Origin of the sequence: Streptomyces spectabilis (genome assembly GCF_008704795.1) — a bacterium.
Lineage (GTDB): Bacteria > Actinomycetota > Actinomycetes > Streptomycetales > Streptomycetaceae > Streptomyces > Streptomyces spectabilis.
In genome coordinates this window covers 630,001-741,734 of sequence record NZ_CP023690.1, presented here as the reverse complement: position 1 = coordinate 741,734, position 111,734 = coordinate 630,001, and the positions used below count along the sequence as shown (strand labels likewise).

The 111,734-nt window shown below is 70.9% G+C and carries 107 protein-coding genes and 1 pseudogene (2 of these 108 only partly in view); 43 read left to right on the top strand and 65 right to left on the bottom strand.

Annotation, left to right across the window (positions count from 1 at the left end):
- The 4 genes from CP982_RS03135 to CP982_RS03120 form a co-directional block, all read left to right on the top strand.
- A protein-coding gene (locus CP982_RS03135; protein ID WP_170316340.1) for a DHA2 family efflux MFS transporter permease subunit crosses the window boundary here: on the top strand, positions 1–912 show its 3' portion. 519 nt of this gene lie to the left of the window's left edge; the window shows 912 of its 1,431 coding nt (coding positions 520–1,431); its start codon lies beyond the left edge, outside the window; the stop codon is at positions 910–912.
- Positions 887–1,288: an ArsR/SmtB family transcription factor gene (locus CP982_RS03130; RefSeq protein WP_150509045.1), complete on the top strand. Its 402-nt coding sequence runs from the start codon at positions 887–889 to the stop codon at positions 1,286–1,288. Before CP982_RS03135 ends, CP982_RS03130 begins: the two co-directional genes overlap by 26 nt.
- A 296-nt stretch (positions 1,289–1,584) precedes the next feature.
- Positions 1,585–2,118 (top strand): SRPBCC domain-containing protein, encoded by a 534-nt coding sequence (locus CP982_RS03125; protein ID WP_150509044.1) that lies wholly within the window; start codon positions 1,585–1,587, stop codon positions 2,116–2,118.
- 593 nt (positions 2,119–2,711) lie between these two features.
- Entirely contained in the window at positions 2,712–3,098 is a 387-nt protein-coding gene (locus tag CP982_RS03120) for a pyridoxamine 5'-phosphate oxidase family protein (RefSeq protein ID WP_229878814.1), read from the top strand.
- A 183-nt stretch (positions 3,099–3,281) separates the two neighbouring features.
- Here CP982_RS03120 and CP982_RS03115 read toward each other — a convergent pair whose 3' ends face one another.
- Positions 3,282–4,922 carry an MFS transporter gene (locus CP982_RS03115; RefSeq protein WP_170316339.1) on the bottom strand — a complete coding sequence of 547 codons (1,641 nt, stop codon included), beginning with the start codon at positions 4,920–4,922 and terminating at the stop codon, positions 3,282–3,284.
- A gap of 588 nt (positions 4,923–5,510) precedes the next feature.
- Here CP982_RS03115 and CP982_RS03105 point away from each other — a divergent pair.
- On the top strand, positions 5,511–6,575 hold the full coding sequence (locus CP982_RS03105; RefSeq protein ID WP_150509040.1) for a cobalamin-independent methionine synthase II family protein: 1,065 nt from the start codon (positions 5,511–5,513) through the stop codon (positions 6,573–6,575).
- A 71-nt stretch (positions 6,576–6,646) separates the two neighbouring features.
- On the opposite strand, the gene CP982_RS03100 is transcribed toward CP982_RS03105, so the two are convergent.
- The 7 genes from CP982_RS03100 to CP982_RS03070 all read right to left on the bottom strand — a co-directional run bounded on the left by CP982_RS03100 (position 6,647) and on the right by CP982_RS03070 (position 13,982).
- Positions 6,647–7,639, bottom strand: coding sequence for an acetylserotonin O-methyltransferase (locus CP982_RS03100; RefSeq protein ID WP_260422693.1), 993 nt, complete (start codon positions 7,637–7,639; stop codon positions 6,647–6,649).
- A gap of 279 nt (positions 7,640–7,918) precedes the next feature.
- Positions 7,919–8,281, bottom strand: a complete 363-nt coding sequence (locus CP982_RS03095) for a VOC family protein (protein WP_150509038.1) — start codon at positions 8,279–8,281, stop codon at positions 7,919–7,921.
- A gap of 35 nt (positions 8,282–8,316) precedes the next feature.
- The gene (locus CP982_RS03090; RefSeq protein ID WP_150509037.1) at positions 8,317–10,731 is read right to left on the bottom strand and encodes an ATP-dependent Clp protease ATP-binding subunit; all 2,415 of its coding nucleotides are present in this window, start codon (positions 10,729–10,731) and stop codon (positions 8,317–8,319) included.
- 12 nt (positions 10,732–10,743) lie between these two features.
- On the bottom strand, positions 10,744–11,961 hold the full coding sequence (locus CP982_RS03085) for an ABC1 kinase family protein (protein WP_170316337.1): 1,218 nt from the start codon (positions 11,959–11,961) through the stop codon (positions 10,744–10,746).
- 38 nt (positions 11,962–11,999) lie between these two features.
- On the bottom strand, positions 12,000–12,632 hold the full coding sequence (locus CP982_RS03080) for a hypothetical protein (protein WP_150509035.1): 633 nt from the start codon (positions 12,630–12,632) through the stop codon (positions 12,000–12,002).
- 110 nt (positions 12,633–12,742) lie between these two features.
- On the bottom strand, positions 12,743–13,462 hold the full coding sequence (locus CP982_RS03075) for a DUF6073 family protein (RefSeq protein WP_150509034.1): 720 nt from the start codon (positions 13,460–13,462) through the stop codon (positions 12,743–12,745).
- 79 nt (positions 13,463–13,541) lie between these two features.
- Complete coding sequence (locus tag CP982_RS03070; protein WP_150509033.1) at positions 13,542–13,982, bottom strand: hypothetical protein; 441 nt, start codon at positions 13,980–13,982, stop codon at positions 13,542–13,544.
- A 784-nt stretch (positions 13,983–14,766) separates the two neighbouring features.
- Between CP982_RS03070 and CP982_RS03065 the strand changes: the two genes are divergently transcribed.
- The 4 genes from CP982_RS03065 to asnB all read left to right on the top strand — a co-directional run bounded on the left by CP982_RS03065 (position 14,767) and on the right by asnB (position 19,369).
- The gene (locus CP982_RS03065; RefSeq protein ID WP_150509032.1) at positions 14,767–15,360 is read left to right on the top strand and encodes a flavin reductase family protein; all 594 of its coding nucleotides are present in this window, start codon (positions 14,767–14,769) and stop codon (positions 15,358–15,360) included.
- Positions 15,361–15,621: 261 nt separating this feature from the next.
- Complete coding sequence (locus CP982_RS03060; RefSeq protein ID WP_150509031.1) at positions 15,622–16,851, top strand: cytochrome P450; 1,230 nt, start codon at positions 15,622–15,624, stop codon at positions 16,849–16,851.
- A 36-nt stretch (positions 16,852–16,887) separates the two neighbouring features.
- Positions 16,888–17,454 carry a carboxymuconolactone decarboxylase family protein gene (locus CP982_RS03055; RefSeq protein WP_150509030.1) on the top strand — a complete coding sequence of 189 codons (567 nt, stop codon included), beginning with the start codon at positions 16,888–16,890 and terminating at the stop codon, positions 17,452–17,454.
- Positions 17,455–17,527: 73 nt separating this feature from the next.
- Entirely contained in the window at positions 17,528–19,369 is a 1,842-nt protein-coding gene (gene asnB / locus CP982_RS03050; protein WP_150509029.1) for an asparagine synthase (glutamine-hydrolyzing), read from the top strand.
- 3 nt (positions 19,370–19,372) lie between these two features.
- On the opposite strand, the gene CP982_RS03045 is transcribed toward asnB, so the two are convergent.
- The 4 genes from CP982_RS03045 to CP982_RS03030 all read right to left on the bottom strand — a co-directional run bounded on the left by CP982_RS03045 (position 19,373) and on the right by CP982_RS03030 (position 25,347).
- Entirely contained in the window at positions 19,373–20,710 is a 1,338-nt protein-coding gene (locus CP982_RS03045) for an FAD-dependent oxidoreductase (RefSeq protein ID WP_170316336.1), read from the bottom strand.
- Positions 20,711–20,741: 31 nt separating this feature from the next.
- Positions 20,742–22,190 (bottom strand): aminotransferase class V-fold PLP-dependent enzyme, encoded by a 1,449-nt coding sequence (locus tag CP982_RS03040; RefSeq protein ID WP_150509027.1) that lies wholly within the window; start codon positions 22,188–22,190, stop codon positions 20,742–20,744.
- Between the two features lie 217 nt (positions 22,191–22,407).
- Positions 22,408–23,892, bottom strand: a complete 1,485-nt coding sequence (locus CP982_RS03035; RefSeq protein ID WP_150509026.1) for a M1 family metallopeptidase — start codon at positions 23,890–23,892, stop codon at positions 22,408–22,410.
- A gap of 156 nt (positions 23,893–24,048) precedes the next feature.
- Positions 24,049–25,347, bottom strand: coding sequence for an aminotransferase class V-fold PLP-dependent enzyme (locus tag CP982_RS03030; protein ID WP_150509025.1), 1,299 nt, complete (start codon positions 25,345–25,347; stop codon positions 24,049–24,051).
- Positions 25,348–25,475: 128 nt separating this feature from the next.
- Here CP982_RS03030 and CP982_RS03025 point away from each other — a divergent pair, with 128 nt between their 5' ends.
- The gene (locus CP982_RS03025) at positions 25,476–26,819 is read left to right on the top strand and encodes an amidase family protein (RefSeq protein ID WP_150509024.1); all 1,344 of its coding nucleotides are present in this window, start codon (positions 25,476–25,478) and stop codon (positions 26,817–26,819) included.
- A gap of 16 nt (positions 26,820–26,835) precedes the next feature.
- Here CP982_RS03025 and CP982_RS03020 read toward each other — a convergent pair whose 3' ends face one another.
- Together CP982_RS03020 and CP982_RS03015 are read right to left on the bottom strand one after the other, a co-directional pair.
- Positions 26,836–27,546: a winged helix-turn-helix transcriptional regulator gene (locus CP982_RS03020; RefSeq protein WP_150509023.1), complete on the bottom strand. Its 711-nt coding sequence runs from the start codon at positions 27,544–27,546 to the stop codon at positions 26,836–26,838.
- A 310-nt stretch (positions 27,547–27,856) separates the two neighbouring features.
- Positions 27,857–28,474, bottom strand: a complete 618-nt coding sequence (locus CP982_RS03015) for a LysE family translocator (protein ID WP_150509022.1) — start codon at positions 28,472–28,474, stop codon at positions 27,857–27,859.
- 115 nt (positions 28,475–28,589) lie between these two features.
- On the opposite strand from CP982_RS03015, the gene CP982_RS03010 reads away from it, so the two are divergent.
- A complete protein-coding gene (locus CP982_RS03010) occupies positions 28,590–29,042 on the top strand; it encodes an Lrp/AsnC family transcriptional regulator (RefSeq protein ID WP_150509021.1) in 453 nt (150 codons plus the stop codon).
- Positions 29,043–29,046: 4 nt separating this feature from the next.
- Here the strand turns inward: CP982_RS03010 and CP982_RS03005 are convergent, their stop codons facing one another.
- The 4 genes from CP982_RS03005 to CP982_RS02990 form a co-directional block, all read right to left on the bottom strand.
- Positions 29,047–30,627, bottom strand: a complete 1,581-nt coding sequence (locus CP982_RS03005) for a S41 family peptidase (RefSeq protein WP_150509020.1) — start codon at positions 30,625–30,627, stop codon at positions 29,047–29,049.
- Complete coding sequence (locus CP982_RS03000) at positions 30,624–32,177, bottom strand: amidohydrolase family protein (protein ID WP_150509019.1); 1,554 nt, start codon at positions 32,175–32,177, stop codon at positions 30,624–30,626. Before CP982_RS03000 ends, CP982_RS03005 begins: the two co-directional genes overlap by 4 nt.
- Positions 32,177–32,938, bottom strand: a complete 762-nt coding sequence (locus tag CP982_RS02995; protein ID WP_150509018.1) for a uracil-DNA glycosylase family protein — start codon at positions 32,936–32,938, stop codon at positions 32,177–32,179. The genes CP982_RS03000 and CP982_RS02995 overlap by 1 nt, the downstream gene beginning before the upstream one ends.
- A 182-nt stretch (positions 32,939–33,120) precedes the next feature.
- Positions 33,121–34,137 (bottom strand): metallophosphoesterase family protein, encoded by a 1,017-nt coding sequence (locus CP982_RS02990; protein ID WP_150509017.1) that lies wholly within the window; start codon positions 34,135–34,137, stop codon positions 33,121–33,123.
- Positions 34,138–34,512: 375 nt separating this feature from the next.
- Between CP982_RS02990 and CP982_RS02985 the strand changes: the two genes are divergently transcribed.
- The 3 genes from CP982_RS02985 to CP982_RS02975 all read left to right on the top strand — a co-directional run bounded on the left by CP982_RS02985 (position 34,513) and on the right by CP982_RS02975 (position 36,613).
- A complete protein-coding gene (locus CP982_RS02985; RefSeq protein WP_150509016.1) occupies positions 34,513–35,667 on the top strand; it encodes a glycoside hydrolase family 113 protein in 1,155 nt (384 codons plus the stop codon).
- Positions 35,668–35,777: 110 nt separating this feature from the next.
- Positions 35,778–36,032: an EF-hand domain-containing protein gene (locus CP982_RS02980; protein ID WP_150509015.1), complete on the top strand. Its 255-nt coding sequence runs from the start codon at positions 35,778–35,780 to the stop codon at positions 36,030–36,032.
- A gap of 176 nt (positions 36,033–36,208) precedes the next feature.
- Positions 36,209–36,613, top strand: a complete 405-nt coding sequence (locus CP982_RS02975; protein ID WP_150509014.1) for a rodlin — start codon at positions 36,209–36,211, stop codon at positions 36,611–36,613.
- Positions 36,614–36,705: 92 nt separating this feature from the next.
- Here the strand turns inward: CP982_RS02975 and CP982_RS02970 are convergent, their stop codons facing one another.
- On the bottom strand, positions 36,706–37,830 hold the full coding sequence (locus CP982_RS02970) for a hypothetical protein (protein WP_221514607.1): 1,125 nt from the start codon (positions 37,828–37,830) through the stop codon (positions 36,706–36,708).
- A 2-nt stretch (positions 37,831–37,832) separates the two neighbouring features.
- Positions 37,833–38,903, bottom strand: coding sequence for a hypothetical protein (locus CP982_RS02965; RefSeq protein WP_150509013.1), 1,071 nt, complete (start codon positions 38,901–38,903; stop codon positions 37,833–37,835).
- A gap of 317 nt (positions 38,904–39,220) precedes the next feature.
- On the opposite strand from CP982_RS02965, the gene CP982_RS02960 reads away from it, so the two are divergent.
- Both CP982_RS02960 and CP982_RS02955 read left to right on the top strand, forming a co-directional pair.
- Positions 39,221–40,708 (top strand): FAD/NAD(P)-binding protein, encoded by a 1,488-nt coding sequence (locus CP982_RS02960; RefSeq protein WP_170316335.1) that lies wholly within the window; start codon positions 39,221–39,223, stop codon positions 40,706–40,708.
- An 84-nt stretch (positions 40,709–40,792) separates the two neighbouring features.
- Positions 40,793–42,607, top strand: a complete 1,815-nt coding sequence (locus tag CP982_RS02955) for an FAD/NAD(P)-binding protein (RefSeq protein ID WP_150509011.1) — start codon at positions 40,793–40,795, stop codon at positions 42,605–42,607.
- 22 nt (positions 42,608–42,629) lie between these two features.
- On the opposite strand, the gene CP982_RS02950 is transcribed toward CP982_RS02955, so the two are convergent.
- A complete protein-coding gene (locus CP982_RS02950; protein WP_150509010.1) occupies positions 42,630–43,337 on the bottom strand; it encodes a response regulator in 708 nt (235 codons plus the stop codon).
- Positions 43,334–44,545: a sensor histidine kinase gene (locus CP982_RS02945; protein WP_150509009.1), complete on the bottom strand. Its 1,212-nt coding sequence runs from the start codon at positions 44,543–44,545 to the stop codon at positions 43,334–43,336. Before CP982_RS02945 ends, CP982_RS02950 begins: the two co-directional genes overlap by 4 nt.
- 382 nt (positions 44,546–44,927) lie before the next feature.
- Between CP982_RS02945 and CP982_RS02940 the strand changes: the two genes are divergently transcribed.
- Positions 44,928–45,554 carry an RNA polymerase sigma factor gene (locus CP982_RS02940; RefSeq protein WP_170316334.1) on the top strand — a complete coding sequence of 209 codons (627 nt, stop codon included), beginning with the start codon at positions 44,928–44,930 and terminating at the stop codon, positions 45,552–45,554.
- Positions 45,555–45,564: 10 nt separating this feature from the next.
- On the opposite strand, the gene CP982_RS02935 is transcribed toward CP982_RS02940, so the two are convergent.
- Positions 45,565–48,390 (bottom strand): ATP-binding protein, encoded by a 2,826-nt coding sequence (locus CP982_RS02935; RefSeq protein WP_170316333.1) that lies wholly within the window; start codon positions 48,388–48,390, stop codon positions 45,565–45,567.
- Between the two features lie 306 nt (positions 48,391–48,696).
- Between CP982_RS02935 and CP982_RS02930 the strand changes: the two genes are divergently transcribed.
- Both CP982_RS02930 and CP982_RS02925 read left to right on the top strand, forming a co-directional pair.
- Complete coding sequence (locus CP982_RS02930) at positions 48,697–50,085, top strand: MFS transporter (RefSeq protein ID WP_170316332.1); 1,389 nt, start codon at positions 48,697–48,699, stop codon at positions 50,083–50,085.
- 75 nt (positions 50,086–50,160) lie between these two features.
- On the top strand, positions 50,161–51,429 hold the full coding sequence (locus CP982_RS02925) for a glycosyltransferase (RefSeq protein WP_150509005.1): 1,269 nt from the start codon (positions 50,161–50,163) through the stop codon (positions 51,427–51,429).
- Positions 51,430–51,572: 143 nt separating this feature from the next.
- Here CP982_RS02925 and CP982_RS02920 read toward each other — a convergent pair whose 3' ends face one another.
- The 13 genes from CP982_RS02920 to CP982_RS02860 form a co-directional block, all read right to left on the bottom strand.
- Positions 51,573–52,049, bottom strand: a complete 477-nt coding sequence (locus CP982_RS02920; protein ID WP_150509004.1) for a MaoC family dehydratase — start codon at positions 52,047–52,049, stop codon at positions 51,573–51,575.
- Positions 52,049–52,912, bottom strand: coding sequence for an enoyl-ACP reductase FabI (gene fabI / locus CP982_RS02915; RefSeq protein WP_150509003.1), 864 nt, complete (start codon positions 52,910–52,912; stop codon positions 52,049–52,051). Before fabI ends, CP982_RS02920 begins: the two co-directional genes overlap by 1 nt.
- A gap of 95 nt (positions 52,913–53,007) precedes the next feature.
- Positions 53,008–54,243, bottom strand: a complete 1,236-nt coding sequence (locus tag CP982_RS02910; RefSeq protein WP_150509002.1) for a beta-ketoacyl-[acyl-carrier-protein] synthase family protein — start codon at positions 54,241–54,243, stop codon at positions 53,008–53,010.
- The gene (locus tag CP982_RS02905; RefSeq protein ID WP_150509001.1) at positions 54,243–54,488 is read right to left on the bottom strand and encodes an acyl carrier protein; all 246 of its coding nucleotides are present in this window, start codon (positions 54,486–54,488) and stop codon (positions 54,243–54,245) included. The genes CP982_RS02910 and CP982_RS02905 overlap by 1 nt, the downstream gene beginning before the upstream one ends.
- Before the next feature lie 136 nt (positions 54,489–54,624).
- Positions 54,625–55,638: a beta-ketoacyl-ACP synthase III gene (locus tag CP982_RS02900; protein WP_150515274.1), complete on the bottom strand. Its 1,014-nt coding sequence runs from the start codon at positions 55,636–55,638 to the stop codon at positions 54,625–54,627.
- 50 nt (positions 55,639–55,688) lie between these two features.
- A complete protein-coding gene (locus CP982_RS02895) occupies positions 55,689–56,231 on the bottom strand; it encodes a flavin reductase family protein (RefSeq protein WP_229878805.1) in 543 nt (180 codons plus the stop codon).
- Positions 56,228–56,743 carry a type II toxin-antitoxin system RatA family toxin gene (locus CP982_RS02890; protein WP_150509000.1) on the bottom strand — a complete coding sequence of 172 codons (516 nt, stop codon included), beginning with the start codon at positions 56,741–56,743 and terminating at the stop codon, positions 56,228–56,230. The genes CP982_RS02895 and CP982_RS02890 overlap by 4 nt, the downstream gene beginning before the upstream one ends.
- A gap of 68 nt (positions 56,744–56,811) precedes the next feature.
- Positions 56,812–58,098 carry an aspartate aminotransferase family protein gene (locus CP982_RS02885; protein ID WP_150508999.1) on the bottom strand — a complete coding sequence of 429 codons (1,287 nt, stop codon included), beginning with the start codon at positions 58,096–58,098 and terminating at the stop codon, positions 56,812–56,814.
- 31 nt (positions 58,099–58,129) lie between these two features.
- Entirely contained in the window at positions 58,130–59,257 is a 1,128-nt protein-coding gene (locus tag CP982_RS02880) for an acyl-CoA dehydrogenase family protein (RefSeq protein ID WP_229878875.1), read from the bottom strand.
- A gap of 20 nt (positions 59,258–59,277) precedes the next feature.
- Positions 59,278–60,876 carry an aldehyde dehydrogenase family protein gene (locus tag CP982_RS02875; RefSeq protein WP_229878803.1) on the bottom strand — a complete coding sequence of 533 codons (1,599 nt, stop codon included), beginning with the start codon at positions 60,874–60,876 and terminating at the stop codon, positions 59,278–59,280.
- A gap of 201 nt (positions 60,877–61,077) precedes the next feature.
- Entirely contained in the window at positions 61,078–61,713 is a 636-nt protein-coding gene (locus CP982_RS02870) for an RNA polymerase sigma factor (RefSeq protein ID WP_150508996.1), read from the bottom strand.
- A gap of 242 nt (positions 61,714–61,955) precedes the next feature.
- The gene (locus CP982_RS02865) at positions 61,956–62,576 is read right to left on the bottom strand and encodes an L-threonylcarbamoyladenylate synthase (RefSeq protein WP_150508995.1); all 621 of its coding nucleotides are present in this window, start codon (positions 62,574–62,576) and stop codon (positions 61,956–61,958) included.
- A 297-nt stretch (positions 62,577–62,873) separates the two neighbouring features.
- Positions 62,874–63,131, bottom strand: coding sequence for a hypothetical protein (locus tag CP982_RS02860; RefSeq protein WP_158857495.1), 258 nt, complete (start codon positions 63,129–63,131; stop codon positions 62,874–62,876).
- Positions 63,132–63,302: 171 nt separating this feature from the next.
- Here CP982_RS02860 and CP982_RS02855 point away from each other — a divergent pair, with 171 nt between their 5' ends.
- From CP982_RS02855 to CP982_RS02840, 4 genes are all read left to right on the top strand, one after another.
- The gene (locus CP982_RS02855) at positions 63,303–63,710 is read left to right on the top strand and encodes a helix-turn-helix domain-containing protein (RefSeq protein WP_229878801.1); all 408 of its coding nucleotides are present in this window, start codon (positions 63,303–63,305) and stop codon (positions 63,708–63,710) included.
- 153 nt (positions 63,711–63,863) lie between these two features.
- Positions 63,864–64,118 (top strand): hypothetical protein, encoded by a 255-nt coding sequence (locus CP982_RS02850; RefSeq protein ID WP_150508993.1) that lies wholly within the window; start codon positions 63,864–63,866, stop codon positions 64,116–64,118.
- Between the two features lie 164 nt (positions 64,119–64,282).
- The gene (locus tag CP982_RS02845) at positions 64,283–65,761 is read left to right on the top strand and encodes an alpha/beta hydrolase (protein ID WP_150508992.1); all 1,479 of its coding nucleotides are present in this window, start codon (positions 64,283–64,285) and stop codon (positions 65,759–65,761) included.
- A 133-nt stretch (positions 65,762–65,894) separates the two neighbouring features.
- Complete coding sequence (locus CP982_RS02840; protein WP_150508991.1) at positions 65,895–67,124, top strand: cytochrome P450 family protein; 1,230 nt, start codon at positions 65,895–65,897, stop codon at positions 67,122–67,124.
- Between the two features lie 155 nt (positions 67,125–67,279).
- Here CP982_RS02840 and CP982_RS02835 read toward each other — a convergent pair whose 3' ends face one another.
- From CP982_RS02835 to CP982_RS02825, 3 genes are all read right to left on the bottom strand, one after another.
- Positions 67,280–67,807 (bottom strand): hypothetical protein, encoded by a 528-nt coding sequence (locus CP982_RS02835; protein ID WP_150508990.1) that lies wholly within the window; start codon positions 67,805–67,807, stop codon positions 67,280–67,282.
- 84 nt (positions 67,808–67,891) lie between these two features.
- The gene (locus CP982_RS02830; RefSeq protein ID WP_144000931.1) at positions 67,892–68,485 is read right to left on the bottom strand and encodes a TerD family protein; all 594 of its coding nucleotides are present in this window, start codon (positions 68,483–68,485) and stop codon (positions 67,892–67,894) included.
- A gap of 50 nt (positions 68,486–68,535) precedes the next feature.
- Positions 68,536–69,192, bottom strand: coding sequence for a hypothetical protein (locus tag CP982_RS02825; protein ID WP_150508989.1), 657 nt, complete (start codon positions 69,190–69,192; stop codon positions 68,536–68,538).
- A 269-nt stretch (positions 69,193–69,461) separates the two neighbouring features.
- Between CP982_RS02825 and CP982_RS02820 the strand changes: the two genes are divergently transcribed.
- Together CP982_RS02820 and CP982_RS02815 are read left to right on the top strand one after the other, a co-directional pair.
- On the top strand, positions 69,462–69,866 hold the full coding sequence (locus tag CP982_RS02820; protein WP_150508988.1) for a BlaI/MecI/CopY family transcriptional regulator: 405 nt from the start codon (positions 69,462–69,464) through the stop codon (positions 69,864–69,866).
- Positions 69,867–69,872: 6 nt separating this feature from the next.
- Positions 69,873–70,808 (top strand): M56 family metallopeptidase, encoded by a 936-nt coding sequence (locus CP982_RS02815; RefSeq protein WP_150508987.1) that lies wholly within the window; start codon positions 69,873–69,875, stop codon positions 70,806–70,808.
- A gap of 45 nt (positions 70,809–70,853) precedes the next feature.
- Here CP982_RS02815 and CP982_RS02810 read toward each other — a convergent pair whose 3' ends face one another.
- Entirely contained in the window at positions 70,854–71,300 is a 447-nt protein-coding gene (locus CP982_RS02810; RefSeq protein ID WP_150515272.1) for a nitroreductase family deazaflavin-dependent oxidoreductase, read from the bottom strand.
- 192 nt (positions 71,301–71,492) lie between these two features.
- Between CP982_RS02810 and CP982_RS02805 the strand changes: the two genes are divergently transcribed.
- The gene (locus CP982_RS02805) at positions 71,493–71,729 is read left to right on the top strand and encodes a hypothetical protein (protein WP_150508986.1); all 237 of its coding nucleotides are present in this window, start codon (positions 71,493–71,495) and stop codon (positions 71,727–71,729) included.
- A gap of 42 nt (positions 71,730–71,771) precedes the next feature.
- On the opposite strand, the gene CP982_RS02800 is transcribed toward CP982_RS02805, so the two are convergent.
- From CP982_RS02800 to CP982_RS02790, 3 genes are all read right to left on the bottom strand, one after another.
- On the bottom strand, positions 71,772–72,221 hold the full coding sequence (locus tag CP982_RS02800) for a GNAT family N-acetyltransferase (RefSeq protein WP_150508985.1): 450 nt from the start codon (positions 72,219–72,221) through the stop codon (positions 71,772–71,774).
- Between the two features lie 127 nt (positions 72,222–72,348).
- Positions 72,349–72,660, bottom strand: a complete 312-nt coding sequence (locus tag CP982_RS02795) for a hypothetical protein (RefSeq protein ID WP_229878799.1) — start codon at positions 72,658–72,660, stop codon at positions 72,349–72,351.
- 252 nt (positions 72,661–72,912) lie between these two features.
- Positions 72,913–73,779, bottom strand: coding sequence for an oxidoreductase (locus CP982_RS02790; RefSeq protein WP_150508984.1), 867 nt, complete (start codon positions 73,777–73,779; stop codon positions 72,913–72,915).
- Between the two features lie 194 nt (positions 73,780–73,973).
- On the opposite strand from CP982_RS02790, the gene CP982_RS02785 reads away from it, so the two are divergent.
- Together CP982_RS02785 and CP982_RS02780 are read left to right on the top strand one after the other, a co-directional pair.
- Positions 73,974–74,846 carry a helix-turn-helix transcriptional regulator gene (locus tag CP982_RS02785; RefSeq protein ID WP_150508983.1) on the top strand — a complete coding sequence of 291 codons (873 nt, stop codon included), beginning with the start codon at positions 73,974–73,976 and terminating at the stop codon, positions 74,844–74,846.
- Between the two features lie 206 nt (positions 74,847–75,052).
- Positions 75,053–76,330 (top strand): hypothetical protein, encoded by a 1,278-nt coding sequence (locus tag CP982_RS02780; protein ID WP_150508982.1) that lies wholly within the window; start codon positions 75,053–75,055, stop codon positions 76,328–76,330.
- Positions 76,331–76,386: 56 nt separating this feature from the next.
- On the opposite strand, the gene CP982_RS02775 is transcribed toward CP982_RS02780, so the two are convergent.
- From CP982_RS02775 to CP982_RS02755, 5 genes are all read right to left on the bottom strand, one after another.
- Positions 76,387–77,406, bottom strand: coding sequence for a hemolysin family protein (locus CP982_RS02775; protein ID WP_150508981.1), 1,020 nt, complete (start codon positions 77,404–77,406; stop codon positions 76,387–76,389).
- A complete protein-coding gene (locus tag CP982_RS02770; protein WP_150508980.1) occupies positions 77,403–78,761 on the bottom strand; it encodes a hemolysin family protein in 1,359 nt (452 codons plus the stop codon). Before CP982_RS02770 ends, CP982_RS02775 begins: the two co-directional genes overlap by 4 nt.
- 325 nt (positions 78,762–79,086) lie before the next feature.
- Positions 79,087–79,662 (bottom strand): TerD family protein, encoded by a 576-nt coding sequence (locus CP982_RS02765; protein ID WP_150508979.1) that lies wholly within the window; start codon positions 79,660–79,662, stop codon positions 79,087–79,089.
- A 127-nt stretch (positions 79,663–79,789) separates the two neighbouring features.
- The gene (locus CP982_RS02760) at positions 79,790–80,413 is read right to left on the bottom strand and encodes a hypothetical protein (protein ID WP_150508978.1); all 624 of its coding nucleotides are present in this window, start codon (positions 80,411–80,413) and stop codon (positions 79,790–79,792) included.
- A gap of 143 nt (positions 80,414–80,556) precedes the next feature.
- Positions 80,557–81,906, bottom strand: a complete 1,350-nt coding sequence (locus tag CP982_RS02755; RefSeq protein ID WP_150508977.1) for an NAD(P)-binding domain-containing protein — start codon at positions 81,904–81,906, stop codon at positions 80,557–80,559.
- Between the two features lie 170 nt (positions 81,907–82,076).
- Between CP982_RS02755 and CP982_RS02750 the strand changes: the two genes are divergently transcribed.
- Both CP982_RS02750 and CP982_RS02745 read left to right on the top strand, forming a co-directional pair.
- Complete coding sequence (locus CP982_RS02750) at positions 82,077–82,439, top strand: ArsR/SmtB family transcription factor (RefSeq protein WP_150508976.1); 363 nt, start codon at positions 82,077–82,079, stop codon at positions 82,437–82,439.
- Between the two features lie 50 nt (positions 82,440–82,489).
- Positions 82,490–82,909: an arsenate reductase ArsC gene (locus CP982_RS02745; RefSeq protein WP_150508975.1), complete on the top strand. Its 420-nt coding sequence runs from the start codon at positions 82,490–82,492 to the stop codon at positions 82,907–82,909.
- A 30-nt stretch (positions 82,910–82,939) separates the two neighbouring features.
- On the opposite strand, the gene CP982_RS02740 is transcribed toward CP982_RS02745, so the two are convergent.
- The gene (locus CP982_RS02740; protein WP_150508974.1) at positions 82,940–83,344 is read right to left on the bottom strand and encodes a hypothetical protein; all 405 of its coding nucleotides are present in this window, start codon (positions 83,342–83,344) and stop codon (positions 82,940–82,942) included.
- Between the two features lie 202 nt (positions 83,345–83,546).
- On the opposite strand from CP982_RS02740, the gene CP982_RS02735 reads away from it, so the two are divergent.
- From CP982_RS02735 to CP982_RS42380, 3 genes and pseudogenes are all read left to right on the top strand, one after another.
- Entirely contained in the window at positions 83,547–83,909 is a 363-nt protein-coding gene (locus tag CP982_RS02735) for a chymotrypsin family serine protease (RefSeq protein WP_150508973.1), read from the top strand.
- A 114-nt stretch (positions 83,910–84,023) separates the two neighbouring features.
- Positions 84,024–84,197, top strand: a complete 174-nt coding sequence (locus tag CP982_RS42385; protein ID WP_229879252.1) for a hypothetical protein — start codon at positions 84,024–84,026, stop codon at positions 84,195–84,197.
- 12 nt (positions 84,198–84,209) lie between these two features.
- Positions 84,210–84,404: pseudogene (locus tag CP982_RS42380) on the top strand (MmyB family transcriptional regulator); the annotation flags it as partial.
- A 10-nt stretch (positions 84,405–84,414) separates the two neighbouring features.
- Here the strand turns inward: CP982_RS42380 and CP982_RS02725 are convergent.
- Complete coding sequence (locus tag CP982_RS02725; RefSeq protein WP_150508972.1) at positions 84,415–85,341, bottom strand: helix-turn-helix domain-containing protein; 927 nt, start codon at positions 85,339–85,341, stop codon at positions 84,415–84,417.
- Positions 85,342–85,562: 221 nt separating this feature from the next.
- On the opposite strand from CP982_RS02725, the gene CP982_RS02720 reads away from it, so the two are divergent.
- On the top strand, positions 85,563–85,835 hold the full coding sequence (locus tag CP982_RS02720; protein WP_150508971.1) for a hypothetical protein: 273 nt from the start codon (positions 85,563–85,565) through the stop codon (positions 85,833–85,835).
- Here the strand turns inward: CP982_RS02720 and CP982_RS02715 are convergent.
- A complete protein-coding gene (locus CP982_RS02715; RefSeq protein ID WP_150508970.1) occupies positions 85,832–87,979 on the bottom strand; it encodes an endo-beta-N-acetylglucosaminidase in 2,148 nt (715 codons plus the stop codon). The genes CP982_RS02720 and CP982_RS02715 overlap by 4 nt on opposite strands.
- Before the next feature lie 122 nt (positions 87,980–88,101).
- Entirely contained in the window at positions 88,102–90,681 is a 2,580-nt protein-coding gene (locus tag CP982_RS42080; protein ID WP_372503501.1) for a sel1 repeat family protein, read from the bottom strand.
- A gap of 281 nt (positions 90,682–90,962) precedes the next feature.
- On the opposite strand from CP982_RS42080, the gene CP982_RS02705 reads away from it, so the two are divergent.
- The gene (locus CP982_RS02705) at positions 90,963–91,145 is read left to right on the top strand and encodes a hypothetical protein (RefSeq protein WP_150508968.1); all 183 of its coding nucleotides are present in this window, start codon (positions 90,963–90,965) and stop codon (positions 91,143–91,145) included.
- 49 nt (positions 91,146–91,194) lie between these two features.
- On the opposite strand, the gene CP982_RS02700 is transcribed toward CP982_RS02705, so the two are convergent.
- Complete coding sequence (locus CP982_RS02700; protein WP_150508967.1) at positions 91,195–91,683, bottom strand: GNAT family N-acetyltransferase; 489 nt, start codon at positions 91,681–91,683, stop codon at positions 91,195–91,197.
- Positions 91,684–91,731: 48 nt separating this feature from the next.
- Complete coding sequence (locus tag CP982_RS02695) at positions 91,732–92,595, bottom strand: LysR family transcriptional regulator (RefSeq protein WP_150508966.1); 864 nt, start codon at positions 92,593–92,595, stop codon at positions 91,732–91,734.
- 142 nt (positions 92,596–92,737) lie between these two features.
- Here CP982_RS02695 and CP982_RS02690 point away from each other — a divergent pair, with 142 nt between their 5' ends.
- Positions 92,738–93,337 carry a short chain dehydrogenase gene (locus CP982_RS02690; protein ID WP_150508965.1) on the top strand — a complete coding sequence of 200 codons (600 nt, stop codon included), beginning with the start codon at positions 92,738–92,740 and terminating at the stop codon, positions 93,335–93,337.
- A gap of 116 nt (positions 93,338–93,453) precedes the next feature.
- Here the strand turns inward: CP982_RS02690 and CP982_RS02685 are convergent, their stop codons facing one another.
- Positions 93,454–93,921: a hypothetical protein gene (locus CP982_RS02685; RefSeq protein ID WP_150508964.1), complete on the bottom strand. Its 468-nt coding sequence runs from the start codon at positions 93,919–93,921 to the stop codon at positions 93,454–93,456.
- A gap of 762 nt (positions 93,922–94,683) precedes the next feature.
- On the opposite strand from CP982_RS02685, the gene CP982_RS02680 reads away from it, so the two are divergent.
- The 3 genes from CP982_RS02680 to CP982_RS02670 all read left to right on the top strand — a co-directional run bounded on the left by CP982_RS02680 (position 94,684) and on the right by CP982_RS02670 (position 98,747).
- Positions 94,684–95,778, top strand: a complete 1,095-nt coding sequence (locus tag CP982_RS02680; RefSeq protein WP_150508963.1) for a winged helix DNA-binding domain-containing protein — start codon at positions 94,684–94,686, stop codon at positions 95,776–95,778.
- Between the two features lie 295 nt (positions 95,779–96,073).
- Entirely contained in the window at positions 96,074–97,300 is a 1,227-nt protein-coding gene (gene thrS, locus CP982_RS02675; protein ID WP_150508962.1) for a threonine--tRNA ligase, read from the top strand.
- 136 nt (positions 97,301–97,436) lie between these two features.
- A complete protein-coding gene (locus CP982_RS02670; protein WP_150508961.1) occupies positions 97,437–98,747 on the top strand; it encodes a cytochrome P450 in 1,311 nt (436 codons plus the stop codon).
- 28 nt (positions 98,748–98,775) lie between these two features.
- Here CP982_RS02670 and CP982_RS02665 read toward each other — a convergent pair whose 3' ends face one another.
- A complete protein-coding gene (locus tag CP982_RS02665) occupies positions 98,776–99,177 on the bottom strand; it encodes a winged helix-turn-helix transcriptional regulator (protein WP_150508960.1) in 402 nt (133 codons plus the stop codon).
- On the opposite strand from CP982_RS02665, the gene CP982_RS02660 reads away from it, so the two are divergent.
- A complete protein-coding gene (locus tag CP982_RS02660) occupies positions 99,176–100,042 on the top strand; it encodes an NAD(P)-dependent oxidoreductase (protein WP_150508959.1) in 867 nt (288 codons plus the stop codon). The genes CP982_RS02665 and CP982_RS02660 overlap by 2 nt on opposite strands.
- Positions 100,043–100,047: 5 nt before the next feature.
- On the opposite strand, the gene CP982_RS02655 is transcribed toward CP982_RS02660, so the two are convergent.
- The 4 genes from CP982_RS02655 to CP982_RS02640 all read right to left on the bottom strand — a co-directional run bounded on the left by CP982_RS02655 (position 100,048) and on the right by CP982_RS02640 (position 103,588).
- Positions 100,048–101,019, bottom strand: coding sequence for an SMP-30/gluconolactonase/LRE family protein (locus CP982_RS02655; RefSeq protein WP_150508958.1), 972 nt, complete (start codon positions 101,017–101,019; stop codon positions 100,048–100,050).
- A 117-nt stretch (positions 101,020–101,136) separates the two neighbouring features.
- Positions 101,137–102,357 (bottom strand): serine hydrolase domain-containing protein, encoded by a 1,221-nt coding sequence (locus CP982_RS02650; RefSeq protein ID WP_150508957.1) that lies wholly within the window; start codon positions 102,355–102,357, stop codon positions 101,137–101,139.
- Between the two features lie 190 nt (positions 102,358–102,547).
- Complete coding sequence (locus CP982_RS02645) at positions 102,548–102,985, bottom strand: NUDIX domain-containing protein (protein WP_150508956.1); 438 nt, start codon at positions 102,983–102,985, stop codon at positions 102,548–102,550.
- 117 nt (positions 102,986–103,102) lie between these two features.
- On the bottom strand, positions 103,103–103,588 hold the full coding sequence (locus CP982_RS02640) for a DUF5994 family protein (RefSeq protein WP_150508955.1): 486 nt from the start codon (positions 103,586–103,588) through the stop codon (positions 103,103–103,105).
- Between the two features lie 328 nt (positions 103,589–103,916).
- Between CP982_RS02640 and CP982_RS02635 the strand changes: the two genes are divergently transcribed.
- The 3 genes from CP982_RS02635 to CP982_RS02625 all read left to right on the top strand — a co-directional run bounded on the left by CP982_RS02635 (position 103,917) and on the right by CP982_RS02625 (position 107,161).
- Complete coding sequence (locus CP982_RS02635) at positions 103,917–104,483, top strand: hypothetical protein (protein ID WP_150508954.1); 567 nt, start codon at positions 103,917–103,919, stop codon at positions 104,481–104,483.
- Positions 104,484–104,884: 401 nt separating this feature from the next.
- The gene (locus tag CP982_RS02630) at positions 104,885–105,928 is read left to right on the top strand and encodes a ferredoxin reductase (RefSeq protein ID WP_150515270.1); all 1,044 of its coding nucleotides are present in this window, start codon (positions 104,885–104,887) and stop codon (positions 105,926–105,928) included.
- A gap of 72 nt (positions 105,929–106,000) precedes the next feature.
- Positions 106,001–107,161 (top strand): fatty acid desaturase family protein, encoded by a 1,161-nt coding sequence (locus CP982_RS02625; protein ID WP_150508953.1) that lies wholly within the window; start codon positions 106,001–106,003, stop codon positions 107,159–107,161.
- On the opposite strand, the gene CP982_RS02620 is transcribed toward CP982_RS02625, so the two are convergent.
- The 5 genes from CP982_RS02620 to CP982_RS02600 all read right to left on the bottom strand — a co-directional run.
- Positions 107,078–107,827 carry a GAF and ANTAR domain-containing protein gene (locus CP982_RS02620; RefSeq protein ID WP_150508952.1) on the bottom strand — a complete coding sequence of 250 codons (750 nt, stop codon included), beginning with the start codon at positions 107,825–107,827 and terminating at the stop codon, positions 107,078–107,080. The two genes, CP982_RS02625 and CP982_RS02620, sit on opposite strands and share 84 nt — an antisense overlap.
- A complete protein-coding gene (locus CP982_RS02615; protein WP_150508951.1) occupies positions 107,824–108,576 on the bottom strand; it encodes an ANTAR domain-containing protein in 753 nt (250 codons plus the stop codon). Before CP982_RS02615 ends, CP982_RS02620 begins: the two co-directional genes overlap by 4 nt.
- Positions 108,573–109,004 (bottom strand): STAS domain-containing protein, encoded by a 432-nt coding sequence (locus CP982_RS02610; RefSeq protein ID WP_150508950.1) that lies wholly within the window; start codon positions 109,002–109,004, stop codon positions 108,573–108,575. Before CP982_RS02610 ends, CP982_RS02615 begins: the two co-directional genes overlap by 4 nt.
- A 142-nt stretch (positions 109,005–109,146) precedes the next feature.
- Entirely contained in the window at positions 109,147–109,539 is a 393-nt protein-coding gene (locus tag CP982_RS02605; protein ID WP_150508949.1) for a DUF5994 family protein, read from the bottom strand.
- A gap of 886 nt (positions 109,540–110,425) precedes the next feature.
- Positions 110,426–111,734, bottom strand: the 3' portion of a protein-coding gene (locus tag CP982_RS02600; RefSeq protein ID WP_170316331.1) for a beta-galactosidase. The gene runs 1,019 nt beyond the window's last position; 1,309 of the gene's 2,328 nt are visible here — the last part of the coding sequence; its start codon lies beyond the right edge, outside the window; the stop codon is at positions 110,426–110,428.

Genomic DNA, 111,734 nt, shown 5'->3' with positions numbered 1-111,734 from the left:
CTGAACGTCCCCATCGGGCTCGGCGTCATCGCGCTTTCCCGCATGCACGTGCCAGAGTCCTTCGGTGGCTCGAGGAAGATCGACCCGGTCGGCCTCCTCATGGCCACCTCCGCGGTCCTGCTCATCGTGCAGGCACTGATTCGCGGTCCGGAGCGAGGGTGGGCTCATGTGACGATCCTTGGCGGGCTCATCGTCGGACCGCTCCTGCTCGTGGGTTTCGTCCTGTGGGAACGTCGGGTTTCGGAGCCCATGATCAATATGAGCTTGTTCCGAAACCTGAATGTGTCTGCAGGGTGTGTATCCAACTTCATTCTCAACGCGGGAATGTTCGGCCCGGCGTTCCTCCTTACCCAGTACATTCAGCTCGGGCTGGGGAACAGTCCCATCGAAGTCGGTGTACGCCTGCTGCCGTGGACCGCGCTGACCCTGGTCATTTCCCCGTTTGTCGGCCAGCTGGCGGATAAGATCGGTGAGCGATACCTGGTCACTATCGGCCTGCTATTGCCGGGAGTGGCATTTCTGTGGATTGGCGCAAAGATGTCCGATTCGGCGGTAGGGTACGGCAGCCTGTGGCTCCCGCTTCTCTGCGCCGGCGTTGGTACTGCAATTGCGTTCCCCTCGGTCTCGTCCGCGGTCATGCGGTCGGCGACTCCCCAGCAAGCCGGGATGGCATCCGGATCCAGTGAGACGTTCGCGTACGTCGGTGCGGTATTCGGCGTCGCGATGGTGACGGCGTGGTTCGCCGCATTCGGAGACTATGGGACTGCTGCTAGTATGGCCGAAGGGGCTGGTCCCGCGCTGGTTGGGATTGGTGTGCTCAGTGTTATCGGAGCAATAGTTGCCGTACTAGTCATCCGACAGCAGAAGATGGTGGCGCCTGACCATAATGAGGCTTTCGAAACAGCCGGATGAAGTATCGGCCGCCGCGATCCTGCGTGCGTTCTCAGACGAAAACCGTCGCACCATGCTCGAATTGGTGGCCACCAAGGAGATGTCCGCCGGTGAGATCGCGGGGCATTTCACGGTCACCCGCCAGGCCGTCTCTCAGCACCTTCGTGTGCTCAAGGAGGCGGGACTGGTCGAGGAACGCCGCGACGGAAGAAGTCGGCTCTACCGCACGCGGGCCGACGGGATCGCGATACTGCACCAATACTTCAACAACCTCTGGTCCAATAGCCTCGCACTCGCCAAGGAAATCGCAGAGGCAGCCGAGGTCAACACGCACGGCGACAACGACCAAGGCGCCGAAGGCGAATCGGCCAATCACGAGCAGGGGATGCCTGGCTAGAGCACGGACGGTATCCTGGCGGCGTCGCGGACCGGCAAGGTGAGCCGAGGAGTGTTGACGACGGCCATGCTGAACAGGGGAGTCAAGCGCTCGAACCCGATGAGCAGACTGCCGAACGGCGTCGTCGAGCACGTAGGCGGCAAGCTGGCTGCAGCGGCGCTCTCGGGATGCTTGATTCGTTCAGCGGCACGGCAGCCATCGCGGCGAGTGTTCCGCCCAAGGGGTAACGGACTTGCGCGAAGCGGACATGGCGCCGGGACGCTCGCCGTTGCCGAACAACATCGAGGGCCAGGTGGATGAGCTCAGTAAACGCTAGGCATCCGAGTGTCGTCGCCGACCAGCACGTCGTGCGGGCGAGTGTCGTCGTGAATTGCAGTCAGGAGTCGGCATTCTCGACCTTCGTCGGCCGGGTTGCGGACTGGTGGCCGCTGCAGTCCTACTCGCTGGGACGAGATCAGATCAAGACGGTCGTCGTGGAGAAGCGTGTCGGCGGCCGCATGTACGAGGTCCGACCGGACGGCGAGCGCAATTGGGGCGTGATTACCGCCTGGAACCCGCCGCATGGGTTCGTGCTTCGGTGGGACGTCATCTCCGGCCCCACGACAAGTGTCGAACTGACCTTCGAAAAGCTGGATGATCATTCGACGCGTGTGTCGGTCGAACACACTGGCTGGGAGAATGTCGACCCGTCCCTGCTGCCCTCCGACTGCAACTACGGGGAAGGTTGGCGGGTAACCCTGCAACACTTCGCCGAAGAATGCGCGAAATCTTCCGGCCTTGGGCCGGACTCAGTGGCAGGTCACTCCACGACGGAGCAGCCTCAACAGTAGGTTGCGACGTGTGGAACGGCGTGGGCCGAGCGCCTGAGTGTCCCTGAGTGTCTCGGGGCGCTCAGTTCTGTAGAGCCGCGAGCCAGCCCCCGCTCATCGAGCGGGGGCTACCGTCGTCATGCCTGCTGCCATTCCCCTCGCTTGGCGGGTCCAGTCGTGCAGGGAGGCGCTGCCGCGGTTGGTGTCCATCGCCCACAGCGCCTCGCCCTGGTGGACGACAGCAAGTGCGTCCCGAATGAGTTTTCAGCAGCTCGGGTTCGGGATTGTGACTTGATGTCGGGGTGCTCGTTGTCCGGGCATGACACTGCGTGTTACGGCTGACGACATCGGCGGGTGGGGACGCGCTCTGGACGAACTGGCCGGGGGCTGGGGGGACTTGTTCCACCGGCCGGAGCCGCGGGTGGTGTTTGCGCAGTCCATCGAGGGGCTGCTGGCTCAGGAAGCGGACTGTGGGAAGGGCCCGAAACTGCGGGCCTTCTGCCCGGCAAACCCCGGCTGCCGATAAGCTGAAGGAACATCCTGATATGCCGACGCCTCGTGCTCATGAAGAACGCCTAGCTGCCGCCCGCCTCAGGCTTCAGCAGGAATCCCAGATGTGGCTGGCCACGGGTGGGTGCGCCGGGCCACATCTGATTCCGGTGGCGTTCGTCAGCGACAACGACGCCATCGTCACTGCTACCGGCGAGAGCAGTAAAACCGTCCGAAGGATCCAGGAGACCAAGCGGGCACGAGTAGCAGTCGGCACCACGTCTGACGTGGTGATGATCGATACCGTTCTCGATGGTCTCGTGCCGGTTCCAGAGGTCGCCACGGGCGTCGCCGACCGCTTCGCCGCTGTCTCTCACGACCCACGCAAGATGTCGGGCTACGTCTACATTCGACTGCTCCCTCGCCGCATCCAAGTATGGAACGGATTTCACGAGTTTTCTGGCCGAACAGTGATGCTCAAAGGTGAGTGGCTGTCAGGCCCCGTCGACTGAACTCGGCTATGCCGGACCGATGTCTCCTGGGGACGTTCCCAGAGGCTCTGCTGTCGTTTGAGAAGGAAGCCAACTCGGTGTGCAGCGTTGTCCCGCTGTTCTACGTCGCCGTGGCTGTCTTCTCGGGATCGCCGAAGCCTGACACCCGGAAGGAGGCTGCCGAGCACACCCGTACAGCTCGGCTCAGTGGTCCGCTCGAGAGGCGGCCTCAGGTGCCAACAGCTCGTCGGCGATCTCCTCGACGCTTCGCCGCTTGGTCTCGGGCCCGAACCACAGGAACATCGCGGCCGCCAGGAGCAGTGGCACGGCGCCGATGAGCGCGGTCGCGGCGATGGAGGGGATGGTCGTGCTGGCGACGACCACGGCGATGATCAGGACTCCGCCGAGCTTGGTCATGCCGGCCGCCATGCCCGAGCCGCGCGAGCGCAGCATCGTGGGGTAGACCTCGGCGGCGTACGCCGAGACGACCGCCGTCACCGAGCTGATGGCGGAGAGCGGCACGATGAGCATCAGCGAGAGCGCGAGGTGGTGCTGCGCCACTGAGTCGCCGGCCACCACGAAGCCGCCCAGCGACAGCGCTGACACCACCGCGAGCGTGATGATCGTCTTGCGGCTTCCCCACCAGCCGTAGGCCACCGCCACAAGCACGGTGAAGGGAAGTCCGAGCAGCGCCGCGTTGCGCACGACGTAGTCTGACTTCACCGCGGAGTAACCGAGGTGCTGCAGGTTGGTCGGCACCCAGAGTTGAAAGCCGAACGTGACGAGGCCCGCGCCGGCGGCGAGGACCATGATCGCGAGGGTGGGACCGGCGAACGGGCCCCGGAAGAGCCGATAGTAGCCGCGAAAGGTGGGCTTCTCCGGAGCCGTGGCGTCGCCCGGGACCTCTTGCACCGCCGCGCCGTACTTGGTCATGATCACCTTGGCCTCCTCGTCCCGGCCGCGGGCGATCAGATAGCGGGGCGATTCGGGGATCCAGTGGTTCAGCGCGATGAACAGCACTCCTGTCGGCAAGCCGATGAGCCAGAGGATGCGCCAGCCGTAGGTCGGGGTCAGCCAACCGGACAGCCAGCTCGTGATGAGGTACGCGCCGGCGATGTCACCGCCGATCAACACCATCAGCCAGCCGCGGTGGCGCGCGGGGATCGTCTCGGCCATCAGCGCGAAGGCGATCGGAATCATGCCGCCGACGCCGATCCCCATCATGAAGCACATCATGAGATTCCACTTGAAGCCGGGCATCGCACCGCAGATCGAAGTGGTGATGAAGAGCATTCCGGCCAGCAGAATCGAGGAACGCCGTCCGATGCGGTCACCCAACACGCCCCAGATCCAGGAGCCGAGGACCGTTCCGGTGATCCCAGAAAGCGGGAGCCACGAGACGGGAATGTCCCCCTGCGGATTGGCCGGGGATTTGAGTCCGTACTCCTGGGCGAAGCCGGGCGCCACGAACGCAAGCGTCGCGGGCTTCATGACGTCGATCGTGATCGCGATGGCGAGAACGATGAGCAGTGCGATGTGCCGACCCCGAATCGGGGCGTTATCGATGGCGGTGACGCGGATGGACCGCGCCGATTTCCTGATCTGGCCCCCGCGCGGGGGCAGCACGCCGTAGACGACCGCGACCAGTCCGACGGCGATGAGCACCATCCCGGTGATCATGGCGGGGTCCGGCCGCATCCCGGCCATGACGTAGTGCATGTGGTGTGCCGAGAAGTACATCGGCAGATGCAGCGCGACACCTGCGGTGCACGCCAGCGCTCCGAGCCAGAATGAAGCCGGGTGTTCGAACTCCCCCCGGGCAAGACCGAGTCTCCTCATCGCCATGAGCATCCCCCTCATCAGCCGAACACCCTGACGAGATTAGGGGACCGCGGCGGAACCTACCCTCCTCCAGATTTCCCGATCGCAGTTCAGCAATCTCGGAGAAGTCGCGGCCTCCGTCAGGACGCGAGCCGCCACGCCGCGCGCGGGCCGTGCGGCGCCCGCACCGGCAGGCGCGCGACTGGATGACGCCTTGGTGCCCGTGTCGTCAACCGTGCCCGGCGCCGCGACGGCGAGCAGATGGGCGAGGCACGCCCACTCCGCCGGCTCCGCCCGGCCGTCGACGCCGTCGGCCAGGTGGGTCCCATGAGGAGAGGGAGGGGCGGTTACGTCCTGTGGCCGCTCACACTGCTCAACTCGCCGAATCGGCAGCTCATTCGCTGGCTGAAGCGCTCCGTACAACCGTTCTATGGCGGGCTGAGAATTCGACCGCTTCAGAACTCCGAATCCACGGAACAGCAGCGGAACCCTGATGTTCCTCGGTGACCTTGGGAATCCTGATCAGGGCGGACACCTGGCCGCGCGTATCTTCACAGGGGATGTACACCCGCCTTCTTGCTAGGCCCTACCGCGCTCCGTATGGTCCGGTTCATGACTCTCCCCACCGAGCCGATCGGTAGCATCCCCCGCCCGAGCAACCTGCAGACGGCCCTCGCCGAACACGCTGAAGGGCGGCTTGCGGAAGCGGAATTAAGAACTCTGCAGGAGCGGGCGACCGCCGACACCCTGACCCGGCTGGAGCAGTTGGGCTGCCCCGTCCTGGTCGACGGGGAGCAGGCCAAGCCCAGCTTCGCCACCTACCCCCTCACGGGCCTGACCACCCTCGACCCGAACGGCGCCGTCATCCCGTTCGCCGACGGTCACACCCGGCAGCTGCCCTGTCTCACCTCGGGACCGTTCCGCTATCAGGTCCGCGCGGAAACCTATGTGCGCGACGCCTTGCGGCACACGGACCGCCCGGTCAAGCAGGCCGTCATCGCCCCGTCGGCCCTGAGCCTGCTCTACCCGGGCGAACCCATCGAGGGCTACTCCCGTGAAGAGTTCCTGCGTGATCTCGCCGACGAGGCGGAGACCGATATCCGCGGCTGCCTCGAGGCGGGGGCGCACAGCGTCCAGCTCGACTTCACGGAAGGGCGCATGTCACTCAAGCTGGACCCGTCCGGGGGTGTGCTCGACGACTTCATCGCTCTCAACAACGAGGTCCTCGGCCGGTTCAGCGATCAGGAGCGGGCCCGCATCGGGGTACACACCTGCCCGGGCGGGGATCACGACTCCACTCACAGCCTGGACGTCGACTACGCCGAGCTGTTGCCCCGGCTCTTCCAGCTGAAGGCCGGGAACTTCTACCTGCAACTGGCCAGCGAGCCCGATCCCGAACGGGTGCTGGAGATCATCGCCGGTCAACTCCGCCCGGACATCCGCGTCTTCGTCGGGGTGACCGACCCGATCAGTGCCACCACCGAGACTCCCGAAGAGGTACGTGACCGGGTCCTGCTCGCCGCGCGCTACATCCCGGTCGACCAACTGGGCACCTGCGACGACTGCGGCTTCTCACCCTTCGCCGACGACACCTCCACCTCACGAGACCTCGCCTTCGCCAAGATCGAGGCACGAGTACTCGGAACCGCCTTGGCCTCAACGGCCCTCGGGCTCTGACTGGGAGTCCGGCTTCAGCTGCGGCAGGTCATGGGGCAGGTAGCCCCAAGTGCTACGAGTCTGCCGAGCATTCACAGAGCACCTGGCCGGCTGGACGTATCCGGCGTGCAGACGAGAATGCTCAGCGGGCTCGGTGTGGCGATGATCTCGTGGAGTTGGAGATCGGCGTGGCCGAGGAGCTCGCGGAATTCGTCGGCCGTGCGCTCTGCGCCGTTGAGGTTGATCAGCATGTTCAGGTCCTGGAACTTGCTGAGGTCGGGCTCGTTCGCGGGCCGGACCACACGCGTGATGATCAGTAGCCTCGCGCGGTCGACCATCGCGTCCCGGCAGATACGAAGCAGCCGCGTCGCGCGTTCGTCATCCCAATCGTGCAGAACGGACTTCATGATGTAGCAGTCGGCTCCGGTGGGGATCGTGGAGAACATGTCTCCCGCTATCGCCCGGCACCGGTGCCCCAACCCGTTCGCGACGAACTGGTCGCGGGCCTCGCGGGTCACCTCTGGTTGCTCGAAGAGGATGCCTTCGACGTGCGGGTACTTGTCGACGATCGCGGCCAGGAGGGTTCCCTGTCCGCCGGCGACGTCGACAACCGTGATGGCGTCCGAGAAGTCGTAGTTGTCGAGGATCGCGCGGACTTCGGCGGTGGAGAACGCGCTCATCGATGATTGGAACAAGGCACGCGCATCGGCGTTCGTGGCGAGGTACTCCCACATCGACATCCCGAAGACGTGCTCGAACGCCGGCTCGCCCGTTCTGACCGTGTGACTCAGGTTGCCGAGCGTGGGCCACTGAAGTTCCGAGCCGATCAGCCGCGCGATCGACTGCAACGATCCGGGGACGTCGGAGCGTAACAACTCGCCAGTAGGGGTGAGTTCGAAAGAACCGTCGTCACGCTCGTTGAACACTCCGATACCGGCCAGAGCCCGCAGAAGCCGGTGCATCGCTCGAGCATCGCACTGGGTGTGCTGGGCGAGGTCGGATGGTCGCTGCGGCGCCTCGTGCAAGTAGTCGGAAATCCTCAGGTCAGCAGCCACCGCGATGCATTGTGAAGCGTAACAACCCATCAGCAGCGCAAACATCTGCTGTCGCGGATGTGCGGCAGGAGCCGCTCGACCGCCCGCAGACGACGCCGAGGAGGATCGCTTGCGGTCACCAGGCTCTGAAGTCATGGGTGTTCCGATCACTGATCTGGTCGTCGCCACAGGCACACAGACAGTTCCGAGAACGAGCGGTTGCGCAACGCATCGTCCCCGTCATGACGGGCAACCCGTGCAGGACGAGCTGTCGACAGGGGGATGCACGCAACCGCATCGGTCTCGCTCGCCTGCCTTGGCACTGGTGAGTCAGGCGGAAGGCTGATCCCACAGGCCGATGGTGTTTCCGTCCGGGTCGGCGAACACTGCGATGTTGCCGAATCCGGGTAACTCGGTCGGCTCCATGACCCTCGACCCGCCCAGCTTCTCGGCCCGCTGCAGCGCGGCACCAAGATCAGAGGACTGGAAGTACACCCGGACACCGGCCTCGCCCATGGCCGGACCGATCCCGCCGACCACGGCTCCCTCGCCGGACTGGGTGTCGACGAGGGCGTATCCGCCCATGTCAGGTACTTCGTTGACGCTCCAGCCGAACATGTCGGCATAGAACGACTGGAGACGCCCGGCGTCCTCGGACGAGGTGATCTCGAAATATGCCAGTCGCTGGCCCATTCCGCGCTCCTCTCAGATCGATACTACTTCTTAAGTCAGTTTGAACTTACCTTATGGCCGTTCGGCCCGTCAACGGTTCGATCGGTAACTCGATCGGTAGGGGAGTGGTCGGGGTCGAGACCGCCGTTCGCCTCGACGGAGACCTTGCCGTCCGCGGCGAGTGAAGGGTCGCCATCGCATGGACTCAGCGGGGTCAGCGTGAGCTTGCCGGAGTCCGCGTCAGTGTCGATTCTGACGGTCTGGCCGGCTTCGACACGTTCGTTGAGCACCATCTCGGTCAGTGGATCCTCGATGTGGGCCTGGATCGCTCGACGCAGCTGTCGTGCACCCTCCGCCGGGTTGTGTCCGTAGTCCGCCAAGCGCTCGCGAGCGGCCGCGGTGACTTCGATCGAGATGTTGTTGGCGCCGAGTCGGTCGTCCAGGTCGTTCACCAGCAGTCCGACGATGGCCAAGATGTCGTCACGCGACAGCTCGGGGAAGACGATGATGTCGTCGAACCGGTTAAGGAATTCGGGTCGGAAGTGCTGTCTGAGCTCGGCGGACACCACATTCTTCTGATGCTCGTACCGATGGCTGCTGTCGCTCTCGCCGAAGCCGAGACGATCTCTGGCGAGGTCACGGGAGCCGAGGTTGGTGGTCAGGATGATGACCGTGTTCGTGAAGTCCACGCGCCGACCGGCCGAGTCCGTCAGCTGCCCGTCGTCGAGCACCTGTAGCAATGTGTCCAACACGTCGGTGTGTGCCTTTTCCACCTCGTCGAACAGCACGACCGAGAACGGCTTGCGACGGACACGTTCGGTCAGCTGCCCGCCCTCGTCGTGGCCCACGTATCCGGGCGGCGAACCGACGAGTCGGGAAGCCGTGTGGCTCTCGCCGAACTCGGACATGTCAAACCGAACCAGGTTGTCCTGGTCATCGAACAGGAACTCGGCCAACGCTTTGGCCAGCTCTGTCTTACCCACACCCGTGGGACCGGCGAAGACGAACGAGCCGGCTGGCCGGTGCGGGTCCCGAATTCCCGTGCGAGCGCGTTTGATCGCCTTGCTGACGGCCTGGATCGCCTCGTCCATGCCGACGACGCGCCGATGCAGCCGCTCCGCCATCTGTCCGAGCCTCTGCGACTCACCTCGGGACATCGTCGATACCGGGACACCAGTCTGTTGTGACACGACAGTTGCCACGTCGTCGGCCACCACAACGGTCGACGTCGGATCGAGCCGTAGTGCAACCTCCGCTGCGGCCTCGTCGATCAGGTCGATCGCCTTGTCGGGCAGGAACCGCGTGGGCAGATAGCGGCAAGACAAGTCGACGGCCGCCTGGAGCGCCGTATCAGCGATCGTCACCTGATGGTGCGCTTCGAACAGCGGCTTCAGTCCACTCAGGATGGCGACGGCGTGGGTGGGGGCGGGTTCGTTCACACTGATGCGCTGGAATCGTCGGTCGAGAGCCGAGTCCTTCTCAAGCGACTTGCGGTACTCGCCATGGGTGGTCGCTCCGATGAGCTTCATCTCGCCACGGCTGAGTAGGGGTTTGAGGATGTTCGCGGCATCGATCGATCCCTCCGCGGCACCCGCACCGACCAGCATGTGGACCTCATCGATGAACACAATGATGTCGCCGCGGCCCAGAACCTCCTTGAGGACGCCCTTGAGGCGTTCCTCGAAGTCGCCTCGGTAGCGCGAACCAGCGACCATCGATGCCAGGTCGATCGCGTAGAGCTGCTTGTCGGTGAGCGAGGGCGGAACCGCACGGTCAACGATGTTGCGAGCCAGCCCTTCCACGATGGCTGTCTTCCCCACGCCGGCGTCCCCGAGGAGCACGGGGTTGTTCTTCATGCGCCGCGAAAGCACTTGAGTCAGCCGTCGGATCTCGGCATCGCGGCCGATGACGGGGTCGAGTTTCCCTTCGGCGGCCTCGCGCGTGAGATTGACACCGAACTGATCCAGGAGCTGCGATCCCGCCGGCTTGAATGCCGTCGGCTCGACTGCCGTGGACGGGAGTTCAGTCGGTGCGTCCGTCGCCATCGCCTTCAGCAGTTCGGAACGAAGAGCTGCGGGGTCGAGTCCGAGGCTGAGCAGAATGTCGACGCTCAGGTTCCTTGACGTTTGGTCGAGGAGGGCGAGCAAGATGTGTGCGGGCTCGACCGTGGGGTCACCACGGTGCCCGGCCTGTCGAGTCGCGGCGCGGAGCACCTCGCTGGCCTGCGGGGTCGTGGGCAGCTTCGTTGCCGGACGAGGTTCGGATTCCCCGAGGATGAAGTGGACCCTCTCATGGAGAGTCTCCACGGAAGCCCCGTTGTCCCGGAGAACGCGTGCGGCCGCTCCTTGCGCGTGATCAGCCAGTCCGAGGAGCAGGTGTTCAGGGCCGACGTAGGGATGATTGAACCGTTGCGCGTGCCCTTCGGCCAAGCTGAGCACTTGGTCGGTGGCGTTGCTGAACTTGTCACGCATAGGTCCTCTCCGCTACAGATCGATAAGGCTGGACATGATGTAGGGAGCGGCCTCGATCTGGAAGTCCATGTGTGGCGCCAACTCATTGACGGTTCCCTCTAGGGCGATCAGGCAGAGCAACGGGAACATCATCTCGGGCTCGGCGTAGTAGCCGTTGCTCTGCTGGATCTGAAACAGCCGCGCAGCGAAGCGGGGCACCGAGAAGTGCGCGACATCGAGTTCCGCGGACTCTTCCACGAGCCGAACGACCTCCGCTTTGAACCGAACCAGGTTCTGATCGTGGTGGTCGATCCCTTTCGTCGTACTGAGCAGGATCTCCGCGCACTCCTGCCCGCGCCCGGTCACCATGCCGCCGAAGAAACGGGTGAAACGCTCACGAGAGAAGTCGCTGAGCACATGTGCGAACCCGACGTCGAGCAGAACGAGTCGCCCGTCCGGGAGCAGATATGCGTTTCCCTGGTGCAGGTCGATATGCACGAAACCATGCACGAAGACGAGGTCGTACATGGCGCGGACCAGCGTGATGATGCCCTCATCGCGCAGGCTCGGCGCCGCCGTAGCAAACGTCTTCCGGTCCAGGCCGTCGACGAACTCCATGGCGAGCAGTTCGGAGTTGGAGTATTCGTCGACTGGTGCTGGAACGACGATGTGGTCTTCGTTCTTGAGGACTCCCCGAAACTGGGTCAGCATGATGCGTTCGCGGTCCAGGTCAAGCTGATTGAGCACGGCGGAGCACAGATCGTCGACGATGGCGACGACCGGACTGGAGCGCATCCACGGTGTCATCGCGCACAGCCGCGCGAACGAACGCAACATGGCCGTGTCGATGGGCACTGTCTCGGCCGCATCGGGCCGCCGTATCTTCAACGCCAGGGGAGCGCCTGAATCGGGCTCCCACCGGTACACGCAAGCGATCGATCCGCTTGCCACGGGCCCCTTCGCCACTGCCGAATACGCACTCGCCGGCCACGGCAGGTGTGAACGTTCGAGCACTGCGAGCGCATCAGTGCCGCTCATCGCAGCAACGTCGTCCTGGAGTCGCGACAGCCGATGTGCGAGTCGTGGACCGATGAGGTCCGACCGGGTGGCCAACAGCTGGCCCGCCTTGATGTAGGCGCCTCCGAGTGACTCAACAGCTCGAACGAGGGAATCAGCGGCCGCATCCCCGGCCCGTCTCGGATGCACGAGCGCGGCACCGGCAACTCGTGCCGCTGCGGTGGCCACAGACACGAGTCGAACCGTGGCACGCGCGGCGTCTCGGCCGCGCTTCATACCGATCCCGTGCCGAAGAGTTGTCGATGGGCTTCGTTCAAGAGGGGAACGGCGTCCTCGACGCCGGGATGCCGCGTCAACGCGATCACCGGGGTGACTCGTTCGAAGACCGTCGGCTTCTTGACGTCTGCTCGATCAACCCGAAGGCGCACGGGCATGCCGTGATCGGCTTCGCTACCGAACTCCAAGACCCGCCAGGTACGTTCGAGCACGTCGTTCCGGTGCACCAGCCGAGCCACCGGTGTCGACTGATCGTCGACAAGGAACTCGGTGACGGTCACGTCGGCCGCTCGATACGTCAACTCGGTCGATGCACCGAGAGACGTCGCCCGCGTCGACTCATCTGATGCCACCTCGACACAGGCCTTGGGAATCAGACTGGGGCAGATCGTGCGCATGAGGTCCAGATAGCTGATGTCGGTCAGCGGAAGGCAGTCGAACATCTGCGGCCGGTCGATGTCTTTGGGGGCGCGCATCGTCGGAATGAAGGTGTGGATGCGGCAGCCCCCGGGCCGCGTCAGGTCTTCCCAGATCGCTACTACCGTACGGCTCAGGGGCTGAGGGGCGTCGATTCGCACCGCGGTGAGGAACCGGTGGTCGACCGCGGCGCGAGCGAAGGTGTATCGCATCGCGCGATGACCTATCGAGGAGGAAACTCCGAATGTATATGCCGTGAGCGGGCCCGCGTCGAGATTGACGCAGGCCCGTCCACAGTCATTCACCGCCGGTCGCTCCTGGCTCAGGCGATGATGGTTGAGAACTCGACCGGGCTGGTCGCGTTCTTCACCGGGATGTGGTGCAGCAGGGCACCGATCTCGAGGTCCGCCGCCAACAGCGTCCCGACCTGACGATCGCCGTCGTACAGCGCGTACGACGTCGACGTCCGGGACACGTCACCGATCGGCGGAACCATGTTGACGCGCGACTCTACGTCGACGCGGACGCCGCCCGTGTTGATGATCGCGCCGAGGTTCTCGATGTCGAACTGCGGGTACAGCGCGGTCACGCAGTTCTTCATCGGGGTGATCTCGGGGTCCACGGGCCCGGGGACGAGGTTCGGCGACACAGTGGCGCCTTCGCTCCTGGTCGGGGTGTTGGTCACCCTGACCTGCCCGAACACGTCGCTCTCGCCGACGACCTGCAGCGAAAGGAACTGCGCGCCGATGGTTGCCGTGCGCCACGTCAGCTCGGTCTCGCCCTCGGCGCCGATCCGCGGCTCATGCCGACGGTAGACACCGATGCCATGCAGGTCGACCAGGTCCTCGCCGAGCCCGTCGATCGAAACGTGGATGCGCTCGCGGACGGTGAAGGCCTCGAGTGCGGCCGGACCCAGGGTGTAGGGACGGATGGTGTAGAGGTCGCCGCCCCACGCGAGATTGTGTCCCTTGACTACTTCGGCATTGTGCAGCGCCGAACCATCGGCGCCCTTGACAGCCGCGCCCTCGCGCAGCTCGTTCATGAGGCTCATCAGATCCTCCGGTTGAAAGTCTTCGCGGACTGGTTGAACCTGTTGTGTTTTGTCTTGGGCCGAGCCTGGATCAAGACTTGTTCGACAGCGACTGCATCAAGCCCTCCAGGGCGTCGATGACGTACGCGAAGTCGATGATCCGCTCTGGCAGTTTTGTCGCGCTCGCGGTCCGGTCCTCAAGCTCGACCTCGAGTACGTCGATGAGACGCTCGAGGTTGTTGTGCGAGATGGTCACCGGGAAGTAGCGGAGCTGATCCGCGTACTTCGGGTCGGCCATCGGAGGGCCCGGTTCGATGCCGCGGTCAGGTCCGTAGGCGGCACGCCAGGCTTCCTGGACGGCCCTCTCGTAGGTGAGGAAGGAACCTCGGAAGTAGGGCAACCAGATCGCGCGGAGATCCCGTGCCGACATTCGGCCCCTGACGAATTCAGTGGCCGCGGGCACTACCTTGGACCGGTACTCCTCGAGCAGCGCCGTGGTGTCGAGATCGTGAGGAGCGACGAGGTCGGTCATGGCGGTTCCTTCCGCGAGTCGTCGGGCGGGCTATGGCGCCATCGGAGCGGTGCACCACTGTGACCGCTCAGGACTGTCGGTGACGTGTAGTCGGGTGTGCTTGTCGCACGGGAAGCGACCCTTGGCTCCGAGACCAGGGGGTGGGTTCTGGAGTGGGTCGAGGGCCGGGGCGCGCTGGTCTGCCGTCGCCCGGTGGCCTGTGCGAGCTGCGGGAACGGCCTGCGATCCGGCCGGCGTGTTCTTCCGCCTGCGACGCACGCTCGACGGCGCCAACCGATGGCCGCTGCCGCGCTCCTACCCGTCCACTGCCCGCAAACACAGCCCCGATCCCCTCGGCCCTCCGCGACCTCTTCGCCGACAACCCCTCGCCACCCCGCCCACCGCACGCACGTCATCAAGTGACCTGAGCAGCTGCACACCACTCACTAGATCACTGTTTTTTTCTGTAGTCAATAGGGAACCGCTCACGAAATGTGTGGTGACTTGCGGGCGTTCGCTGGGCCGGTGGGAGACGATCAAGCGGTTGGTCCACTCGTTTGATGATGCGAGATCGCCTCATCCCGGGCCGCGGCCTGGGCGCGCGGCCGCTGGATCACCGAGAACCGTGCGTGGTCGCAAGGTTCTTGCGGCCCGGTAACCGAGGCGATCGCGGAGCACTCCAGGGCTCTGAGGGTTCTTCGAGGTTGCTGAATGTTTCGATGAGCCCATCAGGGCCCGCTCGAGGGTTTCGAAGCCCGTACAAAATCGATAGAACATACCGTAGCGACCTGAGGGGAGGCTTACGTTGCGTTCATTCCAGCACCGTCTCGCCGCAGGCACCGTGTCGGCCATCGAACCACGTCCTCGGGCTGCTGGCCTGCCGGAATCACTACTGGACCGCGAGCCGCGAGGGGCACCCACCGCAGGGGTCGACCCGGCGACCTTCACCCGTACGCTCAGCTATTTCGTCACCGGACTGACCATCGTGACCGGGGTGACACGGATGGGCCCCGTCGGTATGACGTGTCAGGCGTTCTGCTCGGTATCGCTCGATCCGCCGCTGGTCTTGTTCTGTGCGCGAAATGGCTCCACAACTGGTCAGGTGGTAAGTGAGCTGGGCGCGTACAGCGTGAACCTGCTGGGCAAGGACCAGCAGTGGATCGCAGAACGCATGGCCACCATCGATGCCAACGGGGATCGGTTCAAGGGCATCGACTGGCGACCGAGCGAGCTCACGGGATGCCCGGTCCTCGCCGGCGCGATCGCCCACATCGACTGCGAGGTGCGCGACGTCCATCCCGCCGGCGATCACAGCGTCTATGTCGGGCAGGTCATCGGCGCGGGAACCAGCGAAGCCGACGTTCAGCCCCTGACCTACTACCGCGGCACCTACGGGTAGGGCGAAGCCCATGCGTCGCCGATCGCGATCCGGTCCCGAGCTGCTCGTCGGTTTCCTGATGCCGCGCTCCTCCGCGTTGCCCCCGCTACGCGGTGCTGGCCACTCGGGCGGGTTGACCCGGCCAGGGAGCCGCACTACGGTTTCGGTATCTAAATATGTAGCTATCTATGGTCGAGCAACTTCAGATGGCCCTGGCGGCCTGCGCGCGACGGGGTGCGGGGTCAGGGCGGTTGGAGTTCCGGCAGAGCTCGGAGTGCGCAGATGACCAACATCGCCGAGTCCACCCAGCAGCGGTTCGGTGAGATGAGCGCGCTGTTCGCCGACCCGTACCCGCTGTACCGTCACCTTCGTGACGAGGAGCCAGTCAAGTTCTCGCCCGAACTCAATGCCTGGGTGGTCAGCCGATACAACGACATCAAGGCAGTGTGCGGTGACCCGGAGACGTTCTCGTCACGGGGGCTGACGCATCCCTTTGACGATCCGCATCCTGCGGTCGCTGAAGTGCTGGCGACGGGCTACCCGATGGTGCCGATCGCGATCAGTACTGATGGCGAGGCGCATGCACGATTCCGCCACCCGTACGTGCAGGCCATGGCCCAGACCCGGACCAAGGAATTCAGTTCGGCAGTCGACTGCGTCGTCGACAGACACCTGGACCGCATCGTTCCGTTGGGAAAGTGCGATGTGATCGCGGATCTGGCCCGGCCCGTCACCGTCGAGGTCATCCTGCGCTTCATGGGCATCTCGGCAGAGCACATCGAAGACGCGTCCCGGTGGAGCAGGGACCTCGTGTCGTTCCTGTTCGCGCCCGCCGAGCTGGATGAACGCCTGCGGCAAGCGCGCAATCTGGTGGCGTTCCAACACTTCATTGCCGACGAGATCGAGGAGCGTCGGGCTCGGCCCACATCCGACGTCATCAGCGTCATGGTCCACGAGCAGCTCCCCGACGCCGAACCCCTGTCGATGAACGAGATCGTCAGCGCTCTGTGCGGGCTGGTCATGGCAGGGCACAAGACGACCATCGACACCGTGGGCAACGGTTTGGCCGTCCTCCTGGCGGAGCCCGCCCGTTGGGCACAGCTGTGTGCCGACCCGTCGACCATCGAGACTGTCGTCGAAGAGATCCTGCGTTACGACGCCCCTCTGCAGGGCCTGTGGCGGACGACGACCCGGGACACCACCCTCAGTGGCGTATCGATACCGGCCGGCTGCAGGCTGTTCATCCTCTTCGGCTCCGGCAACCGTGATGCAGAGGCGTTCGACTCTCCTGACCAGGTGCGCATCGACCGCATGCCCAATCGGCATCTGTCCTTCGGGCACGGCGCGCACTTCTGCATCGGGGCGCCGCTGGCGAGGGCTGAGGTGCAAAAGCTCCTCGCGCGCCTGGCGGAACGGCTCCCGAATCTGTCGCTCTCACCAGAGTTCACCGGCGAGCGTCACACGCCCGTCCTCGGGTTCCACGGATACACCCAGTTGCCAGTCGAATGGTAATGACCACCTTTCTGCCCACAAGGCTAGGAGCAAGTCATGCCACACATCACCGTTGACGCCCGGATGCCCGGCATCTTCGGGCTGTTCAACTACCGCCCCGAAACCGCCAAGCCACTCCTTGAGTTCTGCGAGGCACTGCTGCGCGACGAAAACTCCCTCTCACGCGGCGAGCGTGAGCTGATCGCGGGGCACGTGTCCAACCTCAATGCCAGCCCGTTCTGTGCCAACGGGCACTTCGCGATCGCGGCAGCCCAGCTGAACAACGGCGAGGCCATCGTGGATGGCGTCAGGTCACGATCAACCGACACTGCGATCAGCCCGAAGATGAAGGCGTTGCTCGACATCGCGACAAAAGTGACCGCTGACGGCAAGACCGTCGAGGACTCAGACGTCGCCAAGGCACGCGAGGCCGGGGCCGCGGAGCGCGACGTGCATGACGCAGTCCTCATCGCTGCCGCCTTCGCCATGTTCAACCGCTATGTCGACGGACTGAATGCCGTGGTACCTGAGGACCCGAACTTCTACAGGTCCATGGCCGCGGGACTCATCAGCCAGGGGTACGTGGCCGGCGTCCACTCCAAGACCGAGCGCCAGCCGTCCTAGCGCCAACCCCTTCGTGCGCCGTGCCGACCATGTGTGGTGGTGCGATCGAACGGATCAGAGTGGGAGATCATCGATGTGCGGAATTGCCGGCTGGGTCTCGTTCGATTCAGCTTTCGATGACCGGTCGGCCGATGCCATCGAGTCCATGACAGCGACCATGTCGCGCCGTGGCCCGGATGCGACCGGAACCTTCGTTCGCGAGAACGTCGCCCTCGGCCACCGGCGCCTGGCCGTGATAGATCCGGCGGGTGGCCGCCAGCCGATGGTGGCAACCGAGTCCGGTCATGAAGTCGCGCTCGTCTACAGCGGTGAGATGTACAACTACACCGAGCTGCGGGCCGAACTCAAGGCGCGTGGTCGCAGGTTCGAGACGAGAAGCGATACCGAAGTCCTGCTCCTGGGCTATCTGGAGTGGGGTGAGTCGATCGTCGAACGACTCAACGGGATGTTCGCGTTCGCGATCTGGGACCAGCGGCAAGAGCGGTTGTTCCTCGCACGGGACCGCTTCGGCATCAAGCCCCTGTATGTCTACCGCATACCCTCGGGGATCGTCTTCGGGTCCGAGCCGAAGGCGATCCTCGCCCATCCGCTGGCTGACCGCACGGTCACCGTCGATGGCCTGCGTGAACTGTTCGCGATGACCGGTCAGCCCGGCTGGTCGTTGTGGCGCGACATGGACCAGGTTCGGCCGGGCACGACGCTCACAGTCGAGCGCACTGGCATTGCCCCGTACACCTACTGGAGCCTGCAGACCCGGCAACATACCGACGACATACCGACTACGGTCCAGCGTGTGCGCGGACTGCTCGACGACATCGTCGAACGGCAGCTCGTCTCGGACGTCCCCCTGTGCGTACTGCTGTCCGGCGGTCTGGACTCGAGCACCCTCACCGGTCTCGCCGCTGCGACCGACGCAGCGAAGCGCCAGGCGCTCCGGACCTTCTCCGTCGACTTCGAGGACCAGGAGAAGACGTTCGTACCCGATGAGATCCGCGATACACCGGACGCGCCGTTCGTCCGGGAGGTCATCGAACTCGTCAAGACCAACCATCACCGCGTCGCTCTCGACCAGAGTGCCCTTTCGAGGCCAAGCGTGCGCCGTGCCGTCGTCGGCGCCCGTGATATTCCCGCCGGGCTCGGCGACATGGACAATTCGCTGTATCTGCTCTTCCGTGCGATTCGCGAGCAGTCCACCGTTGCCCTTTCAGGGGAGTCCGCGGATGAGATCTTCGGGGGATACATCTGGTTCCATCACCCGGGGTCGGTCAACGCGGACAACTTCCCCTGGCTGGCATTCCGCAGCGCCTTCACGGCCGACCGGTTCGCCTTGCTGAACCACGACCTGCGGGCGAAGCTGGAGCTTGATGATTTCATCGCCGACCAGTACGCCGTCTCCCGCAAGGCAGTGGAACACCTTCCCGGAGACGACGACCGCGAGAAGCGGATGCGGCTCATCAGCCACCAACACCTCACCCGATTCCTTCCCATGCTGCTCGATCGCAAGGACCGCGCCTCCATGGCCGTCGGGCTGGAAGTCCGCGTTCCGTACTGCGACCATCGGCTGGTCGACTACGTCTACAACACGCCGTGGTCGTTCAAGACCTTTGACGGCCGCGAGAAGAGCCTGCTGCGCGAGGCCTGCGGGGCCTTGGTGCCCCAGGCGGTTCGCGATCGTGTGAAGAGCCCCTACCCGACGAGTCAGGACCCCAGGTACGCCGCAAGCCTCGCCGGCCAGCTATCCGAGATCCTTGCGCACCCTGACCACCCCGTCTTCGCGATCGTCGATCGGCAGTGGGCGCAGGCGGCAACCGAGATCCCACCGGACAAGATGCCCGGCGACGTCCGAGCGGGACTGGACCGGATACTGGATGTGTATCACTGGCTCGACATGTACTCGCCCGACTTGTTGGTGTAGATCTCATCGAGGTGTGATCGGCTTGTAGCTCAGCAGGGGCCCTCGCCTGGAATAGCGCACCGTTCTCGCGAGAGCCGACGGGCTCAGCAGCGATGTGGGGTGTTTCACCATGTTCGCCACGTCCCACAGGCTCGTCGCGATGGTCGAGTCGTGTTGGCCGGCCACCACGCATTTGGTGACGTACCGATTGATCATCTTCGTCGGCCAGGGTCGGTGGCCGCGGGTCTCGGGATAGATGAAATCGGCTCCGGTAGCCGTCGCCCATGCCGGCGACACCGCGCGTGCGGACAATCGGTAGAACGTGCGGGCGAACTCCGGGTCCATGACATCGGACCGCGCCAAGGCCTCCCGCAGTGCCACAACCTGAACTGCGGCAGACGTCATGCCCTGCCCATACAGGGCGTTGAGGCTGCATACGGAATCGCCGACGCACACGAAGCCGCTCGGGTGGGCCGCGAGACGGTGGAACATCCGCCACTCGCTGCCCGGCAGCCGGTAGCGAACCGCCGCACCGATGGGCCGTTCGTCTTCGATGATGGACGCAATTTTGGCGGTGGGCAGGGTCTGGGCCCAGCTGAGATACCCGGCCAGGTCGGTCGGCGCGCCCTCGCCGTGCAGCCCGGCGAGGGTGATGATCCACCTGTCACCCTCGATCGGCATCGCTGTGCCGAATCGCTTCTTGGCTTTCGGATCGCTGATGACGAAGTATCCGGCGGCGCCATCGGTCCGCACACTCGTCGACCGATGGAAGACACGGGTCGTGTACCGCACGTCGGATTGGACCAGCTGCATCTCGGGGCTGGGGTATCCGATCTCGGTCAGCCAGTGGTCGGCCCTTGACCGCCGCCCGGTGCAGTCCACGACGAGTTCGGCTTTGATCTCCGTTGATGTGCCTGACGGGTCGCGGACGCAGACCCCAGTGACGGCACCGCCGTTGCTGATCAGATCGACCGTTTCACCGGTGCGGAATTCGACGACCCCGTTGCCCTCGACGTGCTCGCGCACCAGGCACTCCAACAGCGGACGTGAGCACGAGATGATGGGGGCCGCGTCAGGCACCGCCGCACGGTAGCCCCTGTGCTGCCACCACCACACCCGATCCATGGGCATCACGACCGCACCATGTCGAATCAGTTCGTCTGTGATGCCGGGGAACAGCGTGTTGAGGATCTGCTCACCGCGGCGCAAGAGCGTATGAGGGTGCCTCGCCTGCGGGACGCCGCGCCGGACACTGCTGCTCGCAGTGTCCAAGTCGTCACGATCGATCACGACGACCTCATCGAATTCGACCGAGAGCACCTGCCCTGTCAGCAGGCCGGCGATGCTGCCGCCGATCACCACGGCTCTCTGCAATGTGACCCCGCCTTCAGTCTCAGCAACGCTCACGAGGAGGCAGACCGGCGAGACTCCCGGTGGTCTGGATGAAGTTCTGCCAACTCAGCATGAAGGAGTCAAAACGGGATAGGTCATGGAAGTTGGAGACCGGCCCGAGCGAGATTCTCAGCGCACCGCCGGTCTGAATGCCGACCTCGTGCCGGTAGTGATCGACCGAGTAGGGGCCGTTGCTGAGCCGACCGGCTCGCAGCAGGTCGGCTGTATCGAGGCCGAACGCGGCCTCTCCGACGCCGGGATTGCAGAAGCAGCCGGTCCTCAACGCTATCTTCATCTCGACCGATCGACTCTCGACGAGGCGTTCGTCGACGACGTGACCGTTGCTGTCCAGGATGTTGAACGCGATGGTGGGTCCCCTTTCGACCATGTCGCTGGGGCCGTAGACCACGCACATCGGCATGCCGTTGTCGTGCTTCAGTTCGGTGATTCGATTCAGCGTGTACTGCAGCAGACTCGTCATGCGTGCCCGCGCCGGAGCCCGTTTGAGGACGTTCGTGACATAGTCGATGCCGATGCCGACACCGACGGCGCCGAGGAAGTTCGGCGTCCCGTCTTCGAACCCCTCCGCTCCTGGCGCGAGCGCGTGCCAGCCTCCCATCGCGCTGGACGCGATCACGGTGCCGCCCGAGAACCAAGGGCGCCGCAAATCGGCCAGCGCCTCTTTCCTCGCGACGAGGCAGCCGATTCCGGTTGGCCAGCCGAAGATCTTGTAGAACGATATCGGCACGAAGTCGGGCTTATGCTTGGCCAAGTCGAGGTCCTGCGACAGTACTAGGGCCGCGGCGTCGAGCAGTACCTTCCAGCCGTGGGCGTGAGCCACGTCTATCCAGTCGAGCGCATGGCGGATCCCGGAGAAGTTGCTCTGGGCCGGGTAGGCGAAGAGCGATGGGCCGTCTATACCGCTCGCAAGCATTCGGGTCGTCTCGTCAACATCGGCTCTCAAGTCCGAGCCGAGCCGTACGGTCGTCGTCTCAGCGCCCATCCGCTCGGCGTACTCGCGAATGCCGAGTACGGAGTTGTGGTTGTCCTGGAGAAGACCGAGCCGGGATGACGCGGCGAAGGGGAACGATTCGGCTACTAACCGAATCGCGGCCGAAGCGTTCGCGCAGAACACGACGGTGTATTCGTCGGGTGACCCGTTCAAGAAGTCGAGCACATTCTGCCGTGCCGCTGTGATCGCTTCCGTCGAGCGCTGCGAGGGCAGGTTCATCGAGTGCGGATTGCCCCAGATGCCGTCGCAGACGAAGTCGCGGTATCTGTCCAACTGGTACCGGCCAGGAAGCGCACTGCCGGTGTAGTCCAGGTACACCTGGTCGAGACGATCCAGTTGTGAGAAGTCCCGGGCACGCACCTCGTCGAGATGATCCGCGGCAGCGTACTGCCTGTAATGGATCGCGAAGTCCGCGAATTTCGGCTCGATGGCCGGCATGACGAGCTCCTCTCGGATCTAGTTGGCTCGGCACACAGTCGCAGGCATTCAATACATAATTGTTAAGCTATCTGTCATCGTGGTGGATTGTCAAGATCGGAAACAGCTGGCCTCCACCTTCCGGTCGGCCTTGGACGGTGACGTGCGGGTGAATTGCGGCGGGCTCATGGCATCTTCCGAACGAGTCGCGCCTACCTCACCGTCATGAGCCCTGCTCTCACCGGGAAGGGCCCGCCGGCCTTGGTGACTGAGGGTCTCCGGTGCGGCGGATGAAGCGAAGCGAAGGCGGTTCGAGGTCGGCGGGGGTGAGTACTCCCGGGGGTGGGTCGGGGCGCCGGCGCGCGAACAGCCAGGGCTGCATGATCGCGACAGTGTCGGCCTTGCTGACTGCGGCGGCCGTAGCGAGGAACTGCGACAGCGATCCGTGGTGGTGGCGGTGGTCGGCACACCACGTGCGCAGACAACTGATGAACGCGTCGTCGCCGATCGACCGGCGAAGAACATGGGTTGCCATCGCTCCGCGTTCATAGACCTGGGTCGACAGGAGGTGGGCTGGTGATGGGTCGCCGGGTGGGATCCGCCAGTAGTCAGGGTTGGCGGCCCGAAGGTGATAGAAGCTGCTGAACAGCTCGTCTGTGGTGCCCTCGCCGTTGTGCTCCGACCACATCCATGACAGATAGGTGGCCATGCCCTCGCTGATCCAGATGTCATTCCAGGTCGAGAGGCTCACTGAATTGCCGAACCAGTGATGAGCCATCTCGTGCGCCACGACGTACGAGTCGAGGCTCCGGCGGAAGAAGTGGTCGCCGTAGATCGGATGGGTCTGGGTCTCCAGCGCATGGGGGCCGGCCATCCGTGTCACCACTCCGCCGATGGCGTCGAACGGGTAGGGGCCGAGGAGGGTCACGAGCCATGCGCACACTGTCGGCGTGGTTTCGATGGAGGCCCGGGCCGACGGTGCGGAGTCGTTGACCCCGTCGCCGTAGGCGGACACCCATTGCACGCCGTGATCGTCGAGGGTGTCGAGCTCGATCCGCATCCTGTCGACCACCAGCGAGTAGAGGTAAGAGGCTACGGGTTCGGCTGTCACCCACCGGAAGCGATGCACGCGTGAGGTGTGTGAGTGCTCGACGAGACGGCCTGGAGCAACGGCGACGAACCCGCGTGGCACGGTGATCGTGAGGTCGTAGGTCGCCTTGCGTGACGGGTGGTCATTGGTAGGGAACCAGAACGCTGCCGCGTGTGGTTCCCTCGCGGCGAGCGCGCCCAAGGGTGTGTTCAGCCAGGACCGCTCGCCTCGGATTTCCACCTCTCCGGGCAAGCCCGCGTAAGTGATGTCGATCTGGTGACTTCCGGCACTGAGACCAGTGTCGGGTTCGAGGACGAGCTTCCCGGGGACCACCCTGGGGGCCAGCGTGGAGCCGTCGATGGCCACCGCCTGGGTCGGTAGTCCGAAGTCGAGCGCGATCGCCGGTACGTCGGCACTGACGGCAATGTCCAGGCGTGCTACTCCGCGCAGCATGCCACTGGTGAGGTCGAAATCGACCTCGAGTGTGTGGTGGGTGATGGTGAACAAGTCAGATCCGTCGACCGGGAAGTAGGGGTCTCCCACGCCGGCCAGGTCCGAGGCGGCCAGTACTGAAGAGTTGGCGTGGTGGGCCGCCTCGGCCAGCACCTTGTCCACTTCTGTCCGGTCAGTCATGGCCGAGGTCCCTCGATCGTGGCGGTCTGTGCCTCTGTGCCCCGGCAAGTACCACGGCCGGAGATCTTGTGACGTGATGTCGCGGTCTTCACCGGCACCCCTTGGCCACCCCCCACTCACCGCACGCAGTGGCGCGCGGTCAACAGGCCTGAGCAGTCACAGCCTTGAGACCGCGTTGACCGCGTTGTCGACGTCGGCTTCGGAGTTCTCGATGGTGGCGGCGAGCCGGGCGTATGACCTCGGGTACGGAGTGGTGGCCGATCGGATGTGCCGTGTCGCCAGCCCGGCCACGACTTCACGGGGGTCGAGCCCGTGGACCTCGAAGCACACGATGCCTGCACTCATCTGCTCCGGCAGGGGGGTGATCAGGCGAACTCGGGGGAGAGCGGCGAGCCCTTCCCGGAGCCGCGTGTTCAGGCTGAGTACGCGTCGGCAGATCTCGGTCTTCCCGATGCTTGTCAGGAAGTCGATCGCCGCGGGAACGGCGTACAGGTACTCGTAGGCGACAAAGCCGCCGGGGGAGACGAACGAGGCTCGTGTCGGCGGCAGGTGTCCTCGGCTGACCCAGGTCCCGAACACGTCCGCGTCGAGTTCGAAGGTGGGAATCGTCGGTTCGACATACCGCCAGCTGGCATTTTCACCCCAGATGAAGCCTGTGCCCCGGGGGCCATGCAGCCATTTGTGGATTCCCGACGCGAAGAAGTCCACGCCCAACCCGTCGAGCGGCTCATCGAGGACCCCGCAGCCGTGCACGCCGTCGACCACGATCAACGGGTTCGGGCGCGCCCCGTACCAGGAGCGGATCGCAGCTGCCGCCTTGCGTAGGGGCATCCGCACGCCGCTGCCGGAGTACACCCAGCTCAATCCGATGACGCGGGTGCGAGCGGTGAGCGCGCCGGTCACGCGATCGACCAGTTCGTCCGCTGTCACCGCCGCACCGTCCTCGTACAGCGACACGAATCGCACGGCGGCACCGCACTTTTCGGCCTTGCGCCGGGCTGCCTCGTGATGAGAGTAGTGGTCGTGCTCGGAGAGCAGGATCTCATCGCCCGGGTGGAGTTGCAGGCCGGCGTACAGCACGCCCAATCCGGCCGTCGTGCTCTGAACGAGCGCGAATTCGTCCGGCTTGGCCCCCACGTAACCGGCGACCGCGGACTTCACCTGGAAGATCATGTTCGCTTCGCCTGGTTCCAGTGCGGCGAGTTCGGCCCACTCCGGTCGTGCGTCGATGCGACGGGCCAGGTCTGCGATCGCCTCGCGAACCGGTTTTGGATGCGAGGACAACATGAACGAGGTGAAGTCGGCCCAGCCCGGTTGGAGATTGAAGTTCGCCCGCACCTCCGCCCAATCGATGTCATCGGTTGGGGCTTCCCCTCGATGATCGGTTGGGCGGTCAGAGGTTGACTCCGATGATGCCGTGCTCTCCCGCATCGTGAGGTCGGTGTGCTTCTGCATAGGCAGATCGCTCCATCCGCGGGCACGAGGCTTGGTAGGTCACTATATCTTCGATATAGTGGCATGCTGGCGGTTCGCCTGCAAGACATGGGTCGCAGCGGCCTGTCCCACGCAGGAGGGAGCTAGGAGTGAGTGACCAGCCGACCGACCCGAGCGCAGGCACGTCTACTGCCGAGCGGGCGCAGATTGCTTCAGCTGCGGATGTCCGCCGACACGTCACCCGTCTTGACGCGGCTCTGGGGTTCATGGCGACGACGCTGCCGCCCGTGCGACCCCGGTCGGCAGCGCCTTTCGCAGGCGAGCCGCTGCTGGTCAAGGACCTTGACCTCAAGCTGGCCGGTGCGCCGTTGTGGCGCGGGAACCACGCTTTGCACGAGCACGGCGCCGTCTCGCGCCATGACGACGCTCTGGGACGGCGTCTGCGGGAGTTCGGGTTCGACATCGTCGGGCGGACCAAGTCCGCCGAATTCGGGCTGGCGGTGACTACCGAGCCGCTTGCCTACGGTCCGGTACGCAATCCGTGGGATCACGACCGCAGCGCCGGAGGGTCATCCGGCGGCTCAGCGTGCGCGGTGGCGGCAAGGGCGGTGCGGGTGGCCCATGGGACGGACTTGGGTGGGTCTCTACGCATTCCGGCGGCGCATTGTGGAGTCTTCGCATTGAAGCCCGGTCTCGTCCGGCCTGCGACGACGCCGACGTTCGCGGCTTGGAACCAGCACGGGTTCCTGGCTAGCAAGGTCTGTGACCTGCGCCGAATGCTCTCGGTGTTGGGCCGCGACGAGACGTCTGACGCCAGCCGTTTCGGTACGACCGGTCCGACTCGGCGAGTCCGAGTCGGTGTACTCGCATCCGCTGTGAGTTCCGCGGTCGAACTCGGCGGCGGCACCGTCGAGGCTGTCGAGCGGGTGGCGGACAAGCTCAGCGACCTGGGGCATGATGTGCTCCCGGCTCACCCCGGAGCTCTTGAGCAGTTCGATCAGTTCACGATGAAGACCACTCCTATGCTTGCCGGTTGGCTGGCGAAGGAGGTGTCTGACGCGGCGAACGATCTCGGCCGACCGCTGACCGAAACCGATATGGAGCCCGGAACCGCCCAGATGCTGGCCATGGCAGCCCTGGCGACGCCCGAAGCCGTCAGCGATACGACGAAGTGGCTGCGCCGGCTTGTCACGGATCTCACGGCATGGTGGGACCAGTTCGACATCCTGTTGAGTCCCACGGTGCCCATTCAGGCACCGCGGCTCGGGTGGATGAGCGATCCCGCCACTGCGATGCGTCGCACCTTCGGGATGATGCAGTACACCGCGATGTTCAACGCGAGCGGACATCCGGCCGTCAACGTTCCCTACGTTGGGCCGGGAGGCCTGCCGTGCGGAGCGCAGCTCGTCGGGACGCACGGATCCGAGGCGCACCTACTGGACCTTGCCGAACAGCTGATCCCCGGAGAGGCGCCGACGCCGCCGCTCTCATAACCGCGAAGGCATGAGGCTAGGGCGCCGCCTCAACCAGGCCCTTGTCCGTCGGCGGCTTGTCCTCGTCCGTGTTGAGACTGAGGCCCAGAAGTCTCAGACAGCGCGACAGCGCCATCGAGTCGCCGCTGATCGACATCTTCCCGGACAGCACCGCGTCGAGCGGGCTGATCTGTTCGGTCCCGACCCGGATGAACGTTTCAGGATCGGAGGCGACGACCAGCGCCGACTCCGACGGGGCGGACCCTTCAACGACGGTGGCGGTGCCGTTCTCGCACAACACGAAGAAGGCCTGGTCCCCGATGTGGAACTCATAGGCTTCATCAGCCTCTGGTGCGGGCCCGGCCGCAACCATCGCCTCCACCGCCAGCACGCCCCACTCGGCACGCACCAGATCAGCGGGCTGATACGAGGTGATGTGCGACAGGCCCCATGAAGCCAAGCCGAGGATGACTGGCTTGAGTGCCTTACCGCTTTCGGTCAGCCGGTACTCGACTCCACGGCCGTCGCCAGGAACGGGCTCCCTTTCGACCAATCCCTCATCGGTCAGCATTTGCAGGCGCGAGGCGAGGAGGTTCGGTCCGATGCCGACCAGGGTCTCTCCGAGGAGCTGGTTGTACCGCTTCGGCCCGGTGACCAAGTCACGAATGATGAGCAGGGTCCAGCGCTCCCCGACGATGTCGAGCGCTGCCGCGACAGCACACATCTGCTGGTATCGCTTCGTTCCCATATAGCCTCACCTCCGTGCAGTTCAGCGCCAGGCTACAGTGTACTCACAGGACGTTAGGTCTGTTTCTGGTAGTGGTCTGGTCCGAGGCGGGTGCGAAAGCCTCGGCGGTGTGAGGCACCCGAGGCGGCTGCGGGTGATGCGGGCGGTCGCCTCACGGATCGTGTCTCCGTGGCCCGTTGCTGCGGCATCCTGATCGAGGTCGGCGACGGCTGTACGGGGCAGTCCGGAGGGCCGTCCGGGCACCCCCGCATTCCGGAGCGCCCTTCGGGCCCCCGCATTCCGGAGCGCCTTCCGGGTACCCCCGGCCGCGTCACGCGGCGAGGCGTTCCACGAGGAGGAGCGCGCCGATGCCGATCATCATCGCCCCGCTGGTCCGGGTCACCACCCGGGCCGCCGCGGGCCGTGCCTTCAGGACGGCACCGGCGAGGACGCCGACGCCGAGGTAGACCACCGCGCAACTGGCCATGTGCAGTGTGCCGAGCAGCCCGCTCTGGACCGCGACGGGCCAGCCCGCGCCCGGGTGGATGAACTGCGGGAACAGTGAGAAGTACAGCAGTAGCGCCTTGGGGTTGAGACCACTCGTGCCGACCCCCTTCCACGCGATCTGCCAGCGGGAGTCCGCCAGGGCCTCGGTGGCCGCCTGCGGACCCGCCGGTCGTGCCAGGACGCCCCAGCCGAGCCATATGAGGTAGCAGGCGCCGAGGACGGTCAGGGCCGTCAGCAGTGCGCCGGAGCTCGCGACGATCACGACCAGGCCCGCCACCGCGAGCAAGGTGTATCCGGCGTACCCGGCCACCAGACCGGCCACCGCGGGGACCACCGACCGCTCCCGCAGCCCCGCGGAAATCGCGTACGCCCAGTCCGCGCCGGGTGTGCACACCAACAGCAGGTCCACCGCGAGGAAGGCCGCCACCGTGCCCGTGTCCATGCAGAATCGTTTCCTCTTCCCTTCGTCGTTCCGAGAGGGAAGGCTAGGATCATTTCGGCCAAAGGTGTTTCCGTAATTCCCCCGGTACTCGGCATGGCGGGGGATAATCTTCCGCATGGACGCCCTTGACCGGAAGATTCTTACTGAGCTGCAGCAGGACGGCCGTCTGACGGTGACGGAGCTGGCCGCCCGCGTGAAGCTGAGCGTCTCGCCCTGCCACCGGCGCGTGCGTGACCTGGAGAAGTCCGGGGCGATCCGCGGCTATCGGGCCGTGGTCGACCCGCCCGCCCTCGGCCTGAACTTCGAAGCGCTGGTGTTCGTCACCCTGCGCTGGGAGGACAGCGACACGGTCACCGCGTTCGAGGAGGGCGTGGCCGACGTCCCGCACGTGATCCAGGCCCAGCGCCTGTTCGGCGAACCCGACTACCTGCTGCGCGTCGCCACCGCCGATCTGGCCGCCTACCAGCAGCTCTACGACCAGCGGCTCGCCACCCTGCCGGGTGTCCAGCGCCTGACTTCGACGCTCGTCATGAAGCACGTGGTCGACGACCGTCCGCTGCCGCAGTAGGACGTCAGGCGAGCAGCGCGGCGGCCGCCGCCAGGAGGTCCTGGTTGTGCCCGGTGACGTCCCGCTCGGTGAGCCGGTGCAGTTCGTCCGCCTCGACCCCGAGGTCCTCGAGCGGTACGTCGACGTTGCCGCGGGCTCGCGTGGCCCGCCGCAGCGCGACCCGGAACCCGGCGCCACGCGGCAGCTCGCCGAGGATCTCGGGCAGCCACACGCGCAGCAACTCGTGCGTCCACACGTTGGCGCCGCCGGCGCCGGTGCGCCGGGCGGTGCCGAGGACGGGACCGAGGCCGTTGTCCTGGAACCCGGCGGCGAAGATGTCGGCCGCCGAGTACGACAGCGCGTCGGTGACCAGGACCTTGGGGCCGGTGTGGCGCGCGAGCCCGGCGGTGACCGCTTCGGGGTCGGTGAGCGGGAAGGCCTGCGAGTACACCTCGCCCGTCTCCACGGCGGCACGGATCGAATGCGTCCAGACGCGGAACCCCGGGTTGGCCCGGGCGAGGGCGAGCGCGGCCCGCGTCGTGGAGAGCGAGAAGCTCACCGGGGTCACGGGGTGCGGGCTCAGCACCTGCAAGGCGGACTCCGCGGCCGGGACATGGCCTCCCGGGTTGCCGCGGATGTCCACGATCAGGCCGCCCGCCGGGGCGCCTGCCGCGATCCGAGCCACCTGCTCGGCGAACGGCCGCGCCCCCGAGACGTTGAACGAGTAGATCCGCAGATACCCGTACGAGCGGCCGCGGACGCGCACCGTCCGGTAGTGCAGGACGCTGCGCAGGGCCCGCGCGGCCGAGCGCCGCGCCTGCGGCGGTGCGAACAGCGCGCGCTTGACCTGGCGCGCGGCCTCGCTGCCGACGTCGATGCCGAGGCTCGTGGCGAGCGTCGGCACGGGGTCCTGGGCGCGCCCCGCGTGCCGCTCGACGGCGCGCACCCGCCACGGCACGCGCGTCTCGCGGCGGCGGCCCCCGGCGGTGCGGTAGGCCAGGAGCACGCGGTGCTCGTCGGGCGGGGGACCGGTCCGCAGCGGGCGCAGCGTCAGCGACTCCAGGCCGCGGGCCAGGCGTGCGTCGAGGTTGGAGCCCGCCTGCGCGGCCGCGTTGCGCTCGATGGCGCGCTCGATCGGCACCCCGTTCCAGGCCTCGAGCTCGGCGCCGACGTCGAACCCCGCGTGCACGAGCGACGGGTCGATCTTGGAGACGACGTGGTGGGGCGTGCCGTCGGGGTCGGCGTAGCGCTCGACGAGGAAGCCGAGCGTGGCCACATGGCCCCGGTAGGGGTCCGGCAGCTGGTAGCCGGTGTGCAGATCGCGCAACCCCCGGAAGACGTCCGTGAGTTCGGCGTGGAACTGCAGCTCGCTGAGGGGTGCGAGGCGGCGCTCCAGGAGGCGGAGCCGCTGCACCGGGTCCGTGGCGTGCATCGCCCGCTTGAGCGGAAGGTGCACGTACAGCTCTTCGAGCAGCACACGGGCGGCGGCCACCAGCCGGTAGCGGTCCGCGAGCGGCAGCGGGTCGGCTTCCACCCGCCGCATGAACTCCTCGAGGCCGACCGAGTCCGGCAGGGTCCGGTCCGGTTCCGCGATCGTCCGCCTCATGGGTAGTAGCCCGCGAGGTGCTGGAGTTGCGGCACACCGCTGCGCGCGACCGCGGCGAAGTAGGCGGCGTCGGGGGCCAGCGGGTCGAGGCGCGGGATGACCAGGTCGAGCGGGACCTCGCCCGCGGCGGCGAAGGCGCCCGTGTCGCCCTCCGGCATGTCGCCGAACAGGGCGAGCGGTGCGTCGGGGTCGTCGAGCGGACCGCCCCAGTCCGCGAGCGCGTCCTGCGCGGCGCGCCAGGCGGCCACCGGGTCGTCGCGGACCTTCTCCAGGGCCCGCTTGACCCCGGGCCAGTCGAGCGTGGCGTCGGCCCGGCCGGGATCGCGCACCGCCACCCGCCGGGAGAGCCCGGCCACCGTGAGCGCGCTGGTGTCCGTCGCCCCGGCGGCGGTCATCAGCGCCCGCGTGCCGTAGAAGGGGCGGCCGCGCACCAGCACCAGGCGCACATGGCGCTCGGTCGCGTCGATCAGGTTGCGGTACGGGTCCCGCGCCGGGTCGTGGCGTTCGAGGACGAGCAGATCCGCGGCGCTGCCGCGCTCCAGGCGGCCCACCTGCGGCCCCCAGGCGGTCGCGAGGGCGTCGCCGGGGTTCGCGGTCACCATGTCGCACAGCTCGCGGTCGGTGAAGCGGCCGCCGAGCTCGTGGCGGTTGACGGCGTCGGCGACCTTGAGTTCGCCGAGCACGTTCTTGGTGCCCGAGGGCGACCAGTCGGAGCCGAGCGCGATGCGCAGCCCCTTCTTGTCGGCCTCCACCACGTCCGTCGTGGCGTGGTACAGCCAGTAGTTGGAGAACGGCGACCACACGACGGTGGCCTTCTCCGCGGCGTTGACCGCGGTCACCGCGCTCTGCCACTTCTTGAAGTCGGCCGCCGTCAGGGCGGTGGCGTGCACGCCGATCAGGCCCGGCTTCAGACACGGTTCGAGGTCGTCGAACTCGCGGTGCACGATCGATCCCGGCTTGCCCTCGGCGACGTGGTAGATCAGCAGCCGCGTGCCGTCGAGCTTCGGTGCCCGCTCCTCGCGCAGCTCCTCGGCGTCGAGCTGGAGCGCGGCGGTCATCACCATGTCGGCGCCCGCGGGCAGCTTCTCGTTGTCGATCGTCCGCAGCAGCCAGCCGTCGACGGGGCGCGTCGAAAGGGGTGCGCCCTGGATGGCCGTGACCCCGCCGACCAGCGCCTTCACCTCGACGTACTTGATCAGCGCCTCGGGCGCCGCCTGGCCGAGGACCTTGGCGGGCCAGGTGACCGACGTCGAGTAGTCGGGCGGGTGCTTCTCGCCGACCCAGCGGTCGTGGTGCAGATAGGGAACGCCGACGGCCTCCCACAGCGGCAGCGTGTTGTAGAGGAGGTGGTTGTGCAGGTCGATCAGGCCCGGCAGGATCAGCCCGCCCGTGTCGATGACCGGCGCGCCGGAGAAGCCCGCGGGCGGTGCCTGCCCGGCCGGGCGCACCGCGGCCAGGCGGCCGTCGTCGCCGACGTACACGGCGCCCGGGTCGAGGATCCGGTGGTCGCTGTCGCAGGTGACCACCGTGCCGCGCAGCACGAGCGCCATCAGCCCGGCGCCTTCCAGAGCAGCGTGTGCTTGTCGTCCGGCGAGGGGCGGCTGACGGAGTTCGACCCGCCCCCGGCACGCACCCAGGCGTCGTCGCCGAGGAAGCCGGGGGCGCCGAAGGGCAGGTCACGATGGGGGATCGCGCTGTAGTCGGACTCCAGGAACTCGGTGCCGTAGTTCGGCCCGGTGGTGTCGCCGTCCGGGTCCGGCGTCACGATCGACCGCAGCTGTGTGACGGCCGCGCGCCAGGCGTCGAGCAGGACCACCGGGTCGTGGCTGGTCGGATGGGGCACCTCGACGAGCGGCACCTGGGGGCGTGATGTCCACAGCCGCACCGCCTCCTGGGCCATGAAGCCCATGGCGACGACGGCCTCCAGGGTCGGGTCCGTCGCCCGGTCGAAGACGGCGTTGCGCCACTGCGTCTGCGGCGGGTCGGCGAGCCGCTCCTTCATCGCGAAGGCCCGGCTCGGCTGGACCGCGTACGCCCACGCGTTGAGGCACACGTAGGAACGGGTCAGACCGAGCTTCGTGAGGAACCCCTGCACCCGCTGGCCGGCGTTCCCGACCAGGCTGCGCCCGGCGATCCGCTCGGTGGGCCCGGGGTCCGAAGCCACGATCAGCACGCGCGCGGAGCCGTCGAGCCGCCCGCGGTAGAAGATCGGCCCCCAGTCGAACCAGAACGCCTCCTTGACGGGCGGCTCGGGCACCTGGGCCAGCAACTCGGCGAACTGGGCCGTGGGCCCGCGGTCGAACTCCGCCATGGGACAGCGCCTCCTCACCGGCCGGATGGTGCGTGCCCGTGAGCACACGGGGCCCTCGGCCGCCGGGCCCCGGGCCCGACGGCCGAAACCGGTGTCAGAGTCAGTGGATCACCCTGCCCTGAATGGTGCAAACGGTGACATATCGCCTACCGCATGCCGACGCATGCCGCCATACGTCGCCCTCAGCGGCTCAGTGGCACCGTGATCTGCTTCAGCCAGGTCCTGCGGGCGAAGTCGCGTGCCTTGATGACGACGGAGTCGCGGTGGACCTCGACCTGGAGGCCCTGGTTGAAGGAGCCCTCGACGGCGACCTCGCCGCCCTTGCCGTCGTCGCGGTATCCGGTCTGGATGGCTCCGGTGTTGACCACCGTGAACCCGTTGAGGTTGGCGGTGCCGGGCACGACGCGGCGCACCACCCAGTCGGATAGGTCGAGGTCCCAGTGGGTGTGACCGGAGAAGAGGAACACGTCGGGGTGGCGGCCGAGCAGGCCGAGGAGGCGGTCGGCCTGGAGGTAGTCACTCGCGTAGAGCTTGTTGCGGGTGCCCGAGACCGTGTTGGGCAGCGGATGGTGCGTGATGACCATGACCGGCTTGCGGCGGCGCGACCAGTGCCAGAGCCGGTCCTCCAGCCACGCGAACTGCGCGTCGCTCAGCCACACTTCGTCCCAGAGCTTCGGGTCGTGGAAGTGCGCGTACCGCTCGGTGCCGAGGGCGAGCACCGGGATGCCGCCGAAGGAGGTCTCCGCGTGCACGGCGCCGCGCCCGGCGAACCGGTAGAAGCTGCGGAAGAGCGAGTCCTCGGTGGTGCCGTTGGGCCAGGTGTCCTGGGACAGCGTGTCGGGGTCGCGCCACTTCGGCACGTAGAACTCGTGGTTGCCGATCGCCCAGGCCACGCCGCGCGGGTGGGAGTGCCGCCGGAGTTCGGCGCTGACCTGCGCGTACTCGAAGTCGTAGCCGCGCGGCGTGATGTCGCCCGCGACGGCGAGGCCCGCGCTGCGCGGGTTGACGGCCGCCATGTCGTCCAGGGCCCGGCCGAAGTCGCGCAGGTCGCCCTGGATGTCGCTGATGACGTTGAACCGTACGACGTCCCGGCCGCGCCGGCGCTCGGTGTGCGCGGCGGGGGCGGCGTAGGCGTGCGGGGCGACGGCGGTGGTCGCCAGGGCGCCGCCGCTCGCGGCGAGGAGGGATCTGCGGTCCATGCGTGGCTCCGTGAGACGAGGGGCGGGAGGAGGGGGGAGTGGCGTGCGGAGTGTGTTGTCGGTGAACCTCACGGGGGCCGGTGCCTTCCCCGCCACGCGCGGTGGGCACGTACGTGTATCGGGCATGAACATCTGACGGTCCGCCGGGCGCGGCCGGGCGCGGCCGGGCGCGGAAGTAGCGGTCGGCGGCGGCTTGCGGCGGTCACCAGGTCCCGGCGATGCCGACTTTGGTTACACCGGACAGGACCGATGCCCGATGAGCGGCACGCCCCCGACGGCCGATGCTCGGGGTGATCCGACCGCGACCGGCGATCCGACCGCGACCAACGCCGGCAACGCGACCAACGCCAGCAACGCCAGCAAGAGGAGCACGTGATGCGCAACGAGGGCATGACCAGAGGGCGATTCCTCACCGGCGCGGCAGCGGCAGCGGGTGCCGCCGCGCTCGCCGGACCCGTCCTTTCCGGGACGCCGGCGGCCGCCGCGCCGCAGCCGGGCCCCGAGCGGGCCACCGCCCGGCGCGGACTGACGTACCGGGGCGTCATGTACGAGTGCGCGGACGGCGATGCGCCCGGCATCGGCTGGAACCGCACGCGGATGCGCTCCGACCTGCGCAGCATCAAGCGCGCGCTGCACGCGAACTCGGTCGTGGTCTACGGCACCGGGGTCGAGCGCATGGCCGCCACGGCCGCCGAGGCGGCCGAACAGGGGCTGCACGTCTGGCTCCAGCCGCGCCTGGCCGACGTTCCCGAACGGCAGATCCTCGACCATCTCGCCGAGACCGGCAGACAGGCCGAACGGCTGCGGCGCCAGGGCGCGCGCGTATACCTCAGCGTGGGCTGCGAGTTCGTCCTGTTCGTCCCCGGAATCGTGCCGGGGGACGACGCCCTGGAGCGGGTCGAGAACATGCTCAAGGGCAACTGGGACCCCGAGAAGGCGCAGCGCAAGCTGGACCGGCTCATCCCGTCGGCGGCACGGACCGCGCGACGCGTCTTCCACGGTCCTGTCACGTACGGGGCCGCGCACGAAGACGTCGTCGACTGGAGCCTGTTCGACATCGTCAGCGTCAACTACTACTCCTACTTCGCCGATCCGCGCGGCTACTTCAAGGAGCTTGACCCCTACCGGAAGTGGGGCAAGCCCGTGGCTATCACCGAGTGCGGCACGTGCACGTTCCGGGGCGCCCCCGAAGCGGGCGGCATGGGCTGGAACACCATCGACTACAGCAAGCCCAAGCCGGAGGTGCGCGGCGACCTCCGGCGCAGCGAACGCACCCAGGCCCGGTATCTGAGCCAGATCCTCGGCGTGTTCGAGCGGATGAACCTGCACGCGGCGATGGTGTACGAGTTCGTGTCCCCGCAGTCGCCCCACCGCCGCGAGCGGCGCTACGACCTGGACATGGCCAGCTACAGCCTCACCAAGGCCATCTGGAAGACCGAGGACGCCCCGACCGCGCGGTGGCACTGGGAGCCCAAGGAGTCCTTCCACGCGGTGGCCGAGCACTTCGCCCGGGCCGGCCGCACCGCCTGACGGCCCCGCGCGCAGGGGGGCGCAGGAACCGGCACCGGGCGGCGTACGTTGTCGTACACGAGGACGGCGGGCCGGGCTCGCCCGCCGGCGAGGGAGATGAGGGCGACGTGATGAGTGAGAAGGCCCGGAAGCTGTTCGAGGCACTGGACCTCGATCACAACGGGACCCTGACCCGCGAGGAAGTGATCATCGCCTTGCGGACCAAGGGCCCGTCCCTGGCCGCCTCCGGGGACCTGCCCTTCTGGGGGCTCGGAGACGTCGACGACTCCTCGGCGCTGTTCGACGCCGCAGATCAGAACGGGGACTCGGTGCTGACCCTGGAGGAGTTCTCGGCGGTGGTGGACCGCCGCTTCGGCTGGAGCTGAGGCCGGACGGGGGCAGAGGCGCTTGCGGTACCGACGCTCGGCGTAGCACCTGGGGAGACGCGGGTCGCGCCGGTGGGCCGTCCGGGCGAAGTCGAGCAACCCCTGCCCATCGCGGCAGTTACCCAGGGTGCTCCTGGACAGGGGCTGAGCCACGGCTTATGAGAAGGGAAACCCTTGTGCTGAAGAAGGTTATGGCGGCCACCGCGGTCACCGTAGGCATGGCCGGTGCGGTGGCGCCCGCCGCGAACGCCATCGGTGACGACCACGGCACCACCTCGAAGAGCGGCAACGGCGCGTCGGAGGCGTTCGGCAACTCCGCCACGCACGGCGACATGAGCCTGCAGGGCTCCATCGCCCAGGGCACCCTCAACAAGCCCTGCATCGGCCTGCCCGTCAAGGTGAACGCCGGGGCGATCGTGGGCATCTTCGTCCCGGTCGCGGTCCAGGACATCCCGGTCCTCTCCGCGCCGCAGAACCAGCAGTGCGCCGAGAACGCGACCCAGGCCAAGGGCGACGAGCCCCTGTCGCACATCCTGGACGACATCTCGGCCCTGTCCGGCAACGGCGCGGGCAACGGCTGACGTTCCCCGCACCACCCCCTCCCAGCGGGCCGCCACTTCCCCTCGGCGGCCCGCTGCGCTGTGCGTGCGGTGGTGCTGCGGGGCCCGTCGCCTCAGCCGAACCGCAGGACGCGCGGAGCGAAGGTGCCCTCGGGCCCGCCGGCGCGGCCGACCGACCACACCTGCTCCGTGCCCGGCACCGGCGCGAGGCGCAGCAAGGAGGAGTCGCTCTCCCCGGCCACCGCCGGTTCGTCGTACGCGGTGAAGGACTGTCCGTTCCAGGCGAGGAAGTCAGGACCGGAGACGATCGGCGGAACGCCGCCCGGGACGAACTTCTGCGAGCGGGTCACCGCGACCCAGCCCAGCGAGCCGGACGCGGCGGGCGTCAGCGAGGTGACCGAGCCGAAGTTGGTGGGCATGGCGACCCGGTGCCAGGCCTGTCCGTCGAAGCGGACCAGCAGGGGCGGAATGGGCTTGCCGGGCGGGCCGCCGATGAAGCCGCCCGTACCGCCCGCCCACACCTCCGTCGGTGAGACCGCGAGCACACTGCCCACGGCGGCCCGCGGGAACCCGTCCACGATCGTCTGCTGCCACTCCTGCCCGTTCCAGTGGGACACGGCCGCCCCGGAGTCGCTCGCGCCCGCGGCCCAGACGTCGTCGGCGGCCTTGACGTGCAGCCCGTACACGGATCCCGGCGGCACCGGTATGTCCTGCCAGCCGCGCCCGTCCCGGCGGAGCAACGCCGGTGCGCCGCCGCGCGAACCGATCAGCCAGGTCTCGCCGCCGCCGGTGACGACCTTGGTCAGGGCGACGCCGCTCGGCGGCTCGCTCTCGCGCCAGGCGGTGCCGTGGAAGCGGAGCAGCCGGGAGCCGCCCGCCGTGTCGCGGCCGACGGCCCAGCCCGCTTTCCGCCCGTTCGCGGCGATGGACAGCAGCTCGCCCTGCCAGCGGATGCCGGGCAGGTTCTGGCGCTGCCACGCGGTTCCGTTCCAGCGCAGCACCAGGGGGAAGCCCGGCGCCTCGCGGCCGACGGCGTCCGCGCCCACCGCCCACGCCCGGTCGGGCCCGAACGCCACGGCTTCGTTGAGCCCGGCCTGCGGGCGTACCTGCGCAGGGACCGGCACGTGGTGCCAGGCCGAGGTCTCCGCCGCGGCCGAGGACAGTGCGGTGATGAGGGTCATGGCCACCGCGAGGGCCGCGACGAGCAGTCTGCGTGCGATGTGTGCCGTGCGCGCCATGGTCAGCCTCCCCGCCGTTCGCTCATCAGGTTCGGTTTCGAGCCGTAGATCTCGACGGTCCCGAAGGACAGCAGGGAGGACCCGGCCCTCGCCAGCGCCCGCGGCTTGACGGCGATCGCGTTCGTACGCTCCGGACCGTAGGAGAAGGTGGTGCGGGCGCCGTCCACCCGTGCGTACTTCGACTGGAACGCGCGGTCGCTGCGCAACGGCAGCCACAGCGCGCCGTCCGGGCCGCGCACCATGCCCTCGGTGTAGGTGTCGCCCAGCGGTGGATAGGTGGTGCGCCAGGCCTGCCCGTTCCAGGTCATCAGATAGGTACGGGACACGCCGTCGGTGTACTGGCCGCCGCCGAGCGTGGCCCGGCCGGAGGGTTCGAGCAGGATGGTGTGCACGTTGCCGTTCTTCGGCAGCGGCACCTTCGCGTCCCGCCACGCCGTGCCGTCCCAGCGCAGGACGGTGGTCCCGGTGGTGGTGCTGGCCCAGGCCCAGACGTCGTCGGCGGTGCGCGCGGTGATGCCCATCAGGTACAGCACGCCCTGCGGGGTGGACTGCTCGGTCCAGCGGGAGCCGTCGTAGTGCAGCACCTTGAGGCCGGTGGAGTCCTCACCGACCACCCACGCGGCACCCGGTACGGCGGTGAAGTCCTGGTAGGTCCACAGGGTCTGCGGCAGTGGGACGGTGCTCCACTTCCCCTCCGCCGACCGGCGTACGATCTCGCCCTCCCCGGCGCGGTTGTGCAGGGCCCACATCTCGTCGCCGACGAACTGCATCTCGCGGAGCCAGCCGGGCTCACCGGCGCCCGGGAAGGAGCTGTCCCGGCTCCACGCCGTGCCGTCCCACCGGTACAGCAACGGCCGCAGCCCGTCGGAGGCCTGCTCGTACGCGGTCGCCCACGCCTCGCGCGGTCCGCGGGCAGCGATGTCGGCCGCGGTCACCGGCGGGGACGCCGTCGGCACCGGCACGTCCGACCAGCCGGGCCGCACAGCCGCGGGTGGCGCGCCGGCCGCGGCCGGGGACACCGCCGCGGCACACGCGAGGAGCAGACAGACCACGACCGCACGGAGACCGTTCACGAGACCCCCCAGATCACGAGACCCCCAGAGCGTGAAGGCCGCTCAGCCTAGGGGCGTTCCCCACTCGTGAACAGATGTCGCACAGACGATCCGGTGTTCGTCCGGCGGGGGCGACGCCGAGGAATCCGGACCGAATTCCGCCGGACTGTATCCGGAGGAGCTCCGTCCGGGTCCTTGTGTATGTGAGCGGCCGACCGGATCGCCCGACGTCGACAGACGCGGCGAAACGAGTGCGGCAGCACTCTTCGCGGGCTCTTCACGGGCTCTTCGCGGAGAGGTCCTCTTCAGCCACATCGGGAACGGGGCGGGTGTTTGGCGTGCGCATTGCGCTGATCGGCGGCGGAGCCGCAGCGGTAAGTCTCATCGACGGTCTGCTCGGACGGGTCCTCGACCCGGAGCACCTGGACGTCGTGGTCTACGAATCGGGGCCGCGCCCGGGGCCGGGCCGTGCCTACCGGGCCGACCTGGGCTGCGCGTTCATCAACACCCGGACCGGCGTCACGTCGATCCGAGCCGACGAGCCCGGGCACTTCCTCGACTGGCTGCACACGACTCCGGCCGGAATGGGCACGGGCTTCGCGCACGCCGACGCCGACTCGTTCCTGCCGCGCTGGGTCTTCGGCGAGTACCTCGCCGACTGCCTGGACCACGCCTGCCACAGCGGAAGCGTGCGCGTGGAGCGGCAGTCCGTGCAGCGGGTCAGGCCGAGCGCCACGGACGTCCTCGTCGAGACGGCCGACGGTCAGCGGGCCGCGTACGACCGCGTCGTGCTGTGCGTGGGCGGCGGCGAGCCCGCCCAGGTGTACGGCCTCGAAGGCGCGCCGCAGTACCACCGCGACCCCTATCCGCTGACCGACACGGTCACGCGGCTGCACCCGCGCGCCCGCGTCCTCGTCATCGGCACCGGCCTCACGGCCGTGGACACGGTGCTCGCGCTGCGCGACGCCGGTCACGAGGGGGACATCGCCATGGCCTCCCGCCGTGGCCTGCTGCCCGCCGTGCGGGTCAGCCGGGGCAGGTGGGACCTGGCCTGCCTCACCCCGGAGGCCCTCGCCCGGGCGCGCGAGCGCGCGGGCGGACCGAGCCTGGAGACGCTGGGCGGTCTGCTCCTGACGGAACTCGACCGCGCGGGCGTCACCCGGCAGGAGGCCATGGAGCGCGTCCGCCCTGGTTACGACGCACGCGCCCGCCTCATGTACCAGTTCCGGGAGGCGGAGACCGGCGCTCCCTGGCAGCGCATCCTCACCACCGCGGCGAACCGACTCGCCGAGCCCCTCTGGCAGTTGCTGCCCGACGCGGAGAAGCGCCGCTATCTGCGCGGTCTGCACCACGTCTTCCAGAGCGAATGCCACCCCATGCCGCCGCTCACCGCGGTCGCCCTGCTCGACATGATGGACGACGGCCAACTCACCGTGCGCTCCGGGATCCAGGACGTCCGCGCGCGGCCCGGCGGCGGCTTCGTCCTGGACGCGCACGGGCAGCGGTACACGTTCGACGCCGTGGTCGGCGCGGCCCGGCAGAGCGTCGGCCTCCCCGGCCCCGAGGCCCGGCCGCTGGTGTCCGACCTCGTCGACCAGGGCGCCGCGACGCCGCACCCCTTCGGCGGCATCCGCGTCGACGCCGCGACCCACCGCGTCCTCACCGCCGACGGGGCCGCACAGGCCCGGCTCCACGCGCTCGGCGACCTCACCGCGGGCACCTTCTACCACACCGGTCCCCTTGAGGTGATCTCCCGGCACGCGGACCGGATCACCGACGCGCTGCTCGCCGCGGCCCCCGGCGCGGCCGAGGAGCCCGTGGCCTGACCGCGGACGGCATGCCCGCGCCACGTCCCTGAACAGCCCTTCGCCCACCGCGGCCCGCCCTCAACACCGCTCAGGAGCCTGCCCATGACCGCGTCCCATGCCGTCCCCGACAGCGTGCTCGCGTACGACCACCAGGCCACGGCCTCGACCGGCACCGACGACGTGTCCGTCGCCCTCGTCGGATGCGGACCGCGCGGACTCAACGTCCTGGAGCGGCTGGTGCACCGCGCCCGCACGCACGGGCTTCGCGGCACCGTGCACGTGATCGAACCCGGTCCGCTCGGTGTGGGCGTCCACCACCGGGGCCAACCCGACTACCTGCGACTGCACACCCCCGCCGACCGGCTGACCGCCTTCACCGACCCGCACATGGTCGACGGCGGGGGAGTGGCGGGCCCCTCGCTGTACGCATGGGCCCGCGGGCGCGGCCTGACGGTCCGTGAACCCACCGGCGACGAGACCCCCGTGCGGCCCGACCACCACCTGCCCCGCGCGATGCTCGGCGAGTACCTGGCGTGGGCGGCGCAGACCATCGTGGCGGCCGCCCCCGCGGGGCTGCGCGTCCTGCACCACCGGGCCACGGCCGTGGACGTCGTACCGGCCGTGCACCGCGGCGGGGAGCGGGTGGTCCTGAACAACGGCGGCGTCCTTGGCGTGGCACACGTCGTGCTCGCCGTCGGACACACGGGCGCCGTGCCGATGCCCGCACCCGGCGGCGCCGACACCACGACCGGGCACTGGATCGCCGACCCCTACCCCCTGCCCGGCAGCCTGGACGGCATCCCGCCCGGCGCCACGGTGGGCCTGCTGGGGGCGGGCCTCACCTGCGCCGACGTGGTGGCCGCGGTCACCGTGGGCCGGGGCGGGCGTTACGTCCGGGACGGCGTCGGCTGCCTGCGCTATCTGCCGAGCGGCCGCGAACCCGCGCTGGTGCTGCTCAGCCGCAGCGGGCTGCCCGCCCGGGCGCGTCCCAAGCCCTCCGCCCGGCCCCCGACCGACGCCGCGCACCTCACGTTCTGCGCCGTGCAACGGCTGCGGTCCCTGTGCACCGGCCGCGCCCTGGACTTCCGCCGGGACGTCCTGCCCCTGGTCGAGCGCGAGATGCGCCACCGGTACGCCGCACGGGCCATCGCCCTGGGCAAGGACCCCGGCGGCCTGGGGGACGGCTTCCTCGGCGAGCTGGTGCGCGGCACGATCCCGCGCCACCGCCTGGCCTCTTACCACCACTACCGCACCTGGTACGCCCACTACCTCGGCGACGATCTGCGGGAGGCCGAACTCGGCCTCGACGGCAGCCCGTTGAAGTACTCCCTGGAAGCGCTCGGCGACCTGCGCGAGGAGCTGCGCCGCACGGTGGACGAGCCCGGCCTCACCGCGGAGTCGACACGGTACTTCTTCGGCTCCTTCGCCGCGGCTGTCAGCCGTACCGTCATCGGCCCGCAGCCGGAGCGGAACGCCGAACTCCTCGCCCTCCTGGCGGCGGGCGTCGCCCGGCCGGGCCCGGGCCCCGCGGCCCGCGTCGGCTGGCACGCCGGGGCGCGCTCCTGGGAGATCACCTCCACGGAGCTCGCCGTGCCCGCCGTGGTCCACGCCGACCACCTGGTCGCCGCGCGGACGGCGGCCCCGGCCGTCCTCTCCTCGCTCAACCCCGTGATCCGCTCCCTGCGCGACAAGGGGCGGCTGCGCTGCCGACTCGCGGGCGATCTCGTCCTGGGCGCGGACGTCACCCGGGTGGGGCGGCCGGTGGGCGGGGACGGGCGGGTGCAGCACCGGCTGTTCGTCCTGGGCCCGCTGGCCGAGGGGTCGAGCTACTACAACCACTACGTCGCCGCTCCGGGCGCCCCCTCGCGTGCCGTCGCCGACGCCCAGCGGGCGGTGGAGTGCGCCACCCGCCCCTGACGGGACGCGAGGGGCTGGTCCCTCACCCCGCGAAGGCCCCCGGCGGCGCGGGCGGTGCCGTGCCCGGCAGGACGAGACCGCACTGATAGGCCGTGGCGACGGCCTGGGCCCGGTCCCGCAGCGCGAGCTTCATCAGGATCCGCCCGACGTGGGTCTTCACCGTCGCTTCGCCGATGACCAGATGGGCGGCGATCTCCGTGTTCGACAGTCCGTGGGCGATCAGGCACAGCACCTCGCGCTCGCGCTCGGTGAGCGCGGCCAGCTCCTCGGGGGCGGGCAGCTGCCGCTCGGGCCGGGAGGCGAACTCCGCCAGCAGGTCCGCGGTCACGGCCGGGTCGAGCCAGGCGTCGCCGTCGGCCAACGCCCGTACGGCACGCACCAGTTCGCCGGGTGCCGCGTCCTTGAGCAGGAAGCCGGACGCTCCCGCCCGCAGGGCCTCGTAGACCGCCTCGCTGACGTTGTACGTCGTCAGGACCAGGACGCGGGTGAGGGTGTCGCGTTCGGCGGGAAACGAGTCCGCGGTGATCTGCCGGGTGGCCTCGACGCCGTTGGTGCGCGGCATCCGTACGTCCATCACCACCAGGGCGGGCCGCAGCCTGCGGGCGAGCTCGACGGCCTCGGCGCCGTCCCCGGCCTCGCCGACCACCTCGATGTCGCTCTCGCACTCCAGGATCATGCCGAGACCCGAGCGGACCATGGGCTGATCGTCGGCGAGCAGTACGCGGATCATCGGTCGTGACTCCCTTCGGGGGACGTACGGGGACGGGGCGCGGCGACCGGCAGCGAGGCGGCGACGCGGAAGCCGCCGTCGGACGTGGGGCCCGCGCTGAACGTCCCGCCGCTCAGGACGACCCGCTCGCGCATGCCGAGCAGTCCGTGGCCGGTGGACAGCGCGGCGCCGGACGTCACCGGCGTGCCCCGCCCGTCGTCCACGACCTCGATGCGCAAGCGCTCGCCCCAGTTCAGGCGCACCTCGGCGGCGCTGCCCTCACCGGCGTGCTTGACGGCGTTGGTCAGGGACTCCTGGACGAGCCGGTACGCGTTCAGACCGACGTCCTTGACCAGAGGTGCGGGGCAGCCGCTCTCCGTCAGGCGCACCCGGAGCCCGGCGTGGCGCACCGCCTCCAGCAGGGGGCCGAGGTCGGCGACGCAGAAGGAGTGTCCGTCCTCCGGCGACCGCTCGCCGGCGCGCAGCACGAGCAGCAGGTGCCGCAGCTCCGCCATCGCCGTCGTGCCGAGGGACTCGATGCGCCGCAGCGCCTCGCCGACCCGCTCGGGGTCACGGTCGCCGACGCGCCGCGCACCGGCTGCCTGGAGCACCATGACGGTCACCGCGTTGGCGACGACGTCGTGCAACTCCCGTGCCGTACGGACGCGTTCGGCCACCACCGCCTCCCGGGCCGCGGTCAGCAGACGGCGGTCGGCGGCGGCGGTGGCGCGGCTGAAGGCGGCCCAGCGGCCGGTGGCCCACACGGCGATGTCGACGAGCATGTAGAAGACGAGGTGCTTCAGGGACTCGGCCGCTCGTCCGCTCAGCATGAGGTTGACGGCCTGCGAGGAGAAGACCAGCTGGCACGCCAGGGCGGCCCAGGCGATGCCCGCCCGGCAGTGCGCGGCGACGGTGTAGAGCGCGACCGCGGACGCGGTGGTCGGGTCGTACAAGAAGCTGGTGTGGGCGTAGAGCACGTCGGTGATCAGGATCCCCCCGATCACGGCCAGGAACACCGCGACGGGCCGTCGGCGGCGGAAGACGAGCGCGGCGGCACAGACGAGCGCGGCGGCGACCACCGCGAGCTGCCCGCCCAAGGTCGTCCCCCGCGACTCCGTCCAGGAGGAGCCGACGACGTCGAAGAGCGTCACCCCGGCGGCGACGACCATGTCCTGGGTGCGGGCCGACGCCCGGTACAGGCGCTGTCGAAGCGCGGGCAGGTCGGGCATCTGGGCTCCGGTGACGGTCGGATGCGGGTCCTCGACGTGCACCCGTAGTCGTACGCACAGGATCCGTCGGGGACGGGACGCGCCGCGTGCGCGGTGACCGGCATGCTCATACCAGGCAAGAGCACCTGGCGGTCAGTGCGGTGAAGTGCCCTCGCGGGGAATTCGGTCCCATCCTTGCCGTCCGGGACAGCAGGGAAACCGGAGGCTGGGGGGCGCGTTCGGTCGCGGCGGGTGCCTTTTCACCAGACATCACCACCATGTCCGCTCCTTCGTCACACCGTCGAACGCGCCCGCCGGGCGCGGCCGATCGCGCCCCGGAGTGCGCGCGTACCGGCCCCGGGAGCGCGCACGGCCCAGCATGAGGGGAAGGCTGAGCAACGCCATGTCCCGATCCGCCGACACCGGAGCCCGTCGCCGTGGCCGACTCGACCCCGGCCGGGGTGCGCCCGCTCTCTCCCGCGACGACTTCACCGACCTCGTGTGTGCCTGCCGAGGCGGTGACGAGCGGGCCTGGGCGGAGCTGCACGCCCGGTTCGGGCCGCTGGTCAGACGCGTCGTGGGCTCCTACAGGCTCCAGCAGGCCGATGTCGACGACGTGTGCCAGCACGTGTGGTCGCGGGTGTGCAGGGACCTGCACACCCTGCGCACCGCGCTGACGCTGCGCGCGTGGCTGGCCACGGTGGCCAGGCGCGAGGCGCTGCGGCATCTCGGCCGGGCCCGGCGGGACATCCCCGTCGGTGGGCCGTGGGAGTTCGCGTCCGTGCCCGGCGACCGCGGCGATCCCGAGGAGAGCGCGGTCGCGGCAGCCGAGTGCGAGCTGGTGCGCGCGGCGGTGCGGCAGCTGCCGCGACAGCACCAGGAGTTGATCCATCTGCTGTTCGCCGATCCGCCGGTCGGCTACGACGTGATCAGTGAGAAGCTCGGCATTCCCCGAGGCTCCATCGGCCCCATGCGCAGCCGGATCGTGGGGCGGGTGCGGCAGGTGATGGCGGGGGAGCGCGGCCGTTGAGCCGGGTACGTCAGCCCGCGGAGCCCCGCCCGCCCGGCGCGAGCCCCTTCAGGGCCCGGTGCAGCTCACGGCGCCCGGAGATGCCCAGCTTCTGGTAGGCGCCGGACAGATGGAACTCCACGCACCGCAGCGAGACGCCGAGACGTACGGCGATGTCCTTGTTCGCGAGGCCTCCGGAGGCCAGATCGGCGACGCGGCGCTGCTGGCGGGTGAGCAGCACGCCGGACGCGGTCGCCGACGGCGTCGGCCCCAGGGCGGCCAGCTCCTCCGCCGTGCGGGTCACCAGGGGCAGCGCCTCGCACCGCTGCCCCAGCACCCCCGCCGCCGTGAGGTGCTCGCGGGCTTCGGCGAGCCGCCCCCGCCCCCGGCAGGCCACGCCCAACGCGTACAGCGCGTGCGCGAGTTCGAGGCGGGCCGGGGACGAGCGCAGCGCGGCGACCGCCTCGTCGAGGACTCCGGTGGCGCGCGGTCCGGCCTCGGCGCGTCCCAGGGCGGTCAGGGCCACCCCCACGGCACGCGGCGTGCCCCAGCGGCGGGCGGCCGCCAGCTCGCCGCCCGCCAGACGGCGGGCCCGTTCGCGCTCGCCGACGGCCAGGCAGGCCAGCGCCGCCTGCGACCGCCACGGCAGCACGGCGGGGTTCTCCACCTGCCACTCCTCCAGGCGCCGACCGCACTCCAGCAGGTCCGTGAGGGCCTCGTCGTGGCGGCCCCGTGCCAGGTGCAGCCGACCGCGCGCGTAGAGCACCCAGTTGTGGTGGTAGAGGTCGGGCAGCCGCGCCGACAGGCCCCGTCCCGCGAGGAGTTCGTGGGCCTCGCCGGTACGGCCCTGTTCGACGAGCGCCTCGGCGAGCAGGGCGGCGCACCACGATCCTTCATGGGTGCGTCTGCCTCCGCTCCAGGACACCAGCAGGCCATCGGCGGTCCGAAGGTGCGCGACGGCGTCGGCGAGGTGTCCGGCGCTGCGGGCGAAGGCACCCCTGAAGGCGGGTACCAGCGCGCGTGAGCGCAGTTGCCCGCCGCGTTCCGCGGCTCTGCCGAGGCGGCTGAGGACCGGGTCGGCGAGCGCGGGCGCGTCCGCGTACAACAGGGCGAGCAGGGCGAGGTGGTGGGGCCGGTCGGCCACGCTCAGCTGCTGGTCGGCGAGCGCCAGGTCGGCGCAGCGGACGGTGGCCTCGCGGTTGTGCCCCTGTCTGCTGTGCCGGTGGGCCAGGTAGGCGGACCAGGTCTGCAGCAGCCGGGGATCGTCAGGGGCGTCGGCCAGCAGGCCGCTCTCCCGCTCCCGGGCGAGCGCCGCGGTCGCGAGGCGGCCCTGCTCGGCCTGGTAGGCGACCGCGCGCAGCTGCCAGGCGGTGCCCTGGTCCGTGTCGCCCAGCCAGCCCGCCGCGTGGTCCGCGAGCGCGGCCGCCTCGTCGTTGGCCTCCGCCGAGACCAGGGCGGAGGCCAGGAGCAGGGTGGTGTGGGCCGCTTCGTCCGCGTCCGGTGCCGCCGCGAGCGCGGCGCGCAGCCGCGCCGTTCCCGCGGCGTGGTCGGTGGCCAGCTCCGCGCTGCCCAACTCGCGCAGCACGACCGCGCGGTGGGCTCCGCCCAGGCGTGTGTCCAGGGCGCGCCGCAGCAGCGGTGCGGCACGGTGCGGCGCGCCCCGGGCGACCTCGTGCCGCGCGGCGTCGCGCAGCACGGCGGTGGCCCAGCGCTGCCGGGTGACGTCACCGTGCAGCAGGTGTGCGGCCACCGCGTCCCCGGGCGCGCGGGACTCGTACAGCAGCTCGGCGGCCCGGGTGTGCCAGGCGATGCGGGTGCCCACCGCCATGCCGTCCAGGATCACGCCGCGGAAGAAGGAGTGCGTGAAGCGCAGCGGGTGCCCGTCGGCGACCAGCTTGAGCCGTACGAGACGGTCGACGCGCGCGCAGGCGTCGTCCAGGTCGAGGCGGGCGAGGGCGCTGGCGCGGCCGAAGTCCGCCTCGTCGCCGAGCACGGCGATGGCCCGGGCGATCGCTCCGGCCTCCGGGCAGCGGCTGAGGCGGGCCCGCAGCCACTGCGCCACGTTCCGGGCGCCGACGTCGAGGACGAGCTGGGGGGTGAGGCCCGTGGGCCGCTCCTGGCGCAGCGTGCCGAGCAGCTCCTCCAGGAGCAGCGGATGGCCGTCGGTGACCCGGTGACAGGCCTGCGCGGTCTCGGCGTCCACCACTTCGGGGGCCGTCGCCCGGGAGACGAACTCCGCGACCTCGTCGCGGCCCAGACCCGTCAGCGAGACGCGGTGCGCGGTCGCGGTCAGTTCCGCCAAGGGGGAGGCGTCGGCCTCGGGTTCGGTCTCGTCGTAGGTGATGACCAGGACGAAGGGCACCTCGCGGACGCGCCGCGTCGCGTGGGCGAGACAGCGCAGCGACAGCGGGTCGCCGAAGTGCGCGTCGTCGACGGTGACGAGGAGCGGGGTCCGCGCGCCCGCGTCCGCGAGCAGGCCGTCGAAGGAGGCGAAGACCGCCGAGACCGTGCGGTCGTCGGGCTCCGCGCCGGGGTCCGGGAGCAGCGCGCCCGGCCCCTCCACGGGCCGCGGTGCCGATGCCCGCGCCTCCGGGGCCGCCAGCTCGTCGATGATCTGCTGGACGACGCCGAAACCGACCTCCCTCTTGCCGGGGTGGCCCCGGCCCGACGCGTGCCGGAAGCCCAGCCGCGCGGCGGTGCCGGCGAGTGCGTCGAGGAGTGCCGTCCGGCCGATGCCGGGCTCGCCGCCGATGGCGACGGCGGACGCCTTCCCGTTGAGGGCGCACTCCAGGCGCCATCGCAGCGTACCGAGTTCGACCCGCCGTCCGATGAATCGGGGCGCTGGTCCGTGGCTCAACAGTCCTCCCAGGCATCGCGGCCGCACCGCGCTTTCACATGTTCACATACTATGGCGCGGCATGCGTCGCCCATGCGCTACGGGGTCAACCACAGCTTTCGCGCGGCGAGTTGGGCGGCGCCGTCCTTCGGTACCGAAAGCGGCCTCCCCGACACGCCCCGAGCCCTATACCCGCAAGCGCGTCCGCGTGCCAGCGCGGGCGGTCCCGCGTGCCGCGCGCCGCCTCGACGGCCATCCTCTGGTGCCCTCCCTTTCCTGAACTCCTCCCGAACACCCCGACCGTTCCCCGATGTGGAAGAGGGCTCCATGCCGCACCCGTGGGCGACCCTGCTCGCCGTCTCACTGGGCACCGTCACCGTGACGCTCGACAGCACGGCCGTGGTCATCGCCAACCCGTCCATCGCCGCGGACCTGAACGTGGGTCTGTCCGCACTGGAGTGGGTGACCAACAGCTATCTCCTGGTCCTCGCGCTCACCCTGATCCCGGCGGGCGCGGTCGCCGACCGGTGCGGGCACAAGTGGGTCTTCATGGCGGGCGTCCTCGGCTTCTCGCTGTCCTCGCTCGCCATCGGGCTCTCCCCGGACGCCGGGTCGCTCATCGCCTTCCGGGCAGCGCAAGGAGCGTGCGGCGCCCTGCTCCAGCCCTCGGCGCTCGGGCTGCTGCGCGCGGCCTTCCCCGGCGGGCGGCTCGGCACCGCGCTCGGCGTGTGGGGCATGGCCCTGTCCGCGTCGACGGCCGCGGGGCCGGTCGTGGCCGGGTTCCTCGTGGAAGCCGGCGGCTGGCGCTCCGTGTTCTTCCTGAACCTGCCCGTCGGGGCGGCGGCCTGCGCCATCGGCCTCGTCGCGCTGCGGGGCGCGGCGACCGGGGCGGGCCGCTCACCGGCGCGGCCGGGTGCCTGCCGTGGGGGCCGGGGCCGGGCGGGGCGCGGCCTCCGTCCGGCGCTCTTCCCGGTGGCCCTGTTCCGGTCCGCCGCCCTGTCCGCCGGTGTGGCCCTCACGCTCCTCACCTCGTTGGTGATGACGGGCACGCTCTTCTACTTCACGCTCTACCTCCAGGGCGTACGCGGGCTGAGCGCGACCCAGACCGGCGTCCGGCTGCTCCCGCTGACCCTCGCCATGATCGTCATGTCGCCGCTCGCGGGCCGGGCCGTGACGCGCGTGAGCCACCGGGTGCCGGCCGTCGCGGGCCTGGCCGTCACCGCGTTCGCGTTCCTCGGCCTGGCTGCGCACGGCTGCGGCGCGGACGCCTGGGCGAGCGCGCCCTGGCTCGCCCTGCTCGGGGCGGGACTCGCGCCCGTACTGATCGTGACCACCGACGCGGTGGTCGGCGGCGCGCCGGGCCGCTGGGCCGGATTCGCCTCCGGCGTGCAGCAGACGGCCATGCAACTCGGCGCGGTCCTGGGCATCCTGCTGCTCGGCCCGGTGCTCACCACGGTGGCGGGCAGCGGTCTGCCCGACGCCCTGCCCGCCCGGGCCGCGGCGGCCCCGGCCACGGTCCGCGCGTCCTTCGAGCACGGCCTGCGGGCCGTGCTCGTGATCGCCGCGGCGGTGACGGCGACCGCCGGAGTCCTGGGATGCGCACTGCGCACACCGAAGACGCACACGCGAAAGACCCGGCACGACACCACTCCTGAATACACCGCACACCCCGGCCGCCCGAGTGGTGAGCCGCATTCCGAAAGCCGTGAATCCTAACGGCACACACGGCGTAGGGGAAAGACCCGAGCGCATTTCTCGAAAGGAGAGTCCGGTCCTCCCTAGCCTCCGGGCATGAGCCAAGAAATCACCTTTCTCGCCTTCGGTTCACGCGGTGATACGCAGCCTTATGTAGCCGTCGGAGAGGCCTTGAAGGCGCGCGGCCACCGGGTGCGCATCGCGACCGGCCGCTGCTACGGCAGCCTCGTACGGGAGGCGGGTCTCGAACACCTCCCGATCGACGTGGACATCGCGGGGGCCCTGGCCACCTCGCACGGGCAGCAGTGGCTGGGCGCCGAGCGCAACCCGCTGCGGCTCGCCCGGCGGCTGCGTCCGCTGATCGCCGCGCACGCCCGGCAGGTCGTGGCCGACATGGCCGACGCGTGCGCGGACACCGACGCGGTCGTCTGCTCCATGTTCGGCATGATGTTCCGCCCCGCGATCGTGCCGCCCGCCGTCCCGTTCTGCTACGGCGGCCTCCAACCCACGTATCCCACGCGCGAGTTCCCCACCATCCAGCTCCCGCACCGCCGCTCCTTCGGTGGCTGGGCCAACAAGCGCAGCCACGGCCTGGTGGAGACCCTGCTCTGGCAGGCCTTCCGCTCCGCCCTGACGCACGAGATCCGCGCCGGCCGGGGTGGCCGCGCCCTGCCGCGCCGGGCCCCCACCGCCCAGCTGCGCCGCGCCGGGCACCCCAAGCTGTACGGCTTCAGCCCGGCCGTGGTGCCGCGGCCCGCCGACTGGCCCGACTCCGTCCACATCACCGGCTACTGGTTCACCGAGCCGCGCGCGTCCTGGACGCCTCCGCCCGGCCTCGCGGCCTTCCTCGCCGACGGGCCGCCCCCGGTGTTCGTGGGCTTCGGCAGCATGGTGCTCCGCGACCACGCGGAGTCCGGCCGGCTCGTCCGGCACGTGCTGCGGCGCGCGGGGGTCCGCGGCGTGCTCGTCGGCGACCCCGGAACGGAGGCGTCGGACGACGAGTTCCACGTCATCGCGGGCGCGCCGCACGAGTGGCTCTTCCCCCGCATGGCCGCCGTCGTGCACCACGGCGGCGCGGGCACCACGGCCGCGGCCCTGCGCGCCGGAGTGCCCCAAGTCGTCACGCCCTTCTTCCTCGACCAGCCCTACTGGGGCGAGCGCCTGCACGCACTGGGCGTCGGTACGCCGCCCCGCTCCATCCACGCGTTGACGTCCCACGAGCTCGTCACGGCGGTCCGTCTGGCCGTCACCGACTCCGCGATGCGCGACCGGGCGGAGCTCCTCAAGAGCCGGATCGCCCGGGAGCGCGGGGCGCTGCGTGCGGCAGATCTACTGGAGGAGTGGATGGAGCGCGTCCGCGGTTGAGGAGCGTGCGCGTCGGCGGGCCGTCCCCGAGGGGGCGGCCCGCCGACGCGTTCGATTGCTCGCTGCCGGTCCTGGCGGCAGGCGAACGGCCCGGTACCCCGGCGGCTGGCCGGGGCACCGGGCCGTTGCGGCTCCGGCCGTGCTCAGTGGGCCGGCGCGGGCTTCGCGGCGCGCAACAGGGCCAGTACGTCCGCCGTCACCGCGGGCCGGGAGCGGCCCTCGATCTCCAGCGAGGTGGACAGCACGATCTCGGTGAAGCCGCCGCCCCTGTGCCGCACGGCGCTCAGCTCGGCCCTGGCCCGCACCCGCGCGCCCGAGGGCACCGGGCTGTGGAAGCGGAGCCGGTCCAGACCCGCGTTGATCGTGACGTCGACGCCGTCGACCCGAGCGATCCGGCCCAGAAGCAGGGGCAGCAGGGCCACGGTCAGGAAGCCGTGCGCGATGGTCCCGCCGAAGGGGCCCGTGCGCGCCCGCTCGGCGTCGACGTGGATCCACTGGTGGTCGCCGGTGGCGGCGGCGAATCCGTCGATCTGCCGCTGGTCCACCACGTGCCAGGGGCTCACGCCGAGGTCCTCGCCCAGGGCCAGCGGCAGCTCGTCGGGGCTCGTGAACACCCGCATCACGCGACCCCCGCCCCGGACAGGTCCCGCACCGGCATGGCACCGTCGGCTGCCGCCGCTGCCGCGGGCAGGGCGGGGGCCGCCTCGGCGGCCGGTGCCCCGATGGCATGGGCGCCGCCGTCGCAGTGCAGCACTTCCCCGGTCATCGCGGGCAGCCAGTCGGACAGGAGCGCGCACACCACGCGCCCCACAGGGGCGGCGTCCGTGACGTCCCAGCCCAGTGGTGCCAGGCGCGGCCACAGCCGCTCCGACAGGGCGAACCCGTCCAGGGACCTGGCCGCCACCGTGTTCAGGGGACCCGCGGCCACCAGGTTCACACGGGTACCGTCCCGGCCCAGCTCCCGTGCCAGATAGCGGCAGCAGCTCTCCAGGCCGGCCTTGGCCACGCCCATCCAGTCGTAGCCGGGCCAGGCCCGCTCGGCGTCGAAGTCGAGCCCCACCAGGGCACCGCTGTCCGAGCGCGCCAGCAGAGGACCGAAGACCCGGCCGAACGCGGCGAAGGAGTACGTGGACACGTGGAACGCCTGGGCGACGTCCTCCCATCCGGCGGTCAGGAAGCCGCCGCTCAGCGTGGAAGGGGGAGCGTAGGCGGCGGCGTGCACCACCCCGTCGAGCGCGCCCCAGCGCCGTTCCAGCTTCGCGGCGACCGCTTCCAGCTCCTGCGGCCGGGTGACGTCCATGGGGAGAACGTCACACGGGGCCGGGAGCCGCTTCGCCACCAGGCGAGTGACCGGCAGCCCGCGGCCGAAGCCGGTGAGGACGACTTCGGCGCCCTGTTCCTGGGCGGTCCGGGCCGCGCCGAACGCGATCGAGCTCTCGGTGAGCACGCCGGTGACCAGGATCCGTTTGCCGGCCAACAGCATGGGTGAACGCCCTTCTTGTCCGTAGTGGTGTCCGTGGTCGTGTGGTCCGTCGTGGTGTGGTCCGTGGGCCGGTCGGCCCCGGGTGGCGGTGCCCATCACGCCTCCGTGACGACGAGCACCGCGTTGAGCCCGCCGAAGCCGAAGGAGTTGCTCACGGCCGCGCGGACCGGCAGGGAGCGGGGGACCTTCGTCACGATGTCCAGCTCGACGCGGGGGTCCTGGCTGTCGCAGTTGGCCGTGGGCGGCACGACGCCGCGCCGCACCGAAAGCACCGTGCAGACCGCCTCGATGGCACCGGCCGCGCCGAGGGTGTGCCCCAGCGAGCCCTTGACCGCGGTGACCGCGGGCCGGTCCCCGAAGACGCGCCGCACCAGCTGGGCCTCGGCCACGTCGTTGAGCGGCGTGGACGTCCCGTGCGCGTTGATGTGGTCGATGTCCCGCGGTGAGAGCCCGGCGTCGGCCAGGGCCGCGCGCACCGCCCGCTCCACCCCGGCCCCGCCCGGCTGCGGCGCGGTGGGGTGGTGCGCGTCGGCCGACGCGCCGTACCCGCTGAGCAGCGCCAGCGGCCGGGCTCCGCGTGCGGCGGCGTCGGCGGGCCGCTCCAGGACGAGCATGCCCGCGCCCTCGGCGGCCACGAAGCCGTCGCGGTCCACGTCGAAGGGGCGCGAGGCGGCGGCGGGGTCCTCCACCCGGCGTGACAGCGCGCCGATCTGATGGAACCCGGCGATGATCGTCGGGCTGATCGCCGCCTCCGTCCCGCCGGTCAGCACGACGTCGCACACCCGCGAGCGCAGCAGTTCGCGCGCCGTGCCGATCGCGGTCGCGCCGGAGGCGCACGCGGTGACCGTGGTGAGGTTCGGCCCCGTGGCCGCGCAGTCGATCGCGAGGAAGCCGCCCAGCGAACTCTGCCCCATCTGCGGGATCAGCATCGGCGGCACATGGAGGGGGCCGTCGGTCATCAGGGTGCTGCGGGCCTCTTCGAACAGCTTGGTGCCGCCGAGGGCGTTGCCCACGACGATGCCGACGCGAGCCCCGTCCCAGGTGGTGGGGTCGAGGCCCGACTGGGCCAGCGCTTCACGGGCGGCGACCAGGCCGAAGTGGGTGAACCGGTCCTGGCGCCACGCCGTGCGCCGCCCGAGCAGCTCGTCCGCGTCGAAGCCCGGCACCCGGCAGCTGAAGTCGACCGGCAGGCCCTGGAGTTCGGTGTCGACGGCGGCGGTGGGCTCTCCCGTGAGGAGCAGGTCCCAGGTCGCGTCGGCGCCGATGCCGCCCGCCGTCACCAGACCGACGCCGGTGACGGCCACGTCGAACGCTTCGTGGTGAGCGGCCATCAGGCGTCCCCGCCCTTGCCCTGGAGCATGCGGGCGAGGTCGGCGACGGTGTCGTCCGTCGTGACGTCGTCCTCCGTGAGACGGACGCCGAACTCCTCCTCGGCGACCAGGGCGAATTCGACCAGGGCCAGGGAGTCGAGGTCCAGGTCCTTGAGCCTGGCGTCGGCGTGGACCTCCTGGACGGGCACGCCGAACCGCTCGGAGAGCAGCGTGGAAACGCGATGGGTCGTGGCAGTCGCAGTCATGGTGTCTCCTTGTGTGACGAACGGGTTGATGAGGGGATGGGGGGATGAGGGGCTTGAGGGGATGAGGGGGCCGAGACGGCAGCGCCGTGTAGGCCGCGTAGGCCGTGTGAGGTGAAGTCGGTGGCGCGTCGGCGCGTCAGAGGACCGGCCGGCAGTCGGGCCAGCGGAGTACGGCCGACCCCCACGTGAGGCCGCCGCCGAAGGCGGTGAGCAGCACCCGGTGTCCGGGCCGTACGACGCCCCGGTGCGCGGCGTCGGCCAGAGCGAGCGGCACCGACGCGGCGGCGGTGTTGCCGACGCGGTCGATGTGGCGCACCACGTGTTCCGGCAGCAGCCCGAGGCGGGCCGCGACCGCGTCGAGGAGACGCGCGTTGGCCTGGTGGCCCACGAACCGGTCGACCTCGTCGATCCGCAGGCCGGCCCGGTCCAGGACGCGCTGCGCGGATTCGGTCATGCGCAGCACGGCCTGCCGGAACACGGACTTGCCGTCCATCCGGAAGTAGTGGTCCGGGGCGGGAGCCGTCCGGCCGGTCGACCGCTGGCGCGAACCACCGGCCTCCACGGTGATCAGATCGGCCAGGCCCCCGTCGCTCCCGAGATCGAACGGCCCGAGGGCGCCGGGCTCCGCCGGGTCGCCGGAGCGCAGGACCACGGCACCGGCGCCGTCGCCGAAGATGGCGGTGGTCGTGCGGTCGTGGGGATCGACGATGGTGGAGAACGCGTCCGCGCCGATGACCAGGACCCGCCGAGCCAGACCGGCCGCGATCAGGCCGGAGGCCGTGGCCAGGGCGTAGACGAACCCCGTGCACACCGCCGCGACGTCGAACGCGGGGACTCCGCCGAGCCCCAGGCGCGACGCCACCTCGGGCGCGGTGGCCGGGCAGGGGCGGTCCGGCGTCGTGGTCGCGAGGACGACGGCCTCGACGGGGGCGCCGCCCGCCGACTCCAGAGCCCGGCGGCCCGCCTGGAGGGCAAGGTCGCCCGTGGACACGCCCGGGGCGACGACGTGGCGCCGCCGGATGCCCGTACGCGTACGGATCCAGTCGTCGGACGTGTCGAGACGCCGGGCGAGTTCCGCGTTGGTGACGACCCGCGGTGGCACCCAGGCCCCGATGCCGCACACGACGGCGGCCGCGGGGGAGGCGCCCAAGGGGACGGGGCCGGCGGACGGGGCCGTGGCACGGGACGGTGTCGGGGGCTTCACGGGCCCGCTTCCTCGATCGCCGCCGCGTGCAGACGGCCGTCGAAGTACAGCAGCGGCCGCCCCGGCGCCTCGGCCACGTCCATGACGCGCGCCAGCATCAGGTCGTGGTCGCCGGCCCGGAACCTGCGCCACGCCCGGCAGCGCAGCCAGGCCACGGAGTCGGCCAGGAGCGGAACGCCGTCCGGGCCGGGTTTCCAGTCGACGTCCTTGAACTGAGCGGCACCGGGAAGGCGGCGGCGGTCGGCGAAGTGCCGGGCGACGGCCGCCTGGGCGCCGCCGAGCACGTTGACGGTGAACGTGCCGCGCCGCCCCACGAGGTCGAGCAGGACGCTGCCCTGCTTGAGACAGACCGAGATCAGCGCGGGCTGACGGGAGACGAAGGTGAACGACGTGACGGTCGAGCCGTGCACGGAGTCGCCCGCCCCGGTCGTGACCACCGAGACGCCGGTGGCGAAGCGGCGCGACACCTGCCAGAAGCGGTGGGAGTCCAGGGCCGGTCCCGTCGCGGCGGAGGCGAGGGGGACGGAGACGCCCGTCACCGGGCCCGCTCCACCACGCGCACGGCGTCGCCGGGAGCCGCGAGGTCGGTGAGCGCCTCGCCGCCCTCCACCACGGTGACCTGCCCGAAGAGACCGGAAAGGACCTGGCACACGGACCGCTTGATCACCCGCTCGGCGGTCGGGTCCATCATTCCCGCGAGGCTTTCGATGCCGAAGTCGTACGTGGCCCGGAAGGCGATCTCACAGCCCCCGTCGACCGGGTGGAGCCGCCAGACTCCGTGGAACTCCTCGAAGTCGCCCTCCGTCTGCGAGAACTCGACCTGGCGCCGCTCGTGGTCGATGGCCTCCAGCTCGCTCCAGCGCATCACCCCCCGGCGGAAGTTGACCTCCCAGTCGGCGGTGCGGGGCAGCCCCGGGGCCGGACCGGGATCGACGGTGACGGACCGTACGTCGTCGGCGAGCGACGCGAACTGCGTGAAGTTGATGAGCCGGTCGAATGCCCCGGCCGGGTCGTCGGTGGGCACGACCACCCGGAGGTGAATGGTCCTCATGAACTGGGACAGCTCCCTTCTGGTTGAGGAGTCGGGCGAGTTGGGGGAGTCGCGTGGAGCCGGCGGTATCAGCCGGTCAGAACGGCGTGCGCGGCCCGCTCGAACGCGGTCAGCAGCACGGTGACCTCGTGGTCGGTGAGCACGGCCGGTGGCGTGAGCCGCAGTACCCGGGAGGTGTTCAGAGAGTGATTGGCGATCACGCCCGCGTCCATGAGCTCGACGAGCAGGTCGGCCGCGAGACCGGGCACCGTGAACTCGATCCCGATCAGCAGCCCCAGGCCGCGCACCTCCCGCACCCGGCTGCCGAGGACCGCGCGGGCGATCCGGTCGAGCTCGGGGCGGAGCACGTCACCGAGGTGCCGGGAGCGCGCCACGAGCCCGTCCTCGCGGATCGCGCGGACCGCCGCGCCCGCGGCGGCCGCCGCCAGCGGACTGCCGGAGAACGTCGAGGTGTGGAGGAAGGGGTCCTTGTCGAAGGCCGCGAACGCGGCGGGCGTGGCGAGCGCGGCCGACACCGGCACGACACCGCCGCTGAGCCCCTTGCCGACCAGGAGGACGTCCGGCGTGACGCCCTCGCGGTCCGCGCCCCACCAGTGCCCGAGCCGGCCGAGCCCGGTCTGCACCTCGTCGAGGACGAAGAAGGCCTCGTACGCGTCGCACAGCTGCCGCACCGCGCGCAGATATCCGTCCGGCGGCACGATCACCCCGCCCTCGCCCTGGACCGGCTCGACGATGACGCAGCTCTCGCCCCGGTGCCGGGCGAGCGCGTCCGCGAGCCGCTCCACGTCGCCGAACGGCACGTGCGAGACCTGCGGCAGCAAGGGCCGGAACGGATCCTGGAAGACGCCGCGCGCCGTGACGCTGAGCGCCCCGAAGGTCTTGCCGTGGTAGCCGCGCTCCATCGAGATCAGATGGCGTTTTCCGTGCGTGCGCGCCATCTTGAGGGCGGCCTCCACGGCCTCGGCGCCCGAGGAGGCGAAGTGGACCTTCTCGAGGCCTGCCGGGGCCACCGAGACGAGCTCGGCGGCGGCGCGGCCGACTTCCGGTTCCAGGAGCAGCCGGGTGGCCACGGGGTTCGTGTCGAGGACGCGGCGCACCTCCGCGACCACCTTCGGGTGCCTCGCGCCCGTGATCAGCACGCCGTAGCCGCCGCAGTTGAGCAGCGAGCGGCCGCCGCTGGTGCGCACCCAGGCGCCGTCCGCGGCGACCTCGGTGTCGCCGCCCATCATCTCGGCCAGCGCCACCCGGCCGTTGCTGAGGTGACGGCGCCAGTGCCGGGCCGTGCGCGCGGCCACTTCCGTCTGCGGTTCCTGTCCCCGGGGGCCGTCCGGCCGGTCAGCGGTGGCGGTCGTCATGCGGGTGCTCCTCTCTCGATGGGTGTACGCGTCACTGCGTCAGGACGGGGCGGCCCGTGAAGTACGCGGCCAGGCTGTCGACCGCGCGGGACCGCGAAGGCGGGTGGAAGGCGATCGCCTGGGCGGCGGCCAGCAGATAGGCGGGCTCCGACGAGGACACGTACGCCATGCCGCCGAGCAGCTCCACCGCCTGTCCGGCCGAGTCGAGAACGGCGTCCTGCACGGCCCGGCGGGTCACCAGCGCATGCCCCAGGACGGCGTCGCTGTCCCCGCTGTCGTCGTCGAGGCGCCGGGCCAGGCCGTCCGTGAGCGCGGCGGCGCTCTCCAGGCGCACCGCGAGGGCGGTGCGGTCCGCGGTACTGCCGCGGGCGCCCTCCTGTACGCGGCGCACGAGCCTGCCGACGACTCCGGTGTAGGCCGCGCAGACGATGAGCTGGAACCAGGTGAGCCCGATGGCCTGCGCCTGCGCGAGCCGTCCGGTGAGCTCGGGCACCGGGGCGAGCATCTGCTCCTCGGGTACGAAGACCTCCGTCAGGCGCACTTCGTGGCTCTCTGCCCCGGCGAGGACGTGGCTCGACCAGAAGGGGTGGACGGTCAGACCGGGGGTACCGGCCGGAAGCAGCGCCATGCCGAGGACCGGCGCGCCCGACGGAGTGGGGAGCGCGACGCTCGCGGTGAGCAGGTCCATGGAGTGGGCCAGGCTGCACGGCTTCTTCGCGCCCGAGATCACATAGCCGCCGTCGACGTGGCGGGCCCGGATCGTCGGATTCAGGATGCCCCGCTCGAGGCCGCCCTCGGCGAACCCCGAGGCGACGAGCGCGCGTTGGCCCGCGATGTGCCCGAGTCCCGCCTCGAGCTCGGGGCTCGGCGCGGCTCTGGCGATGGCGAAGAGCGAGCCGATGGAGAAGTGGTGCATCATCGTCGCCACCGTCATCGACGGAGCGACCGCTCCCAGCGCCCGGACGACACGGGCGGCGTCCTGCGCCGTGGCCCCCGTGCCGCCGTAGGAGGAGGGGACGAGCAGGCCGGTGCCGCCGTAGCACCGGAAGAGGCCGATCGCGGGACCGTTCTCGGCCTCCAGCACGGCCAGGGAGTTCTTCGACAGGCTCTCGCGCAGGCCCGGCAGCAGGGCGTCGCACGTCGCGTTGTCGGCTTCCATGACGGGCAAGGGACACTCCTTCAGGTGAGGGCGGCGTAGGCGTCGAGGACGGCACTCCGCGGCCGTACGCCGTCGGCGATCGAGACGCCTTGCAGATGGGACGTGCGCAGCGCCAGGTAGTTGGCCTCGCCGTACACGCCCCCGGTCAGACCGGTGCCGCCGTGGGTGGGCAGATACGGCAGGAAGCCGATGTGCGAGTCGTTGACCTTCAGGAGGCCGCCGTTGCCCACCCGGCGGACGAACTCCTCGATCACGCCCTCATCCCGGGCCCACAAGGAGTTGCGCAGGCCGTAGCGGTTGGCGTTGACGTGGGCGATGACCCCCTCCAGCAGCTCCTCGTCGCTGCCGGGTTCGGGGACGACGACCGGCAGCACGGGGAAGAACGTCTCCTCCCGTACCGCCGCGACGTCCCGGCAGGCGACGAGGCCGTCCACCCGCAGCACCGTCGGTTCGAGGAAGGGGCCGGTGTCCGACACCGTGCCGTCGACCTCCAGGCGGCGCGCGCCGTGCACGAGCCGCGCGCCCTGCGCCACCGCGTCACGCACGTGAGCGAAGAAGCGTTCGCTGCGCAGGACCGGGGAGAGCAGCGCGCCCTCGTCCTCCGGATAGCCGGGGCGCAGCGCGGCCGCCGCGGCACGCAGGCGCTCCAGCAGGGCGTCGGCGATCTCCGGGTGCGCCACGACCTGGTTGGGCACCATGCAGATCTGCCCGGAGCCGTAGAAGGCCTCGGTGAGCGCCTCCGCGGCCAGGTCGAGGTCGGCGTCCCGCCAGACCACCACGCAGTCGTTGCCCGCGAGTTCCAGGACCGGCTTCTTGCCCCGGGCCACGCACTCGGCCTGAAGCTCAAGGCCCCGTTCCACACCGCCGGTGTAGAAGATGTCGTTCACCAGCGGACTGTCCAGCCAGGACCGCAGCACGGGCCCCGGCCGGGCGCAGAAGACGTTCAGGACGCCCGGAGGCGCGCCCACGTCCGCCAGGGCCGGTGCCACCAGCTCCCGCAGGACGTACATGACGCCGAGGGGTCCGCTGCGCGGTGCCCGCACGACCAGCGCGTTGCCCGCGAGGAGCGCCGTGCTGGCGAACATGGCGCTGGCCGCGGGCGCGTTCTGGGGCGGGTTCACGCACACCACCCCGTCGGCGACCCGGCGTACGATGAGCCGCCGCGGGCCGTGCCGGAACTCCTGGTGCAGCTGTCCCGCGCACCAGTTCACCGTCTCGTCGCCGGACGCCTCGGCCATTCCGGCCAGCTGCCACTGCGCGAGCGCCCGGGGAGTGCCCTCCGCGACGAGCACCTCGACCAACTCGGCCCGGTGGCGCCGCAATCGTTCGCGTACGAGCCGCGCCGCCCGCACGCGCCGCTCCAGCGGGAAGGCCGCCCAGCGCGGTGCCGCGTCGGCGGCGGCCCGCACGGCGGCGTCCACGGTCGCGGCATCGGCGACAGCGCACCGCCCCACGACCTTGCCACGCGCCGCACGCGCGTCCAGGCGTCCCTGCTCCAGCTGTCGTTTGAGCGTCAGACTCGCGAAGACGTCCTCAAGGGCCGCGCGGCCGCTGACCGTGTACGCGTACTTCTCCGAATGGATTTCCTCGCCATTGACGTAGGACGGATACGTGGGCACCGGATGGCTTTTGTCACGCCGCAGACGGGCGAGAATATCGGTTTCGATGGTGGGGGCCCCAGAATTCGTGGTACCGGGATACTCGTTCGTGGCCATGAAGGCTCTTGTCTCCCGCATTCCGATTGAGCTGTTCGGCTTTCTCGACGGGACAGTGCGCGCGCGGCGGTTCCCAGATACACGGCCCGCGCGCGGATTTCCCTCTCAGTCCTGGGACGACGCGTCGAGGAGTGTCTTCACCTGGAGCAGCAGACGGCGCCGGGTCGGCCCGATGGAGCCGTGCGGCAGGCCCAACTGGGCGCTGATGTCGGCGTAACTGGCCGGCGGATCGGTGAACAGCAGCCGGAGCAGGGTCTGGTGGGCGGGTTCCAGGTGCCGGACCGCGTTGCGCACAAGGGCCACCTCGGCCTGCCTGATCGCCCTCTCCTCGGGCGTGACCCCGCCGTCCGCCAGGTCGTCGAAGTCCTGGCAGCTCCCCGTCGGAACCTGCCTGCGCGAGCGGTCCAGATGCTTGATCGACTCCCGTCGCGCCACCGTCGCGATCCACGCGCGCAGCCGGTCGGGCTCCCGCACCGACCGGATTCCCTCGACCATCTGCATCCAGGTCAGCTGGCACACGTCCTCGCAGTCCGCGGCCCCGAGCCGGAAGGAACGGGCGACGGACCGGACCAGGGGAGTGAAGCGGTGGGTGAGCTCACTCCACGCGCGCTGATCGCCTTCGCGGCAGCGGGTCACGAGCACGCCGAGTTCCGCGTACTCCTTGTACTCCTTGTACTCCTTGACGGGTGCGACGGGTGCGACGGGTGCGGTGTGAGGGCGCGCCTGATACGTCACGGTCATGGATGGCCTCGATCCGTGGAAAGGTCCGGGTGGAGGCCAGCAGCATCGCGACAGCGAGCGCGCGCGTCTCTACGGTCGCGGGACCACAGGCGGGGGCGCAGGGACCACAGGGGCCGGGCGCGGCTCAGCGGGGGTCGACCGTAGGACCGCGGCGGTCGAACATCCGTCCTTTCGGCCGGCGCGTCCGCGGCTTCGGATCCGCCCGGGACGCGGCCGACGCGCCCGGGCGGGTGTGCCTGGTGCTACTCGAAGCGCGCGGTGTCGCCCGCCCCGCGGCGCACGATCGTCACCTGACCGTCGGAGAAGTCGATGACGGTCGTCGGTTCCGTCCCGCAGTCGCCGGAGTCGACGACCACGTCGACCTGGTGGTCGAGGCGCTCCTTGATCTCCCAGCCCTGGGTGAGCGGCTCCTCCTCGTCCGGCAGGAGCAGGGTGCTGGAGAGCAGCGGCTCGCCCAGCTCGGCAAGGAGGGCCTGGGTGACGGAGTGGTCGGGGATGCGCACCCCGACGGTCTTCTTCTTGGGGTGCAGCAGCTGGCGCGGCACTTCCTTGGTGGCGGGCAGGATGAAGGTGTAGCTGCCCGGCGTGGCCGCCTTGATGGCGCGGAACACGTCGTTGTCGAGGCGTACGAACTGCCCCAGCTGGGCGAAGCTCTCGCAGACGAGCGTGAAGTGGTGCCGGTCGTCGAGGTTGCGGATGGTCCGGATCCGCGCGATGCCGTCGCGGCTTCCCAGCTGGCAGCCCAGGGCGTAGCAGGAGTCCGTCGGGTAGGCGATGAGCGCACCGGAGCGGACGCCGTCGACCACGCTGGTGATGCTGCGCCGCTGGGGATTGTCCGGATGCACGTCGAAGTACCTGGCCATGGGCGTCGAGTCTAGGCGATCAGGGCGGGTGCGGCGCGGCTCAGGGCCCCCGGATGCAGCCGTTCGGTGATCCCGGAGGGAGGCGCGGCCGCGGTCCGGTCGTTCCCGGGCGGGTCGGCGCGCAGGGCGGAAGGGAGCGACGCGCGCTGAGCGGGCTTGGTGAAGTCCGCTGCGGTTCGGCCGTGCCCCGAAGGGGCGCGGGGCTGTGCACATCTGCGGCTCCGCCGCGCGGGCGCGACCAGCCACGACGAACCCGCAGGCACCCGATGGCATGGTCCGGCACATCCAGCGGAGCGCTTAGTCGTGGTAGTCGTGGATGCGCCAGCCCACGCCGGGCAGTTCCTCGAAGAGCTTGGCCGCTACGAGTTCCTCGGCGAGGCGGCGCGGTGCCCGGGTGTCGACCACGTGTCTCAGCTCGCCCGGCGTGATCACGCCGTCGGCGAGGTTCTCCGCCGACCAGCAGACCGCGGAGACGTAGAGGCGGAAGGCCTCGTCGGACAGGAACCGCACCCTCCAGTTCCATGGGAACCGCGCATCGAACTGTGCCCACGGCATCGGCGCTTCTTTCGTCGGCGTTGGCTGCCCCTCAGCTGTGCTCTTCTCGTATACATGATGTCTACGCAAGCGCACAGAGCTTTGCGGATTCGCGCCATGGTGCGGAGGGTGGTGTTCCCGCGCCGCACGGCACGGGCATGGGCAGGCCGACGAGCAGGCAGGATGGGCCTCATGGGCGAGCAGGAGCGGACGGACTTCAACGACCTCGTGCGCGAGCGCCGGGCCGAGCTTGGCATCAGCCTCCGGGAGCTGGAGGCCCGGTCCGTCGATCCGGAGACCGGTGAGCGGGCCCGGTTCGGGTGGATCTCCAAGGTGGAGAAGGGGCGGCCCACCGACGCCCCGCCCCCGTCCCTCCTGCGCGCCTTGGCGGTGGGGCTCGGACTGCCGCTGCGCGTGCTCCAGGAGGCCGCGGCGGCGCAGTTCCTCGGCATGACGTCGTACGTGTGGAGCGAGGACCGTACGACGCGGGTACTGGCCGCGCACATCGAGGAGATGACGGACGCCGAACGGCGGCAACTGGCCGACATCGCGGAGTCGTTCGCCCGCAGGCGCGCGCGGAGCGAGGGTGCGCCGGGGTAGTGCGGTGCGCTCGTACGCGGCGACTCGCTCTGGCCCGCCGAGCGCCCGGTGTGGCACAGTCGGTGATCCGCCGCCTGGGGGGCGCAGTCGGATACCAACCGCTCACGGTCGCGGCCGTGCGGCGGTGACGAGCGTGGCCGTGAGGGGCTAGGGATGGCAGACGAGGACGTGCGGCGAGCCGGTGAGTCGGACGAGTCGGGTGAGCCGTTGGCGGAGTTCGACATGGAGTTCGTGGACCAGCTGCCGGGCGGCAGGGTCGTGATCCCGGTGGAGAGCCGGGGGCGGTTCACCTGGCTGGTCGCGCGCGGGCACGTCTCGGAGCAGGCGCGCCGGGAGTTCGTGCAGGAGATCCAGCACATCGTGGGGCGCGGGCTCTGGCGGCAGAACTGGCCGGCCGAGACGGACTAGCTCCGCCCCGCGCGAGGGCGGTCCCGCCCCGTGCGAAGGCCAAGTGGTCCCGCCCGTGCCATGCGGCCGCGCCCCCACAAGGCCCGTACGACGCCGACGCGTTGTTACGTTCTCATCATGAGGACATAGAAGCCCCATCATGCGCAGCCGTGACAGTGACGCGCATGAACACGCACTCACCCGTGAGGCGGCGCGCGCTTCCCGCGCTCCTCACCCTGGGCGTCACCGCCACCGTCTCTTTGGCTGCGCCCGACGGGGCCGTCGCCCAAGCCGCCTTCGACGTCAACACCCGGCCTGTATCCATCAGTTGGGGACCTTGCCCCCAGGACAGTGACCCGCCTGGTCGTCCCCCGAGCCCGAAGGCCCGGTGCGCGACCGTCAAGGTGCCGCTGGACTGGTCGAAGCCGAAGGGGGAGAAGATCGGCCTCTTCGTCGCGCGCTACCCGGCCGCCGACCCGGCGAAGCGGATCGGCGTCCTGATGTCGAACCCGGGCGGTCCCGGGGCGCCGGGTGCCGATGACGCGCTGTACGCGGACGATCCGTACGACGGCTACGACCCCGCCATCCGCGAACGCTTCGACATGATCGGCTTCGATCCGCGCGGCGTCGGCCGCAGCGAGGGCGCCCGCTGCGACGAGTCGATCCTCGACAAGATCCCGGCCCGCCCCCGCACCGCGGCCGAGTTCGAGCGCCTGCGCACCCTCAACGGCCGCCTGGCGCAGAGCTGTCTGCGGCGCACGGGGCCCCTCGCCGCCCACATGGACGGCGAGAGCGTGGCCCGCGACATGGACGCGATCCGCGCCGCCCTCGGCGAACGCCGGATCAGCTTCATCGGCCACTCCTACGGCACGTTCCTCGGCGAGCGCTACGCCCGGCTCTTCCCCGGCAGGCTGCGCGCGCTGGCCCTCGACAGCGCGCTGGACCCGGACCGGCCGGACGCCGAGCGTTACCTCAAGGACGGCAGCGTCTCCGTGAACAGGACCTTCAAGCGCCTTGCGGCCTGGTGCGCCGGGAGCGCCGCCTGCGCCCTCAAGGGTCAGGACCTCGCGGCCGTGACCGACGAGCTGTTCGCCCGCGCCGACGCGGGCACCCTCCGCGAGCCGGGCCGGACGGGTCCGACGCGGAAGAAGGTCGACGCCGACCAGCTGTCCACGTTCCTGAGCGGCGAACTCAGCGGCTGGAACCCGAAGTCGACCGCGCGCCGACTCGCCGCGCTCCACACCGGGAAGGGCGAGGTCAACTGGATCAGCGGCCCGGGTGACCTCGCCGCCCGGCTCGTGCTGTGCCGGGACTTCGACTTCCGGATCCGCGACTACGCCCACTACCGGGCCATCCGCGCCCGTGTGTCCAAGGCCGCCCCGCACGTCCGCCACAACTCCCAGTCGCTGGACCTCGTCCTCGGCTGCCAGGGCTGGACCGTCCCGCCCAAGCCCCGGCCGGCCCGGGCCCAGGGCGACCTGCCGCCGGTCCTGGTCGTCAACGCCACGGACGACAAGGCGACCCCCCTGGCGGGCGCGCGCCGCATGGCGCGGTCCTTCCCGAACGCGTCGCTGCGCACGGTGAACACCGTGGGCCACTGGATGTACAGCCTCCCGGAGCCCCGGCGCAGGATCGACGCCTACCTCCTCGGCCGCACGGACTGACCGGTCGTCAAGTCCGAGCCGACGAGGGGGGATGCTCCCCCGGCCACCCTGGCCGGGGGAGCGGGTGACCGCCTCGCCGGGGCGGCATAGCCTGGCCGTTCGCGCCTCGTTTCCGCCGCTGAAGGAGACCGGTATGACCGCCCAGCCGATCGTGCTCGACCCGACCGGGAACCAGCGTCACGCCGAGGATCGGCGCCTGCGCGCGCACGGGCCCGCCGTCCGCGTGGACGTCCTCGGCGTGACGGCCTGGGCCGTCACCGACCCCGACCTGCTCAAGACGCTGCTCACCAGCCCTGACGTGTCCAAGAACGCCCGCTCGCACTGGCCCGAGTACGAGAAGACCGTGGCGACCTGGCCGTTGGCGCTGTGGATCGCCGTGGAGAACATGTTCACCGCCTATGGGGCCGATCACCGGCGGCTGCGGCGCATGATCGCTCCGGCCTTCAGCGCGCGCCGCGTCGCCGCGCTCGCCCCGGCCGTCGAGGGCGTCGTCACCGGCCTCATGGACGACTTGGCCGCCACGGCCGACATGCCCGGAGACGCGGTCGTCGACCTGCGCGAACACCTCGCCTACCCGTTGCCGATCGCCGTCATCGGCCATCTCATGGGCGTTCCCGAAGCCCGGCGCCCCGCCTTCCGCGCGCTGGTCGACGGCGTCTTCGACACCACCCTCACCACCGAGGAGGCCACCGCCAACGCCGCCCGCCTGTACGAGACGGTGGACGAACTGATCGCCGCCAAACGGGCCGACCCCGGTGACGACATGACCTCCCTGCTCATCGACGTCCGCGACGACGAGGGCGACGGCAGCCGCCTGTCCGACGACGAACTGCGCGGCACCCTGATCCTGATGATCAGCGCCGGGTACGAGACCACCGTCAACGTCATCGACCAGGCCGTCACCGCGCTCCTGACCCGGCCCGAACAGCTCGCCCACATCCGCGCGGGCCGCGCAGGCTGGAGCGACGTCGTCGAGGAGACCCTGCGGCACGAACCGGCGGTCGCCCATCTGCCCCTGCGTTACGCCCTCACCGACATCCCCCTGCCCGGCGGCGGCACCATCGCGGCGGGCGAGGCGATCCTGGCCTCGTACGCCGCCGCCAACCGCCACCCCGCCTGGCACGGCCCCAGCGCCGACGCGTTCGACGTCACCCGCGCCCTGAAGGACCACCTGGCCTTCGGCCACGGCGCCCACTTCTGCCTGGGCGCCCCGCTCGCCCGCCTGGAGGTCACCACGGCCCTGCGCGCCCTCTTCGACCGCTTCCCTGACCTCGAACTGGCGGTCCCGGCCGCGGATCTGCGCCCCTTGGCCTCCTTCATCTCCAACGGCCACAAGGAGCTGCCCGTACGCCTGCGCGCATGAGCCCCGCGCCTCGCGCCCCGCTCCCCGTCGTCGACGACGGGGAGCGGGAGGCGGGCTCACTGCCGAACCCACCACTGTCCGTAGTAGCCAGTGGCGTGCGTCACTAACCGACGGGACCGCGAGTGGTTGCCCGCTCGTGTCCGGTGCTCAGTGGCTCAGTGGCCGCCCTTCGGTTCGAAGCAGCCGGTCTCCATGTACGGACCGTTGACGGCGACCTGATAGTTGGTCGGCTGGGTGAAGGCCGTGACACAGGCGTCACGGCGGACCCGGAAGGCGATCAGGGTGCCTTCGGGCGTCACGTAGTGGTCGGTCTCGAAGCGTGAGTCCATGGTCTGCACGGTGAGCGTGCCGGGCTTCTGCTCGGAGCCGACGTTCCGGTAGCCCGATGCGACCAGCGCCGCGCGCACCCGCTTGGGATCCCAGATCTTGGCCTTCCAGAGCCGTTTGAGGACGGGTTCGATGCGGGCGGCTTCCTTCCGGGCCGCCTTCTCGCCGCCGCGGGACATCTCCTTGGGGACCTTGAAGCCGTTGTTCTCGCCGTGGTGCGGGGCTCCGCCGTGGGAGTCGGGCTCGACGTTGCCCGGCGCGGGACCGGCGGCGGAGCCGGACGCCGCCGGGACGGTGCCCTGCTGACCACAGGCGGTCAGGGCCAGAGCGGTGCCCAGGAAGAGGGCCCCGGCCATGTGTCTCGATCTTGATGTCCCCATGCGGAGGACTCTGCCATGAGCACCGACCCGACTTGCGGTGACCCCGTCAAGCGGGGTGGCTCACAGATGCTGCGCGACCGTCGGCAGCAGGTCCTGGAAGGTGCGCCCGGACGCGGGCTCGCCGATGGCCTTGAGCTGCCAGCCGGAGGGGGTGCGGTGGACCTTCGCCATGATCTGGGCGGTGTGGCTGCCGCCGCCGGTGAGGGTGTAGCGGGCCAGCTCGTGCCCGGTGGTCTCGTCGATCAGACGGCAGAAGGCGTTCGCCACCTCGGCGAACGTCTGCCCGGTGAAGGAGTTGACGGTGAACACGATCTGGTGGACGTGGCCGGGCACGCGGGCGAGGTCGACCAGGATCGCCTCGTCGTCGCCGCCCTGCCCCGCGCCGCCGACCAGGTTGTCGCCGGTGTGGCGGATCGAGCCGTCATCGCTCACGAGGTGCTGGAAGAAGACGACGTCGACCGGCTGCCCCTCCGCGCTGAACAGCACCGCCGAGGCGTCGAGATCGATCTCGCGGCTGCCGGTGAGCTTCGCCAGGAACCCCTTGCGGGGCGCGGCCTGCCAGCCGAGTCCCATGCGGACGGCGGTGAGCGCGCCCCCGTCGGCCTTGCTGAGGCTGATCTGCTGGCCCTTGGACAGGTTCACGGGTGTGGACATGGAGAGTGCCGCCTTTCGTCGATGGAGTTGAGGATTGCGGATGTACGAAGTCAGTCCGCGTGGGGCGGGCTGACAGTGAGTTCGCGGCGCAGGTAGGGGAGCAGACCGCGCTCCAGGAGCGCTTGGTGCCAGGCGGAGCGGGCCCGCTCGGCTTCCGGGTTGCGCAGGGGCAGGGAGTGGCCGGACGGTGGCCGTGCCCGGCTGCGCAGCGCCGTGGCCAGCAGGGCGCAGAGCCCGATGCCGGTGCTGACCGCCATCGCGAGCGCGCACACCCAACCGGCGGTGACCAGCGTCGTCGCCGCCTGACTCCGGGGCGTGGCGAAGCGGAGCCCGTACCCGAACAGCAGGAACACCGTGGCCGCGACCGCCGAGATGAGCGGGGTGAGCACGCCGAGGGCGGGCAGGAGGGCTCCGGCGCCCTGGCCGGTCGCTCCGCTGCCGCTGCCGATCGGTGGTATCCCGGCGGGCGGAGCGGTGGTCGCGTGCGACGGCATCACGGCCGCGCGGGCGCGCAGATAGGTCCGGTACTCGTCGGCGGCCGTGGCCGCTATCCCGTCCGCGTCGGCCAGCGCGCGGGCCCTGAGCCGGGCCGTGTCGGGCGTGACCGGGGACCGGGCGAGTGCGGTACGGATCTCCGTGACGTCCAGGGCGAGGGCGAGGACCCACGCGAAGTCGGCCCGGTCCTCCGGGCGCAGGCGAAGGGTCACGTCCGGCTACCGCCTCCGCACGGCGAAACTCCCATGGTCCACTCCCCAGTTGAACGGCCGACGGCATGGTGGGCCGGCCCCGGGCACAAGAATCTACAGCAATGTAGAAGTGATGAGTGAGGCGACGGGCGGCCACCCGTGGCGGAATCCGGCCTCGGCACCCCTGCCGCCCTCCGGTGGATCAGTACGATGTGCGCGCGCCCCGGGAAGCACGCGTACCGGCACGGGTACGGGTACGCACACGGGCCCGGGGCCGAAGGGAGCTGAGCATGGCGGACGGCGGACGCGGTCAACCCGAAGCGCGCCACCGGCGGCGCGGCCAGGGCGAGCTGGAACTGCTCGTCCTGTCGTCGCTGCGCGAGGCCGGCGAGGCGGTGAGCGCGGCCTGGGTCAAGGACCGCCTCGGCGGCGACCTCGCGTACACGACCGTGATCACGATCCTCACCCGGCTGCTCGCCAAGGGGGCGGTGACCAGGGAGCGCGTGGGCCGGTCGTTCGTGTGGACCCCCGCCTCGGACGAGGCGGGGCTCGCCGCGCACAAGATGCGCAAGGTGCTCGACGGTGAACAGGACCGCGAAGCGGTCCTGGCCAGCTTCGTCACCACCCTGTCCGCCGAGGACGAGCGGGTGTTGCGGGATCTGCTGCGCGACGCCGAGACGGGGCGGGAAGACTGACGCCTGATGGGGGTCTTCATTTTTCTGCCGCTGGTGCTGCCGCTGACGGCCTGGCCGGTGGCACGCCTCGCCGAGCAGCGGCTGCACCCGCGACTGGCCACGCGACTGCTCACGGGGGTGGCCGTGGTGATGGCCACCTGCAGCACGGTCAGCCTGGGCCTGCTGATGGTGGTGGGCACGGCACAACTGCCCGGCAACCCGCTGCCCGACGGCTGGTCGGACCCCGAGGTGCGCGAGGCCGTCCCCGGCGAGGAGGTCGTCGGCAAGGTGGCCATCCCCGTCCTCCTCATGGTGGCCGCGGGCTGCGGGCGCACCGTGTGGCGCCACCACCGGGTGCGCCGCCGGGCTCACCGGGCGCTCGTCGGGACACCCGGCACCACCGTGGTGGTCCTGAACGACCGCGTCCCGTACGCGTACGCACTGCCGGGCGGCAGGGCCCGCGACCGGATCGTGGTGTCCGAGGGGCTGCTGTCCTGCCTCCAGGCTCCGCAGCGCCGGGCTCTGTTCGCCCACGAACGGGCGCACCTCGCCGCCCGCCACCACCGGCATCTGCTGGCGGTTCAGCTCGCGGCCCGCGCCAATCCCTTCCTGCGCCCGCTGCGGACCGCCGTGTCGTACACCACCGAGCGGTGGGCCGACGAGGAGGCGGCCCAGGCGGTGGGCGACCGCCGGGCCGTGGCGCTCGCGATCGGCAAGGCCGCGCTGGTCTCCAAGGGTGCCCCGGCCCCGACCCTCGCCGGGCTCGCCGCTCCGGGGCCCGTCCCCCGCAGGGTCGCGGCCCTGCTGCGCCCGGCGCCCGCGGCCCGCAGCTGGCCCTCGGTGTTCACCTCCGTGGGACTCGCCGCGTGGACGGCGGCGGTGGGGACCGTGGCCTCGGCCATGTCCTCGGCGAACTCGACGGTGACGATGGTGCTGATCCTGCACGCGGCGACGCCGCTGTGAGCCGAGCAGTCGTTCACTTATTCGGGTGACGGCGGGAGCGGGGGCCTATTCCCGCACGGGATCCAGCACGAAGACGGGGATCACGCGGTCGGTCTTCTCCTGGTACTCGGCGTACGGCGGGAACGCGGCGACCGCACGCTCCCACCACTCGGCCTTCTCGTCCCCGGTGACCTCACGGGCCGTCATGTCCTGGCGTACGGAACCGTCCTGGAGCTCCACGTGCGGCTCGGACCGGAGGTTGAAGTACCAGACCGGGTGGCGGGGGAAGCCGCCCTTCGAGGCCACGGCCGCGTAGCGCCCCTCGTGCTCCACGCGCATCAGCGGAACCTTGCGGATCTTGCCGCTCCTGGCGCCGAGCACCGTGAGGATGACGACGGGCAGACCCGTGTCCCAGAGCGTCGTTCCCTGTGTGCCGCCCGAACTCTCGTACAACTCGACCTGCTCGCGCACCCACTGCGCCGGACTCGGCTCGTACTCGCCCTCAAGAGGCATCGGGTTCATCCCGTCGTCGTGTACGGACTGTGTCGCGCGGTTCAACACCGACGCCGCGTGGATTCATCCTCACGGTGCTGCCAGGCGGGCGCAGGGCGGGCGTGGCGGCAGTTTCGGGGAGCGCTGACGTGGTAACCCGAGCAGGCGTGCGCCAGGGCGCACGAGGGTGTCGAGCCGAAGAAGGAGCACGTCGTGACCGATCGCAGGAACGAAACGCCGGGGGAGAGCCCGCACCCTGTCCCGAGGGATCTCCCCGATCAGCAGGCCGACGGCGGGGACGAGCTGTCGGGGGACGACGGGGAGCACGAGGACCACGGGGAGCCCGAGGACGTGCCGGGCACGGACGAGCCCGGTGCCCGGCGTCGTGGGGAGGAGGGCTCCACCACGGTGCATCCGGAGCACCCCGAGCCCCATGAGCCGACGGATTGACGGAGTGGCGGATTGATGGCTTGACGGAATCGGACGGGGAGCTCAGGCGCGCCGCCACGCCCGGCACACTCGGCGCCACAGGCGGCCGTAGCGGCTCATGAGGTGGGGGCACGGCGGGGTCCGCGAGGTGAGGTCCGCGCCGGTCTCCGTGGCCATGGCGCGGAAGAAGGCGCGTCCCTGCCGGGACTGCAGCGTCGTGGTCCACCGGTAGTCGGGAGCTTGCACGAGGGCGGAGTGCAGGGCCTGGCGGCCGAGCCCCTGCCGCTGCCATGTCTCGTTGACCCAGATCCGCTGGACGCGTCCGGTGCGGCAGGCGTGGCAGAGGCGGAAGTCGACCTGGCCGATGAGGAGGCCCCGCTCCAGGTGCAGGGCGACGGCGGCGGGCGCGTGCGGGGTCGCGGGCGCGAGGGCCGTCACGCGGATCGCCTCGCTGTCCTGCTCGGGGGCGCCGCGGCTCGGGGCGAGCCACGCGCTCAGCAGGTTGGCACGCATGAACCATCCCTCCCAGGCCCCCCTTTGAGCTACTGAGGCTCGGTATCGTGGCACACCTGCCCCTGTGCGAGCGGGGGAATCCTGGGAGCGGTACTCCGTACGGGGAACCGGTCCTGCCTCGCGGGCGCTATTCGACCTCGCGCCTCATCTTCTCCATCGAGTTCTCCATCGAGCCGACCGAGTGGCGGGTCCTGGTCAGCTCCTCGCGGGTCTGCTGGAGCTCGTCGAGCGAGCGTCTGTGCAGCTCCACATTGTCCTCGAGCAACTGCGCGTACCGGTGGGTGAGTTCCTTGTACCGCTCCTCGCGGGCCGCGAGCATCCTTGCCCGCCAGGTGATGGCGAGCTGCCAGACGATCACGATCGCCAGGAGGAAGAAGCCGGCGGCGCCCACGCCCGCGACCCACTCGGCCTCGGCGAGCGTCACCCGTTGTCCGTTCACGTCGCGTCCTCCTTCCTCCTTCCTCGTGCCGCTAAAGAAAGCCGGTAGGGAAAGGCTGACCGTAGGCCCGACGAGGTGTCAAAGACTGCTGACACTTCTCAGGGAAGGATCCGGGTCGTCTCAGGGTCGGCTCGGGGGTGGGGGGCGTGACCGGCTACAAGCAGGTCCGGCTGGGGTGGACCGAGAGCGGGCCGCCTTGGTGGTGACGGCCGCCGCCGGGCCCCCGCGGTGGGGGCCCGACGGCGGGTGACGTCAGGCGGAGCGGCTGACGTCGTCGAAGTCGGTGGAGGCCGACAGCTCGGCCCATGCCAGCATGTCGCGCTCGAAGGCGTCGCGTCCGGCCTTCACGAGCCGAAGCGCGTCGGTGCCGAGCAGCAGGCGCGTCGGCGGCTGGTCGGCCGCCACGACGCGCAGCACCGCGGCCGCGGCCTTGTCCGGGTCGCCCGGCTGGTGGCCGCTGCCGCGGGTACGCCGGGCGCGCAGCGGCTCGAACAGCTCGTCGTAGTCGGCGATCGCACGGGGTGCGCGGATCATCGAGCGGCCGGCCCAGTCGGTCCGGAAACTGCCCGGCTCGACGGCGGTGACATGGATGCCGAAATCGGCGACCTCCTTGCCGAGCGTTTCGAGGATGCCCTCCACCGCGAACTTGCTGCCGTGGTAGAAGCTGAGGCCCGGCATGGTGATCAGCCCGCCCATCGAGGTGACGGCGATGATGTGGCCCGATCGGCGCTCCCGCATGTGTGGCAGCACGGCCTTGATCACCGCCACGGTTCCATAGACGTTCACCTCGAACTGACGGCGAAGGTCGTCCATCGACGACTCCTCGAACAGGCCGTCAAGGCCGTACCCGGCGTTGGCGACGAGTACGTCGACCGGGCCCAGGTCGCGCTCGGTCTCGTCCACGACCGTGTCCACCGCGTCATGGTCGGTCACGTCCAGGATGCGGGCGTGCGCGTCGCCGGCGAGCGCCTCAAAGGCCCGTGCGTCGGCGGGCGTGCGCACCGTTCCCACCACCCGGTGGCCCGCGGCCAGCGCCGCGCGAGCGAGTGCGTGGCCCAGGCCGGTGCTGACGCCGGTGATCAGAAATGTCTTGGTGTCCGACACAGGAGTTCCCTTCATACGATGCGAACAGAGGCCGGCCGGGGCGGTGAGGCCCCCGACGGCCGGTCTCGACGCGTTCCACTTCAGCACCGGAATCGGCCGCTGAACGGCTTCCGCGGGGTCCGCCTCGCCCCGGGGACGGCCGGACCGGGGGACTGCCAGTCCCCCTCTCACCGGCCGTCGGGGCGATCTTGGGCCCTATCGTGAACGGCATGGACCGCAACACAGCTCTCGGTGAGTTCCTCCGCTCTCGGCGGGCACGGATCACCCCGCGTCAGGCGGGCCTGTCCGACGACGGCGGCTCTCGGCGCGTGCCGGGACTGCGCCGCGAAGAGGTCGCGCACCTGGCGGGCGTGAGCGTCGACTACTACGTACGCCTGGAACGCGGACGCCGACTGAACGTCTCCGAGACCGTACTTGACGCCCTCTCCCGCGCGCTGCGCCTCGATCCCGTCGAACGCACCCATCTGTTCCAGCTCGCCAAGCCCGCCGCAGGCAGGCCCCGCCGCACGGCGACGCGTCCGCAGCCGGTCCGCCCGGGGCTGCGCGACCTGCTCCGGATCCTCGAGCACACCCCCGCCCTTGTGCTGGGGCGGCGACTGGACGTACTCGCGTCCAACGAGATGGCACGCGCACTGCTCACGGACTTCGACGCGCTGCCGCACCGCGAGCGGAACCTGGTGCGGTTCATGTTCTGCGACGAGACCGCCCGCTCGCTCTATCCCCACTGGGACACCCACGCCCAGGACATCGTCGCCTCGCTCCGGCGCGACGCCGGACGCCATCCCCACGATCCGCTGCTTGCCGAACTCGTCGGCGAACTCTCCATCACGGATGAGGACTTCCGCCGCTGGTGGGCCGACCAGAACGTGTATCGGCACACGCACGGCAGCAAACACTTCCACCACCCCATCGTCGGCCCGCTCACCCTCAACTACGAGTCCCTCACGCTGCCCGCCGACCCGGACCAGCGGCTGAGTGTCTACACCGCCGAGGCAGGCACCAGCTCCGAAGAGGCGCTCCGGCTACTGGCCGCGTGGATACAGCAGCCCGAGACCTCACACGGGCAGCACGCGGATCACTAGACGCCCGCCGGTCATGCCACGCCGAGGGAAGGCGGCCTCTCAGCGCCTCGCCCTGGCGCAGCTGTCCTTGGCCCTCGGTGATGGTGTGTGCCAAGGGAGGAACAGGCCTCCCTGTGTGGCCAGTTCGGGGCTCACGCCGCCACCCCCTGTGGCCGCTACATTCGCCCCCGACCGGACACACATACGACCAGGGGGAACAGGTAACGATGCGTCTCATAGGACCCGTCAGCCACCTCGGCAGATCACGCATGGCGGTGACCGCCGCGGCGGCCGCGGTGGCGGTCACCGCCATGAGCCTGGCCGCCTCACCGGCTGCCGCAACACCCACCGGCACAGCGGCGGTCCGGCCCGGTGACACCTGCACGGCGGCCGACCTCGGCACGCGCCACCCGTACATCAAGACCACCGAAGTGTCCCCGACGATCACCCACTTCAAGGGCTGGTTCATCACCGAGGGCACCACCGGCAACCAGACCATCACCACCAGCACCCAGACGACCATCTCGGTCTCCGTCGGCCTCAACGGCAATGTCGAGGGCGGTTTCGCCGTCGAGACCCTCAGCAAGGCCGGCGCGAGCCTGGGCCTGAACGTCAAGGTCGACTACTCCTCCACCAGCAGCGAGTCGAACTCGGTCACGTGGAACTTCGGCCAGCCCGGCTACTACGGCGTCTACAAGGGCACCAAGAAGGTCACCGGCACCTACGCGAGCCTCAACTGCAACCGCGTCCAGCAGGGTGACGGCAGCTGGGCGTTGAAGTGGAGCGAGGGGCCCGAGGGCGGCAACTTCACCACCTACACCACGCTTGAGGAAGGCGCGGTGCGCTGCCAGGACCAGGTGCCCGCGGGCAGCGTCATGGCCAAGGCCCGCGACCTCCTCGACTGCGGCTCGGCCGCCGCGAAGGCCGAGCACCCGGCGGGTGCGGTGGCGCCGACGGCGCAGCAGAAGCGGGACCGCCTCGTGCAGCCCCCGGCTCTCACCAGCGGCAAGCCCGCCGGACAGCCCAAGGCCACCGGGCGCAGCACGCGGGCCGCTCTGGACTGCCAGGCCGAGGTCTACAAGATCGCCGTACCCGGCAAGCCCCTGTCCTGGGGCGCACCGATCCTGGCGGCCGACGGCATCCGCCTGCGGCCCTCGAGCATCTTCAGCGCCCACCTGGACAACTGGCGCCTGTGCAACGTGACGGAGCGCAACGGAGTCATCGAGGCGTCCCTGTGGAACTGGGGCATCGGCGGGTGCGCGACCATCGCCGGGCAGAACCCGGCCGCCGAACGGGCGGCCCTGACGACGGTCACCTGCACGGAGGACGACCTCCAGCGGTTCTACATCTACCGCGACGTACCCGGCAGCCCGAAGATCGGTGTCCAGAACAAGTACACCGGCTCCATGATGGGCCACGACCGGTACGCGGACGGGGAGTTCATACGCCAGTACTCCAGCGGCAGGCAGGACGGTACCGGCACCTACAGCCTGATCCGAGTCTGACGGCAGCACTTTGGCGCCACCCCGCACAAGAAGGGCTCCGGCCGACTCACCGACTCTCAGGACGGGTTCGGCTGCAAGTAGCGGGCCAGGAGGTCGTCCAGGGTGACGAGGCCGGTCAGTCGGCCCGAGTCGTCGCAGACCACGGCGAGGGAGGCGCGCCGCTGGCGGAGCTGCTCGATCGCGTGGGCGAGCGTGGTGTCCGCCGACAGCTCCGGCAGCGGCCGGGCCAGCTCCCGCGCGCTGGTGCCGCGCCCCCGGGTCCGGGCGACCAGGGCGTCGCGCGCGTGGACGGAGCCGAGCACCCGGGCGCCGTCGCGCACCAGCAGTCGGGTGCGGTCGTGCTCCGCCGCGATGCGCAGTACGTCCTCGGGCGCGGCCGATCCGTCGACGGCGGTGATGTCGGCGGCCGGGGTCTGGAGGTCGCCGACCGGGGTCAGCGGCTCGGTGAGGGAGCGGGTGATCAGCTCGGAGTCGTCGCGGCTGATCAGGCCGAGGCGCTGGGACTCGGCGACGAGGTGGGTGAGCTGCTCGCGGTTGTGCACGGACGTCAGCTCGTCGCGCGGCTCCACCCGGCACAGGCGCACCAGGGCGTTGCTCACCTTGTTCAGGACCCAGATGAGCGGGCGTACGGCCTTGACCGTCGTACGGAAAGCCGGGGTGAGCAGCATCGCGGAGCGCTCGGGGTGGGCGATGGCCCAGGACTTGGGCGCCATCTCGCCGATCACCATGTGCAGGAACACCACGACGATCATCGCGACGGCGAAGGAGACGCCGTAGCTGACCCCGCTGGGCAGGCCGAGGCGGTGCAGCAGCGGGTCGAGCTCGTGGGAGATGGCGGGTTTGGAGACCGAGCCGAGGCCCAGGGTGCAGACGGTGATGCCGAGCTGCGCGCCCGCCAGCATCAGCGACAGCTCGCGCATGCCGGCGAGCACGGCCTGTGCGCCGCGTCGGCCCTCGGCCGCTGCCTTCTCCACGCGGTGGCGGCGGGCGGCGACGAGCGCGAACTCGGCGGCGACGAAGAAGCCGCTGCCGATGAGGAGCAGTACGGTGACGAACAGCGCCATGGGGAAGCTCATGAACGGGTCTCCTCGGGGCGTGTCCGCCCGTCGGCCCCGGCGTCGGGGGCGGGCCGTACCTCCAGGCGCACGCGCTCGGGGACGTGCCGGTCCAGGGTGCGGACGTCGACGGCCACGCTCGCGCCGTCGGGCAGCGGGATGGCGAGGCGGTCGCCGATGGCGGGGAAGCGGCCGAGCCGGTCGACGACGAGCCCGGCCACGGTGTCGTAGTCGTCCTCCTCGGGCAGGTGGATGCCGGTGGCGTCGGCGACCTCGTCGAGCCGTCGGCCCGCGTCCACGAGCCATCCCTGGCCGTCGCGGACCGCCACGCGCACGACCTGGTCGGTCTCGTCGGCGATGTCCCCGACGAGTTCCTCGGCGATGTCCTCGTACGTCACGATGCCCGCCACGCCGCCGTGCTCGTCGAGGACGACGGCGAACTCGTCGTCGCGCTCGCGCATCTGCCGTACGGCGTCGGGCAGTTCGAGGGTCTCCGGGAGCAGCAGGGCGGGGCGGGCGAGGGTGGCGGCGGTCGCCTCCGGGAGGCGGTCGGCGGGGGTCCGCATCAGCTCGCGCACGCCCAGGACGCCGGTGACGTCGTCGGGGTGGTCGCCGAGCACCGGGTAGTTGGAGTGGCCGTGGCGGGCGATGAGGCCGACGGCCTCGGCGGCGCCGGCCTCTTTGCGGACGAAGACGGCGTCGACGCGCGGCACCAGGACCTCGCCTAGGGTGCGCTCGGAGAACTCCAGGGCGCGGTCGAGGAGCGCGGCGGTGTCCTCGGGCAGCTCGCCCCGCTCGTGGGACTCCCCGATGAGGTGGCCGAGCTCTTCGAGGGTGGCGCCGTGGTGCAGCTCCTCGACGGGTTCGATGCCCGCGCGGCGCAGCAGCCGGTTCGCGGCACCGTCGAAGATCCGCACCACGGGGCCGACGACCTTCAGATAGGCGAGGGTGGAGGCGGCGAGGGACTTGGCGAGGCGCTCGGGCACGGCGAGGGCGAGGTTCTTCGGCGCCAGCTCGCCGAGGACCATCTGTACGACGGTGGCGAGCGCGAAGGCGAGGGCGACGGAGATGCCGGTGACGGCGCCTTCGGGGATGCCGATGCCGGTCAGGAGCGGCTTGAGCAGCGCTGACACGGACGGCTCGGCGAGGAAGCCGACGACGAGGCCGGTCACGGTGATGCCGAGCTGTGCGCCGGACAGCATGAAGGAGAGCCGTTCGAGGACCTTCAGGGCGCGGTCGGCGCGGCGGTCGCCCGCTTCGGCCTCGCGGGCGAGCGCGAGCCGGTCGGCGGAGACGTAGGCGAACTCCTGGGCGACGAAATAGCCGGTGCCCACCGTCAGGACGAGGACGGCGAGCAGGCCGAGCGCGGCACTCATCGAACACCATCCCGCGGGGTGCCGCGGTCGGCCGGGTCAGCCGGTGGGGGCGTGGCGGCCGGGGTGGGGCGGGATGGTCCGGGACAGTGCCCCGGGGGGTCCGTCGGTCTGGCGGACAAGGGGTGGCTCCTCGTGCTGGGGTGTGTGCCAGTGCAACGATTGTCATCGCGCCCGAGTTCCACCGCCACCGCCACCTGCTGGCACCGCCCCCAGCCGCTGGCACCGCCCCCCCCAGCCGCTGTCACCGTCACTGTCATACGAGGACCGGCCCACGCATGACGCGCGTGGGCCGGTCCGGGGTGCTACGGCTGGGGCGTGTCGGTGCTCAGACGTTGACGCCGAAGTCGGATGCGATGCCGCGCAGGCCGGAGGCGTAGCCCTGGCCGACGGCGCGGAACTTCCACTCGGTGCCGTGGCGGTAGAGCTCGCCGAAGACCATGGCGGTCTCGGTGGAGGCGTCCTCGGAGAGGTCGTAGCGGGCGATCTCCTGGTTGTCGGCCTGGTTGACGACGCGGATGAAGGCGTTGCGGACCTGGCCGAAGCTCTGGCCGCGGTTCTCGGCGTCGTGGATGGAGACCGGGAAGACGATCTTGGTGATGGTGGCCGGGACGGTGGCGAGGTTGACCTTGACGGCCTCGTCGTCGCCCTCGCCCTCGCCGGTGAGGTTGTCACCGGTGTGCTCGACCGAGCCGTCGGGGCTCGTGAGGTTGTTGTAGAAGATGAAGTGCTGGTCGGAGATCACCTTGCCGGAGTCGTCGCACAGCAGAGCCGATGCGTCGAGGTCGTAGTCGGTACCCGTCGTGGTCCGCACGTCCCAGCCGAGGCCGACCAGAACGGCGGTCAGGCCGGGCGCCTCCTTGCTCAGCGAAACGTTGCCACCCTTGGACAGGGAAACACCCACTGCTCATCCTCCATCGCTTGTCGCGGCGCGCGTTTGTGCGTCGTCCTCCGGCAAGGACGCCTGGCGGTCCACCCGGGTTGCGTCGACCGGCGACGTATCGAACGGCGACGTATCGAACTCTGTACGGTTACCCGGTGTCCTCGGGGCGGAGTTCGGTGAGGCAGCTGAGCAGGAACGGCATGACGCCGCGTTCGAGGAGGGCCATGTGCCAGGCGGCGCGGGCCTGTTCGATGGTGCGGTCCGGCGCGGGGCGCGCGGCTGCCTCCGGGACGGCGCGCCGACGCGTCGTACGCCCCGGCGACCGGGCGAGGTCCGGCAGGGCCGACCCCACGGCCACGGTCGCCGCGATCAGCCCCACGGTCATGAAGGCCTCCGGGAGGTACTGCCGTTCGGTGAAGGTGGCCAGGGCCAGACCGGTGAGGAGGAGCACCTCGGCGGTGACGGCCGAGAGCACCGGCACGAGCGTGGAGAGGAGCGCGGCACGGCCGCCCGCCCGGCACACCGCACCGGCGCATCGCCTGCGTGGTCCACAGCGATCGGCCGCGGCCCGGGCGCGTACGTAGCGGGTGTACTCCTCGTCCGCCTTCGCCAGGATCGCGCGGCGCGCCCTGCGAGCTCGCGTACGGAGCTGTACGGCGCTGGGGACGTTCTTGATGCGGCGGGCCGCGTCCCTGAACTCTCTGGACCGCAGGGCCTGTTCGAGGGTGTGCTCAAGGGCGGCGGAACTCTCCGACATCTCGGCGTGAGGCACTGGCTTCTTCCTTCGGGGGGAAATCGCGAAGGAATCTACATCAGTGTAGAAGCGGTGAGGGGGTGGATCGCCGCTAATTCACCGTGATGAAGGGTCTGTTGCGGCCGACCGGGAACGTCAGGCGCGTGCGCGTGGGCGCGAGGTCACGTTTCACGAGGCGAGGGCGAGTCGAGCGCGACTGTGGTGGGAGCGGCGCAGCAGCCTCCGGCCGACGTGTCGCCCTCGGGTTGGTCGAAGAGCCCGGGCCCGCCGCACACCCCGGTCTCGGGGAGCGTCAACTCGACCCGTTCGGCGGCGTCCCGGTCCCCGGCCAGGGCGGCGGCGACGGAGCGGGTCTGCTCGTAGCCCGTCATGGCGAGGAAGGTGGGGGCGCGTCCGTACGACTTCATGCCGACCAGATAGACATCTGTCTCCGGGTGGGACAACTCCTTCGCGCCGTGCGGGTAGACGGTGCCGCAGGAGTGGACGTTCGGGTCGATGAGCGGGGCGAGGTCCACGGGGGCCTGGAGGCGTTCGTCCAGGCCGAGACGGATCTCGTCGAGGAAGGACAGGTCGGGGCGGAAGCCGGTGAGGACGACCACTTCGTCGACTCCTTCGAGGTGGCGGCCGTCCTCGGCCACCAGCACCAGGCGCCCCTGACTGTCACGCTCGACGGCCTCGGTGCGGAAGCCGGTCACCGCGGAGGCGAGTCCGCTGTCGACCGCGGCCTTGGCGCGCAGGCCGAGGGCTCCGCGGGCGGGGAGCTGATCGGCTTCGCCGCCGCCGAAGGTGCTCGCGCCCATACCGCGACGCAGGATCCACACCGCGTGCGTGCCCGGCTCCTTGGCGGCGAGGTCGGCCAGCGATGCGAGGGCGGTGAAGGCGGAGGCCCCGGAGCCCACCACGGCGGTGCGCCTGCCCGCGTAACGGGCGCGTACGGCGGGGTCCTCGAGGTCCGGGACGCGGTAGGAGATCCGGTCGGCGGCCCGCCGCTCGCCGAGGGCGGGCAGCCCGTCGCCGCCGAGCGGGCCGGGGGAGCTCCAGGTGCCGGAGGCGTCGACGACGGCTCGGGCGAGTACGCGCTCCTCGCGGCCGTCGGCGGTGCTGACGTGCACGGTGAAGGGCTGGTCCGCGCGGCCGGAGTCCACGATCCGGTCGCGTCCGGCGCGGGCCACGCCGGTCACGGTCGTGCCGTAGCGGACCGTGTCGCCGAGGGCGTCGGCGAGCGGCTCCAGATACCGCTCGACCCAGTCTCCGCCGGTCGGATACGTCCTGCCGTCGGGTCGGGCCCAGCCGGTGGGCGAGAGGAGCTTCTCCGCGGCCGGGTCGATGAGCTCGGCCCAGGCGGAGAAGAGGCGTACATGCGACCACTCGCGCACCGCGGTCCCCGCGGCCGAGCCGGATTCCAGGACCAGTGGGTCGAGGCCGCGCTCGATCAGATGGGCGGCGGCCGCCAGGCCGATGGGGCCGGCGCCGATGACGACGGTGGGGAGGGGGGTGGTGCTCTCGGTCATGGAGTGCTCCGGGATCTTTCGGTATGGGATCTTCCGGTACGGGGTGTTCCGGCACGGGGTGTTCCGGTGATGGGTGTTCCTGTGCGGGGTGAGGCGTCGATACTGCTGATTCGATGTCGGTCGATACAGTGAGCTTGCCTCCGTGATTCGACATCTGTCAACATAGACATATGTCGAATTCGAGTGCGGTGGTGCTTCCGCTGGTGGACCAGGCGGTGGCGCCGTGCTGCCCGCCGCTGACCGAGCGGCCGCTCGACGCGGACGAGGCCGAGCGGGCGGCGCGGATGTTCAAGGCCCTCGGCGATCCCGTGCGGCTGCGGCTGTTCTCGCTGATCGCCTCCCACGAGGGAGGGGAGGCGTGCGTGTGCGACATCTCCGACGTCGGGGTCTCGCAGCCGACCGTCTCGCACCACCTGAAGAAGCTCAAGGAAGCGGGCCTTCTGACCTCCGAGCGGCGCGGTACGTGGGTGTACTACCGGGTCGCGCCGAGCGTGCTCGCGGCGATGGGGAAGCTGCTGACCGCTTCGGCGTAGCACCGGCCGCAGCCAAGGAAGCACCGAAGCAACCACCGAAGGAAGCCCCGATGTCTCCCACCCCTGCCGCATCCGTGCTGTTCGTCTGCGTGCACAACGCCGGACGTTCGCAGATGGCCGCCGGATTCCTCGCTCATCTCGCGGGCGACCGCGTCGACGTCCGCTCCGCGGGCTCCCTGCCCGCCGACCAGGTCAACCCGGCCGCCGTCGAGGCCATGCGGGAAGTCGGCGTCGACATCGCCTCCGCCGCGCCCAAGGTCCTCACCGCCGAGGCCGTCGAGGCGTCCGACTACGTCATCACGATGGGCTGTGGCGACGCCTGCCCGGTCTTCCCCGGCAAGACCTACCTCGACTGGGCCCTCGACGACCCGGCGGGCCAGGGCCTCGAGGCCGTACGCCCCATCCGTGACGAGATCCGCTCCCGCGTGACCGCACTGATCGCCGAGATCGACGAACGGGCCCGCCCGTAACGGGGACAGAGGGCAATGGGGGGCAGGGGTTCATGCGCCACTACGGCACCCCTGACACACCTTTGGCGCACCCCGGACCGGGCTCCGCTGGCCCAGGCCGATCTGGACCGACTGACGGTCCGGCAGAAGGCCGCGATCCTCAACCCGCTGCGGCTCGTCGGCAGCACCGCGCAGCAGGTCGGCAGGGAACAGCGCCAGGACGGGTTCACGGGCGTACGCATCGCGCCCGGACACCGCACCGTGGAGCTCTTCCTCACCGACCCCGGCAAGAAGGACGCGTTCCTGGCCCAGGTGAAGCCGCGCGCACCCAAGGCCGACCTCGGACTCGTCGAAGTGAAGTCCGCGCCGTCGACCCGTACGGAACTCCTGCGGCACATCAACCGCCTCAAGAACCTCGGCTCCGGGCTTCCCTTCGAGATCCAGGGCATCGGGCACTCCGTGGACGGCACCTCGATCAAGGTCATGGCCAGCGACGCCGCCAAGGCCGACGCGTACTTCGCCGCCGCGTCCGAGGCTCGCATGGCCAACGGCACCACACCGCGCTACGAGGTCCTGCAAGGGCAGCGGCGGGGCTCGGACCCCGCCCTTCTACGCGGGCGCGGCCCTCGACAACGCGGGCCACCCCGAGGCGCGCTGCATGTCCGGCATCCCGGCGGTCAGCACCTGGGACGGCCTCGACGCGACCGGCTACACCCGATACCTCAACGGCGTGCGCAGCAACCTCGTCAACGACGAGGTGTGCCAGCTCGGCCACAACTCCAAGGTGGTGTGCGGGATCCGCGTCACGAACGTCGAGTTCGACCATGCCGGAGTCCTCACGACGGTCGGAGTCCAGAAGGACGGAGCCACGGCCGCGCGCGGCGGTGACAGCGGTGGCCCCGTGATCACCATCAACCACCCGGACTCCCGGGAACTCAACGAAATCATCCGCGGAGGGTGGTCGGACCGCCCCTCCTGGGTCGTCTGGGTCGCCTTCGCGATCAAGCTCAACCCCTCCTGACCCGAGCCGTCGCGACACGCAAGCTCCTGGTGGGAACCGCGCCTCCTCGGTCGTGATCGGTCGATCGGCCGGACACGGCCGAGGAGGCCTCAAGGGCTTCAGCGGGTGCGGGTGGTGTCAGCGCTGGTGGGCGGGGCGTACGACGATCTCGTTGACGTCGACCTCGGGCGGCTGCGCCACTGCGTGGCCGGTTTCCGGCTCGGCCACGGCACGGCGCCGGACGACCCGTGCGTGCGGCAGGTGCTGGGCGAACTCCTCGACATCAGCCCTGAGTTCACCGAGATGTGAGCCCGCCACGACGCCCGGGGCAAGGCCCTTGAGCGCAAGCGCTTCGACCACCGCGACGTCGGGCCGCTGAAGCTGACCATGCAGACCTTCGACGTCCGCTCGGCCCCGGGCCAGGAACTCGTCGTCTACCACGCCGAGCCGTCCTCACCCAGCAGCGAGGCGCTCGCCCTCCTCGGCTCGCTGGCCGCGACCTCGCGCCGGGCGTGAGCGCTCCTCGTCAGGGGGCGGGTTCGATGACGAAGACCTGCCCGTGCTTCTTCCGGCACGGCTCCATCGTCGCGGCGGCACCCTCCGCCGTCCCGGCGCCCCGCACCGTGACGCAGCCCTGCCCGGCCACGCGCAGCACGAACTGGCGGCTGCCGTCGGCCCCGTAGGGAGTGATGAGGAACCGGCTGCTCTGCTCGCAGGCCTCCCAGGGCTCCAGGAGCCCGTCGGCGGGCTTGCCCCGCAGCGCCTTGAGGCAGGCCTTGCCGTGATCGGGGTGGTACCAGCGAATGCGGTACTCGCCCTCGCCGACCGGCTCAAGAAGAGTCTCCTGGGGCGCCACGTCCGCACAGGGCCGCTGCACGGCCACCAAGGGCTCGTACCCGGGTGCGCGGCCGTCGGTCAGACAGAGGCGCGGTGCAAGGGCGGGGCGGATCTCCACCCGCCCCCCGGGAAGACGGTCCTCCCCGCTCCGGGAAACGGACGCGGCGGCACCCCTCCCGCTTCCCTCCGGTTCGCCCGAGGCGATGACCACCCAGGCGGTCGCGCCCACCAGCGACAGCGCGGCCAAGCAGGACAGCAGCCACTTCCGAGACCGCGGCGTACGAGCGGTACGAGGACCGGAGCGGCTCGGCGGAGCCTCCTCGGGGGCTGTCGCGGCCGGTGCGGCGAGGCCGTCCCACGCCGCGAGCCACCGCTCCGTCCGCTCTTCCTCGCCGCACGCCCGGACGAACGCGGCCAACAGCTCGGGGCGCGGCCTGGTCTTCCCGGCCAGAACGTCCGCGAGGGTGCTGCGGGGCAGGACGTCGCCCCGCGCGGCTGCCCGCAGCTCCAGTTGCCGATAGGTCAGCCCCGAGCGTCGCTTGAGCTGCCCCAGGGCGATGACGAACTCGTCGATGGATGTGGCTTGTTCGGGCTGTAAGCCCCCTGATTCCCCCATGCGGGCATGGTCGCGTCGGTCCGACGGCCGCGCAACCCGCGCGATCCGCGCGGAAAACAGGTCCGCGGTGTCCGGCTCGATCTCGGACAGAGGCCCTGACAAGGCCGGACAGGCTCCCTCTGTCCGGGACGGACGAAGGCCCTTGAGCGGCCGAGAGCGGGCCGATGAGTCTGACACCGGCCCGCACATCGCGGGATCACCCATTCCTAGGGGGAGGGCGAATGAGCCTGAGAATCGCGGGGTTCACCGTGGCCGTGGCACTGGCGGCCGTCGGATTCATGCCGCCGGGACCGGCCTCGGCGTCGGAGGCCGGGCACCGCCGGCAGATTCCTGTCAGCGGCACGGGCAGCGACGAGAGCCGGACCGCCGCCCAGGCCCCCGCCGGTGAGGCGGGGACGTCGGCATGGTGCCGACGGTCCGGGCAGGGCGACGGCGAACGGGTCGCGCCGAAGAGCGGACAGTGGAGCGGACGGTCGGCCTACGGCCACTGCTAGGCCCAGGTCACCCGCGCGGTCGCCGGAGCCGAGCGGGTGCCGTCCGGGGCCACGGCCACCAGGGACAGAGTGGTGGTCGTCTCGTCGCCCTCGCGGGTCAGGGACTTGACGTAGTGGACGTCGTCGTAGACACGGCCGAGCGGCTCCGGGGTCTCGTCCCGGCGCAGGCGCCACACGTCGTAGTACCAGACGCCCGACTCTGCGAGGTCCCAGGCGAGGAAGACCTCGGCCTGGGTGCGCGCCGCGTCCGGGTGGGTCTTCTCCACCGTGAAGCCGGTCGGCCGGGCAGGGGCCTCGGAGGGGCCCGGGGGCAGCAGGGCCAGCTCTCCGAGGTGCAGGCGGTACGCGTCCGTGGACGGGGGCGACACCCGCAGGTGCAGCGCCGCGACGGTCCGCCCCCGGAAGGCCTCCAGCGGCAGCGTGACCGTGGTCCAGCCGGATGCCGCCGCCGGTCCGGCCGCGAGCCACGACGTGCGCTCCGGGGCGTCCTCGAAGACAAGGCCCAGTTCGAGGCCGCTGTCCCGGCCCGGCCGTTCGGTGCGGAACACCAGGCGGGCGCGCTCGCCGCCCGTGACGCGAAGGCTCGTCTTGAAGAGCCGGACGGTGGTGGCGCGGGCGGCCCCGCGCGCCGCGGAGACCAGCAGGGACGAGCCGCCGTCGTACGCGATCGAGGGGTCGTAGTCGACGGTGGCCGGGGCGCCGTCGCCCTCACCGCGCACCCACCACTGCCAGGTGGGCAGCAGGTCCTGGGCCCCGGCGTTGTTCCACTCCCGGTCGGAGCGGCGCACTCCGTCGAGGAAGAACGCCCGGCCGTGGCCGGTGTTGAAGCGGGTGACGAACGGGAAGGAGCCGATCACCGACCGCTCCGCGATGTAGTGCGCGACGCCGTCCCACTTGCGGTGGTTGTCGGGGTCGTTGGGCCGGCCGTTGTCGGGCCAGGGGACGTACTCGGTCCTGCCGGTGCGGGTGGGGTCCTCGTTGGGGCCCGACCAGTAGCGGCGCTCGCGCACGAAGGTGTTCTCCTGCTTGTCCGGGTCGGTGCGGTCAGGGTTGTTCGCCCAGGCCATGTGCGTGCCGAAGAGGGCCCAACTCGTCTGCGCGCGGCCGCCCTCGGGGAAGACGAGCCGGGTGTCGTAGGGCGGGTTGAACCCGTACTTCTCGTTCTCGGTGCCGAGGTACACCACGTCGTACACCTTCATGCCGAGCCGCTTCGCGGTCGCGACGGAAGCAGCCACCCGAGAGGCGTTCCAGGCGTAGTTGATGAAGATGCTGTCGTTGACGGCGGTGTCCTGGTGACGCACCCAGGGGGCGTTGGCGTCGTTGAACTGGTTCTGGTAGGCGAGCTGACCGCTCGTGGTCAGTGAGTCGTACCACTGCAGGTGGAAGCCCGCCGGGGCCTTGGCCCGCAGGTACTTCAGGAACGCCATCAACCGTGTCGCGTCCGTACGGGATATGGACGCCTCCTGGTTGATGAAGTAGCCGTCGAAACCGAAGTAGTCGGCCATCTCCAGCAGCTTGTCGGCGACGGGGAAGGAGCCGTCGGACCGCTGCTCCAGATAGGCGGAGAACGATCCGTTCCGCGGCCAGAACCACCCCGCGAGCGATTTGACCCCGTTGCGGTGCGCGGCGTCGGTGTACGCCGGGTTGGGCAGGTTGATGAGTCCGTGCTCGGGGTCGGTCGTGGACGAGCCCGCCACCGGCATGCCGTGCCAGGAGCTGTACAGGTCGCTGTACTGCCAGAACCTCAACAGCCTGCGCGCGTACTGGTCGTTGTGGCGGTAGGCCGTGAAGAAGGCGTTGTCGTAGTCGTAGGACATGTTCATCACCTGGGCCTCGGAGGCCAGGGCGGGCCGTGCCTGGGTCGCGGCGAAGGGCGCGATGCGGGAGGCGAGCGGCACCCGCGAGCGGAAGTGGCGCGCGTACGGATCCGACTCGGGTGTCCAGGACTTGAGACCGGCCGCGTTGTAACCGTGCATGTACGGCTGGTGGGGCGCGCGGGCCCGCCCCTCCTCGGCGGCGAACGCGACCCCGGCGGCCCCGGCGAGCGACACCGTCCCGGCCAGGCCCACCGTCACCCCCGCGGCACCGAGCATCTTCAGGAACGCACGCCGCTCAACGGGAGCTGCCGCCGGTCTGGCTTCCATGGCCGTCTCTCCTCACACCGCAGTGATGACAACGCTGTCAGATGTCGCGTGGCGTTCCTATCGCAGGTGGGGACGGCCGTCAATCAGGCAGTCCGGGTGGCTGGTTGGCCATCGGCGTGGCCTCAGGGAAGCAGCGGCCAGTCCCACGGATCGCTCGCGGATCCGTCGGCCGCCAGGCCGAACCGCAGATACGTCTCCTCCTCCGCGCCCCGCAGACGCGCCAGCGAGAGTACGGACGAGGACACTTCCGCGTCGCCGGTGTCGGCCGCCATGAGGTGCAATTGCTCGGCTCGTTCGCGGTCGCCCGCTGCCTCCCGGATGCGGGCCAGGCACGACAGCGCGTCCGTGTCGGCTTCGGCTTCGACGGCCTGCCAGTAGAGGGCCTCGGCTTCGGCGGTGTCCCCGGCCGCCTCCCGCATCCGGGCGACTTGGCGCAGTGCGGAGAGGTCCCCGGACTCCACGGCCTTCCGGAAGGACGACTCGGCCTTCTCGGGGTCGCCGGCCTTCTCCCACATGAACGCGAGCAGGAACCAGGCGTGGTGGTCGCCCGCCGACGCGGCCTGCTGGAAGAGCAGCTCCGCGCGCTCCGGTCGGCCCGACCGGCCCATCAGGTGGGCCACGAGGATCAATGATTCGGTGTCGCCCTCGTCGGCGAAGCGGTGGAGCTGCCGGTCCGCTTGCTCTTGCCGCCCGGTCTCCTCCCACAGGCACACCAGTTGCCGGAGCGCGTTCGCGTGCCCGGCGTCGGCCGCGCGCCGGTAGAGGTCGGCGGCCTGCTCCGGTGAGCCCTCGCGCCGCCGTGACTGCGCCATGAAGACGAGCACGTCGGTGTGGCCCGCCCGCAGGGCCTGCTCGTAGTAGGCCCAGGCCTTGCCGGGCTCACCCGCCCCGTCCCACATGAGGCCCGCGTACGCGAGCGCGTCGTCGACCCCCGCCGCCGAGGCCCGCAGATAGAGCTTCTCGGCCTCCTCCCAGGCCCAGGCGTCCTCCCACAGGGCCGCCTGGTAGAGGAGGCCGTCGGTGTTCCCGGCGTCGGCGGCCAGTTGGTAGAGCTTCTCGGCTTCCTCCATGTCGCAGTTGTCCTGCCGCATCTGCCCGAGGCGGATCAGGGCGTACGACTCCCCGGCCTCGGCGGCGGCGTCGTAGAGGCGCACGGCATGGGCGTACCGGGCTCTCCGCCGTGCCGCGTCGCCGAGGCGGAGCAGCCCTTCGCGAGGGGTTTCGGGGTGCGTGAGGTGCTCGTGCGCCGCGTTCCAGAACGAGTCGGGCGGGCAGCGGAAGCGGCGGGCGTGGCGGCCGTGGTGCTGGAGGTAGTCCGCGAGGCGTGCCGTGCCGGGGAGCCTTCCTATGGCGGTCGGGTGAGGGACGTCCTGGAGGGGACGGGTGGTGTGCTTGATCAGGGTGCGGGCGCGGGCCAGGGCGTGGCCGAACCAGTCGGGGCGGGCGCGGGCGCGTTCGGCGGCGGTGAGGTAGCCGACGGCCGCCGCTTCGAGGAAGGCCAGGGGGAGGGCGCCGAGTCCGCCGAGCCGGTGGGCGTCCATCGCCGCGCTGATCAGCGCGCTGCCGTGCGGGCCGTGCGGTCCCGCGGCGCGCTCGTAGTGGCGGACGAGGTCCGGCCCCGCGGCGAGCACCTGGGTCAGTTCGGCCGCCCCGGCGGCCACGGCCTCGGCGAGTGACGGGTCCTCGGCCGCGGCGGCACGGGCCGCGTCCAGGTCACCGGCGAACGACCGCGGCAGGTCCACCCAGTGGGCCTGGGCGAGCAGGGCCCGCGCGTGCCGGTGGGCGTCCCTGGCGTGGGTCGCCGGGCGGGTGAGGGCCTCCGCGTGCTCGGGCCACAGCGTGGCGATCACGAGGAGCGGGCCCTCGCCGTCGAGCCTGCGGAGCAGCGCGGCCGCCGCGGCCTCGCCGCGGGCGTCGGCGAGGTAGTCCTGTGCCTCGTTGAGCCACAGCACCGTGCGCGGTGGGAGGGCGGCCGCCGCCAGGACGGCGAGCAGGCTGTCGGCGTCGGCCGGAAAGAGCAGGTCGAAGTCCTCCGGTACGGCCGCGTGGAGGGCTTCGTAGGCGGTGCGGGTCTTTCCCGTGCACGACGGGCCTTGCACCACGACCAGGACCGGGCGGGCCTCGTCGGTGCCGGTGGTGGTGGCTGCGGCGAGGAGGCGTTGCAGGCGTACGTCGTGCTGCCGGGGCACATAGCGGGGCAGGACGAAGCGGTCGGCGTCCGCGCCCGCCGGGCCATGGTGTTGGCCGGGGATGGCCGGGTGGACGCCCAACCGCCCCGCGGGCCAGGCCCGTAGCGGCCGTGGCCGGTCCGGCAGCGCGGCCTGAAGGGCCCGCAGCCCGTCATGCTCCAGGGCGGCCCGCGCCCGCTGGCGCTCCGCCTCGATCCGGGAGCGCTCGGTGCGGCGCCCCCGCTCGGCCTCGAAGGCGGCGCGCCAGCGCCGCTCGTCGAGCAACTCGCCCACGGTGTCCGCGCTCAGGGCGTCGGCCCGCGTCGCCAGCAGCCCCCTGCGCGCTGCCTCCGCCCGGATCTCGTCGAGCACCGCGAGGAGCGGATCGACGCGTTGCGGAAGCTGCCGACCGTCGAGCCACGCGCCCGGCGTTCCGTGCGACACCCCGGCGGCCCGGGCGAGGCGGCGGTCCGAGGGCTCGCCGCCCAGGTGGTGACGCTTGAGCGCGCCGACCCGGCGCAGCCGCGTGAACACGTCCTCCAACCGGCCCGCCCCCGCTTGCCGTTGCCGTCACCGACCGGCCGGACCGTCGTGAACGGACACCACCGGATGCCCGAAGCCTAGGCTCCCCACCAGTGGGTGTGCAGCCCGGTCGGCGGATTCCGTGCGGAGGGCAGCCGGACAGGTCTCTCGACACGCAGTGTGCCTTCAGACCTTCAAGCCCTCAGCCCCAGCCCGGCCTCGGGGCGACGGGGTCTCCCGACCGAGCACCGCGAAGCCCCGTAAGCCAGGGGCGCCGACGGAAGGACCACCCGATGTCAGCCACGCAACTCCTCGCGCTCCTCCTGGCCTTCTCCGCCGCGCTCCACCTCGGCGGCGCGGCGGCCTTCACCGCTTGGCGTGGCGGCACCCCCGTGGCCCACGCCCTCCTCATCGGCGGCGGGGCCACGGGCAGCGCCTGCGCGCTCTACGTCTCCGTGGTGGCCGCCTACCGCTGACGGGCCGTCTGCGCCACGGCGTTCGCGGCCGCACGGCTCGGGCCGTGCCTCACCGGGCGATGGCGAAGCGCAGTTCCGGCCGCTCCCAGGTGACCTTCGGCGGCAGCGGAGCGACTGTTCCGACCGGCTCCGCTCCCAGGCGGCGGTAGAACCGCTCGGCCGGGGGGTGGGAGACGACCCGCACGTCGGTCACCCCGGCCTCCGCGGCGCGCCCCTTCATGTGCTCCACCAGGAGGCGCCCGACGCCAAGCCCCTGCGCGGCGTCCGCCACGAACATCAGGTCCAGCTCCGGAGGATCGAGGATCAGGGCGTAGAAACCCAGGAGTTGACCGGTTGCACCACCGGTCGCACCACTGGCCGTACGACTGGCCGGGCCGACCGCTGCGAAGACCTCATGCCGAGCGATGTAGTCGCCGGTGACCCGGTAGCCCGAGATCATCGGGGCGTACCGGCCCCGGTAGGCGCTGGAGCCCTGGACCAGGGCGGTCAGGGGCTCCGCGTCCCGCCCAACGGCGCGTCTGATGGTCGTCACCTGCATGTCCGCAGTATAGGAGTGAGTCTGAGGGTTGGGTATTACAGGTCGGACCTAGGCGCTGACCACCTCGCGCACCGCCGCCAGGAACTCCTCCGTGCGGGGGTGCGTGGGGTGGGCCGGGCGGGCGAGATAGACCGTGGCGGCGGGCGCGTCGTCGATCGGGACGAAGCGCACCCCGGGGTGGCTGTGGCTCTCCGCCGTGCCCGCCGCGCCGACACCGAACGCGCCGCCCGTGGCGATGAGGTTCAGCCACTCGTCGACGTTGCGCACCTCGACCGTGCGGTGCGGGCGCTGTGCCGGGGGCCAGAGCTCCACCGACGCGGTGCCGGTGTCCGGCCACAGGGCCAGGGGCAGGGCCGGGCCCGCGGTCAGCTCCGCGAGGCGCACCCGGGCGCGGGCCGCGAGCGGATGGTCGTCGGGAAGGGCGGCGACCCGGTCCTCGGTGTAGAGGGCCTCGGTGCGGATGCGCGGGTCGGCGGGCACGGTGCGCAGCACCGCCACGTCGGTGTCGCCGGTGGCCAGGCCCGCGGTGCTGTTGTCCTGCCGTACGACTTCGAGCGGGGCGTGCGGCTGCCCCCGGCGCCACGAGCGCAGCAGCGGGACGGTCTGCTGCCCGAGGACCGCGCACGTGTAGCCGAGCCGCAGCGGCCGGTCGACCGCCCGGGCGTCGGCGAGGGCCGCGTCCAGGTGCGCGAGGATGGCGCGCCCGTGCCCCAGGAGGGTCGCCCCGGCCGGGGTGAGATCCAGATGCCGGGAGGAGCGGTCCACGAGGCGGACCCCCACGCGCGCCTCCAGCTGGGCGAGCGTGCGGGAGAGCGCGGGCTGCGTCATGTGCAGGAGCGCGGCCGCGGCGGTGACGGTGCCCGCATCGGCGATGGCGGCCAGGGCCTTGAGGTGACGCAGTTCCACATCCATGCGCGGGAAGCATAGTCGCTGCCCAGACGGCATTTCCGGGGGCGGAGCGCGATCCGTAGCGTCGGATGCGCCGGGTGAGCCACCCGGCTTCCCTCCTGACGCGGTCTCGGGGGTACCTCTTCGAAGCATCGGATGGTGAGCTGTGAGGATTCTTCTGGTCGGCGCGGGCGGCACGCTGGGCTCCGCGGTACGCGAGGCGCTCGCGGAGCGCGGCCACGAGGTGATCGGCGTGGGCCGCACGAGCGGGGACCTGATCGGCGACGTCAGTGATCCGGCGGCCGTGGCCCGGCTGTACGCACAGGCCGGTCCCCTGGACGCGGTCGCCGTCGCGGCGGGCGACGCCGTCTTCAAGCCGCTGGCCGACCTCGCCGCGGACGACTTCGCGGCGACCTTCCGCGGCAAGGCCCTCAGCCAGCTGGAGCTGGTCCGCCAGGGCGCCCGGCACGTGGCCGCGACCGGTTCGTTCACGCTGGTCAGCGGCGTCCTCACCGAGGAGCCGATCGTGGCAGGGGCCGCCGCGTCCGCGGCCAACGGCGCGGTCGAGGCGTTCGTACGCGCCGCCGCGATCGAGCTGCCGCCGCAGCGGATCAACGCGGTGAGCCCGACGGTGGCCGAGGAGTCCCTGCCCGCCTACGGGCCGTTCTTCGCGGGCATGGAGCCCGTCCCGGCGGCGCGCGTCGCGACGGCGTACGTCCGCGCCGTCGAAGGGGCGCAGACGGGGCAGGTGTACCGGGTGCGCTAGGTCTTGGAGGTCGCCGGAATCGCGGTTGCCGAGGCGCGTGGGCACGGCGAGGGCCGCACCCCTCCCGGACGGGGATGCGGCCCTGCGTGTGCCAGGTCATGTGGAGGACTTGGTGCCTACCCGTCGATCGGGCGCAGGAAGTCCAGCGTCCAGATCTGGTGGAAGTCGGCCTTGTGCGGGGTGACGAGTTCGATCTGCTGGCCGAAGTGACCAGCCTTGAGGGCGAGCTGGTCCTTCTCGTCGATGATCTGAAGGCCGCCGATGCCCGGCGCGAAGGTCCACTTCGTCCACTGGTCCCGGTTGACGTTGTTGGCCCAGAGCTTCTGGTCGGTGACGACGAGCCCGGGGTTCGTCGAGGCGTCCTCGTCGAAGTCGTCGGCCAGGGAGATCACGTACGGTGCTCCGGGGACGGGCTCGGCGGGCTGGATGGCCCACTCCTGGAGGATCGGCGGGTACAGCGGACGGTCGGTGTTGACGGGGAGGCCGTGTTCGACGGCGTGTTCCCGAGCGGTGATGAGGGCCGGCGGTCCGATGATGTGGGCGTAGAAGCGGTAGACACCGGGCTTCACCGGAATCGGAGGCATCGTCGCCTTCCTTTCCCTGACTCTGGGCGGCGGTCGGGTTACCGCCGGTGAGCATCCACGTTGTCAGGCGTCGCGGATCCGTAGCAGAGTGCGAAGCCGCCAGGCTGAGCACGACGGGAAGCGCACGGGCGTCCTTGACGCCGCGAGAGATTCTGTAAGGGCACCGCCGACATGCCGCCGGACCGGCTCCGGCGGCCCGGCCGCCTTCGGCCGCCGCATGAAACGCCCTGGCCACCGAGCAGTCCGCCGCCGTGTCGGCGGCGGATCCCGCAGCGTCCCGGTGCGTGCGTGGCCGTGGAACTCGCATGCTGCCGCCCGGTCGTCGCCGGACCGACTCGCACCTCCCGTCCAGCGGCAGACCCAGCAGGCAACGCTCGCCCCACCGCCACCGGGCCGTCAGCGGAGCCTGCGCCGTGACTCCGCCAAGTCCGCCTCGACGGGTGCCTCACGCACGGCCTCATTCCGATGCCTCACTCCCGGCCGGGACGAGAACGGCGGTTACTACGGCCGTGTGGCGACGGAGGCGCGCGTAGCGGACACGGCCTGACCGCAACTCCTGGCACTGTGACCATCGACCGAACAGACGCGTGGGGTGAGCGCCGCGACGACGCCCGCCCCGCGATGCCGAATCGAGGACCAAGCAGTGAAGACGCGTACGCGCGGCCGTACCGGACACCACGTCGGCCGGGACCACTCGGACACCTCGACGCCAGGGAACCGCCGACTCCCGCAGCCGCTCGCCGAGCGCCCGGAGGCGACCCGGTGACCGTGCTCGACACCCGCACCCTCGGCCGCGCGACGCTCGCCCGGCAGCTGCTCCTCGACCGAGCGGACCTCTCGACCCTCGGCGCCGTCGCGCACCTCGGCGGCCTCCAGGCGCAGGAGCCGCAGGAGCCCTTCGTCGGACTCTGGTCACGGATTCGCGCCTTCGCGCCGGGAGAGCTCTCGGACCTGCTCGTCGAGCGGCGCGTGGTGCGCACGCACCTCATGCGCCGTACGGTCCACCTCGTCACGGCCGACGACGCCCTGGCCTGGCGGTCCCGGCACGACGCGATGCTGCGCCAGAAGGTCCTCGGCGTCTACCGCGCCGAGTTGAACGGGGTCGACCTCGGCGAACTCGCCGCGGCGGGCCGGGAAACGCTGGCTGACGGCGAGCCCCGCACCATGGCCGAGCTGACGCGCGCGGTCGCCGACCGCTGGCCGGACACGCCGCCGCGCGCGCTGGGGGAGATGCTGATCGCAGCCCTCGTACCGATGGCCCAGGTGCCGCCGCGCGGCCTGTGGCGTACCAAGGGCGGCGTACGCAACCTCCCGCTCGCCACGTGGCTCGGGCGCGAGATCGCGCCGCTGTCCCCTGCGGGCTCCGATCCGGTCGGCCAGACGCTGGTACGCCGCTATCTGGCGGCTTTCGGCCCGGCCGCCACGGCCGACCTGCGCGCCTGGAGCGGTGTCGCGGGGCTCCCGGCCGCGGTCGCCGCCGTCCGCGGGGAACTCGTCGCCTTCCGCGACGAGCGGGGCCGCGAACTGCTCGACCTGCCCGACGCGCCGCGCCCGGACCCCGACACGCCCGCGCCGGTGCGGTTCCTGCCCGCGTTCGACAACGCGATCCTCGGCTACCAGGACCGGGGCCGGATCATCGACGACGCCCATCGCGGCCTGTCGGTCGCCGGTGAACGCGTCGTCCTGGTCGACGGCCGGGTCGCGGCGACGTGGACCGTGGCGGACGACACCGTGACGGTGACCCCGCTGCGCCCCTTCTCGCGCGCCGAGCGCACCGCCGTCACCGAGGAGGGCAGCGCCCTTTCGGCGTTCCTCTCGGACCAGGACAGCGAGCGCGTACGCATCGCGCCGCGCTGAGCGCCCCGGCCCGACGGCTCCCCGACGCGACGGCCCAGCCGCGCGCCACATCGAGCCTTTCGCTGAAGCGGGCTGCCACCTAGTGCGGCCCGGGGTGTGGCCCCGGGCGGGAAAAGGCGGTGCGGGTGTCATCACGGCTTGCTAGCGTCCTGCACATGAAGCGCGCCGCTGACATGACGACGACGCCGGAGAGTGTCCCGGCGCGCTGACAGACGTCTTGATCCGAAGCCCCGGGGTGAGTGCCCCGGGGCTTCGTCCTGTGGTCACCCGCCCTCCCGTCCGCGAGGAGACCGCCATGCCCGACCACCGCAGACTCGGCCGCGAGCTCGGCCTGTTCGACACCGACCCGCTCATCGGCGCGGGACTTCCGTACTGGCTACCCGACGGCGCGGTGCTGCGGCACACCGTGGAGGAGTACATCCGCGACGCCGAGCGGCGGGCGGGCTACCGGCACGTCTACTCACCCGTGCTCGGCAAGCGCGAGCTGTACGAGATCTCCGGGCACTGGGCGCACTACAGCGACGACATGTTCCCGCCGATGGACCTCGGCGGCGAGCAGGTCGTGCTGCGGCCGAGCCTGTGCCCGCACCACGCGGTGATCTACCGGTCCCGCTCCCACAGCTACCGCGAACTGCCGCTGCGGATGGCCGAACTCGGCGGCATGTACCGCTCGGAGCTCTCCGGCGTGCTCGGCGGACTGACCCGGGTGCGCGCCATCCAGCTCAACGACGCGCACATCTTCTGCACCCTGGAGCAGGTCGCGGAGGAGGCGTCCGCGGCCCTGGACCTGATCCGCCGTGCGTACGAGGCGCTCGGGATCACCCCGGCCCGCCACCGCCTCTCCCTCCCCGGCCCCGGCGGCAAGTACGTGGCCGCGCCCGAGAAGTGGGAGCGCGCCACCGCCCTGCTGACCGACGTGCTCGACCGCTCGGGCCTTTCCTACGAGGCGGCCGAGGGGGAGGCCGCGTTCTACGGCCCCAAGATCGACGTCCAGGTCACCGACAGCGCCGGACGCGAGTCCACCCTGTCCACCGTGCAGGTCGACTTCCACCAGCCCGAGCAGTTCGACCTGCACTACATCGGCCCGGACGGCGCCAAGCACCGCCCGGTCATGGTCCACCGCAGCATCATCGGCAGCGTGGAGCGGGCCGTCGCCCACCTCATCGAGCGGCACGGCGGCGCCTTCCCCGCCTGGCTCGCCCCCACCCAGCTTGCGGTCCTGCCCCTCACCGACGCCGAGCTGCCCCATGCCCGCGCCTTCGCCGGACGCTGCGCCGAACAGGGCCTGCGCGCCGAGGTGTTCGGCCCGGAGCACGGCAGCCTAGGCGCCCGCGTCCGGCAGGCCCGGCTCGTTCCGTACCAAGCGGTCATCGGCCCCAAGGAAGCCGCCGCCGACCACGTCTCGCTGCGCCTGCGCGACGGACGGCGGTTCGGCCCCCGGTCGCACGGCGACGTACTCGCCCGCGTCGGCGCTGTCGTACGGGCGCGCGGCACCGGTTTGTGGGACGAGGAGGACGCCTAGGACCGGGCCCGCGGGGGGCTTCAGGCCAGGGGGCCGCACCGGGGGCGGGCTGTCGCCCACCGCTCGCGCTCCCCTACAGTGCGTGAAGCCCGCACCCGCCCGCGTCGGCGTAGAGCCGCTGAACAGGAGCAGCCCCGTGGCCACCCACGCCCGCCCCGGCACGTCCCCGACAGGCCGCCGGATCCCCGAGCTCGAACCCGCCGTCGTCCGGGAGTGGCAGGCCGGAGGAGGGGAACTCGTCGACCTCTTCACCCGGGCGCGCGAACAGCTCGGCGGCGTCGCCGCGTTCAGGCTCGGCCCGCGCCCCACCGTCCTGGTCACCGAGCCCCAGGCCGTGCAGCACGTGCTCGCGCTCCACCCCGACCGGTACGTCAAGCGCTCGCACCGCGCCCGACTGCTGATCGGCGACGGCGTCCTGGCCGCGACGGGCGAGGCGTGGCAGCGGCAACGACGCCTGTTGCAGAGCCAGTTCACCGGCCGGGGCATGCGCCGCTACGAGGAGCGGATCACCCGGGCCGCCCGGACCACCGCGGACCGCTGGGCCGGTTACGCCCGCACCGGGGAGGTCCTCGACGTCGGCGAGGAGATGCGCCGCTTCGCCCTGGACACCATCTGGCGCTCCCTGACCGGGCATCCCCTCGACCCCGGGACGGAGCGGGAACTGATGTCCGTCCCCGCGGTGGTGGCCGCGCTGCCCAGCCTGCCCGCCGACAGCGCCGCCGCCCAGGGGGCCGTCGCCGAGGACCTCGCCCGCATCGACGCCGTGGCCGCCCGCGCCATCGCCGCCGCACGCGACGACGAGCCCGGTCCCGAAGGACCCGGCCTGCTGCACGTCCTGGTCGAAGCGGCGGGTACGCGACCGGAGTACACCGACCGCCTGATCCGCGACGAGCTGGTCACGCTTCTCGTCGCGGGCCACGAGACCACCGCCACCACCCTGACCTGGCTCTACCTCCTCCTGGACCGCCACCCGGCAGCGCGGGAGCGGGCCCTCGCCGCGGGCGCGGAGGGCTCGCCCCAACGGCGCGAGGCGGTCCAGGCGTTGGTCCACGAGACGCTGCGTTTCTACCCGTCCGCCTGGATCCTGCCGCGCTGTGCGACGGAGGACGACGTCATCGCCGGGTACGAGGTGGCGGCCGACACCGACATCCTGGTCTGCCCCTATCTCACCCACCGGGACCCCGCCCTCTGGGAGGACCCCGAGCGCTTCGACCCGGAGCGCTTCACCACCCCCGGACGACGCCCCACCCACCCGGGCGGCTACTACCCCTTCGGTCTCGGCGCCCGCGCCTGTCTGGGCCTGCAGTTCGCCCTCCGGGAGTCGACCGCGCTCCTCGAACACCTGCTGCCCGCCCACACCCCGCGCTTCCACTCCGTCCCGGAGAAGTCCGCGTACAGCATCACCGTCCGCCCCGACGGGCCGACTCCCGCGTCGCTCGCCGGGTAGCGGCACGTACCTGAAGGTACGTACTTGATCAAGAGTCGGCGCCGGGGGAGTCTGATCGAGGCGCGCCAAGTCCCCCGTCCGTCATCGACCCTTCCTTCGCGGCCAGGTGTTCCTGGCCCCAGGTGGAGAGCAGTTCCAGCAGTTCGTAGAGCCGACGGCCCCGGTCGGTCAGTGAGTACTCGACCCGGGGCGGCACCTCTTCGTGGTCTTCCCGGTGCACGATTCCGTCGGCCTGGAGTTCCCGGAGCTGCTGGGTCAGCACCTTCTCGCTGATGCCGGTGACCAGTCGTCTGGTCTGTCCGAAACGGCGCGGGCCGTCGGCCAGCGCCCACATGATGAACGACTTCCACTTGCCCTCGAACGCTCCGACGGCGACCGCCATCCCGCACGTGTGCGGATCGGTCACCGTCACGATCTCGGAGTTCCCCATGTCTGCTTCCCCCGTCACTGTGCTCGGCCTCGGCCCCATGGGCCGGGCCCTGGCCTCCGCGTTCCTTGCCGCGGGCCATCCGACCACCGTGTGGAACCGTACCCCGGGCCGGGCCGAAGGCCTGGTGGAGAACGGTGCCGTCGAAGCCGCGACCGCCGCGGAGGCGATCGCGGCGAGCGAACTCGTGGTGGTCTGCGTGCTGGACTACCACGCCGTCCGCGCCGTCACCGGCCCGCACACCGCCGCGCTCAAGGGCCGCACCCTGGCCAACCTCACCGCGGGCACTCCCGACGACGCTCGCGTGACCGCCGAGTGGGCCGCCTCGCACGGCATCGGCTACCTCGACGGTGCGATCATGGTGCCGACGTACCTCGTCGGCGGCCCGTCCACCCTGGTCCTGCACAGCGGCCCGGCCGATCTGTACGAACGCCACCGCGCCACCCTCCAGGCCGTCGGCGGCACTTGTGCGCACCTGGGTACGGACCCGGGCCGCGCGGGGGCGCACGACGTCGCGCTGCTCGACATCTTCTGGACCGCGCTGACCGGCGTCGTCCACGCCTTCGCCCTCGCGGGGGCCGAGGGCGTCTCCCCCCGCGACCTGGCCCCCTACGCCAAGGGGGTCGCCGGTCTCCTGCCCGACGTGATCGACGCGTTCGCCCAGCAGGTCGACACCGGCAGCTACCCCGCCGGGGGCTCCAACCTCCGTTCGGCGGCGGTCATCATGTCCCACGTCCTGGACGCATCGCGCAGCCGGGGGATCGACAGTACGGTCATCTCCGCCGCCCACGAGATCGCCGAGCGGGGCATGACGGCCGGCTACGGGGACGCCTCCTACGCTCACGTCGCCGAACTGCTGCGCGGCTGAGCCGTTCAGCGCACCTGGCGCACCGCCACCGCGTTGTAGTCGGTCGTCGGTGTGGGGGGCTCGGTGAAGCGGGAGTTGGGCAGGTAGAGGCGGTTGCCGAAGGCGGCCACGGTGGTGGGGACGCGGAAGCGGGGATCGGTGATCCGCGCGATTGCCGTGCCGCGCAGGCCCGAGGCGTCCAGGTGGAACACGTCCACGGCGTTCTGGACCTGCTGGACGACGTACAGCGTGCGGCCGAGGAGGAGGGCGCCATCGCCGTCGGGGAGCTTGTTGCCGCCGAGGTCGACGCGGCGGGCGTCGCCGCTGCGCACGTCCACGCGGTAGAGACTGCCGCCGTGCGCGTGGACGTTGATGACGAGGAGGCCGCGGCCGTCCGGCGTGCGCTCCAGGCCGTTGGTGGTGAAGCCCTCGGCCGGGGCCTCGATCCACTCCCCGCCCAGCGGCAGCGTCACGACGTCCCGGGCGGGAGGCAGCTCGCCCTTGGGCCCCAGGGGCAGGCCGTACAGCTGCTGCTGGGTGGAGTCGGTGAACCAGGCGGCGCGGGGCGTGAGGACGACGTCGTTGACGACGGTGGCGGGCCTGCCGACCTCGTACGCGGCGAGAACGCGCCCGCTGCGGCCCTCGACGACGCGCAGCTCGCGCGAGCCGCCGCCGGCGATGAAGAGGCGGCCGCGTCTGTCGCTCTTGAGGCCGACGCTCATCGCGTCCGTGCCCGTCTCGATGGTCTCGCCGCGCCCGGTGGCGAGGCTCGCGCGGTACAGGGATCCGCCGCCGAGCGAGCCGAACCAGGCGTAAGGCCCCGGCCCGATGGCGATGCCCTCGGGCCGGAAGCCGTCCGGCAGCGGGAACTCCGTGGGCCAGGAGGCCCCTGCGGCGTCGGCCGCCGTGGTGAGCGGCCCGAGCGCGGCGAGCGCGCCCAGGGCGGCGCCGGCGCCGAGAACCCTTCGGCGTGAGGTGCCGGAGACGTGATCTGCCATGGCGTACGTCCTTCCGCGGTGGGGTCGGCCGGCTGCGGCGCGGCCGACGGGCTTACGGAACCACAGCCGACGCCACCCGCCGGCGTGGGCTGTCCTTCTGGCCGGATGACGATGCTGTCATCGAGCGGGCGATGCGGGCGATGCGGGCGGGGCCGTGCCGCAGAACTCCGCCAGGAGCACGTGTCCGGCGGCGTCGGTGCCTCCGGCCCAGTCGGTGTTGAAGTTGGCCACCAGGCGGTGCCCGCCGTCCCGGGTGGTGTAGGCCATGCTCTGCGAGCCGGGCATGAAGCCGGTGTGACCCCAGATCTCCTTGCCGCAGGGCAGCTTGGCGCGGAAGATCCCCAGGCCGTCGTCCTGGCCGTCGCCGAAGCCGGGGGAGGGCACGGTGGTCGTCATCTCCTTGAGCTGGGCCGCCGGGAGCAGCTTTCCGCGCATCAGGGCCGCGAGGAAGCGGTCGAGGTCGGCGGTGCTGGTGACGACCTCCCCGGCGGACCAGGCCCAGGAGGGATCGAACTCCGTGATGTCGTGGACCTCGTGCTCGGGGTCGTCGGTGAACGTCGTGTACATCCGCCCGCTCGGCGCGGGAATCCTGGGATACGTGCCGGGCAGCGTGGTGGCGTGCATGCCGAGCGGCCTGAGGATCCGCCGCTCGGCCTCCGTCGCGTAGGGGCGGCCCGTCGCCCGTTCGACGACCATCGCCGCGAGGACGTACGCGGTGGTGGTGTAGCCCCAGCTCGTGCCGGGCGGGAACTTCGGCTCGTGCCGCATGGCGAGCGCCACGAGCTGCTCGGGCCTCCAGGTGTCGTAGCGGTGGGCCAGATACTCCTTGCCCTGGAGGTGCAGGCCCGGGTCCTCGGTGTAGTCGTAGACGCCGCTGGTGTGGTTGAGGAGCTGCCGGAGAGTCATCCGGCGGCCGTCGTGCCCGTGGCCGCGGACCACCCCGGGCAGCCACTTCTCCACGGTGTCCGACAGGCTCAGTCCGCCCTCCGCCTCCAGTTGGAGGAGGACCGTCGCGATGAACGTCTTGGAGATGCTGCCCGTCCGGAACCGGTCGCCCGGCAGGGGCGGGCGGCGCGTGGTGAGGTCGGCGAGCCCGGCGGTGCCGTGCCAGGTCCCGCGCGCGTCGTGCGCCTGCGCCAGGACGCCCGGGACGCCGCCCGCGACGGCGGCGTCCACGGCGGCCCGGGTCGCTGCGTGCCCCCGGTCCGGGGCGTCGGCTGCCGCCGCCTGCGCGGACGGCGCGGCGAGCCCGCTCGCCGCGACCGTCGAGACCGCCGCCACCACGGCGGCCAGAGTGATCCGTGCCGTGCGTGCCGTGCGTCTCCTGCGTCTCACCATGAGAACCTCCCTGTGACCGGGAAGACCCATGCTGCCTGGCGGTGGTTGGGTCATCGGTACGGTGCACGCGGTGCAACCCGTCCGGGTGGAGGCCGACCGGCGCACCGGCAAGGGGCGCACACGCCGGGCACGGGGGGCGGGTGCACACAGCATTCACGGGAGTGCAACAGGGGACAAGGGAGTGTTCCGCTCAGCGGACCGCAGTGCCGTCCGCCAGCCGCAGCGCGTCCGCCGCCGCCGGCGACAGCGTGGAGGGGTGCAGCTCCGACAGGGGCAGCCAGCGCGCGGCGTCGGTCGAGCCGTCGGTCTCCGCGACCGTTGCGGCCCCCGGCTTCAGGGTGACGGCGTAGAACAGCCCCACGAGGTGCCAGTCGATGCCCCCACGCCGTACCGCGTACGAGCGGGCGTCCAGCAGCCTGGCGTCGAGGAGTTCGCGCCCGGTCTCCTCGAGCAGCTCACGCGCGAGCCCCTGCACGGGCTGCTCACCCGGGTCGATGCCGCCGCCGGGCAGGTGCCAGAGCCCCGGCGCGAAGACGGGTGAGGCGTCGGACAGCCGGGCCAGCAGCATCCGGCCGTCCTCCACCACGACGGCGTAGGCCGAAACCCGGGTCTGCGCATGAGTGTTCATGATTGCCTGCCTGATTTCTCGCTGGGTCAACGTCGCTGGACGGGGCGTGACTTCGGCCCCACCAAGATCTTCCCTCATGGCGGCCAGGCGGTGGGCAGGTGGTGGGCCGCGCCCGGTTCACTGCGTGTCGTTCCCCGGCAGACGTCGTCGCTCCGCCGCCATGAGCGCGCTCGCGGTGAGGTGGTTCGTGGGATCGGCCGCGGCGGTCATGAGCCGGGCGGCGGTGGTGTCGACGGTGTCGGGCGGGATGACCAGAAGGTCCCAGCGGCGCAGATTGCGGGAGAAGAGCCGGATCGAGTGCGGATCGCACCCGGACACGAGCCAGGCGGCCTGCACGGTGTGGCCGGGTACGCGCAGGGTGCGGGGCGCCGTCGACCAGGTTTCGCGGTGGGAGGCTATGCGGGTCACCCGGCTCTTCTGGTCGGCGAACGCCTCGGCGAGGCCGGGCAGTTCGGCTTCCAGGTCGTCGGAGCGGGGCCACCAGGCACCGCACACGGGTCCGGGCGGGAAGCTGGGCGGGCGCAGGGCGAGCCGGGCGGGCGGCGGTGGGGCGGGGATGCGCGGGTGCGTCGGGGGCCGGTTGCGGGCGGTGGGCGCGTCCATGGCGCGGTCCCTGTCCCCGGGCGGCCGCGTGGCGGCCCGGCGTCGTGGTGCGGCGGGAGCGTTGCCGACGGAACGGCACCCGGTGAACTCCCGGTAATTCCAAGGTACTCCGCGCGCTCCGGGTTCCCGCGGCTCGCCCTCCGCGCCCGGGGCGAGGCCTCCGTCCGTGTCGGGATCACGGATCGGCTTCGCCCGGCAGCGGCCGTCCCGGCCTGGAGTAGGGTGCGGGAACCGAGGGTTCCCCGGCATCGGCTCCGGCGCCCGTGCCGTTCTCGGGGATCGACGACGCCGGGTCCGCCGCCGCGGTGCTCGGGGCAGGGTGCGTCACATGACGATGACCGAGCATGCGCTCCGGCCGCTCCGCGAACGGCCCCGTTCGCGGGTGCGGCAGCAGGGGCCCTCTCCCTGGGAAGCGGAGCGGGTCCGCCCGTTGACCCGGTGCCAGGTCACCGACCACTTTCCCGAGCTGGGCGCGCTGTATGCCGCCAACTCCGGCACCGGTCCCTGGGAAGGGAGCCAGCTGAGCCGGGCCTTCCTGTGGCGTCTGCGCCTCGACATGCGGCGTCCCGGATTCTCCCTGCTGATCGCGGAGAACGCGGCGACGACGGCGTGTGCCTATGGATTCCCCCTCAGCGCACGGCTCTTCGCGATACGGGAGATCGTCGTACGCCCTCGGGTGCGGCAGCAGTTCCCGGACCGCGACTGGAACCTGGCCCGGCGGCTGCAACGCCGTCTCCTCACCGACCACGGAGGCGTCACCGGCATCACGGTCGCGCGCCGGTCCGACACGCGGACCCTGGTTGCGCTGCGGTCCTGGGGCTGGCGGGATGTCGCGGCCGCCCCCTACGGCGGACCGCTGTGCGGCCCGTGCCGCATCCTGCTCCTCGACGTGTGAGCGTCCGTTCGTTCGGATGCCGCCGGACCGGATGATTCACGCCCCCCGTGGACATGGGCGGCGTCGCCATCCGGCCGTCCTCCGGCGAGCCCTCCGTGCCGCACCCTGGACGCCGGTGCGTCTCCGCTGGCAGGAACGGTGTGCCGGATGGCGCAAAGCCTCCCGGCGACGGTGTGGTCCGCCGCGCGGTGTGCTTCGCTCGGGCCCGACGGCCCGGCGAAGACGGCGGGTCGTCGGGGCCGGGCGGACCGTCCAGACGCCGCCCCGGCCGGAGCCCAGACCCACAGGGGAGGGGTGTCCCCGTGTCCGTGAACCCTCGCTCGTCGCCGCCGTCGTCCCCGCCGCCCGCCGTCGCCTCCCGGCCGACCGCGTGGGCCGACGGGCGATCCGCACGCCAGGCCATGACGGCCGTGTCCTGGCTGACCAGCCCGCTCTCGCCGGACGACTACCTCGGCCTGCTCGATCCGCTGTGGTCGGCACGGCACCCCGCGGGCCGGGTCACCGCCGTGCTCCCGGAAGGCCCCGCGGCGGCCACGCTGGTGATCCGGCCGGGCCGGGGCTGGCACGGGCACCGGGCCGGTCAGTACCTGCCGGTCGGCGTCGAGATCGACGGCGTGCGGCACTGGCGTACGTACTCGATCACCTCATCGGCCGCCGACGCGCCGACCATCACGGTGAAGGCGCTGCGGGGCGGCCGGGTGTCCCCGCACCTGGTCCACCGCACCAGGCCCGGCACCGTGCTCCGACTCGGCCCGGCACAGGGCGAGTTCGTGCTGCCCCGGCCGCTGCCCGACCGGCTGCTGTTCGTGACGGCGGGCAGCGGCATCACCCCCGTCATGGGCATGCTGCGCACCCTGGCCGGACACCCCGGCCCCGTACCTCCCACCCTGCTCCTGCACAGCGCGCCGCGCCCGGAGGAGTGCCTCTTCCGGGCCGAACTCGCCGTCATGGAAGCCCGGACGCCGTGGCTGGACGTCCACCTGACGTACACGCGAACGGACGGACGGCTCACCCCGGACCGCATCGCGGCGCTCTGCCCGGACTGGCGCCGACGGGACGCCTGGGTGTGCGGCCCTTCCGGGCTGCTCGACGCGGCCGAGAGGAGCTGGGAAGGAGCAGGCGTACGGGAACGGCTGCGGCTGGAGCGCTTCCGGCTCGCGCCCCTCCCGCCCCGGGGAAGCGGCGCCGTCGGCGTGCCGGTCCTGTTCGGCCGCAGTGGCGTGGAGGCGGCCGCGGGCCCCTCCGTGCCGCTTCTCGATGTCGGTGAGACGGCCGGTGTGACGATGCCGTACGGGTGCCGCCGAGGCATCTGCTTCGGCTGCCTCGCTCCGCTCGCCGAGGGGAACGTGCGTGACCTGCGGACCGGCCAAGTGCACGGCGGTCCAGGCGAGATGATCCAGACCTGCGTCAACGCGGCCGCAGGCCCCCTCGTCCTCGACCTGTGACCCGTCCGGTTCCCCGAGGAGATCCGACCGATGAGCGGTCCGCCGGGCCGCATGCCACCTCATGGAGACATCATGCCCACGACTGCCGCTGCCCCCGGTGGTTCCGCACCCGCGACGCCGGACGCCGACCGCACCGAAGAGCTGGGGCGGGAACTCGACCGGCTGCGCGCCGAGGTCGTCGCGGCACGCGGCGCGGACGACGCCCGGTACATCCGTACGGTGATCGCCGTGCAGCGCGGCTGTGAGGCCGGCGGCCGGGCCGCCCTCGCCGTGTCCCTCTTCCCGCCCGCCTGGATCGCGGGCACCGCCCTGCTCGCGGTCGCCAAGACGCTGGAGAACATGGAGCTGGGCCACAACATCCTGCACGGCCAGTGGGACTGGCTGGCCGACCCGGCGATCCACTCCACCACCTGGGAGTGGGACTTCGTCAGCCCCGCCGACGCCTGGAAGCGCACCCACAACCATCTGCACCACACGTACACCAACGTCGTCGGCCGCGACCGCGACCTCGGCTACACGATCCTGCGCATGAGCCCGGACCAGCCCTGGCGCCCGCACCACGCGCTCCAGCCGCTGTACACCGCGCTGCTCGCGCCGGTCTTCGAGTGGGGGATCGCCCTGTACGACCTGGAGGCCGACGCGGTGACGCAGGGACGCAAGAGCGTGCGCGCCTTCCTCCGCGACGCGTCGGCCACGGCGCGCAAGGCGGTGCGCCAAGGGGCCAAGGACTACGTCCTGTTCCCGCTCCTCGCGGGTCCTTCCGCCCTGCCCTGCCTCCTGGGCACCCTCACCGCCAACACCGCCCGCAACGTCTGGGCGCACACGGTCATCTTCTGCGGCCACTTCCCCGGCGACGTGCGGACCTTCACCGAGGAGCGGCTCGACGGCGAGACCCGTGGCGAGTGGTACGAGCGGCAGATCCAGGGCTCCGCGAACATCGAGGGCGGCCCGCTCCTGCACGTCCTGGCCGGCAACCTCAGCCACCAGATCGAGCACCACATCTACCCCGATCTGCCGAGCAACCGCTACGCCCGACTCGCCCCGCGCGTACGCGAGATCTGCGCCCGCTACGGACTGCCCTACGTCACCGGGCCGCTGTGGCGCCAGTACGCGTCGATGTGGGGCCGCGTGCTGCGGCACGCCCTCCCGTCACACGTGGGTTTCGGGAGCCGGTATGACGGAGGTGTCGAACGTGCCGTCGACGATGCGCCGGGCCAGGTCTGTCAGGCGTAGGTGCTGGGAACGGGCGTACGAGCGGAACGCGACGAACGCCTCGTCGACCGAGGTGTCCCAGCGCTCGGCGAGCACCCCCTTGACCTGCTCCACCAGGATCCGGCTGGCGAGCGCGTGGTTCAGCTGGGTGTTCTCCACGTGGGACCGCTCGAGCGTGCGCTGCTGCAGAATCGCGATGGTGGCCACGTCGGCGAGCGCCTGGGCGAGCGCGATCTCGTCCTCGTCCAGGCGGTGCACGGAGGTCTGGAAGAGGTTCAGGGCGCCCACCACCCGGTCCCGCAGCCGCAGCGGGATGGCGTGCGTGGTCACGAATCCGGTCTCGCGGGCCCGTGGCGTGAAGCGGGGCCAGGCGGCAGCCGCTTCGGGCCGCCCGAGGTCGATGTTCGTACGGGCCGCGCCGACGCGGAAGCACTCCACGCAAGGGCCCTGGTCGTGCTGCCGGGCGAACAGTTCGAGGAGGCGGGTGTGCTCGTCCGAGGCGGCGATGACCTGGAGTTCACCTTGGGCGTCGGCGAGCAGAATGCCCGCGGCGGAGACGTCCAGGAGCTCCACGCAGCGCGTCGAAAGGCGCTGTAGCAGGTCGAGGACGTCGAAGTCGTCGATGAGTGAGTCCGCGATCTCGACGAACACCCTCGCGAGACGCTGTTCCCGGGCCATGCCGATCATCCCTCTCCACCGTCGGGCGAATGAGGCCCGTTTCCATCGTCGTCGAATCGCAGCCGTCGGGCTACGACATCCTCCGCTACGTCACCGAGGGGGCGCTCACTGCCGAAGGCGAACCCACGCAGCCGCACCAGCGCTTCCACCAAGGTGACGCCGAGCTGGACGCTGATCATGCCGGTCGCCTGGTGCACGACCGCACGGTGCAGCCCGTCGGGCGGCCACACCGCCTCGCCGCCGCGCGTGCCGTTGCCGTTCGTCGGGCCGTGCCCGTTCAGCAGGGCCGCCGTCAGGGCGGCGGACAGCGTGTTCGCGTCCATGAGCTGCTGGTCGCTGAAGGCGCGCTGCCCGTCGCAGAGCAGGGTCAGCATGCCGAGCCGTACGGCGCCCAGGCTGAGGGGGAAGCAGCCCACTCCGCCCACCCCGAGTCGCAGCGCCGCGGGCAGCAGCGCGGGCCAGCGGTCGGGGCGTACGCGGTCCAGGACCGGTTCCAGTACGGGCACTCCGGCGTGTGCGGCGTCCGGGCCCGGGCCCTCGCCGAGGGTGAACTGCAACTCCTCGAACCGCAGGCTCAGCCGAGGGAAGCACCACAGTGGTTCCGGCGTACGGGTGCCGTTCACGGTTGCCGAGGACTCGGGGTAGACGGACACGGCGACGCCCACGACCCCCAGTGCCCGCACGCCGGCCTCCGCGGGATCGCTGCCGCTTCCCGGCCGGAGGGACCGCAGCACTTCGGCCATGCCGTCGCTGGTCACCGGTCTCCGCTCCGCTCACCGTCCCGACCGGCTCGGCAGCTCGGACCTGGGTGGACGGGCGTACCCTGCCAGGCGTCCTGGGCGCTCGCGTACCCGGGGAACCGGTCGATGAGCCCACAGGCCCGGAAGACGAGGCGGGTCGCCGAACCCGTGTACACGAGCCGGATCCAGCCGTGCCGCACCCGGCAGTCGGCCCAGGCCTCGTTCAGCGGCCCCAGGACGCTTCCGTCCATGAAGGTCACGTCGCTGAGATCCACGATGAGGCAGAGCCGTCCGGCGCCGGCGCGGGCCAGGCGCAGGTCACGTGTCAGCGGCGCGACGGTGGTCAGGTCCAGCTCGCCGTGGGCGCGGACCAGACGGCAGTCGTCGAACAGAAGGGGAAGAGAGGGCTGGCCGGACGACTCCGGCAGGTTGGGTTTGGGGCGCATCCGCGCCATCTCCTGAAGGCAGGGTGGTGCTTCGTGTTGCGCAGAGCCTCTGTTGCGCTGGACGGCTTCCACGGAGAGGGCCGGGTCTGGGGCGACCGTGTGGCGAGCGTACTGGGCGCGCGGGGCCGTATCGGCGCAGTCTTCACTCTTCCGTGAAGGCGGCGGCCATCAGCCGCGGCCCTTCCGCATCGTCGGCCAGATGGGGTACGACCAGCAGGTCCCATCGCCCGGCGCCGGGCGCGAGCAGACAGACCGTGGCAGGGGCGTGTACGGCGGTGCTGCCGTGCAGATGGAGCACGTGGCCCGCGCAGAGCATCCGGCCGGGAAAAGCGGACCAGGTGGCGCTGCGCACGGTGACGTGGACGATCCGGGCCCAGGTGTGCGGCAGCGCGCGCAGCAGCTGGGGAAGCTCGGTGACCAGGTCGTCGGTGTGGGGCCACCAGACGCCGTCGATGCTGCGGGGACCGCCACCGGCGGGAGCCAGGCGCAGCCTGGTGAGGGAGTGGGGGCGGGGGCTGGTGAGGGGCGCGGTCATGACGGTCTCCTTCGGGGGCGGTGAGGTGGGCGCAGGAGGAGTCGGGCACGGCGGGCCCGCGCACGTCGCGGCGCTTGGTGGTGATGGCGTGGGTGAGCCCGCGCTCCAGCGCTGAGTCGTCGTCTCTGGGGAGCGGGACGACCTGTCGTCCGCCGCGGGCTCGGTGGCCTGCGGGACCGCGCTGCCGGACATCTGGACTCCTTGACCTCGGTTCCGGGGAACACGGCCGGGGGCAAGGGCCGGGCAGGGGGACGGCTCAGGGATGGGCCGTCTCGCTGGTATGGGTACGACGTGCCTGCGATCTGTGGCCGGGAGGCCGGGTGCGCGACGGCGGTGTCGGCAGGCGTTTCAGCAGGGTGTCGACCGTCGGCCTACCGGTGCCCGCGTGACCTCGCACCGCAGCGCGCGCGGCCGCGCACGGCCTCCGTCGCGGCCGTCGCGACGGGCGCGGGCGAGCGGCGGTGAGGACGGCCTCGGCGTCCACGGGCGCATCACCCGCGGCCCGTCACGGCGACGGGCGCGACCAGGGCGTCGCCGAGCAGCGCTGACCACGGGGAAGGAAGTTCGAACGAGAAGCGGGAGCGTGCGGGGCCTGGGGCGGGAACGTCAGGCTGGGGCGGCGGAGGTCGTGAGGTGATCACCGTCATGGTGTCGGCCTGTCCCCGAACCCGAAGGTGCCGAGCCCGGTGCTCTTCACCGAGAGAGCGACCGGCAGGGGAAGGCGGTCAAGAAACGCTCTCGATGACTGGGATCCTACTCCTGCGGCCCGCCCGGCCACGACTGTTCGGCTCGGCCTCGTCCAGTAGGGCCGAGCCCGCCCGGACGGGCAGTGAACAGGAGTAGGTTGGGACGATTGATGCCGACGCGCGGTCCCGGGCCGCGACGACTAGACCTCGTCGAGGTGCCAGTGCTGGCTGGTGGCGTCCGTGTCGTTCTGCTGGACGATCTTCGCTCCGTCCGCGGTGGAGTCGGCTTCGACCCCGAGCACCTTGCCGCTGTGGACGTTGACGAGTTTCACGTAGCCGCCGCCGGTGTCGGCGAGGCGCCACTGCTGGTTGGCGCCGCGGGTGGCGGGCCATTGGATGACGGGTGCGCCGGGGGTCGTGGACTCGCTGTGGACGTCGATGTGGTGCCCTGAAAGGGAGTTGGCGAAGGTCGTGAGCCCGTGGGACAGCGTGGTGCGGCGCCACTGCTGGTTGGCCTTGCCGTGGCGGGGCCACTGGATGAGCTGGACGCCTTGTGCGGTCGACTCGTCGGGAACGTCGAGGACCTTGCCGCTGCGCCGGTTGGTGAGGACGTACGCGCTCTGCAGGGCGGCGGCGAAGCCGATGGGCTCGGGTGCCGTCCGGTGCAGGTCGAAGACGACGATCTCGTTGCGACCGGTCCGCAGCCATGGGGCGGGGCAGTACAGGCGCTGCTGCGGGCCGATCGACCAGTAGCGGCCGAGATTGTGGCCGTTGACGAAGACCACGCCCTTGGTCCAGGCGGACATGTCCAGGTAGGTGTCGCCGGTCCGGTCGAGGGTGAGGGCGGCGCGGAAGAAGAGGCCGCCCCTGTCGCGGTCGCTGATGGCCGGGCGCAGCGAGGCCACGAACTTCTCGTCGACGGGCAGCGAGTGGGTCTGCCACCGGGTGAGCGGGCCGTCGAGCGCACCCGCGTCGGACAGCGACACCTGCCCGGTGATGCCCTTGCGGTCGACGTAGTGCCCGAAGTTCACCCGGCCCAGGCCCGCCACGAGGATGTCGAGCGTCGGGGTCGTGCCCGCGTCGCCGAGGGGCAGGCTGCTGCCGGTGGTGACCTTCAGCGGTCCGGCGTACGACGGCCAGAGGGCGACCCGGCTGAAGCCGCCCTGGTAGGCGCCGTCGAGGAACACCGTGGCGTAGTCGTGCACGCCGGTGACGTGCAGGGTCGCGCCGGTGTACCCGGACAGCGGGCGGCGGTAGAGGACGAACCCCGAGTTCTGCCCATAGGTCTCCATGGGCTGGGCGGTGACCGTACGGGACGCGGGCAGTGCCGGGGGGAGGTTGTCCCACAGCGAGGCGTACGCCCTGGGTGTCACCGGGCTCGGGGTGATGGTGGCGACGGCCGCCGGGAGCGGGGGCAGCGGTTCGTCCAGGTAGCTGTCGATGAGGGAGCGGTACGCGGTGTAGCTCGCGGTCGGGCGGCCCTGCTCGGTGATCGCCGCGCTGTAGTCG

What these genes read in the sequence shown, in the direction of transcription:
- CP982_RS03130 (WP_150509045.1), top strand. Translation starts at nt 887, where the DNA reads ATGAGGCTTTCGAAACAGCCGGATGAAGTATCGGCCGCCGCGATCCTG.
- CP982_RS03125 (WP_150509044.1), top strand. Translation starts at nt 1,585, where the DNA reads ATGAGCTCAGTAAACGCTAGGCATCCGAGTGTCGTCGCCGACCAGCAC.
- CP982_RS03120 (WP_229878814.1), top strand. Translation starts at nt 2,712, where the DNA reads ATGTGGCTGGCCACGGGTGGGTGCGCCGGGCCACATCTGATTCCGGTG.
- CP982_RS03115 (WP_170316339.1), bottom strand. Translation starts at nt 4,922, where the DNA reads ATGGCGATGAGGAGACTCGGTCTTGCCCGGGGGGAGTTCGAACACCCG.
- CP982_RS03105 (WP_150509040.1), top strand. Translation starts at nt 5,511, where the DNA reads ATGACTCTCCCCACCGAGCCGATCGGTAGCATCCCCCGCCCGAGCAAC.
- CP982_RS03100 (WP_260422693.1), bottom strand. Translation starts at nt 7,639, where the DNA reads ATGGGTTGTTACGCTTCACAATGCATCGCGGTGGCTGCTGACCTGAGG.
- CP982_RS03095 (WP_150509038.1), bottom strand. Translation starts at nt 8,281, where the DNA reads ATGGGCCAGCGACTGGCATATTTCGAGATCACCTCGTCCGAGGACGCC.
- CP982_RS03090 (WP_150509037.1), bottom strand. Translation starts at nt 10,731, where the DNA reads ATGCGTGACAAGTTCAGCAACGCCACCGACCAAGTGCTCAGCTTGGCC.
- CP982_RS03080 (WP_150509035.1), bottom strand. Translation starts at nt 12,632, where the DNA reads ATGCGATACACCTTCGCTCGCGCCGCGGTCGACCACCGGTTCCTCACC.
- CP982_RS03075 (WP_150509034.1), bottom strand. Translation starts at nt 13,462, where the DNA reads ATGAACGAGCTGCGCGAGGGCGCGGCTGTCAAGGGCGCCGATGGTTCG.
- CP982_RS03070 (WP_150509033.1), bottom strand. Translation starts at nt 13,982, where the DNA reads ATGACCGACCTCGTCGCTCCTCACGATCTCGACACCACGGCGCTGCTC.
- CP982_RS03060 (WP_150509031.1), top strand. Translation starts at nt 15,622, where the DNA reads ATGACCAACATCGCCGAGTCCACCCAGCAGCGGTTCGGTGAGATGAGC.
- CP982_RS03055 (WP_150509030.1), top strand. Translation starts at nt 16,888, where the DNA reads ATGCCACACATCACCGTTGACGCCCGGATGCCCGGCATCTTCGGGCTG.
- asnB (WP_150509029.1), top strand. Translation starts at nt 17,528, where the DNA reads ATGTGCGGAATTGCCGGCTGGGTCTCGTTCGATTCAGCTTTCGATGAC.
- CP982_RS03040 (WP_150509027.1), bottom strand. Translation starts at nt 22,190, where the DNA reads ATGCCGGCCATCGAGCCGAAATTCGCGGACTTCGCGATCCATTACAGG.
- CP982_RS03035 (WP_150509026.1), bottom strand. Translation starts at nt 23,892, where the DNA reads ATGACTGACCGGACAGAAGTGGACAAGGTGCTGGCCGAGGCGGCCCAC.
- CP982_RS03030 (WP_150509025.1), bottom strand. Translation starts at nt 25,347, where the DNA reads ATGCAGAAGCACACCGACCTCACGATGCGGGAGAGCACGGCATCATCG.
- CP982_RS03020 (WP_150509023.1), bottom strand. Translation starts at nt 27,546, where the DNA reads ATGGGAACGAAGCGATACCAGCAGATGTGTGCTGTCGCGGCAGCGCTC.
- CP982_RS03015 (WP_150509022.1), bottom strand. Translation starts at nt 28,474, where the DNA reads ATGGACACGGGCACGGTGGCGGCCTTCCTCGCGGTGGACCTGCTGTTG.
- CP982_RS03010 (WP_150509021.1), top strand. Translation starts at nt 28,590, where the DNA reads ATGGACGCCCTTGACCGGAAGATTCTTACTGAGCTGCAGCAGGACGGC.
- CP982_RS03005 (WP_150509020.1), bottom strand. Translation starts at nt 30,627, where the DNA reads ATGAGGCGGACGATCGCGGAACCGGACCGGACCCTGCCGGACTCGGTC.
- CP982_RS03000 (WP_150509019.1), bottom strand. Translation starts at nt 32,177, where the DNA reads ATGGCGCTCGTGCTGCGCGGCACGGTGGTCACCTGCGACAGCGACCAC.
- CP982_RS02995 (WP_150509018.1), bottom strand. Translation starts at nt 32,938, where the DNA reads ATGGCGGAGTTCGACCGCGGGCCCACGGCCCAGTTCGCCGAGTTGCTG.
- CP982_RS02990 (WP_150509017.1), bottom strand. Translation starts at nt 34,137, where the DNA reads ATGGACCGCAGATCCCTCCTCGCCGCGAGCGGCGGCGCCCTGGCGACC.
- CP982_RS02985 (WP_150509016.1), top strand. Translation starts at nt 34,513, where the DNA reads ATGCGCAACGAGGGCATGACCAGAGGGCGATTCCTCACCGGCGCGGCA.
- CP982_RS02980 (WP_150509015.1), top strand. Translation starts at nt 35,778, where the DNA reads ATGAGTGAGAAGGCCCGGAAGCTGTTCGAGGCACTGGACCTCGATCAC.
- CP982_RS02970 (WP_221514607.1), bottom strand. Translation starts at nt 37,830, where the DNA reads ATGGCGCGCACGGCACACATCGCACGCAGACTGCTCGTCGCGGCCCTC.
- CP982_RS02955 (WP_150509011.1), top strand. Translation starts at nt 40,793, where the DNA reads ATGACCGCGTCCCATGCCGTCCCCGACAGCGTGCTCGCGTACGACCAC.
- CP982_RS02950 (WP_150509010.1), bottom strand. Translation starts at nt 43,337, where the DNA reads ATGATCCGCGTACTGCTCGCCGACGATCAGCCCATGGTCCGCTCGGGT.
- CP982_RS02945 (WP_150509009.1), bottom strand. Translation starts at nt 44,545, where the DNA reads ATGCCCGACCTGCCCGCGCTTCGACAGCGCCTGTACCGGGCGTCGGCC.
- CP982_RS02940 (WP_170316334.1), top strand. Translation starts at nt 44,928, where the DNA reads ATGTCCCGATCCGCCGACACCGGAGCCCGTCGCCGTGGCCGACTCGAC.
- CP982_RS02930 (WP_170316332.1), top strand. Translation starts at nt 48,697, where the DNA reads ATGCCGCACCCGTGGGCGACCCTGCTCGCCGTCTCACTGGGCACCGTC.
- CP982_RS02925 (WP_150509005.1), top strand. Translation starts at nt 50,161, where the DNA reads ATGAGCCAAGAAATCACCTTTCTCGCCTTCGGTTCACGCGGTGATACG.
- CP982_RS02920 (WP_150509004.1), bottom strand. Translation starts at nt 52,049, where the DNA reads ATGCGGGTGTTCACGAGCCCCGACGAGCTGCCGCTGGCCCTGGGCGAG.
- fabI (WP_150509003.1), bottom strand. Translation starts at nt 52,912, where the DNA reads ATGCTGTTGGCCGGCAAACGGATCCTGGTCACCGGCGTGCTCACCGAG.
- CP982_RS02910 (WP_150509002.1), bottom strand. Translation starts at nt 54,243, where the DNA reads ATGGCCGCTCACCACGAAGCGTTCGACGTGGCCGTCACCGGCGTCGGT.
- CP982_RS02905 (WP_150509001.1), bottom strand. Translation starts at nt 54,488, where the DNA reads ATGACTGCGACTGCCACGACCCATCGCGTTTCCACGCTGCTCTCCGAG.
- CP982_RS02890 (WP_150509000.1), bottom strand. Translation starts at nt 56,743, where the DNA reads ATGAGGACCATTCACCTCCGGGTGGTCGTGCCCACCGACGACCCGGCC.
- CP982_RS02885 (WP_150508999.1), bottom strand. Translation starts at nt 58,098, where the DNA reads ATGACGACCGCCACCGCTGACCGGCCGGACGGCCCCCGGGGACAGGAA.
- CP982_RS02880 (WP_229878875.1), bottom strand. Translation starts at nt 59,257, where the DNA reads ATGGAAGCCGACAACGCGACGTGCGACGCCCTGCTGCCGGGCCTGCGC.
- CP982_RS02870 (WP_150508996.1), bottom strand. Translation starts at nt 61,713, where the DNA reads ATGACCGTGACGTATCAGGCGCGCCCTCACACCGCACCCGTCGCACCC.
- CP982_RS02865 (WP_150508995.1), bottom strand. Translation starts at nt 62,576, where the DNA reads ATGGCCAGGTACTTCGACGTGCATCCGGACAATCCCCAGCGGCGCAGC.
- CP982_RS02860 (WP_158857495.1), bottom strand. Translation starts at nt 63,131, where the DNA reads ATGCCGTGGGCACAGTTCGATGCGCGGTTCCCATGGAACTGGAGGGTG.
- CP982_RS02855 (WP_229878801.1), top strand. Translation starts at nt 63,303, where the DNA reads ATGGGCGAGCAGGAGCGGACGGACTTCAACGACCTCGTGCGCGAGCGC.
- CP982_RS02850 (WP_150508993.1), top strand. Translation starts at nt 63,864, where the DNA reads ATGGCAGACGAGGACGTGCGGCGAGCCGGTGAGTCGGACGAGTCGGGT.
- CP982_RS02845 (WP_150508992.1), top strand. Translation starts at nt 64,283, where the DNA reads ATGAACACGCACTCACCCGTGAGGCGGCGCGCGCTTCCCGCGCTCCTC.
- CP982_RS02840 (WP_150508991.1), top strand. Translation starts at nt 65,895, where the DNA reads ATGACCGCCCAGCCGATCGTGCTCGACCCGACCGGGAACCAGCGTCAC.
- CP982_RS02835 (WP_150508990.1), bottom strand. Translation starts at nt 67,807, where the DNA reads ATGGCCGGGGCCCTCTTCCTGGGCACCGCTCTGGCCCTGACCGCCTGT.
- CP982_RS02830 (WP_144000931.1), bottom strand. Translation starts at nt 68,485, where the DNA reads ATGTCCACACCCGTGAACCTGTCCAAGGGCCAGCAGATCAGCCTCAGC.
- CP982_RS02820 (WP_150508988.1), top strand. Translation starts at nt 69,462, where the DNA reads ATGGCGGACGGCGGACGCGGTCAACCCGAAGCGCGCCACCGGCGGCGC.
- CP982_RS02815 (WP_150508987.1), top strand. Translation starts at nt 69,873, where the DNA reads ATGGGGGTCTTCATTTTTCTGCCGCTGGTGCTGCCGCTGACGGCCTGG.
- CP982_RS02810 (WP_150515272.1), bottom strand. Translation starts at nt 71,300, where the DNA reads ATGCCTCTTGAGGGCGAGTACGAGCCGAGTCCGGCGCAGTGGGTGCGC.
- CP982_RS02800 (WP_150508985.1), bottom strand. Translation starts at nt 72,221, where the DNA reads ATGCGTGCCAACCTGCTGAGCGCGTGGCTCGCCCCGAGCCGCGGCGCC.
- CP982_RS02790 (WP_150508984.1), bottom strand. Translation starts at nt 73,779, where the DNA reads ATGAAGGGAACTCCTGTGTCGGACACCAAGACATTTCTGATCACCGGC.
- CP982_RS02785 (WP_150508983.1), top strand. Translation starts at nt 73,974, where the DNA reads ATGGACCGCAACACAGCTCTCGGTGAGTTCCTCCGCTCTCGGCGGGCA.
- CP982_RS02780 (WP_150508982.1), top strand. Translation starts at nt 75,053, where the DNA reads ATGCGTCTCATAGGACCCGTCAGCCACCTCGGCAGATCACGCATGGCG.
- CP982_RS02775 (WP_150508981.1), bottom strand. Translation starts at nt 77,406, where the DNA reads ATGAGCTTCCCCATGGCGCTGTTCGTCACCGTACTGCTCCTCATCGGC.
- CP982_RS02770 (WP_150508980.1), bottom strand. Translation starts at nt 78,761, where the DNA reads ATGAGTGCCGCGCTCGGCCTGCTCGCCGTCCTCGTCCTGACGGTGGGC.
- CP982_RS02755 (WP_150508977.1), bottom strand. Translation starts at nt 81,906, where the DNA reads ATGACCGAGAGCACCACCCCCCTCCCCACCGTCGTCATCGGCGCCGGC.
- CP982_RS02750 (WP_150508976.1), top strand. Translation starts at nt 82,077, where the DNA reads ATGTCGAATTCGAGTGCGGTGGTGCTTCCGCTGGTGGACCAGGCGGTG.
- CP982_RS02745 (WP_150508975.1), top strand. Translation starts at nt 82,490, where the DNA reads ATGTCTCCCACCCCTGCCGCATCCGTGCTGTTCGTCTGCGTGCACAAC.
- CP982_RS02735 (WP_150508973.1), top strand. Translation starts at nt 83,547, where the DNA reads ATGTCCGGCATCCCGGCGGTCAGCACCTGGGACGGCCTCGACGCGACC.
- CP982_RS02725 (WP_150508972.1), bottom strand. Translation starts at nt 85,341, where the DNA reads ATGGGGGAATCAGGGGGCTTACAGCCCGAACAAGCCACATCCATCGAC.
- CP982_RS02720 (WP_150508971.1), top strand. Translation starts at nt 85,563, where the DNA reads ATGAGCCTGAGAATCGCGGGGTTCACCGTGGCCGTGGCACTGGCGGCC.
- CP982_RS02715 (WP_150508970.1), bottom strand. Translation starts at nt 87,979, where the DNA reads ATGGAAGCCAGACCGGCGGCAGCTCCCGTTGAGCGGCGTGCGTTCCTG.
- CP982_RS02705 (WP_150508968.1), top strand. Translation starts at nt 90,963, where the DNA reads ATGTCAGCCACGCAACTCCTCGCGCTCCTCCTGGCCTTCTCCGCCGCG.
- CP982_RS02700 (WP_150508967.1), bottom strand. Translation starts at nt 91,683, where the DNA reads ATGCAGGTGACGACCATCAGACGCGCCGTTGGGCGGGACGCGGAGCCC.
- CP982_RS02695 (WP_150508966.1), bottom strand. Translation starts at nt 92,595, where the DNA reads ATGGATGTGGAACTGCGTCACCTCAAGGCCCTGGCCGCCATCGCCGAT.
- CP982_RS02685 (WP_150508964.1), bottom strand. Translation starts at nt 93,921, where the DNA reads ATGCCTCCGATTCCGGTGAAGCCCGGTGTCTACCGCTTCTACGCCCAC.
- thrS (WP_150508962.1), top strand. Translation starts at nt 96,074, where the DNA reads ATGCCCGACCACCGCAGACTCGGCCGCGAGCTCGGCCTGTTCGACACC.
- CP982_RS02660 (WP_150508959.1), top strand. Translation starts at nt 99,176, where the DNA reads ATGTCTGCTTCCCCCGTCACTGTGCTCGGCCTCGGCCCCATGGGCCGG.
- CP982_RS02665 (WP_150508960.1), bottom strand. Translation starts at nt 99,177, where the DNA reads ATGGGGAACTCCGAGATCGTGACGGTGACCGATCCGCACACGTGCGGG.
- CP982_RS02655 (WP_150508958.1), bottom strand. Translation starts at nt 101,019, where the DNA reads ATGGCAGATCACGTCTCCGGCACCTCACGCCGAAGGGTTCTCGGCGCC.
- CP982_RS02650 (WP_150508957.1), bottom strand. Translation starts at nt 102,357, where the DNA reads ATGGTGAGACGCAGGAGACGCACGGCACGCACGGCACGGATCACTCTG.
- CP982_RS02645 (WP_150508956.1), bottom strand. Translation starts at nt 102,985, where the DNA reads ATGAACACTCATGCGCAGACCCGGGTTTCGGCCTACGCCGTCGTGGTG.
- CP982_RS02640 (WP_150508955.1), bottom strand. Translation starts at nt 103,588, where the DNA reads ATGGACGCGCCCACCGCCCGCAACCGGCCCCCGACGCACCCGCGCATC.
- CP982_RS02635 (WP_150508954.1), top strand. Translation starts at nt 103,917, where the DNA reads ATGACGATGACCGAGCATGCGCTCCGGCCGCTCCGCGAACGGCCCCGT.
- CP982_RS02630 (WP_150515270.1), top strand. Translation starts at nt 104,885, where the DNA reads ATGACGGCCGTGTCCTGGCTGACCAGCCCGCTCTCGCCGGACGACTAC.
- CP982_RS02625 (WP_150508953.1), top strand. Translation starts at nt 106,001, where the DNA reads ATGCCCACGACTGCCGCTGCCCCCGGTGGTTCCGCACCCGCGACGCCG.
- CP982_RS02620 (WP_150508952.1), bottom strand. Translation starts at nt 107,827, where the DNA reads ATGATCGGCATGGCCCGGGAACAGCGTCTCGCGAGGGTGTTCGTCGAG.
- CP982_RS02610 (WP_150508950.1), bottom strand. Translation starts at nt 109,004, where the DNA reads ATGCGCCCCAAACCCAACCTGCCGGAGTCGTCCGGCCAGCCCTCTCTT.
- CP982_RS02605 (WP_150508949.1), bottom strand. Translation starts at nt 109,539, where the DNA reads ATGACCGCGCCCCTCACCAGCCCCCGCCCCCACTCCCTCACCAGGCTG.